At 40.8% G+C, this 87,493-nt stretch carries 62 protein-coding genes, 1 tRNA gene and 2 pseudogenes; 34 read left to right on the forward strand and 31 right to left on the reverse strand.

The genetic code is table 11. From position 1 onward, the window contains the following. Nucleotides 1-79 precede the first annotated feature (79 nt). The 8 genes from I6E84_RS08635 (at nt 80) to I6E84_RS08670 (ending at nt 9,894) form a co-directional block, all read left to right on the forward strand. Nucleotides 80-811 (forward strand): glycerophosphodiester phosphodiesterase, encoded by a 732-nt coding sequence (locus I6E84_RS08635; RefSeq protein WP_197217478.1) that lies wholly within the window; start codon nt 80-82, stop codon nt 809-811. A gap of 433 nt (nt 812-1,244) precedes the next feature. Beyond that, a complete protein-coding gene (locus I6E84_RS08640; protein ID WP_197217585.1) occupies nt 1,245-2,423 on the forward strand; it encodes an acyl-CoA desaturase in 1,179 nt (392 codons plus the stop codon). Between the two features lie 182 nt (nt 2,424-2,605). Continuing rightward, nucleotides 2,606-4,072 (forward strand): protein adenylyltransferase SelO, encoded by a 1,467-nt coding sequence (locus tag I6E84_RS08645; RefSeq protein ID WP_197217480.1) that lies wholly within the window; start codon nt 2,606-2,608, stop codon nt 4,070-4,072. A 521-nt stretch (nt 4,073-4,593) separates the two neighbouring features. After that, nucleotides 4,594-6,912 carry an NADP-dependent malic enzyme gene (locus I6E84_RS08650; protein ID WP_197217482.1) on the forward strand — a complete coding sequence of 773 codons (2,319 nt, stop codon included), beginning with the start codon at nt 4,594-4,596 and terminating at the stop codon, nt 6,910-6,912. A gap of 198 nt (nt 6,913-7,110) precedes the next feature. Further along, the gene (locus tag I6E84_RS08655) at nt 7,111-8,307 is read left to right on the forward strand and encodes a tRNA nucleotidyltransferase (RefSeq protein WP_197217484.1); all 1,197 of its coding nucleotides are present in this window, start codon (nt 7,111-7,113) and stop codon (nt 8,305-8,307) included. Nucleotides 8,308-8,328: 21 nt separating this feature from the next. Continuing rightward, nucleotides 8,329-9,141 (forward strand): pteridine reductase, encoded by an 813-nt coding sequence (locus I6E84_RS08660; protein ID WP_197217486.1) that lies wholly within the window; start codon nt 8,329-8,331, stop codon nt 9,139-9,141. 94 nt (nt 9,142-9,235) lie between these two features. Further along, nucleotides 9,236-9,312: transfer RNA gene (locus tag I6E84_RS08665), tRNA-Ile, on the forward strand. A gap of 171 nt (nt 9,313-9,483) precedes the next feature. Continuing rightward, a complete protein-coding gene (locus I6E84_RS08670; protein ID WP_227681399.1) occupies nt 9,484-9,894 on the forward strand; it encodes a hypothetical protein in 411 nt (136 codons plus the stop codon). A gap of 258 nt (nt 9,895-10,152) precedes the next feature. On the opposite strand, the gene I6E84_RS08675 is transcribed toward I6E84_RS08670, so the two are convergent. The 9 genes from I6E84_RS08675 to I6E84_RS08715 all read right to left on the reverse strand — a co-directional run bounded on the left by I6E84_RS08675 (nt 10,153) and on the right by I6E84_RS08715 (nt 26,200). Beyond that, nucleotides 10,153-11,067 (reverse strand): hypothetical protein, encoded by a 915-nt coding sequence (locus I6E84_RS08675; protein WP_197217488.1) that lies wholly within the window; start codon nt 11,065-11,067, stop codon nt 10,153-10,155. A 1-nt stretch (nt 11,068) separates the two neighbouring features. Next, nucleotides 11,069-12,379, reverse strand: coding sequence for a hypothetical protein (locus I6E84_RS08680; RefSeq protein ID WP_197217490.1), 1,311 nt, complete (start codon nt 12,377-12,379; stop codon nt 11,069-11,071). Beyond that, complete coding sequence (locus tag I6E84_RS08685; RefSeq protein ID WP_197217492.1) at nt 12,376-12,990, reverse strand: hypothetical protein; 615 nt, start codon at nt 12,988-12,990, stop codon at nt 12,376-12,378. Before I6E84_RS08685 ends, I6E84_RS08680 begins: the two co-directional genes overlap by 4 nt. Continuing rightward, the gene (locus I6E84_RS08690; RefSeq protein WP_197217494.1) at nt 12,987-16,928 is read right to left on the reverse strand and encodes an ATP-binding protein; all 3,942 of its coding nucleotides are present in this window, start codon (nt 16,926-16,928) and stop codon (nt 12,987-12,989) included. The genes I6E84_RS08685 and I6E84_RS08690 overlap by 4 nt, the downstream gene beginning before the upstream one ends. Before the next feature lie 807 nt (nt 16,929-17,735). Continuing rightward, a complete protein-coding gene (locus I6E84_RS08695; RefSeq protein ID WP_197217496.1) occupies nt 17,736-18,719 on the reverse strand; it encodes an AraC family transcriptional regulator in 984 nt (327 codons plus the stop codon). A 149-nt stretch (nt 18,720-18,868) separates the two neighbouring features. Beyond that, a complete protein-coding gene (locus I6E84_RS08700) occupies nt 18,869-20,947 on the reverse strand; it encodes a hydantoinase/oxoprolinase family protein (RefSeq protein ID WP_197217498.1) in 2,079 nt (692 codons plus the stop codon). Nucleotides 20,948-21,003: 56 nt separating this feature from the next. After that, a complete protein-coding gene (locus I6E84_RS08705; RefSeq protein ID WP_197217499.1) occupies nt 21,004-22,776 on the reverse strand; it encodes a hydantoinase B/oxoprolinase family protein in 1,773 nt (590 codons plus the stop codon). A gap of 118 nt (nt 22,777-22,894) precedes the next feature. Further along, the gene (locus I6E84_RS08710) at nt 22,895-24,280 is read right to left on the reverse strand and encodes a purine-cytosine permease family protein (RefSeq protein ID WP_227681400.1); all 1,386 of its coding nucleotides are present in this window, start codon (nt 24,278-24,280) and stop codon (nt 22,895-22,897) included. Nucleotides 24,281-25,282: 1,002 nt separating this feature from the next. After that, nucleotides 25,283-26,200 carry a LysR family transcriptional regulator gene (locus I6E84_RS08715; protein WP_197217500.1) on the reverse strand — a complete coding sequence of 306 codons (918 nt, stop codon included), beginning with the start codon at nt 26,198-26,200 and terminating at the stop codon, nt 25,283-25,285. A gap of 243 nt (nt 26,201-26,443) precedes the next feature. Between I6E84_RS08715 and I6E84_RS08720 the strand changes: the two genes are divergently transcribed. The 13 genes from I6E84_RS08720 (at nt 26,444) to I6E84_RS08780 (ending at nt 39,900) form a co-directional block, all read left to right on the forward strand. Continuing rightward, nucleotides 26,444-27,616, forward strand: coding sequence for a muconate/chloromuconate family cycloisomerase (locus I6E84_RS08720; protein WP_227681401.1), 1,173 nt, complete (start codon nt 26,444-26,446; stop codon nt 27,614-27,616). A gap of 89 nt (nt 27,617-27,705) precedes the next feature. Beyond that, complete coding sequence (gene catC, locus I6E84_RS08725; RefSeq protein ID WP_197217501.1) at nt 27,706-27,996, forward strand: muconolactone Delta-isomerase; 291 nt, start codon at nt 27,706-27,708, stop codon at nt 27,994-27,996. Nucleotides 27,997-28,209: 213 nt separating this feature from the next. Next, nucleotides 28,210-29,133 (forward strand): catechol 1,2-dioxygenase, encoded by a 924-nt coding sequence (gene catA / locus I6E84_RS08730; protein ID WP_197217502.1) that lies wholly within the window; start codon nt 28,210-28,212, stop codon nt 29,131-29,133. A 131-nt stretch (nt 29,134-29,264) separates the two neighbouring features. Next, entirely contained in the window at nt 29,265-30,644 is a 1,380-nt protein-coding gene (gene benA, locus I6E84_RS08735) for a benzoate 1,2-dioxygenase large subunit (RefSeq protein WP_197217503.1), read from the forward strand. A gap of 62 nt (nt 30,645-30,706) precedes the next feature. Continuing rightward, complete coding sequence (benB, locus tag I6E84_RS08740; protein ID WP_413775317.1) at nt 30,707-31,213, forward strand: benzoate 1,2-dioxygenase small subunit; 507 nt, start codon at nt 30,707-30,709, stop codon at nt 31,211-31,213. 138 nt (nt 31,214-31,351) lie between these two features. Beyond that, complete coding sequence (benC, locus tag I6E84_RS08745; RefSeq protein ID WP_265090858.1) at nt 31,352-32,377, forward strand: benzoate 1,2-dioxygenase electron transfer component BenC; 1,026 nt, start codon at nt 31,352-31,354, stop codon at nt 32,375-32,377. 49 nt (nt 32,378-32,426) lie between these two features. After that, the gene (locus tag I6E84_RS08750; protein WP_197217505.1) at nt 32,427-33,206 is read left to right on the forward strand and encodes a 1,6-dihydroxycyclohexa-2,4-diene-1-carboxylate dehydrogenase; all 780 of its coding nucleotides are present in this window, start codon (nt 32,427-32,429) and stop codon (nt 33,204-33,206) included. A gap of 78 nt (nt 33,207-33,284) precedes the next feature. Next, entirely contained in the window at nt 33,285-34,481 is a 1,197-nt protein-coding gene (gene benE, locus I6E84_RS08755; protein WP_197217507.1) for a benzoate/H(+) symporter BenE, read from the forward strand. A 115-nt stretch (nt 34,482-34,596) separates the two neighbouring features. After that, entirely contained in the window at nt 34,597-35,298 is a 702-nt protein-coding gene (locus tag I6E84_RS08760) for a 3-oxoacid CoA-transferase subunit A (protein ID WP_197217509.1), read from the forward strand. A 37-nt stretch (nt 35,299-35,335) separates the two neighbouring features. Beyond that, nucleotides 35,336-35,995, forward strand: a complete 660-nt coding sequence (locus I6E84_RS08765) for a 3-oxoacid CoA-transferase subunit B (protein WP_197217511.1) — start codon at nt 35,336-35,338, stop codon at nt 35,993-35,995. Nucleotides 35,996-36,045: 50 nt separating this feature from the next. Next, nucleotides 36,046-37,278, forward strand: coding sequence for a 3-oxoadipyl-CoA thiolase (gene pcaF / locus I6E84_RS08770; RefSeq protein WP_197217513.1), 1,233 nt, complete (start codon nt 36,046-36,048; stop codon nt 37,276-37,278). Nucleotides 37,279-37,366: 88 nt separating this feature from the next. After that, nucleotides 37,367-38,143, forward strand: coding sequence for a 3-oxoadipate enol-lactonase (pcaD, locus tag I6E84_RS08775; protein WP_197217515.1), 777 nt, complete (start codon nt 37,367-37,369; stop codon nt 38,141-38,143). A gap of 392 nt (nt 38,144-38,535) precedes the next feature. Next, nucleotides 38,536-39,900, forward strand: a complete 1,365-nt coding sequence (locus I6E84_RS08780; RefSeq protein ID WP_194196746.1) for an MFS transporter — start codon at nt 38,536-38,538, stop codon at nt 39,898-39,900. A gap of 506 nt (nt 39,901-40,406) precedes the next feature. Here the strand turns inward: I6E84_RS08780 and I6E84_RS08785 are convergent. The 4 genes from I6E84_RS08785 to I6E84_RS08800 form a co-directional block, all read right to left on the reverse strand. Then, nucleotides 40,407-41,804 carry an FAD-binding oxidoreductase gene (locus I6E84_RS08785; protein ID WP_320158636.1) on the reverse strand — a complete coding sequence of 466 codons (1,398 nt, stop codon included), beginning with the start codon at nt 41,802-41,804 and terminating at the stop codon, nt 40,407-40,409. 141 nt (nt 41,805-41,945) lie between these two features. Continuing rightward, nucleotides 41,946-43,373, reverse strand: coding sequence for a VOC family protein (locus I6E84_RS08790; protein ID WP_197217519.1), 1,428 nt, complete (start codon nt 43,371-43,373; stop codon nt 41,946-41,948). Nucleotides 43,374-43,442: 69 nt separating this feature from the next. After that, nucleotides 43,443-44,720, reverse strand: coding sequence for an aspartate aminotransferase family protein (locus I6E84_RS08795; protein ID WP_197217522.1), 1,278 nt, complete (start codon nt 44,718-44,720; stop codon nt 43,443-43,445). A 281-nt stretch (nt 44,721-45,001) separates the two neighbouring features. Further along, the gene (locus tag I6E84_RS08800) at nt 45,002-45,913 is read right to left on the reverse strand and encodes a LysR substrate-binding domain-containing protein (RefSeq protein ID WP_197217524.1); all 912 of its coding nucleotides are present in this window, start codon (nt 45,911-45,913) and stop codon (nt 45,002-45,004) included. 506 nt (nt 45,914-46,419) lie between these two features. On the opposite strand from I6E84_RS08800, the gene I6E84_RS08805 reads away from it, so the two are divergent. Then, nucleotides 46,420-47,712 (forward strand): dicarboxylate/amino acid:cation symporter, encoded by a 1,293-nt coding sequence (locus I6E84_RS08805; protein WP_197217526.1) that lies wholly within the window; start codon nt 46,420-46,422, stop codon nt 47,710-47,712. Nucleotides 47,713-47,761: 49 nt separating this feature from the next. Here I6E84_RS08805 and I6E84_RS08810 read toward each other — a convergent pair. Next, a pseudogene (locus tag I6E84_RS08810) lies at nt 47,762-48,141 on the reverse strand (transposase); the annotation flags it as partial. 489 nt (nt 48,142-48,630) lie between these two features. Here I6E84_RS08810 and benE (I6E84_RS08815) point away from each other — a divergent pair. Both benE (I6E84_RS08815) and I6E84_RS08820 read left to right on the forward strand, forming a co-directional pair. Continuing rightward, nucleotides 48,631-49,827: a benzoate/H(+) symporter BenE gene (gene benE, locus I6E84_RS08815; protein ID WP_197217528.1), complete on the forward strand. Its 1,197-nt coding sequence runs from the start codon at nt 48,631-48,633 to the stop codon at nt 49,825-49,827. A 145-nt stretch (nt 49,828-49,972) separates the two neighbouring features. Then, nucleotides 49,973-50,407 carry a hypothetical protein gene (locus tag I6E84_RS08820; RefSeq protein WP_197217530.1) on the forward strand — a complete coding sequence of 145 codons (435 nt, stop codon included), beginning with the start codon at nt 49,973-49,975 and terminating at the stop codon, nt 50,405-50,407. A 4-nt stretch (nt 50,408-50,411) separates the two neighbouring features. Here I6E84_RS08820 and I6E84_RS08825 read toward each other — a convergent pair whose 3' ends face one another. Then, a complete protein-coding gene (locus I6E84_RS08825; protein ID WP_197217532.1) occupies nt 50,412-50,636 on the reverse strand; it encodes a hypothetical protein in 225 nt (74 codons plus the stop codon). 233 nt (nt 50,637-50,869) lie between these two features. Further along, nucleotides 50,870-51,763 carry a LysR family transcriptional regulator gene (locus I6E84_RS08830; protein ID WP_197217534.1) on the reverse strand — a complete coding sequence of 298 codons (894 nt, stop codon included), beginning with the start codon at nt 51,761-51,763 and terminating at the stop codon, nt 50,870-50,872. 168 nt (nt 51,764-51,931) lie between these two features. On the opposite strand from I6E84_RS08830, the gene I6E84_RS08835 reads away from it, so the two are divergent. The 3 genes from I6E84_RS08835 (at nt 51,932) to I6E84_RS08845 (ending at nt 54,682) form a co-directional block, all read left to right on the forward strand. Next, on the forward strand, nt 51,932-52,909 hold the full coding sequence (locus I6E84_RS08835; protein ID WP_197217536.1) for a zinc-dependent alcohol dehydrogenase family protein: 978 nt from the start codon (nt 51,932-51,934) through the stop codon (nt 52,907-52,909). A 222-nt stretch (nt 52,910-53,131) separates the two neighbouring features. Next, complete coding sequence (locus I6E84_RS08840; RefSeq protein WP_197217538.1) at nt 53,132-54,115, forward strand: hypothetical protein; 984 nt, start codon at nt 53,132-53,134, stop codon at nt 54,113-54,115. Between the two features lie 30 nt (nt 54,116-54,145). Next, nucleotides 54,146-54,682 carry a hypothetical protein gene (locus tag I6E84_RS08845; RefSeq protein ID WP_197217540.1) on the forward strand — a complete coding sequence of 179 codons (537 nt, stop codon included), beginning with the start codon at nt 54,146-54,148 and terminating at the stop codon, nt 54,680-54,682. Nucleotides 54,683-55,334: 652 nt separating this feature from the next. On the opposite strand, the gene I6E84_RS08850 is transcribed toward I6E84_RS08845, so the two are convergent. From I6E84_RS08850 to I6E84_RS08860, 3 genes are all read right to left on the reverse strand, one after another. Next, nucleotides 55,335-56,288 (reverse strand): DMT family transporter, encoded by a 954-nt coding sequence (locus tag I6E84_RS08850; RefSeq protein ID WP_320158635.1) that lies wholly within the window; start codon nt 56,286-56,288, stop codon nt 55,335-55,337. A 223-nt stretch (nt 56,289-56,511) separates the two neighbouring features. Continuing rightward, nucleotides 56,512-57,975, reverse strand: a complete 1,464-nt coding sequence (locus I6E84_RS08855; protein WP_194196763.1) for a sodium:solute symporter family protein — start codon at nt 57,973-57,975, stop codon at nt 56,512-56,514. 280 nt (nt 57,976-58,255) lie between these two features. Then, the gene (locus I6E84_RS08860) at nt 58,256-59,512 is read right to left on the reverse strand and encodes a M24 family metallopeptidase (RefSeq protein WP_227681414.1); all 1,257 of its coding nucleotides are present in this window, start codon (nt 59,510-59,512) and stop codon (nt 58,256-58,258) included. Nucleotides 59,513-59,739: 227 nt separating this feature from the next. Here I6E84_RS08860 and I6E84_RS08865 point away from each other — a divergent pair, with 227 nt between their 5' ends. Continuing rightward, nucleotides 59,740-60,720 (forward strand): GlxA family transcriptional regulator, encoded by a 981-nt coding sequence (locus I6E84_RS08865; RefSeq protein ID WP_194196764.1) that lies wholly within the window; start codon nt 59,740-59,742, stop codon nt 60,718-60,720. A gap of 237 nt (nt 60,721-60,957) precedes the next feature. On the opposite strand, the gene I6E84_RS08870 is transcribed toward I6E84_RS08865, so the two are convergent. The 5 genes from I6E84_RS08870 to I6E84_RS08890 all read right to left on the reverse strand — a co-directional run bounded on the left by I6E84_RS08870 (nt 60,958) and on the right by I6E84_RS08890 (nt 66,657). Next, complete coding sequence (locus I6E84_RS08870; RefSeq protein ID WP_265090860.1) at nt 60,958-61,734, reverse strand: phosphonatase-like hydrolase; 777 nt, start codon at nt 61,732-61,734, stop codon at nt 60,958-60,960. Then, the gene (locus I6E84_RS08875) at nt 61,731-62,867 is read right to left on the reverse strand and encodes a TIGR03364 family FAD-dependent oxidoreductase (protein WP_227681402.1); all 1,137 of its coding nucleotides are present in this window, start codon (nt 62,865-62,867) and stop codon (nt 61,731-61,733) included. Before I6E84_RS08875 ends, I6E84_RS08870 begins: the two co-directional genes overlap by 4 nt. A gap of 108 nt (nt 62,868-62,975) precedes the next feature. Beyond that, complete coding sequence (locus I6E84_RS08880) at nt 62,976-63,962, reverse strand: ABC transporter substrate-binding protein (RefSeq protein ID WP_197217544.1); 987 nt, start codon at nt 63,960-63,962, stop codon at nt 62,976-62,978. Between the two features lie 77 nt (nt 63,963-64,039). Then, nucleotides 64,040-65,722: an iron ABC transporter permease gene (locus tag I6E84_RS08885; RefSeq protein ID WP_197217546.1), complete on the reverse strand. Its 1,683-nt coding sequence runs from the start codon at nt 65,720-65,722 to the stop codon at nt 64,040-64,042. A gap of 56 nt (nt 65,723-65,778) precedes the next feature. Beyond that, the gene (locus I6E84_RS08890) at nt 65,779-66,657 is read right to left on the reverse strand and encodes an ABC transporter ATP-binding protein (RefSeq protein WP_197217549.1); all 879 of its coding nucleotides are present in this window, start codon (nt 66,655-66,657) and stop codon (nt 65,779-65,781) included. A 251-nt stretch (nt 66,658-66,908) separates the two neighbouring features. Here I6E84_RS08890 and I6E84_RS08895 point away from each other — a divergent pair, with 251 nt between their 5' ends. Together I6E84_RS08895 and I6E84_RS14285 are read left to right on the forward strand one after the other, a co-directional pair. Further along, a complete protein-coding gene (locus I6E84_RS08895) occupies nt 66,909-67,784 on the forward strand; it encodes a LysR family transcriptional regulator (RefSeq protein WP_197217550.1) in 876 nt (291 codons plus the stop codon). Between the two features lie 121 nt (nt 67,785-67,905). Then, nucleotides 67,906-68,049: a YgjP-like metallopeptidase domain-containing protein gene (locus tag I6E84_RS14285; protein WP_413786948.1), complete on the forward strand. Its 144-nt coding sequence runs from the start codon at nt 67,906-67,908 to the stop codon at nt 68,047-68,049. A 1,060-nt stretch (nt 68,050-69,109) separates the two neighbouring features. On the opposite strand, the pseudogene I6E84_RS14115 reads toward I6E84_RS14285, so the two are convergent. Both I6E84_RS14115 and I6E84_RS08915 read right to left on the reverse strand, forming a co-directional pair. Continuing rightward, a pseudogene (locus I6E84_RS14115) lies at nt 69,110-69,280 on the reverse strand (IS1595 family transposase); the annotation flags it as partial. Between the two features lie 70 nt (nt 69,281-69,350). Then, on the reverse strand, nt 69,351-69,782 hold the full coding sequence (locus tag I6E84_RS08915; RefSeq protein WP_110923720.1) for an Lrp/AsnC family transcriptional regulator: 432 nt from the start codon (nt 69,780-69,782) through the stop codon (nt 69,351-69,353). A gap of 168 nt (nt 69,783-69,950) precedes the next feature. Between I6E84_RS08915 and I6E84_RS08920 the strand changes: the two genes are divergently transcribed. The 3 genes from I6E84_RS08920 (at nt 69,951) to I6E84_RS08930 (ending at nt 73,746) form a co-directional block, all read left to right on the forward strand. Further along, the gene (locus I6E84_RS08920) at nt 69,951-71,051 is read left to right on the forward strand and encodes an ornithine cyclodeaminase (protein WP_197217552.1); all 1,101 of its coding nucleotides are present in this window, start codon (nt 69,951-69,953) and stop codon (nt 71,049-71,051) included. A 232-nt stretch (nt 71,052-71,283) separates the two neighbouring features. Next, nucleotides 71,284-72,243: an arginase gene (locus I6E84_RS08925; protein ID WP_197217554.1), complete on the forward strand. Its 960-nt coding sequence runs from the start codon at nt 71,284-71,286 to the stop codon at nt 72,241-72,243. A 99-nt stretch (nt 72,244-72,342) separates the two neighbouring features. Continuing rightward, nucleotides 72,343-73,746 carry a YjiH family protein gene (locus I6E84_RS08930; protein WP_197217557.1) on the forward strand — a complete coding sequence of 468 codons (1,404 nt, stop codon included), beginning with the start codon at nt 72,343-72,345 and terminating at the stop codon, nt 73,744-73,746. Between the two features lie 253 nt (nt 73,747-73,999). Here the strand turns inward: I6E84_RS08930 and I6E84_RS08935 are convergent, their stop codons facing one another. The 3 genes from I6E84_RS08935 to I6E84_RS08945 form a co-directional block, all read right to left on the reverse strand. Further along, a complete protein-coding gene (locus I6E84_RS08935) occupies nt 74,000-75,682 on the reverse strand; it encodes an NAD-dependent malic enzyme (RefSeq protein ID WP_197101272.1) in 1,683 nt (560 codons plus the stop codon). 312 nt (nt 75,683-75,994) lie between these two features. Continuing rightward, nucleotides 75,995-77,746 (reverse strand): D-lactate dehydrogenase, encoded by a 1,752-nt coding sequence (dld, locus tag I6E84_RS08940; RefSeq protein WP_197101257.1) that lies wholly within the window; start codon nt 77,744-77,746, stop codon nt 75,995-75,997. A gap of 35 nt (nt 77,747-77,781) precedes the next feature. Continuing rightward, nucleotides 77,782-79,485, reverse strand: a complete 1,704-nt coding sequence (locus tag I6E84_RS08945) for an L-lactate permease (protein ID WP_227680886.1) — start codon at nt 79,483-79,485, stop codon at nt 77,782-77,784. 352 nt (nt 79,486-79,837) lie between these two features. Between I6E84_RS08945 and I6E84_RS08950 the strand changes: the two genes are divergently transcribed. Further along, on the forward strand, nt 79,838-80,743 hold the full coding sequence (locus I6E84_RS08950) for a LysR family transcriptional regulator (protein ID WP_197217559.1): 906 nt from the start codon (nt 79,838-79,840) through the stop codon (nt 80,741-80,743). Nucleotides 80,744-80,844: 101 nt separating this feature from the next. On the opposite strand, the gene I6E84_RS08955 is transcribed toward I6E84_RS08950, so the two are convergent. Together I6E84_RS08955 and I6E84_RS08960 are read right to left on the reverse strand one after the other, a co-directional pair. After that, nucleotides 80,845-84,168 carry a UDP-N-acetylmuramoyl-tripeptide--D-alanyl-D-alanine ligase gene (locus tag I6E84_RS08955; RefSeq protein ID WP_197217560.1) on the reverse strand — a complete coding sequence of 1,108 codons (3,324 nt, stop codon included), beginning with the start codon at nt 84,166-84,168 and terminating at the stop codon, nt 80,845-80,847. 181 nt (nt 84,169-84,349) lie between these two features. After that, nucleotides 84,350-87,493: beta strand repeat-containing protein (locus I6E84_RS08960; RefSeq protein ID WP_197217561.1), on the reverse strand; the 3,144-nt coding region annotated here is incomplete at its 5' end.

The raw sequence follows: 87,493 nt of genomic DNA on the forward strand, positions 1-87,493 counted from the left end.
GTCTGTTTTACAAATTTTATTAGACGCTGCTTATATGAGGCTATATGATTGCTCATAAAAACAGCAGATCATATAAATAATGATAAATATAAAGAACACTCGCTTACTCGGTCATCGAGGCGCTCGTGGCGAAGCATTAGAAAACACCTTTATGGGATTTCAGCATGCTCAACGTCTAAATGCTCATGGTTTAACAGGAGTGGAGTTTGATGTACAACTGAGCGCTGATGGTCATTTAGTAGTGTTTCATGATGATGACTTGGCACGGATGTGTCGTCAGCAGTCACGCATTGATCAGTTAAGTATGGTAGAAATTCAACGCCAACGACAGTTTGAACATCAAATCATCCCATTAGCCAGTATGGCGCCTTTGCTGAGTAGCTTTACGCACATTGAGCTTGAGATTAAGACACATAGCCGCACCGATTACCCCAAATTAATGAGAGCGTTGACACATAATTTAATTGATAGCCCATTTGCCAATCTTCCTATTGCACTAACCAGTTTTGATATGGAATTGCATGCTCGACTGCAACGCAGCAAGCTATTAATGCATATACCGCGCGGCCTGTTAATTGATACGCCTCAAGCGCTGACAACCGCAACCAATACTGCGCTACAACTTGGCTGTGGCCAGTTAGGTATTTACTATCCTCTAATTAACCAATCTGTCATTGAACGTAGCCACCGTTACGGCCTACCCGTAAGCGCTTGGACGGTCAATGACACGGATATGATTGAACAGCTGATAAAATGGCAAACCGATGTCATTATTACTGATTTTCCAAGCCATTTATTACTAAACTCATAAATCTATTTCTTATTTCGTTCATTCAAAAAACCTACATATTTTTAGTGTTGCTTACACTTCTCCTTAATGCCTGATAAGTCACAGGTTATTTCTACCAATACATTCTATAATCCATACAAGTTGTTGTTATTTAGCAATATTTTTATAGTGTATAAGTGTTCACTTTGTTAGATTTTTAAGGTACTATAGAGACTTAAATTAATACCGTTAGGGATATTATATGATTGCAAAAAAAGCACTTGGCTTACCGCTGAAAGGCTTACGTTTCGCTATCAGATCTGGTGATACTCTTGTGAAAGCTGCCAGCACTCAAGTCACACGTTTTAAAACGCGTTTTGATGAGAGTAACTTGCTTAATGAGCAGCCAGTTGCAAAGCGCAACTACGCTGACACTGCCGTTCAAATTGATGCTCCTGAAGATAGCAGCATTGATATGCGTGAGTTTGAGTTTACAAAAGCGCCAATCAATTGGATTCCAGCGTCTATATTAGTAGCCACGCCTATTGCTGCTGCTATCATTACGCCATGGTATCTGTTGACTCATGAAGTTAGCGCGCCAGTTTGGGGTGTATTTGGTGCCTTTATGGTATGGACAGGTATCAGTATTACTGCTGGTTATCATCGCCTGCTATCGCATCGTGCTTATAAAGCACACCCGATTGTCAAAAACTTTTTATTGCTAGGTTCCACCTTTGCCGTACAAGGTTCAGCGTTTGATTGGGTTTCTGGTCACCGTACGCATCATCGTCATGTCGATGATCGCTTAGAAGATCCGTACTCAGCAAAGCGTGGCTTTTTCTTCAGTCACATGGGCTGGATGCTACGCAATTATCCTAGTGGTAAATTTGACTATAAAAATATCCCTGACCTAACCAAAGATAGAACGCTGCAAATTCAGCATAAATATTACGGTTTATGGGTTGCGGCATTGAACATCGGTGCAGTCGCCGCGATCGGTTGGTTATTGGGTGATGTTTGGGGTACTTTGGTCATCGTAGGCTTACTACGTCTGGTGCTGACGCACCACTTTACCTTCTTCATCAACTCGTTATGTCATATGTTTGGTAGCCGTCCTTATACTGATACCAATACTGCTCGTGATAACTTCTTCTTAGCTATCTTTACGTGGGGTGAGGGTTATCATAACTACCATCACTTCTTCCAATACGATTATCGTAATGGCGTAAAATGGTGGCAGTATGATCCAACTAAATGGTTGATTGCTGGCCTATCAAAGCTAGGCTTAACCAGTGAGCTACGTACTGTTGATGACACCACTATCAAGCATGCCGAAGTACAAATGCAGTTCAAGGCCGCCCAACAGCAGATTGATACGGTAGCCAGTACTGGCCTTGATCTTCCTCATGCGATGAAGAGCTTCCAAGATCGTATTAAGTTTGAATACGATGCATTTATACAAACTGTCGAAGAATGGCAAGCACTGAAAGCTCAAACAATTGAGTTGAAAAAGACAGAATATGCTGATCGATTGCATGAAGTTGATGATAAGCTAAAGCATGACTATGCCAAGATTGAGCAAAAAATACTTGAGCATAATAGCAATCTAAAAACGGCGTTTCGCTCTATTGGTATGAGTAAAAAAGCAGCTTAATTACCTATAATATAGCGCTGATTTATTTTGATAATTGCAAAGCTTCTCCTTCCCTCTATCCGTCATGGATAGGGGGATTTTTTTCTTTAGTATTACAAGAGATGGACAGAGCGACACGATGTCATATGACGGCTATGTTATAGTAATCCCTTTACTCTGATATTCAAATGGGAACGGCTCATATGCGTTATCAAAATACCTATGTCAACCTAGACACACGCCTCTATCATGAGCAATCGCCAACGGCATTAGATAATCCACGTGCGGGTCATTTCAATACACAAGTTGCACAGCAATTGGGCTGGTCAGAAGATGATGGCTTGATGACTCGTTGGGTTGAGATACTCGGTGGTCAATACGTACCAGCTGAGTTTCAACCGTTGGCTATGGCTTATGCTGGTCACCAGTTTGGACAGTGGGCAGGACAATTGGGTGATGGTCGTGGCCTATTGATGGCGCAAGTAATCGATAGTAATAATCAACCGCAAGACTTACATCTAAAAGGCGCTGGTCTCACGCCTTACTCACGGATGGGCGATGGACGCGCTGTACTGCGCAGTACTATTCGTGAATATTTATGTGGTCATGCGCTTACGCAATTGGGTATTTCCTCCTCTAACGCTTTAGGATTTGTGGTCTCCGATACCAGAGTACGTCGTGAGCGCATAGAAGCTGGTGCGGCGTTGATGCGCGTGGCTGATAGTCATATTCGACTCGGTCATATCGAATGGATCACCAGTTTTGCCCCTGATTTACTCGCTGAATTCACCGACTATATGATCGACACTTATTATCCAGAGTGCCGCGATAGCGAAAAACCTATATTGGCATTTTTGACCGCCGTGGTTGAGCGTACCGCACGGATGATTGCTGACTGGCAATTGATTGGCTTTGCTCATGGTGTTATGAATACAGACAACTTATCTATTACAGGTAGCACCTTAGACTTTGGGCCTTTTGGCTTCATGGAACGATTCAACCCTGCTTGGATCAACAACCACTCTGACCACACAGGTCGATACGCTTATCAAAACCAGCCTGCTATCGGTCATTGGAATCTCAATGCTTGGTTACCACACTTTATGCGTCTAGAGGGTGTCACTCGGGAGGCATTAGCCGATTGTTTGGCGCCTTATGAGGCGACCTTTATGCAGCATTATCAGCAAGGATTGTGCTGTAAACTTGGGTTACCGCACGAGTCCGATAGTCTGAGATTGGCTTTTGAGTGGTTAACGTTATTAGAAGATAACTTGCTCGATTATACCAATAGCTTCCGCGCGCTACTGGGATTAGTCGCACCAAGCGCTCATCCATATGAGCAGCAGCTACTGGTGACCATGACTGCTGAGCTTAACGATGAGGCAACACAAGTATGGCAAGCGTGGTCGACACGTTATGTGGCTCAAATACAGCAACTGCCACTTGAGCAAGTCATCAACGAGATGACCGGTAATAATCCTGTTTATATATTGCGTAATAGTATGGCGCAGCGTGCCATCACAGCGGCAGAGCAAGGTCAGTTTGAAGAAGTCAATCGAGTGTTTAAGTTATTGGCGAACCCCTACCATGTACAAGATATCGCCACCGATTTGGATATTGCACCCCCTCTTCCTCATACGCCACAAGAGCCGATTAGTTGCTCATCTTAATCTAGGGCATGTCCTCAATTCAAACGATAGCCATCTAACTGGGCTAAAAACGGCTAAATTTTGCCAAACATTGTCAAATAGCTGGTTAATATCTCGATATTAACCAGCTATTTGACAATGTTTGGCGGCAATTCATCTCATTTTTATTTCCACTTTTAAAGTGAGGACATACCCGAGTCTATCATTCTGTAATATTTTGAAACATTATGGGGTTAAGGTTGGTATTTGGCTCTGTTTTTTGGCATCATCAATGAGATAAATAATGAATATCATTTTATTATATTGTTCCGACAATTCACGGCTGTTGACTAGGCGTGAATTGTCAATAGTGCTAGAATGATGGTTTTACTAAATTACATTTTTAAGCTTGTCTTTAATCGTTGGTTACTATGTCTGTAATCATTAGTTTTTAATGTCAATGTACCCTTAGATTATGATCATTCCATGATTTTTTGAGGGTAAAACGTTATTTTTTATCTCCATTTACTTTATTCCAATTTATTCCAACCATGGCAATTATTATGAATGACGATACCCATTTGAATACGGATCACCTTACGACAGAAAAAGAGCAGTTTGAACAAGCTGCCTTGCATTACCATGAGTTCCCGCGCCCGGGTAAAATCTCAGTCACGCCTATTAAGCAGCTGGCTAACCAGCGCGATTTAGCGCTTGCCTACTCACCTGGTGTAGCGGTTCCTTGTCTTGAAATTGAAAGAGACCCGACGCTAGCAGCTAAATATACGGCTCGTAGCAACTTGGTAGGCGTCATCACTAACGGTACTGCGGTACTGGGTCTAGGTAATATTGGTCCATTGGCATCAAAACCTGTCATGGAAGGTAAAGGCGTTTTATTCAAAAAATTCGCAGGTATCGATGTTTTTGATCTCGAAATTGCACAAAACGATCCAGATAAATTCATCGAAGCAGTCGCCTCTCTTGAGCCTACTTTTGGTGGTATTAACTTAGAAGACATCAAAGCACCAGAATGTTTCAAAATTGAGCGTGAATTGCGTAAGCGCATGAACATCCCTGTATTCCATGATGATCAACATGGTACGTCAATCATCGTTGCTGCAGCGATGCTCAACGCGTTGTTGATTACTGGCAAAAAAATCGAAGAAATTAAAGTGGTTTGTTCGGGTGCCGGTGCTGCTGCTATTTCTTGTTTAGACATCATTTGCGCACTTGGTGTGAATAAAAACAATATCTTTGTTTCAGATTCACGCGGTATCATCACCACCATTCGTGAAAATCTTGATGAAACCAAACAGCGCTATGCACGCGAGACGACTGCGACCACTATCGAAGAAGTCATGGACGATGTCGATATGTTCTTGGGCTTATCTATGCCTGGTACATTGTCTGAAGATATGGTTCGCCGTATGGCCAAAGACCCTATCGTCTTTGCACTTGCCAACCCAACGCCTGAAATCATGCCAGAATTGGCACATGCCGTACGTCCAGACGTCATCATGGCAACAGGTCGCTCAGACTATCCAAACCAAGTAAACAACGCACTATGCTTCCCTTACATCTTCCGTGGTGCACTAGATGTTGGTGCGACTACTGTCAACGAAGAAATGAAAGTTGCTTGTGTAAAAGCAATCGCTGCGATGGCACACGTTGAAGCAACGCCAACTGCAAGCGTTCGTAACATCGAAAAAATGCAAAGTTTCGGTCGTGATTACTTAATTCCAGGACCTCTAGAGCCAAATCTAATCATTGAGATTGCTTCTGCGGTCGCCCAAGCTGCCATGGATTCAGGCGTTGCCACATTGCCTATCGATGACATGCAAGCCTATCGTCAGCGTTTGTCTGAGTTTGTTTATAACTCTGCGTTTGTGATGAAGCCAATCTTTGCTCGTGCCAAATCTGATCCAAAACGTATTGTTTACTGTGAAGGCGAAGACAACAATATCTTGCTCGCTGTGCAAGTGGTCGTTGATGAGAAACTAGCGAAGCCTATCTTGGTTGGTCGTCCTTCAGTGATTGAAGCCAATATCGAAAAACTGGGCTTACGTCTAAAAGATGGCGAGAATATTACCATCGTCAACGTTGATGATGACCCTCGTTATAAAGACTACTGGCAGGGCTACTACGAGCAAAACAAACGTCGCGGTGTCAGCATCGAGCTTGCGCGCCGTGACGTTCGTCGCAAAACCACATTGATTGGCTCGTTATTGGTCGAAAATGGTGCGGCAGATGGCATGGTATGTGGTACGTTTGGCCATTACCAGTTGCATCTAAAATACGTTGAAAGCGTCATCGGCAAAAAAGAAGGCATGAACGACTTCTATGCGATGAATGCGGTACTCATGCAAGATCGTAACATTTTCATCGCGGATACCTATATTCACGAAGATCCAACGGCTGAACAGTTGGCTGAAATGACAGTGTTGGCAGTTGACCAATTACGTCGCTTCGGTATCACGCCACGTGTCGCGCTAGTGTCTCATTCTAACTTTGGTGCATCAAACCGTACCAGCGCTGTTAAAATGCGCAAGGTATACCAGATACTAACAGATATGAATGTAGACTTTGAGTTTGATGGTGAGATGCAAGGTGATGCGGCGCTGAATGAGCATATCCGTCTAAACGATATGCCATCAAGTCCGTTAAAAGGTGCAGCGAACTTGCTCATCTTACCAACACTTGATGCGTCGAATATTGCCTTCAACCTGCTCAAAACAGCAACTGGCAGTGCTTCTATTGGCCCTATTTTATTAGGTACCAATAAGCCAGTACACATCATGACACCATCAGCGACTGCACGTGGTATCGTCAACATGACTGCACTGACAGTGACTGAAGCTCAAGACTTAGAAAGCGAAAAATAGTCATCTATCATATGCAATATGATTAAGATGGGTTCTATCATCCACTGACAGAACCCCGTCTGCTATACTAAAACCAGTCAATGCGACTTATAAAGCATTGGCTGTTTTTTTTGATCAATGAAAACTGAGCTGATGATAATTTAATCAATACAGCGATAATAAGTACAATGACATTTTGCTAAATAAACAGAGGCTTTTATGCAAATATACCTTGTGGGCGGAGCTGTTCGCGATCGACTCCTAAAGCGTCCTATCAAAGATAAAGACTTTGTGGTTGTTGGTGCAACCGTTGCAGAAATGATCGATGCAGGATTCCAGCAAGTCGGTGCAGACTTCCCTGTATTTTTGCATCCTAACAGTCATGAAGAGTACGCACTGGCACGCACGGAACGAAAGCAAGGATTAGGCTATCAAGGCTTTAGCATACATGCCAGCCCTGATGTGAGTTTAGAAGAAGACTTACAACGCCGTGACTTGACCATCAATGCCATGGCAATAGAAGTCACTAGCCTAAATGATGACACCCCTATCAATGGTGACGTCATTGACTATTACGGTGGACTGGTTGATTTAGAAAACAAAACTTTGCGCCATGTATCCAGTGCATTTAGCGAAGACCCATTACGCGTGCTCCGAACAGCTCGTTTCTATAGTCGTTACTATGATTTAGGGTTCAGTATCGCAGAAGATACCTTGACGCTAATGCGTCAACTGGTCGATTCAGGTGAGCTGACACATCTAAGTAGTGAACGCATTTGGCAAGAGTCCAGCCGTGCAACTATGCAATTATCGCCCCAAGTCTACTGGCAGCAGCTGTTCGAAATCGATGCACTGACAGAATATTTTGCGCCATTGCATCAGGCTTGGGCTACTACTCAGATACGAGAGACGGTACAGACTGCGCTATATTTTGCAGGGCAAATGAAATTGAGTCTGTCACAGCGTTGGGCACTGCTAATGAGTAGCCTTAATCCATCTCTATTTACCTCAGAGCCTATAAACGAAAATGCGAACAAATCAGCCAATATAAAAGATATTAATGAGATTGGCAACATGACTAAGGTACCAAAAGCACACACCCAATTTGCCAATTTATTTGTACAACAATCCGAAAATCTCAGCAAGATAAATAGCCTGAGCGCTGCTGAAAAAATAGACCTTGTACAAACCTGCGGGGCTCATAAAGAGCCTGATAAATTGTCTCAATTACTCGTGTGTAGTCATGTCCTACAACTGGCAGTGCAACATCGTCAGATGATGATCGCGCTAAATAGCTTTCATGCTATCGGCATGACAGATATAGCAGCAGACCTCAAGGGCCCAGCCATTGGTGCGGCATTGCGGCAGGCTAGAATTGAGCATTTACAAGTACAGAACTCACATAAAAAACATTAGAGAGCAGATAGTATCTTAGCTATGAATCAAACCATCGACGCCCTCCAATCAGAAAGCATCAATGCCAAAGCGCCAGTGATGCTCGTCACAGGAAGTGCTAAGCGTATTGGCGCAGCGATTATTAGAGCCGCTCACAGCCAAGGCTATCGAGTCATTATTCATTGTCATCATAGTGAATCAGAAGCCCAAGTATTGGCCACACAGCTGAATAGTCTGCGTGCGGATAGTGCATCGCTTATCATCGCCGATTTAGCCATCGTCGATGATAGCAACGCTTTGAGCACACTCGTCAAAAATATTGTAGAAACCTTTGGCCAACTAGATGTATTGGTACACAATGCTTCTCGCTTTTACCCTAGCCCACTTGGCAGCATTAATCACGCACAGTGGGACGAGCTATTTTTGACCAATGCCAAAGCGCCTTTATTATTGAGCCAAGCACTATTTCCTTACCTTAAAAACCAGCAAGGTTGTATTATCAGCCTACTGGACATTCACGCGCATGATAAGCCGTTTAGCAATTATACTGTCTACAATATGGCAAAAGCGGCTCATCGTATGATGGTGCAGTCTTTAGCACTTGAGATGGCACCAGAGGTACGGGGCAATGGCGTCGCACCTGGCGTCAATATCTTACCTGACACTGATAGCGACCAAGCATTGGATCATGATCAGCAACGAAGTATCATCGGCTCAATCCCTATGCAGCGCATAGGTCGACCTGATGAAATTGCCCATAGCGTGCTGTATCTTGTGCAGGCCCATTACCTCACTGGTGAGATTATTACTGTTGATGGTGGTCGCAGTCTAACCCTAGCTGGTGGTCAAGTTTAATAGAAAATGGCACTTCATAAAAAATATCTTGATAATGGCCCATTTTTTGCTTGAAAAATTCAAAAAATCAGGTATCATTGTCCGTCTAGCGTTAGGGCCCATAGCTCAGTTGGTTAGAGCAGAGGACTCATAATCCTTTGGTCGTAGGTTCAAGTCCTACTGGGCCCACCAAATTCAAACCCTTACAGTCATTGACCTGTAAGGGTTTTTTATTGTCTAAAACTTATGTGAAAGCATTGATGTAATTAATTTTTTGATACTATCTTGATACTTTGACCCTTGTAGTAATTAAAGTATGATGACTACTAACACTATAGTTATGTACTGCTGCATGGGTGATATATGAAAGTTAAACTTACCAAAAAACTTATTGATTCAGTAGACTATACCGCTAAAGGTACTGAAATCTATATGGACGATGTACTAACTGGTTTTGCGCTACGTGTAGGTAAGCAGTCAAAGCGATATACATTGCATAAGCGCATCAATGGAAAGCTGTATAGAGACGAAGTAGAAGAAACGCATTTAATTACACTAACTGAAGCACGTGAAAAAGCCAGTATAATGATGGCTAACATCAAAAAAGGCATGCATGTTTATGATGGGCTTCATGAAAACCTAGAAGACCCGAAAAATAAGACCAATAATGTGCCAACACTGCAAGAAGCTTATGACTACTTTAAATCAACGAAGATTGGCTTAGCTGAAGGTACTATTACCACTTATGACCGTCAAATATCTTGCTTGCCATAATCAAATTATACGTATGAGTTAGGCTGGCATAAAAATGACTTGTTTATCATAAGCTATGAAGATACTTGAAATTACTTAAATGAGAAATCCCCCTAAATTATGGAGATGTAAATATCATAAATATTTCGCCATAGAGCTCTTAGAGCTATCAGCTTAGAGTTTAAGTAACTCCGTACCCTTAGTGACTCAAGGCTATGAGAGCTTTAGATGGATTAGTTAGGTAGACTGTTTAAACTTATGCTGTTCTTAAAGAGTCAATTATTCTCTACTCACAATCTCAAGCTTCACCTCGTGCGCCATCAAAGCCTCTTGAGTAACCGCCAAAAACCTAGTTTTCATATCATTCATATATGGCTGTAATACTGAATCTTTGATAGTAGTAGCAGACTGTTTTTCACGCTCTGCTATTTTATTTAGCTTTACTAAGCTCTGATTGTGCATAGCACCTTTGGGCAAGATATACCCTGCTGCTTCAATACGTTCAGCGATAACTTCCGCAAGTTGCAGGCCTGCTAAATCATAATCAGCAAAGATATACTTAGGGCAGGTCAAGCTTGCTATCTCTGTTGCGACACTATAGATGTTTTTATCATCGTGCCCTCTGTAGATAAGCAATACCATTCCATTGTCACTTATACCCTCTATTGAACTTAAATGACTTTCAGTAAACTCAGTAAAAGACGCAAAGTTTTCAATCACTAGGACTATATCTACGTCCCAATTTATAATATGATTTATATGCACACCCAAATAAGACTGTAATGGTGTTGATTGATTAGCGAAGTGGTCAGTTGTCTGACTTAACATCTCTGCCCTACCCAATAAGCGACATAAAATAAACCCTTGCGTTGGCGATCTACTCAATATTTTCTCATCAGCCATTATGGTACTATTTTCTAATCGTCCTTTTTGGGATAAAGCGTCAATATCATCTGAAATAAGGTTAACGCCCGTTCCAGCTTTTACTAAATTAATAATGCTTTGCCAACCCATATCAGACAAGTATATTTTTTTGCCTGCTGAATATCCAATCGTTTTATCATGCTGACACAACATATAAAAAACATTGTCTTCATTACGGTACGCGAATACCTTCGTGCGTTTGAGCAAACCCTCACGTAAGGTTTTCAATGTTCTTTTTTGAGCTAACTTATTAACAAGTCTTGGCTCCATATCACCTCCATACCTTGTCCAAACTAGGTTCGTTATCTACTACTTTATATCTTATATAGCGCGCATCAAAAATACGTATGGTGTTACAAAGCTCCGATGGTGTTGTGGTCTTAAGGTACAGTTTCCACTGATAACCATCTTTGGTGTGCACGATGGTATCGTCCCTAAAATTGCTTTTACAAATATGCATAACTAATGCTAAAAACGATTTGAATTTGATAATACGATTGACTTCAAACCGCTCCCAAAATTGTCTGGCAGAAAGGTTCTTATTTATGTCATCCGTATTGTTATACTTCATAAAGTCATATGCCCAGCGTTGTTCTTCACTTAGTAGTAGCTTACTCGTACTGTCATTATTGACGTGTAATAAGGGATCATAATAATGATTAGCCACACTATCTTTGAGTGCGCGTTTAGGTGGTAACATCTTATCAAGCAAGCCGAGCAGTAGAAACTTCTCTTCCTCCACGTCCACATTGGTTAGATGACTCTCAACTGCCATGCCACCGAAGGCTAAGTTATGAGCTACCAAGTCATCAAAACTTAATACCACATCTTTAGGATTATATTGGCCGTTACGGATATGCCGATGAAGTCGCCATAACATCTCGTTTTGACGTGTTTGTTCTTTCTTTAACTTATCAATGAGAATGACGGTTTTATCTAGACTAATCGTTAACTCTTTAATACATTGATCGATAGTACCAAAAAGAAGGTTGTCTAGTATCATAGAAACTTTGTAGTTACCGGCATGGCATTTATGCAACTCTTCTCGGCTAAGGCTTTGTACTTTTTCGATTTGTGACTTTATTTTTTGTGTGAGTGTGTCTAGTATGATGCGTTTTGATTTCAGGTTAAACGTGTTGTTTAATTCTGAATTAATCGTGAACTCGATGCTCGCCATCTCTTGGATAAGCGCATCAGCCAATTCATAACTATAATCTTCGATAGTATCTAAAAAACCTTGCTCATTACTCGCCTCATCAACCTCGTATGATGCATTTAGTGCAAGTTTACTATAATGCTCTATATTGCGTTTCCACTCTTCTATATCAGGCATTACGTGCAAACGATGGGATTTTTTTGCCATGATATCGAAGATGCGTCTCATCTCTTTACTAAGCGTTATGGTATCTAGCCCTTCTTGGATGACACCGCAATCACGTAGCGTTCGATAATGCTTGGTTGATTGACTGTCCTCAATAGATAACTCAGACAGATAAGCTTGTAATAACAAGTCGGCGCGGCTTTCGGTCGCTCGGCCTAAATCACGAATTTTTTCCTCGGTTAATTGTCCACCACGGCTCATAGATCAAGTCCCTGTTGAGTGTGTGTTTCACTCTCCTTTTCTAAGTAATTCTCATTGATAAACTCAATAATACGATTAATATACTCCATCTTTCCCGTTACTCGGTATACCTTTTTCTCAGGATTAACCAAGTAAAGAAGTTCGTCTTTTTGTAGTTTATTAAGTAACGCTCCCACTTGCTCATCGTTGGGTTTATTAACACTATTGGTAAACTCTGCCAATTTTTTTAAGCGTGTTGCAAACTCTTGATTGTCGTTAACAGTAATTACCAACTTATCCTGCTTTATTATTTTTCCCATATATAGGGTGTCGCCATCTTCATCAGCACTAGCCAGCGCTGTCAATATATTGATGATGGGATAAATATTGTAATGAATATCTTCAAATTCTTTGACAACTCTTTTTTTATCCGTCTCATCTACAGCAACGTTGATGCCAGCAAAGACGTCACCTTCGCTAAAGGTAGTTAACCTCATACCTAATGGTTCTAAAATAGCTGTCATACGCTCAAAGTTATCAGGCGTTTTTAACCAGTGATAACCCTCTTCATCCGTAATGAGACAAATAAACTTGTTTTGTAAGAATTTTCTAGCAATCGTCATCTCAATCATAAGTCAAAGACTCCGTGAGCTTCCATAATGGCTTCTTGAGTTAGTGAGGATAAGTCATCGGTTTGGGACAGTCTATAGGTATTACTTTTATCACGACTACAGGCAATATTATTGGTGAACAAAGGGATAACCGCATCGTCAACAACTTGAGGCGCGGCGCACATAGCAGAGACTTTCTGGCTCCTAAGCAGTTCTAATAGCTCTTGAGTATTTTGTGGATCAAGCACACCGATTTCATCAATAAATAACTTGAGCTCAGTATTAGTAGCCGTTGAAATCATAGATAGTAAAGACAAGTAAATAATAAGTTGAGCTATACGCATGGTACCGTTAGATGACAACGCTTTAAATGAATTGGTTTTCGTTGCAGTTCTTGGCGCTTGCCCATGTTGCTTGACCATCAGATCCATTGAGAACTGTTGGGCAAATTTGACATTCAATTTATTCTGCCCAATAAAGTGCTGCACCTTATCTAGGCTGGCAAGTAAATACTCACTTGGCATAGGTTGATGAATGCGCTCAGAGCCACGCCAATTATCATATGCTTCAGAAAAATCATCGAGCACTTTATACCACTCGTTATCTTTTATGCTTGAACTGATACTCATCTTAAACTCTTCGATTGCTAAGGCATTTAAGTTGTCACAAATATCGGAGCAGTTCTTATTAATATTTCGAGTAAACTTATTTAAGTTACTATCGGCGTTATCTAAGTCATATTTGAAATTATTTATTTTTTCAGCTTCTACAATATAATGCCCAACGATCATCTCTTTTTTACTTTCGTGTTCGTTGTTCATATAGTCCATAAAAAATCTGGACTGTAAAAACCAGTTGGTTTCTGTCGTTCTACTTATGATGTCAGATTGAGACAATAATGCTTGAAACATCGACTCATTGTCGTTAAATGGTTTTTTGATGGTATCAACCAGCTTGACCCCTTGCTTTGTGGTGGTGTCTGCCCGCTCTATATTACTTTGCATACTGCGTAAAATGCGCTCTGTTTGCAAATGGAAATCTTCTTCAAGTAAGCGACTTTCTGCTTCAGGTGAATTAGCATGTGATAAATTAGTATTCACATCGATTAAAGCAGAGTTTAACGTCAACTCTAGTTTTTTAAGGTGCGAAGTTAGATTGGTTTTATCCGTTGCTAACACATTCAGTCTTTCGGCAGTCTTAGTTATCTTTGCTTGTAACTCACTTAGTAATTGCCTGGTCTCCGCAGCATATTTCTCATGAAGGTGTTGCTGTGCAATTAGGCTTTTCTCCAGCTCATTTTTCTTGCTTTCAAGCCCTCCTAACTCTGTATATTCCTTTTCAAGAAATACCTTGTAATCATCAATGCGACGCTTTGCTCGTTCAGCAGTTAAAAGCTCCGAGTCTAAAAACTCAATATCAGTATTTATGCTATTTATAATACTAGGGTCATAGCCTTCGTTTTCGACTGCCTGATTTTTACGTTCTGTCACTTCAGCTAAGAGAGTTTTATGCTCGTCTTTAGCCTTATCTAATTGAGTTTTTAAATCATCTAAACGCGCTTGCTTTTCTTGGTTTAATTTATCACTATTAATCGTATGAGTCTCATCTAATGCACTCAACTGATTTTGCTCTTCTAAGTCTAGAGCGTCCAGTTTTATATTGAGATTAGTTAGCTGATCAGCTAACATTTTTATTTGATTTTGCATCTCTGATATACGCTTTTGCCTATCCTCTTCTGCTTGAATATGTAGATAGCGCCCATGATCCTCTAAAGCTTCAATCTCATTTTCTATTTTTTGCTCAGTAAGCTGTAATTGAGTGAATTCTTGGCTGTTTTGTCTTTTGCGTTTATCCAGTTTATTGAGTGTATTCTCAAGTTCAGCCAACTCAGCATTGCTTGATTCTACCTGTTGCTCATGATTTAGTATTTCTTGAGCAATGTCAGCGTGAGTACGGATATCTGGGGTTGGGATAGCATTAGTATGCAGGCTTAAACCGTACAAACCCTCATGACCAGTATCAACTACGCTATACCCTTCGCCACCTGCCAACCAATCAGGTGTTAAATCCGCTCGGTTTAACAATGCAGGGTTCATCGTTTTACGTATTTGATTAACGGCATGATACAGCTTGTCATTTGCTTCACTTTGGATCAAAAAGCTAAACAAGGTATCACCTTGTACTAAAGACTCTAAATGTGTCTTACTATCCTGATGCTTGTTAATTGTGTCATTAATGCGACGTTGTTGATTTAGCTGGCTATCTATCTCATCTCTTAGATTAACTTTTTCTTCTTGTCCCTTCTTCAACTTTGTCTGATTTTCTTTTAGCACAAGACGTAAGCTGGCTATTTCGCTAAGGTTGTTATCAATAGCGTTTTTTGAGGACTGACTAAATGATAGATTACTGGCCTCACTTTGCTTAGTCGCTATCTCTATTCCAATTCGGCTAATCTCAGTTTTGAAGTTTTCACTTTGTATCCGAAATTGCGACTGCAAACGTTGCTTCTCCTTAGACAATCTATTTTCTATGCTTCGTTGTTTTTCACTGAATTCAAAATCAGTCACGCCCTTGGCTTTATCGATTCTATTGACTGCCTCATCGTGTGTTTTTTCAAGGTTGCGGACTTCATCTTTAAATATGGCTTGAATTTTATCTAAGTTTGCTTCTGCTTCTTTTAATTGCTGTTGATAGATTTTCAGGGTCTGTTGTTTATTGCTCTTTTGCGATTGTAAACTATCTATTTTCGCAACCCGCTCTTTTAACTTAAACATAGGCTCATATTTATACTTATCTTGAGCTCCTTGTTCAAACGCCTCTTTTTTATTTTCAAGATTCACTACCTCATTTGCCGTTAGCTTAATATTCGCGTCTAGTTTACCTTTAGCCGAATACCACATAGTTTCTTTATCACTGGCTTCTCTTTCCACATTACTATATTGATTATCAAGCGCTTTATTTTCTTCACTTTTATCAATGATTTCATTACCAATCTTGGACAGTAAGATCGAAGCTTTATGTCTTATGTCAGCAAGCTGCTGTTGATGAGCAATATTGTCACTTAGAGATTGGGTTAATGTCTCAAATTTTGGTTTAAGCGCCTCTATTTGTTGCCACGTTTCGCGTTGCCGTACCCATTTGGCGGTATCAATATTAACCGCATCTAACTTCAGCTCATCACTACTTAGCATGTCCTGCGTTTTCATAGCTTCTACTAAAAAAGCACATATATCATCAAATTCCAGCTGAGTTTGAAAAACATTACTAACAATAGGAGAAAAACCAAAAAACGTGGCGTGTGGATCTGACGTAAGGGCATAATCAGGACGGTATTTCGAAATGGTTCTACGAGCTTGCGTAGATGTTATTTTTAAGCGTTTCATTGGGCAGTTGCTAATAATCGCTTCATACTCTAACTGACTGATATTACTTGATACCTGTAGTCCTTGCGACTTAATAGCACGCATGACCTCCACGCTTCCTTTAAAGTAAAGCTCATCATTTCTTTTACCGATAAACCAATCATCTTTATAACTACCATTGATAAAGTTAAATATCTGCTTTTTATCCTGACTGCTTAAGATGACACAACGTGATTGACCATCTCGTACATATTCATAAACGATATAGCTATTATCATAAGGTAGATAAAACTCAATAAAGCTTTTATTCACTTCAGACTTTCTGGCAATAGCACTCAAAGGTACGCCATAAAATGGAGCAATAGCTCCCATTAGAGTCGTTTTACCAGCGGAGTTATGCCCTGTTAAAATACAATTGTTATCAACATTTAATAGATGAGCTTGACCTTTTAGATAGCTATTAATCAATGCTACACGGAGTAATCGATTAGGTGATTGCCCTTGTGTGTTTGACTGGGTAATAGGCACATATTGATTAACTTGTGTATTATCTGAGAGAACGTTATGACTAGATGCTGATTGAGAAAAAGTATTCAAAGGGAAATCCTCTATGTCTTTCACTTATTAAAGTTTTGATGTTATTTAACTTGTCTTTTTTAGATATAAAATTGTATAAATACTATGTACTCAATAATAGACTTATGACGATTATTTTGCCATAGGTACAGTAATGTTCTTTATAAGCTAGAGGTTTATTTATTTGAAATCTATCAAACTCAAAGTTTTAATACATCATACAGTCAATATCTCAAAGTACTAAGCAGCCTAACTGGCTGGCTCGTTCCTAAACTATTAAGGTTATAAAGCTAATAGGACTAATTAGTCGAAAATTAAAGAAGTACAATTATAAGCACTGTGACTAAGAACTTAGTACATTTGATAAAGCAGTAACAGAGTGTGATGATATTAAAAAAGCATGTGCTGAAACTGCAAGCTACTAAAACCATATCCTGCTGTCTTGCACTCGAGCAAAGAAGTACTTTGCTAATTCCAGCTCATGGCCTACCATTTAACGATTCTTTAAAATTTCATAGGTTATCTAAATTTAGCTGACGACTACATATAGATGGAGTTGCGAAATTAAGATTAATGTCGGAGACATCAATCAACTAGAATAGAGTAAATATCAATTTAAAATATAACTTATTAAATGATAGACCCTTCAATATTATATTGTTAATAATATCTATATATCTAATAAATCAACTTTATTTCGATAGGTCAAAAAAGCCCTACATGCTAATATTTATACAGCATGTAGGGCTTAGGTATGAGGTTTCATTTTCTTAGATAATGCTGTTAATATCAGGGTTTGATGACACACCCTAGGTAAAAAGGTCAAATTTAAGGTTTGATAGGCGTATCTTTAGGCGGGAAGCCGAAGTGTTGTTTGTAGATACGTGAAAAGTAACTTTGATCGGTAAAACCGACTTGATAGGCAACTTCGGCCACAGATCTATAATTAGTTTTGGTTAATAGCTTATTAGCAGCTAGCAGTCTAGTCAGTTTGAGCCATTCTGAAAACGAGTAAGGCATTTCCTTAAACAAGAGATGTATATAGCGTTCAGATATATGACAAGACTGTGAGACTAGCTTAGGAGAAATCTGAAAGTTGGCCAAATTAAAATGTATAAAGTCTTCAATACGTTGTAAATGGGCTGCTTTTATCGTTGAAATCTGGCTGTCTGCTAAAGATATTGTGGGCCGATGCAGAGTATGTATGATTAAATCTAGTAGTTGTTGCTCTAGCAATTGTGATTCTATAGATGATAGTTCAAAATTAGTGGCTAAATGTAGCGCATGACTTATTTGATGATTAAGTAGTCTGCCAGAGCCTTTTTCAGTAGTAATAGACTGGGCAAAATACCTCTCTAATAAACGCTGATGGTTTTCTAGTTGGGCGACAGGCACCTTTAAAACTTGTAGCTTTACGGTTTCGGAGTGGTAAAACTGATAAGGTTGGTGAGACAGTTCGATAAAAAACTGACCCGGATGACAAGTCAGTTGCCGCTTCTGTTGTTGAAAGCACACTGAACCATTAAGTGGAAACGTGAGTAAAATACTATCATTAGCTTTAGACAAGTCTTGACCGCTACGCTGGTAATGGACGGAATCAGCAACATAGCTTGAGATACCCATTTGAGCTAAGTCGGCTTGTTGAAGGTGTCCAGTGAACTGGTTAGGCCTTTTCACTTGAACTTTTAGATCAAAGTAAGTATCGCTGATTGCGTTCTGCCAGCCATCTGCACTAAGTAGAAGTTTGTTTTGCTGTCGGAACCCATGATTATCATCAGTGTATTTCTTACTTATACTTTGACTATGTTCCATTCGCATTCATCCTTAAACGCTAGATAATAAATTTATAGCTCTTCGTACTTTCTCCACTTATTTTTCAAATTCATCCAAATAGAACAGACAAATACCCTTCTCCAAAAAGGAGAAAGGTTTATGAGGTTAATAGCATTATATCCATATTACTAAATTTTACTCAACTTATATGTTCCAAACTGGTGTAAATCAGCTTGCCAGTTGGGTTTAATCACAATAGTTGTGGTTGGCTCTTCAATCAGAGCTGGGCCAGTGATGACTGCCCCTGCACCCAATTTATTACCGTCATAAATAGGCGTTTGAATCCACTGATAAGTATGATCATGTATCATTTGGCGCTCATCAACTTTGGCGCTTTCTACAGACCCACTTTGTGCACCTAGCGTAGGTAGCTCAGGTTTGGTGACTTTACCAATGATTGAAACTTCTACATTAACAAGCTCTACAGCACTATCTTGCTCATCATAAGTATAAAGCTCCTTATGACGCTTGTGGAAAGCTTGTAGAATATCTGCGGCAGCATTACTATCTATATTGCCGTTTGGCACGATTACATTACATTCATGCACCTGTCCAACATAGCGCATCTCCATAGCACGTTCGATCTGTATGCCGTCATCGCTAAACCCATCTTCCTTGAGTTTTTGAATACCTTCTTTTTCAAGCCTTGTAAGCGTGGCATTCAAAGCTTCGAGATTGGCGTCTGCGGACATAATCATAATTTGAGTCGCTAAGTATGAATATTTGACATCAGAGATAATTTGGCCAAAAGCACACAGACAAGAAGCTATCTTAGGCACTAATATCGTATTGATTCCCATCTCTTCTGCTAACGAGATGACATGCATACCAGCGGCACCGCCCGCACAGACTAAAGCAAAATCACGAGGGTCATAGCCTTTTTCGATAGTGATACGGCGAATACCATTGGCCATGTTTTGATTGACAATAGTACTAATGCCATAAGCAGCATGAGGCAAATCAATACCTAACGGTTTAGCAATATGCTTTTCAATAGCAACTTTTGCTTTATCTCCATCTAGGGTGACAATACCACCTAATACCGCACCAGAGCGCAAGTATCCTAGCACTAAGTTTGCATCGGTGACCGTTGGTAGCGTACCACCTTTACCGTAGCAGGCAGGACCTGGGGTTGCACCTGCACTTTGCGGTCCTACTTCTAGCATGCCAAAGGTATTAATATGGCCTATAGAGCCGCCGCCTGCACCTAAGGTTTCGACGTGAATCATAGGTACGCCAATACGGTTCCGTAGAAAATCGATATCACGATTAAGGCTAGTTTTGCCATCTTTTGCTAAAGTAATATCAAACGAAGTACCACCCATATCGACAGTAATTACGTTATTGATACCGAATGGTTCAGCAATATACAACCCAGCTTGTGGAGCGGAGGCAGGTCCTGAGTTAATCGCATTAACCGCACGCTCTTTCATAATCTCACCTAATGCAAGACCACCATTAGATTGGAAGTAACGTACTGGTTGATCGGCGCCCAGTTGTTTGAAGTAATCATCAATCTTATAGACATAAGACGACATAACTGGACTTAAATAAGCGTTAACGAGGGTGGTTGAGGTGCGCGTATATTCCTTAATTTGTGGATATACCTCACTACCGCAGCATACAAACGCATCTGGCATGTGCTGTTGTACCAGCTCTTTTGCGCGTTGTTCATGCTTGGTGTCGCGTATTGACCACACAAAAGAGATGGCTACACTCTTGATATTTTGGCGTTTCAGCTCTTCTATAGCTGCTAAGATATCGTCCTCATTGAGCTCTTCACGCTCTGTCCCATCGGCAAGTATCCGCCCGCGAATAGGAAAACGTAGATCTCGCGGTGCTATCTGCGGTGCCGGAGGATAGCTCGCATCATAGCGGTGGCCTTCTTCTTTATGACCCAGACGAATCTCGATACTATCTTCATGTCCTTTAGTGCAAAGCAATCCTACTTTTACGCCTTTCATTTGAATCAGAGCATTCAGAGCAACAGTAGTACCGTTAATACATAAGTCGCAGGCTTGAATAATTTCTGTAATTGGGCGATTGAACTTTTCTGAAATCTGTTGCAGTCCATTAGCAATCGCTTTAGTACCATCTTCTGGGGTAGAAGGGGCTTTAAACAGATGTATGTCTCCGCCTTTTTCAGCCAGCACAAAATCTGTAAAGGTACCACCAGCATCTACGCCTAAACGAAATTCATAACTCATAAGTCATCCTTAAACTTCTTTATATTATATGTAGAGTCAATACATCCCTGTACTAACTATGCTGCTTCTGCACGCAAAGCTTTAGTAGCTTTTTCATCTAGTTGTAAAGTATCGCGATCGATAACAACACCATACTCTTTGGCAGCAGCATTTATAGAGACAATGCCTTCAATGACGTCACGTAGCACCGCTTTTGGTTCACGCTCAAAAGAGCTACCGAAACCACCGCCACCAGGATTAGTATTACGTGCGCGTTCTCCAGCCTTTATTTCAATCACGGTATTATGGAGATGTAAATCAGTCTTGCCACCTTCACGGAATACTTCTAGCTTACCTAACTTAAGCTCTGGTGAAATTTGCTCAGCACCGCCTGCGCCCATAGTCGGGATATGACGTCCTTCACCAAAGGCAACTACAGTCATGGTGTGATCTAGTGGCTCAACCTCCCAAACTGTGCCGCAACCGCCTCGCAGTCGCCCAGCACCCCCACTATCTTCTGCCAATCCGTACTTATGAATGACGATAGGATATTGATACTCTAACAATTCAATATCACCTGAGCTTAAAGCACCGAAGCAACATAAAGGACCGCAGGCATGCCAACCATCCATTTGCTGAGTGGCTCCTGCGCCTGAAATAATTGATGCCAATACCATAGTGACATATTGCTCGCCAGTTTTCGGATCGATACCAGCGATGTTGACCCCCGATGAATGTCCCCACGATGCCGTAACACGCTCGGGTGCAGCATCTTCGAGCGCTTTACGCACTGCATCTGTTAAGGTCTCCATCGGCGTGGTGGTACAGTTCACATGAGGTGCAGGCTCCTTAGCATTACATAGTGTTCCATGCTCACCTAAATCTACTGTTACGCAACGATACAAACCTTCATTATAGGGAGGGTCTACTTGAGCAAACATCATGAGGCCAAGTAGGACACCTGACATCGAGTTACCAGCATAAGAGTTAATAAAATAAGGTACTTGTGGTGGGCTTTCTATCTTGATGTGTACATCGCTTCCTTTGATAATGATATCAGCACTGATAGTCAAATCGCCAAGACCGTGACCTGAATCTTCTAAAACGGCCTCACCGTGATACTCACCATCATTAAGCGATTCGATGAGTGAGCGCATATGCTTATCAGCCATATTTTTTAGCTCTTTAATAGCTGCACGAACCGTTTCTACACCATACTTATCTAGCAATGCAATCATATTACGCTCACCAACAGCGCAAGCACCGTATTGGGCATTCAAATCACCTTCTTGATTACGACGTGATCGCATATTACTATGAATCAGGTTAATAACGTCGTTACGTCTAACGCCTTTTTCCCATATCTTGATAGGTGGAATACGTAATCCTTCAGCATAAATTTCCTTAGCATCTGGGTTGTATCCAGCAGGAACAGGGCCACCAATATCTGTAACATGTCCTTTACATACAGTCCAAAATACAAGCTCACCTTCATAAAATACTGGTTTATACATACAGCAATCTAAGATATGACTACCCATAACGACTGGATCATTATGATAAATAATATCTCCTTCATGGATATCGTCACCATAAAACTCTGCCACCGCTTTCATGGCTGGCATCAATGAGCCTAAATGAATAGGAATATCTTGACCTTGCAATATCATCTCAGGTAGATGATCAAAAAGCGCATTACTATAATCGTGAGCTAGATTAAACACACTAGAGCGCGCTGTTTTTTCTAAGGTAAGAGTCATCTCGCGTTGCGCTGTTTCCAACGCGCCACGAACAACAGATAAGGTAATAGGATCGAGGGCTTTGGTCGAGGTACTTTTAGCTTGATTCATGATTCATTCCTTATAATCTTGTTATCATACTGAATTTACTATATCAATGGTGATAGAAAATAAATGTACTCAGCATGCACAGTATTTGACTGTTAGCGTACTTATTTATCCCCAAAATTTAGACAGTTGATTTTTGTGGTTCAAATTGCGAAACCGATTGTTGATTTTTGGGCATCAATATAGCGTAGAGCACAGTAGCCGTAATAAAGGTTAAGGTCGCATACCAATTGACCCAGCTACCACCCATGTTCATTAGTACGATTCCAACTATTGATGCTACTATCCAAGCAACTAATCCTGATTTGTCAAATGCTGGCAAATATTGCGGGTCAATAATCGGAACTGCGCCAAACACTTCTTCTCGTTTAGGATACAGAATATGAGTCAGAGCAATAGCAACCCAAGCAACTACAAATACGCCTTGATAAGCCAAAGCCTGTAATAAATAATTGAATACATCTAGTAACATAAGTATAAAAATAAAAATTCCAATCAATAAGGCACCTACAAATTTTGGTACCTTTAAATTGATAGTATCTTTGATAAATGCTTGTAAATTGGTCGTTGCTAACAAGTAGTTAGCAGTATTGATACGAGTTTGGGTAATGACAACAAAAATTAACCCAAATACTCCCATCAATTTAACTAATCCTAAAGTGATAGACACCTCCGACAGCTCACCTTCCAATGGAATAGTGCTAACTAAGTAAATACCTGCTAACCCGCTCAAGAAGAATGCTACCAAGTAAAAAGTTATACCAAAACTGAACCATGATAAATATTTACTATCTTCTGTCTTACCATAACGTGCATAATCAAAGGTATACATCATTAAAACCCATACTCCCATATAATATACTGCGACATTCCACCAACCATAAGGTAGAGCCTTTTCAGGACCTAGAGTCAGCCATACATTACTATAACCATACTCACTAGTTGCCATCACTACCGCACCAATCAATCCAATTAAGTAAAATGGTAAAAGTATGCCATTTAACTTATCTAACCAACTCTGCACGCTTCCCATAATCATAGGCACACTATATGCCACCACTATTAGAGCTGCTAGCCAATAAGGCAAAGAAGGATAGGTCTGATGAAAAGTAACTGCGATGACAGATCCTTCAAATACCGCATAGTACATAGCAGTAGCGAAAAATATTAGCGTTGCCAATGCAGCGCCTTTATGACCAAACAATACCCGAGAAAACAATGCTACGGACATACCTGTTCGAATAGCGTAGCGAGAAATAATACCGTTAATGATACCAAAGGATACACAGCTAACTAAGAGTCCAATAATGGCGTTTTTTGTACCGTAGTTTTCAGCCATTGCAATACCTATCACCAGATAAAACATGGCACTACATACGCCCCACCATGCCATTGTTAGAGAACCTTTGGATGCTCGATTTTCTAAAGATATTAACTCTTGATTAGGGTCAGAGAGCTTATCGGAATTATTGTCCCCTCTATTTCTTGTTTGCATTACACCTGCCATATCACTCTCCTTACGATGGTTTTTTGGTTCTAATGTACCGTCATGAGTATCTATTAATGATATTTAATAAATTATATGAATGTTTTTACTTATTTATGCTGACAATCGCACTAGAACATTTATGCCCTATAAAAGATTTTAGTGTAGCCACGCTTGACTTGAGAAATTCGTGATATAAACCTTCTCAAAATTATGGTAGCTACTTAACTATAGAGAATACTTCGAAAAATAAAATGACTGGAGATGCAGTATTTTTGACTAGAGGTGCAGTATGTTGACTGAAGCTAATGCTCCGGTATAGATTGTAAGTTGAATAAATAATAAATTAGAAGATAGATGAATCGCTCTAGGATTATAAGAAGCTCAACATTGTGAGAAAATATGACAATGAAAGCAGAGAGCTATGCCCTTGATATTATATAACGCGATGTTCCCATACTGCTTGAAGCAGCAAAGCTCTTTATTAACGTGTTAAGGAGCCTTAACACGTTAATAAAGAGCTTAAGCAAGCCAAATAGACTATCAGGACAAGCTGTAGCTTTTTCCGCCCAGGCGGAGCTCGGCCGCCCACCCAAGTGATAGTTAACTCTACCAATAAACATCAATATGATACTTTAGCCATCTTTTGAATATTACCGATTGCCCCATTAACTTATCACCATAGAAAATATTTAGCTGATAATATTGAGAAGCGGCTTATTTAATAAGATACCTTTGGGTCAAGATAACTAGAGGCAGAGAGAGTATATTGCTTGGAATTAGAGCCACTTTAAGTGAACCTAACAATAAAGAAAGTTTATTTTGTAGACTGGCTTAAAATTTGTCAGATGCAAACTACTTCACTACTGCAGTCATAGAAATATAAAACTATATAAGGTATAACTGATTTTTATAGAAGTAAAAAAGGCTGCTAACACTATATTATGCATAGTGTTAGCAGCCTTTTTTTTAGATGATGTACTTAATATTGGGGTTTAACTATAATTGAAATTTGAGATATGTTCAAATCTTCTCACGCTTATAAATGAAGCCTTCTTCGTCATAAATTTGATAAGTAACATCTAATAGCGTTTCCAACAATTCAGACTTATCGAAATGCCTGACACTCATCACAATTGGCGAAGTTAGTATCCCCTCTTCAAATGGTATATAGGTTATCTCTTGATGACGTAAATGCTCAAGTGTCTTTGGTACGATAGTCAGCCCTTCACCTGCTGCTACCAACCCTAAGGCAATATGTAACTCACGCACTTCCATAAAGTAGTTCGCTTTCAAATTACGGGTTTCAAATAATTCTAATACATAATCGATAAAACTTGGCCTCGGTGCTGTTGGATAGAGTAAAAGATTTTCATTTGTTAAATCAATAAGGCTCAAACTTTTGCATTTTTCTTTTGATAAGGGATGTTCTATAGGAACAGCAACTACTAAATCTTCCTCTCTAAGCACCATTCGCCTAATAGAAGCATCTTCAAACAACAACCTACCAAAACCTACATCTATCTTACCTTCTGTCAATGCTTGCGTTTGTTGCCAGGAGTTTAGCTCATACAATTTAACCTCGATATTCGGATGGACTTCTCTAAAACGTGATATTACTCTCGGTAATATGCCATACAATATAGACGACACAAAGCCTATCGAAAGCGAATTATCGAAATTTCCTTTACGAATAGTCATGGTACGCAGGTCGTCTGATTTTTTTAAAATCTGGATAGCATGATCATAGAAAAACTCGCCAGCCTCAGTGAGTTTTAAGGGACGGTTCTCCCTATCGATAAGCGTAACGCCAATCTCTTCTTCTAATTGTTTTATCTGCCGGCTAAGTGGTGGCTGTGAAATATACAAACGAGCAGCTGCCTTGTTAAAGCTTTTTTCTTCTGCCACGGCTATGAAATAGCGTAAATGCCTGAGTTCCATTATTCTTCCTTGATTAACTTTCTATTACTTTCATCCTAAATCGTTCTGGTTTCTTCCCTTTTTCTATCACCTACTTCATATACAGAATATCCATACCTAAAGAACATAACATGCTACCTACCATTCAACAAAATACCTAAAAAGTATTAAAACAAGACTAAATAGGTCTTAGACATGTCGATATTTAACACCTATAGTTCTTATTAAGCATAAGGAAGCCAAAATTTTATACTAAGGACAGATATGATTCGTTCAATTAATACTTTACTAGTACCAATACCTACTATTCGAGCGCATAAACTGGCTTGTACCGTGATGAATGAACAAGTATTGGTTCTGGTACATATCCAAACCGAGGATGGCTACGAAGGTTGGGGCGAAGCAACGACGATTGGTGGCTTAAGTTATGCTGAAGAAAGCCCTCATAGTATAAAAACTAATATCGATACTTACTTCACCCCTCTCTTGATGAAAGAGAAGCCTACAAGCACAGCAAAAGCAATGCAGCTATTGAACACCCACATCAGTAGCAATCGTTTTGCAAAATGCGCGATTGAAACTGCTCTACTAGACATCGAAGGCAAAAGACTCAGCCTACCTATCAGCGAGCTCATCGGTGGTCGCATCCGTGATCGTATTGAAGTGGCATGGACACTCGCTAGCGGAAATACTGATACCGACATCACTGAAGCTCATCGAATGATTGAACAAAGAAAACATCGGATTTTTAAACTAAAAATAGGCAGCAACCCTATTCTTGATGATATTGCACATGTGTTAGCTATTAAACAAGCTTTACCCGATTGCCGCATCACCGTTGATGTTAATCAAGCATGGACAGAGCTTGAAGCTATGAAAGGTATTAGTCTGTTGCAGGACGGCGGCGTTGATTTAATCGAGCAACCAGTATCGATGCGTAATAAATCAGCGCTAAAGCGTTTAGCTGAACACTTCGACGTGGCTATTATGGCTGATGAAGTCGTGCAAGATCCATCTAATGCGTTTCAATTGGCAGCGGATCACTGTGCCGATGTTTTTGCTGTAAAAATCAATCAAGCCGGCGGATTGAAGGCTGCCTGTCTCATTGGACAAATGGCACATCTAGCGGGTATCGAGCTTTATGGCGGGACGATGCTAGAAGGACCTATTGGTACTGCTGCATCAGCGCATGTGTTCTCTACTTATCCTAGTCTGAACTTTGACACGGAGCTATTTGGCCCGTTGCTATTAACAGAGGATATCCTAGCTCAGCCACTTGATTATCAAAATTTTGGTTTAACTATTCCAACTGGTGCTGGTCTAGGTATAGAAGTAGATAATGACAAAGTCTATCACTATGCCAGACAAGCAAATTCATCTTCCTCAAATCCTATATCGTTAGGAACTTACGTAAGCGCCTCTCACGTTGGGGTCTGATAGCGCTCTGCTAAAATCTCTATGAGATAAATGCTGATATAGACCAAATATTAGCTATATGACTAACCATAAAATATAAGGACATAATTATGTTATATCACGTCAGAATGGATGTATTGTTACCGACAGATATGAATGCTGATAAGGTCAGTGAACTTAAACAAGCTGAAAAAGTGCTATCACACAAATTTCAGGAACAAGGTAAGTGGCGTCATATTTGGCGCTTAGCGGGAGAGTATTCTAACTTTAGTATTTTCGATGTCGAAAGTAATGAAGAACTACATGACATTATGATGTCGCTACCACTTTACCCTTATATGAAAGTCGAGGTCACCCCTCTACTTCGTCATCCTTCTTCTATTCGCGATGATGATAGTTAGTGCCTTATAACGCTATTACTAGATTTCATTATTACCTTTGATGTTAATCAAATAATAGCACCCCAAAATCGCCTTAATCTATTTTTTAACAATTATTGGTCTATACCAGATCAACGGAAACCTGTTGCCAAAAATAAGCAATGAGTGAATAAAGTTTGAGTAAGAGTACTCGATATAATTACCTTTTAAATAGTCCTCAACAAGGAGAGAGACATGGAACGCAGCCAAATTGAAGCATTAGCCACTCAGTTCATCAAAGGTAAAATTGACTTTCCTGAACAAGTTAACCCACGTATACAAGCCATTGTCTTACGTATCGTAACCGACCTCATGCAAACCATCAATGATTTGAAAATCACGGCCGATGAATACTGGTCTGGGGTTGAGTTCATTGGAGATTTAGGCAAAGAGGCAGGATTACTCTCCCCTGGTCTTGGTTTTGATCACTTTATGGATTTAATGATCGAAGAAGACTTAAAAGCGGCGGGTCTTGACGGTGGCACTGTACGTACCATCGAGGGCCCACTATATGTCGCTGGTGCGCCAGAAGAAAAAGGCTTTGCGCGTTTAGATGATGGCACTGATATTGAGAATGGCACCGTTTTATTGATGCAAGGATGCGTTTATGGCGAAGATGACCAGCCACTGCCAAACGCCAAGGTTGAAGTCTGGCATGCCAACAGCTTAGGAAACTACTCTTTCTTCGATGAGTCTCAGTCTCACTTCAACCTGCGTCGTAGCATTATCACTGATGAAAACGGACTTTATGCTTTCCGCAGTATCGTACCATTAGGTTATTCAGTACCGCCAGAAGGTATGACGCAAAAGGTATTGGGCGCGCTAGGACGTCATGGTCATCGTCCGGCACACATTCATTTCTTCGCGAGTGCTGACAGCCATCGAAAATTGACGACCCAAATTAACATCGATGGTGATGAGTACCTATGGGATGACTTTGCCTTTGCTAGTCGTGAAGGATTAGTCCCCAAAGTAGATATGGTAGAAGATGCTGACAAGTTAAAAGAGCACGGTCTGGACAAGTCTTATGCCAGTATCGACTTTGACTTTCACTTAGTGAAAGACATCGATAAGCCAGTACAAGGCAGTGAAGTTGAACGCCGTCGTGCGCAAGCTTAGTTGTTGAATATCCCTAGCTACTGTTAGCAACTACTAAATATTATAGATTTTCGCTTGATATGCATACAGTTGGCGTATCAATCGTCATACCCCAACATCGTTTAACACCGTTATTTACAAGGAAGACAGCCATGAACGAGCGTATTAATCTAATACCTGAAGGATCAGATATCGCTATCGATGATTTTTTAGAAGAAAATGCAGAAAAAGGGATTTATCGCCTACATCGCAGTGCCTTTACCAATGAAGAGCTGTTTGAGCTTGAAATGAAACATATCTTTGAAAGCAATTGGGTTTATCTGGCTCATGAGACTCAAATCCCTGATAACAACGACTACTATACAACATACATCGGCCGTCAGCCGGTCATCGTTGCGCGTAATAAAGAAGGTGAACTGCATTGTATGATCAATGCCTGCTCTCATCGAGGCGCTCAATTATGCCGTCATAAGAAAGGTAACAAAGCTACTTATACTTGCCCCTTCCATGGTTGGACTTATAACAACTCTGGCAAGCTACTTAAAGTTAAAGATCCACGTGGCGCAGGTTACCCTGACGCTTTTAATAAAGACGGCTCTCATGACCTAAAGCAAGTCAAACTTGCCAATTACAAAGGCTTCTTGTTTGCTAGTCTTAAAGATGACGTCGAACCGATTGAAGACTGGCTTGGCGGCTCAACCAAAATTCTTGACATGATTGTCAATCAATCACCAGAAGGCCTAGAAGTACTACGCGGCACCTCAACCTATACCTTTGATGGTAACTGGAAGCTACAAGCTGAAAATGGTGCGGACGGTTACCATGTTTCAGCTGTCCATTGGAACTATGCTGCGACAACAGCACGTCGCAAAGAGCAAGAAGCAAAAAAAGAAGACAACATCAAAGCCATGAATGCTGGCAAATGGGGTCGTCAAGGTGGCGGATTCTATTCTTTTGAGAACGGTCATTTACTACTCTGGACTCAATGGGAGAACCCGCAAGATCGTCCTAATTTTGCGTATCGCAATGACTATGTTGCCCAGTATGGTGAAGCAATGGCCGACTGGATGATTGGACGCTCTCGTAACTTATGCTTATATCCAAACGTCTATATCATGGATCAGTTTAGCTCGCAAATCCGTATGCTGCGTCCAATAGCCGTTGATAAAACTGAAGTCACTATCTGGTGTATCGCACCGAAAGGCGAAAGCGATGAAGCACGTACTCGTCGTATCCGTCAGTACGAAGACTTCTTTAACGTAACTGGTATGGCAACACCAGATGACTTAGAAGAATTCCGCTCATGCCAGCAAGGCTATAACGGCATTAAGCTCGAATGGAACGACATGTGTCGTGGTTCCGAGCACTGGATAGAAGGCGCTGACGAAGGTGCAAAAGCCATCGACCTGAAGCCTTTGTTAAGCGGAGCTAAGACTGAAGATGAAGGATTGTATACCGTGCAACATCGATATTGGCATGAAGAGATGAAAAAAGCCCTAGAGCAAGAACAGCAGCTACATGGCGCAGGCTAATATTAGCTACCTACTTAGACCAGTAACTTGCTAGTTATTGCAGGACGAACAAATATAAAAGGATATCGCTAATGAAAAATGCAACGGTTAATATCGAAGATGTGCGTCAGTTTCTGTACCGTGAAGCACGATTACTTGATGAAAAAAAATGGGAAGAATGGCTGGCTTGTTATGACGAAGAATGTCCATTTTGGATGCCTAGTTGGGATGACGATGGCGAGCTAATAAGCAACCCGCAACGCGAAATATCTCTGATTTATTACCCTGATCGTCGCGGGCTTGAAGATCGAATTTTCCGTATCGAGACTGAGCGTTCTTCTGCAACCATTCCGGATACTCGCACCACACATAACCTATCTAATATCGAATTACTTGAAGATAATGACGGTATTGTTAGCGTCCGATTTAACTGGATCAATAAGTCTTATCGTTATCATGAGACCAACACTTATTGGGGGTTCTCTAAATACAAGATAGACATGAATCAAGCTAGCCCAAAGATCTTGGACAAATACATCGTATTAAAAGATGATTACGTACATCAAATTATGGATGTATATCACGTCTAGAGTTCGCATGATTTTATTTATGCTTGCCAGCTAGTACAAATAATCAAATTTAAAAATAGCTTGTTGGTAATTTATGAAGTATCAACGAGTCAACCAAAAATATAGTGATGTTCGTCAGTAGCCATATATTGAAAAAGGATGTTTCTCATGGAATACAACATAGCTTTACAGTTTGAAGATGGTGTCACGGGATTTATCAAATGCGAAGATGATGAAACCGTCGCCGAAGCCGCTTATCGCCAAAAATATAATATCCCTGTGGACTGTCTTGATGGCGCATGCGGTACCTGCCGTTGTCATTGTGAGTCGGGCAGCTATGACATGCATCCTGATATGTATATTGAAGAGGCGCTGACCGAAACCGAAGCTAATGATGGCTACGTCTTGACCTGTCAAATGATTCCTGAAAGCGACTGTGTCATTAAAGTGCCAACCTCATCAGAAGCCTGCAAAGTTAGTAAGTCTGTGTTCAAAGGTAAGCTACAGCAGCTAAATGTATTGTCAGAATCCACCATTCACTTCGGCGTCGAAGTGAGCAATCCAGATGCCTTAGTATTTTTACCTGGGCAGTATGTCAACATTACTATCCCTGACTCTGATGAGACACGTTCCTACTCTTTTAGCTCAATGCCTAGTACCAACCAGGCTGAATTTGTCGTCCGTAACATTCCAAATGGCAAGATGAGTACCTTTTTATCTGATGTTGCCAAGCTAGGTCAAGATATTGATTTTGAAGGACCGTTCGGTAGTTTCTATTTACGTCCTATCGTACGCCCTACTGTATTTTTAGCTGGTGGTACAGGTATCGCACCCTTTTTATCGATGCTAAAAAGCTTAGAAATATCGGGTGCTCATCATCCTGTCAAGATGGTCTACGGTGTTACTAATGATGCTGATTTGATAGAGATTGAAAAACTGGAAGAAGTGAAGAAAAACCACGATTGGTTTGACTATTATACCTGTGTAGCAAGCGAGGAAAGCGTCCATGAGCGCAAAGGCTATGTAACCAGCCATGTTGAAGCTGATTGGCTAAATGATGGCGATGTTGATGTCTATCTGTGTGGTCCTCTGGCGATGGTCGATGCCGTTAGTAATTGGTTAGATACAAGTAGCCTCAAACCTAGCAATTTTTATTATGAAAAGTTCACACCTAGTGAGCAGTAATATAGCTCAAACAATACAGCGATAGAATACTTTTCTCTAGGAGACAGCAATGAGTAAGCGCTTTGATAATAAAGTATGTGTCGTAACGGGTGCCGCACAAGGTATCGGTCGTGGGGTCGCATTACGCTTAGCAAATGAGGGTGGCAAGATAGTCATGGCAGACGTCTCACCTTTGGTAGAAGACGTGTTAGCAGAAATCACTGCAAATGGCGGGCATGCGACGACCATTCAAGCTGATCTTGAGACTTATCAAGGGGCACAGGATGTTATCGATAAAGCACTTGATACCTACGGTCGTATTGACATATTGGTCAATAATGTAGGCGGTGCAATATGGATGAAACCATTCATCAGTTTCTCTGAGATAGAGATTGAAAAAGAAATTAGTCGCTCACTATTTCCAACATTATGGTGTTGCCATGCAGTATTGCCATCGATGATCAAACAACAATCTGGCACTATCGTTAATGTTTCCTCCATCGCAACGCGTGGTATCAACCGTATACCCTACTCAACTGCAAAAGGCGGTGTAAACGCCATGACTGCATCACTTGCTTTTGAACATGCAAGTGATGGAATTCGCGTTAATGCAGTGGCAACGGGTGGTACTGAAGCCCCGCCTAGAAAGATTCCACGTAATACAAAGCCTTTAACTGATGAAGAGAAAGGCTGGATGAACGCAGTCGTTGATCAAACCATCGACAGCACATTTGTGAAACGTTACGGCACAATAGATGAACAAGTCAATGCCATCGCATTTTTGGCTTCTGACGAATCTTCCTATATCACTGGAAGCACTATCCCTGTAGGCGGTGGTGACGCAGGCTAATCTCTCTCGTCAGGTTATTAAGTAGCATAGCGTTGAACAGATAATTATCTAATCGCTGCTGATTTGCAAGGAAGCAATATGGCAAACGTAATACACACATTGAAAGATGACTGGTCAATCTCTGCCACCGTGGCAGGATTTTTGGCCGTACTAATCTCTTATGCTGGCCCATTAATTATCTTCTTTCAGGCAGCACAAGCAGCGCAGGTATCAGAAACGATGATGGCATCGTGGATCTGGGGTGTGTCTATAGGTGCCGCCGTATCAGGTATCTATTTATCCATTAAGTATAAAACCCCTATTATTACCGCTTGGTCAGCGCCTGGTACCGCACTATTGGTAACCGTCTTTCCGAATATGAGTATTAATGAAGCGATAGCCGCTTATATCGTATCAGCGATTGTGATTTTTTTAGTAGGTGCAACTGGATCTTTTGACAAAATTTTAAGATGGATTCCTAGTGGTATCGCTGCCGGTATGATGGCAGGCATCCTGTTTCAATTTGGTTTAGAGTTATTTGTAGCAACCAATACGATGCCATTTATCGTGTTTAGCATGCTTGGCTGTTACTTAGTAGCCAAACGTTTTTCACCACGTTATACCATGATTTGGGTACTGCTATGCGGTGTCATTTTAAGTGTTCTATTAGGAAAAATGAACCCTGTCGATATAGATTTGGCCATTACCATACCTACTGTGATATGGCCTGAGTGGACGTGGAATGCCGTATTCAATCTCGCGATTCCACTCATTCTTGTCAGCTTAACTGGACAGTTTTTACCTGGTATGGCGATTCTTAATCTTAGTGGTTATGACACACCAGCCAAGCCTATCGTCAGTATTACAAGCCTCGCTTCGTTAGCAGTCGCCTGTGTAGGGGGTATTACAATTGTCCTAGCAGCAATCACCGCAGCACTTTGTACTGGTAAGGATGCTCATGAATTAAAAGAGAAACGCTACATAGCAGGTGTAGCAAACGGTATTTTTTATCTATTAGGGGGACTACTTGCCGGTAGCATCGTGATGGTATTTAGCTTGCTGCCCAAAGAGCTAGTTGCAGCATTAGCCGGTCTTGCACTTATCGGTGCTATTTCTACCAACATTACTATAGCAATGAAAGATGACTCTCAAAGAGATGCAGCGCTAATCACTTTTTTAGCAACAGCATCTGGTATGAGTTTTCTAGGACTAAGCTCTGTTTTTTGGGGCATTCTTATCGGCATGGTTGCTTACTATATTTTAAGCAAAAAATGCTTATTACCTTTGTTTTTATAAGCAAAAATATACGTCACTTTTATTAATAAAACAGCTAAAACAACAAAACAGTCTCGAAGATGCATAAAATTTAAGTCTCGCAATACCTAATATTACTTTTGTATAGGACATAAACATGATTAATAAAGCTGAAAAAAATATCACGGATGTACTTAGCCAAATTAAAGATGGCGCCACTATTATGATTGGTGGTTTTGGAACTGCAGGGCAACCAGCTGAACTCATTGATGGCCTTATCAATTTAGGTGTTAAAGACCTTGTCATTATTAATAATAATGCTGGAAACGGTGATCATGGTCTTGCCAGATTATTAAAAACGGGCGCGGTACGTAAAATCATTTGTTCTTTTCCTCGTCAATCAGACTCATGGGTATTCGATGAGCTTTATCATGCAGGAAAAATTGATCTGGAATTAGTACCACAAGGTAATTTGGCTTGCCGTATTCAAGCGGCAGGCATGGGGCTTGGAGCCGTATATACACCAACAGGGTTCGGCACTCTACTCGCAGAAGGCAAAGAAACTCGTCATATCGATGGCAAAGACTATGTCTTGGAATATCCAATTAAAGCTGATTTCGCCTTAATAAAAGCAAACAAGGGTGACCGTTGGGGTAACTTAGTTTACCGAAAATCTGCACGTAACTTTGGTCCAATTATGGCAATGGCAGCTGACGTGACTATCGCTCAAGTCTCTCAAACAGTTGATCTAGGTGAGCTTGATCCTGAGCACGTTATTACACCAGGCATTTTTGTGCAGCACGTGGTGCAAGTCCAACCTGCTAGCACTAGTACTGAACTTTCTGATACTGCAGCGTAGCCACCGCTAAATACTGCCAATTATAAGGAGCGTCATCATGAGCCATACCTCTTACACCGTTTTGACCCGTGACCAAATAGCCGAACGAGCTGCACAAGACATTCCAGATGGAGCCTATGTCAATTTAGGCATCGGACTACCGACTAAAATCGCACAATACTTATCTAATGATAAAGACGTATTTTTGCATTCAGAAAATGGGCTATTAGCTTTTGGTCCATCACCTGCCAAAGGTGAAGAAGATCCCGAACTGATTAATGCTGGAAAGGAGTACGTTACTATGCTCAATGGCGGTAGTTACTTTCATCATGGTGACTCTTTTGCCATGATGCGTGGTGGCCATATCGACATTTGCGTATTGGGTGCGTTTCAAGTAGCCACTAATGGTGATCTAGCTAATTGGAGTACTGGTGCAGAGGATGCGATACCCGCTGTTGGAGGTGCAATGGACTTAGCCGTCGGTGCTAAAAAAGTCTTTGTGATGACCAATCATACAACTAAGACTGGCAATCCTAAAATCGTCAGCGAGCTTACCTACCCTGTAACTGGAAAAAACTGCGTTGACCGCATTTATACTGACTTATGTGTTATTGATGTCACTGATAAAGGACTGATAGTCACTGAAATGGTCGATGGTATGAGTTTTGTGGACTTGCAAGAATTAACTGGTGCAATGCTAATTGACGCTACTAAATAAAAAACCCTCTTAATAAAAGCCTAGAACAATTAAAACTCAGGATAATCGCCATGACTGATTCAATCACTCGTTTAAATAATGCTTATATTATCGATGCCATTCGTACCCCTTTTGGTCGTTACGGCGGCGGTCTAGCGCCTGTACGTGCAGACGACTTAGGTGCTATCCCCATCAAGACGCTAATCGAACGTAATACTAATGTTGATTGGGTAAAAGTAGATGATGTCATCTACGGCTGTGCCAATCAAAGCGGCGAAGACAACCGTAACGTCGGACGTATGTCGTCATTGCTAGCCGGCCTACCTTATCAAGTTCCTGCAACTACTGTTAATCGCTTGTGCGGCTCGTCGATGGATGCGTTAGCGATAGCTGCGCGTGCGATTAAAGCCGGTGAAGCTCATCTAATTATCGCAGGTGGTGTTGAGAGCATGAGCCGTGCGCCATTTGTGATGGGTAAATCAGACAAACCCTTTGGTCGTAGCCAAAATCTTGAAGACACCACCATGGGTTGGCGCTTTATCAATCCAAAACTTGATGAGCTATATGGCACAGAAACCATGCCTCAAACGGCTGAAAATGTTGCAGAGCAATTTAATGTCAATCGAGCTGACCAAGATGCATTTGCGCTACGTAGCCAACAACGTACTAAAGCGGCGCAAGAGTCAGGATTCTTCAAAGATGAGATCACCCCTGTCGTCATCTCACAACGTAAAGGCGAGCCTGTCACCATCGATACTGATGAGCATCCTCGTGCTGATACTACACTTGAAAAGTTGACCAAATTACGCCCTATCGTCACCGTAGACGGCACCGTAACCGCTGGAAATGCTTCTGGAATCAATGATGGCGCAGCAGCCTTCTTAATAGCGTCAGAGCAAGCGGTTAAAGAATTCAATTTGAAGCCGCGTGCACGTATCGTGGCCTCAACTACGGTAGGCGTTGAGCCACGTATTATGGGCTTTGCCCCAGCACCAGCGATGAAAAAGCTACTAGCGCAAACTGGTCTGTCACTTGATGATATGGATGTCGTTGAATTAAACGAGGCCTTTGCCGCCCAAGCTCTAGCCTGCACACGTGATTTGGGTTTATCTGACGATAGCGCACGTGTCAATCCGAATGGCGGTGCGATTGCCCTTGGTCATCCACTCGGCGCATCAGGTGCACGTTTGGTCTTAACTGCTCTCAACCAGCTTGAAAAAACGAGTAAGCGTTATGCAATTTGCTCAATGTGTATCGGTGTTGGACAAGGCATCGCAATGATTATTGAACGTGTTGAGAGCTGATTAATCGTTCAAAATAAAATAGACACCCAGCTTAATAAATCAAAAAGAGAACCTTAATCACCCGATAGTTAAAACAAGGACGTTCATCATGCCTGTATTTGAAAATAAAGGTGTCACGCTAAACTATGCCACCTTTGGCGATAGCAGCAACCCTGCCCTAATATTCTCCAACTCTTTAGGTACTAGCTATCATATGTGGCAACCACAAATCGATACCTTGCAAGCCGATTACTTTATCATCTGCTATGACACTCGTGGCCATGGTAAATCATCAGCACCCAAAGGTCCTTATAATTTAAACCAGCTTGGGCAAGATGTGATTGATTTGTTAGATCACCTGCATCTTGATAAGGCATTTTTTTGTGGCATTTCTATGGGCGGCATAACAGGTCAATGGCTAGCTATCAATCATCCCGATCGCTTCCATCACTTGATGTTATGTAATACCGCCGCGAAAATTGGTAACGAAATAGCATGGACGGAGCGTGCAAGATTGGTACGTGAGCAAGGTCTAGCTACTATCGCGGCTACAGCTGCTCCGCGTTGGTTCACAGCAGATTTTATCGATCATTACCCAGATGTAGTCGCGGCATTGTCTAACGCTCTTGCGGCTGGCAGTGCAGAGGGCTACGCAAGCTGCTGCGAGGTGTTATCTATCGCTGATACTCGCAAACAGTTAAAAGATATTCGTGTACCAATTACAGTGTTAGCAGGCGTTGAAGACCCAGTGACGACCGTTGCCGATGGCCAATATATGGTCGATCATATACCTAATGCTACGCTTGCGACTATCAATGCTTCGCATATCTCAAATATTGAACAACCTGAAGCATTTAATGAGTATGTTAGATATTACCTACAATAACGCCAGTAAATGCTTTTAAAAAACACATTTATTAGCCTTGATTAATTAGGCTAATTTAATCTATTTATCTTACATTTTTAATCATCTATATTTTTTTTTAGTATATGGATAATTTTCTGCGCATCCGGTATTTTTATATTAGAAATCAATGAAAATTTTTGGTGTTAGTTGTCTTACATACACTCACTGCAAGCATCATTCTTCGTATCTAATACTTTATAAAAGTACTCACTCCTCTAATTAAGATGAAGGCCAACATTATTTCAATAAAGTGTTATATGGAAATATATACCTTTTAGGTATCGATTAATACCTAGATAGTTTTTGACTTAGCATCTGTAAAACCCTAACTTGTAAAGCACGTATAAGGATATCATCAACGGAGAATATGAATGGAATCTCAAACCTTAAACATCAATAAAGTTATTGATGAAGCCAAATTTTCACCTTTTCATTGGAAAGTCCTGTTTTGGTGCTTATTGATTATTATCTTTGACGGCTACGACCTCATTATTTACGGCGTGGCTCTCCCACTACTTATGGAAGAGTGGTCGTTAACTTCGGTACAAGCAGGTTTTCTTGCTAGCGCAGCACTATTCGGCATGATGTTTGGCGCCATGATTTTTGGCACTTTATCTGACAAGATCGGTCGTAAAAAAACAATTATGATCTGTGTCGCTCTATTCAGTAGCTTTACTTTCTTTGGTGCTTTCGCTAGTGGGCCTATGCAGTTTGCGGCTTTACGCTTCATTGCAGGTCTAGGTATTGGCGGCGTGATGCCAATCTGCGTGGCACTAACATCTGAATACGCACCGAAACGTATGCGTAGTACTTTAGTCGCTATTATGTTCAGTGGTTATGCAATTGGTGGTATGACGTCAGCATTATTAGGATCTTTTTTGGTTCTAGATTTTGGCTGGGAAATTATGTTTTATATTGCGGGCATTCCTACTTTACTATTGCCAATTATATGGAAGATGCTACCTGAATCCTTGATGTATTTGGTCAAAGAAAATCGAGAAGATGAAGCTAAAAATATCGTTCAAAAATTGGCTCCTCAAGAAAAAGTTACACCCTCTACCACTTTAGTACTGGACGAACCCACCAAAGGTGATGATGCCCCAATTAAAGCGTTATTTCTGAATAGACGTGGATTCACTACTATTATGTTTTGGATCGCATTTTTTATGTGTTTGCTGATGGTTTACGCTTTAGCAAGCTGGTTACCAAAGCTAATGATTCAAGCCGGTTACTCGCTAGGTGCTAGTATGCTATTTCTATTTGCACTTAATATTGGTGGGATGATTGGGGCTATTGGCGGTGGCGTACTGGCCGATAAGTTTCATTTAAAACCTGTATTGACTATTATGTTTGTCGCTGGTGCCGTGGCACTAATACTACTTGGCTACAATAGTCCTCAAGTTGTACTGTATACCCTTATTGCGATTGCTGGCGCTACCACTATCGGCTCACAAATTCTGCTCTATACTTTTGTGGCTCAATATTATCCTACCGCTGTACGTACGACGGCTATGGGTTGGGCATCAGGTATTGGGCGTATTGGTGCTATCGTAGGTCCAATCCTAACTGGTGCGCTACTCACCTTAGAGCTGACCCATCAGATGAACTTCTTATTTATTGCTATACCAGGTATTATCGCAGCCATCGCTATCTTCTTAGTGAATCTTACTGCAGCAGTGGACAGTAAACATGGTAGCGTGACACCAGCTACTTTAGATAGACCTATAGCAACCTAGGTCTGAGTCAGACTTTACTTTCGTTCAGATATTCTTTTCTTATAATTATCAGTGTTGAGCGTACTCACAATGTGGGTACGCTTTTTTGATACTTTGAATGAAAGATTAGTCCTCTGCTGTTCATCACTTAAAAGTTTCATTTGTAGATCCTTACTTTTCAAAGAACTGCTAATACTATTGATTTTGATACTCTGAATTTATTGATATAGTCTAATCCAAATAAAACTGGAACAACCCATATCATGAAAGAGTTTAGGTGATACTGTTAGTATTAGGATTTGTGAAAAACCTGTATTTAAGCTACCTCATTAAGAACTTCCAATAAATTGAAGGTACTTTTTTATTGATCATTATGTTTTACCAATATATAAAAAATAATGAAAATTTTATGATTACATTATTATGCACTGGTATGTAGACAACCCCTTAGAATTAAAGATATTAAAAAAGACGCTAGCCTTTCGGGTTAGCGTCTTTTTATTTGGGCTAAGCGTTTAGCATGCTTCTCACATATCAAAAATCTTACCACGGTTCATGATATTGTTTGGGTCGAATACTTTTTTGACTTCTCTTAAGTAATTAATCTCTGTCTCGCTGCGGCTATACTGTAGATAGGGCTTTTTGGTCATGCCCACGCCATGCTCAGCAGACACTGAACCGCCATATTTTTGTACCGTCTCAAACACGTGTTTGTTAACGATTTGACACTCGGCAAAGAAATCATCTTTACTCATGTTCTCAGGCTTTAAGATATTGAGATGCAAGTTACCATCGCCGATATGACCGAACCAACACACCTCAAAGTCAGGATAGTTACTACTAACGATGTGGTCAATCTGTTCAATAAACTCTGGCACATGGCTGATAAGCACAGACACATCGTTTTTGTAAGGCGTGAATACTGAGATAGTCTCTGAGATATACTCGCGCAGCTTCCACAGCTCTGCTGCTTGCGTGAGGTTTTGGCTCATGACACCATCGACGACCCAACCTTGCTCCATACAATCCTCAAATATCGCCATGGCTTTATCCATGATGGGCTCATAAGGCGCTTCAAACTCTAATAGCGTGTAAAACTTGGTGCGAGATTCAAACGGCTCTTGTACTTGACCATGTGCCATCAGCTTATCAATCGCCACATCGTCAAAGAATTCAAAGGCGGTCAAATCAATCTTCGCTTGAAAGGCGGATAAGACACTCATCACATCGTTAAAGCTGTCCATACCGAGCACCATGACACTTAAGTCTTGTGGCTGACGTTCAAGCTTGATTTGTGCATGCGTGACTAAACCTAGTGTGCCTTCGCTACCAACAAATAATTGACGTAAATCATAACCCGTGGCGTTTTTGACCATACCGCGGTTGAGATGCAAGATGTCACCTTTACCGGTGACTACTGTCAGTCCCATAATCCATTGACGGGTCATACCATAGCGAATGACTTTAATACCGCCGGCGTTGGTACCGATATTGCCACCGATTTGACTAGAACCTGCTGAGGCAAAGTCGACAGGGTAGTATAGGTCTTTGGATTCGGCAAACTGTTGCAACTGCTGTGTTATGACACCGGCTTCGACTTCAACCATACGATCGGCAGGGTAAAACTTGCCAATATGATTCATTTTATCCATGCTAACCACAATCTCACCATTAGCCGCCACAGCACCAGCAGACAAACCGGTACGACCACCACTGGGTGTCAGGACGACGTTGTGTTCATTAGCAAGTAATACGATACTCTGTACTTGCTCAGTAGTCTTTGGAAAGACAATGGCAGCAGCAGCTGCAGCAAAGTGCTTGGTCCAGTCTTTGCCCCAATGCTCTAAGCTTTCAGCATCAGTTTTGATTTGGCTGGCGTCGAAATCATGATCTTGTTGCAACTTTTGTATGATAATATCAACCACCCCTTGTGAGAGGTCTGAAAAATTATTCACCGGATATATTCCCTAAGATAGTAAATAAAAACGCATTAATAGCTGCCACTATTTTTATCAATAGTGAGACAGAGGTTTTGCTATTTTGAACCGACTATACGTGTTTAACACTTATGCCATCTTTTGCAAAGCAACAAAACAATCTTGCAGACTCTGAGCTTGGGTCGTCTCATACAAAGCCAATTCATCTTGAACGTGAGTACCCAGTGCTTTTTCAAACTCCTGTTGATTCGAATTTCCCTCATAACTACTTTGTTCAGTGTCACGTAGATTCGACTGAAAAATTCCTGCCGCACTCACAGGTAAAAAATCTTCGTAAACAATAGGCTCAATACGTATCACGTTTTTTTCGATCAGCTCGATAATCGCGGATTTGGACTCAGCCGTCTCCAAGCTCGTGAGTTGCAAGTCAGTATTGCTGTTATCCACTGGTTGATAATAAAAATACGCTAAACCTTCTCTATGTAGCGTTTGATAATCATCAGGGAATTCAGCAAATGTCGCCTCTAAAATCTGATAATACTGTGAGGCATTGGCTTCATTTGGGGTCACACCTAGCTTTTCACGAGCGTCACTCAGCAGTTTGTCATATAGTGCTCGACCCTTTGGCGTCAATGCCACACCGCGCTGCTCAATCTCACCAAAGCGTGCCGTATGTTGGCCTTGCTCATAGCTACTTTGTCCTGCATCGGCCAACGTATTCTTAAAGCGAACCGCTTCTTCTAGTGCCTTAAAGCTCGTTTGTCTTAATAAAATCGGGCAATTTCGTTTTGGTGGCCCTTCGATGATTGCTTTTGGCGGTATCCCTCTTGCTTTCATGCTGTGCTGTACAGTATCAATATCCAACGTTCGAGGTGTTAGGTGGTTGATATGCGGGCCTTTGAACCCGACCACATCAGCGATGAGACCATGTTGCTGCAACAGTTTTTCATACAGCGCCTTTGACACAGACGTACTGTCATGCCAGCGAAACGTTTCTAGTGCCTCAACGACGAACTGCTGGCCTGCTTGCTCACTCAATCCACCTTGCGCTTCAAAAGACTCGATAAGCTCGATAACAGTATCAGTAAAGATATTACGGCGTGCCAATGCTGCTACAGCCTCTTCTTTGAGCGCCTCATCACCAATGAGATCTAAACGTAATAACGAAGTAAATACTCGAAAGGGGCTTTTACTCAATGACTCTGCATCAGTCGCTCGAAATGCGGTGGAGTGTACGGGCACGCCAGCAGGGGCTAAATCATAGTAGCCCACAGGATACATACCCATCACCGCGAACAATCGACGCATCAGACTAAGCTCAACAGCAGTACCCACTCTAATGGCACCGTGGCGCTCCATACTGAGCCTATTCATTTCGCCAGTATTCTCAAGCTGCGCTTTAAGATCAGGTTGAGCAGCTAAAACCTCGCTGTTCACGTCAGTGACCAAATCAACAAGATCACCATATAACGGCACTTCTGCTTGGTACATCGCTGACATGGCCACAGAAAATTGATGGCGAATATCATCGCTACTCATAAAGCTGTTATTACTCATAGATATTTATCCTTTTTATAGCTACCGAGAGAGCCTATTTCTGGTAACTCATTTATTAATAATTTGTGTTTAAAACCAGTCGACTGGATTTTGATTAGGAATCGTACGTAATACGTCTCTTAAAATATCAAGACCAGCTTGAAGCGTTTCAGGCTCGATGGTCAGCGGTGGTAACAATCGAATGATATGACGGTGCTTGCCACTTGGCATGAGCAGTAAGCCTCGCTTTCGTGCTTGGGTTAGTACGTGAGCCATCACACTAGGATGAGATCCATACTCCGCATGACGCAGCTCAATACCACGCATCGCCCCAATACCCGTGAGACCATATAGCCAAGGGCAAACGCCTTCCGCCTGCCATTGCGCGATACTTGTTTCAATCACTTGCGCATAGTGCTTGGCAGATGCCCATACATCATCCTCTTGCATGATGTCTATCGTGGCATTTGCCGCTGCACACGCCACTGGATTACCAGAGTACGTACCGCCCAAACTGCCTTTAGGCAAACTATTTACGACACTGGCCTTGCCTACGACCGCACCTAATGGCAAGCCGCCTGCGATGCTTTTACCCAGCAGTATCATATCTGGCTCAATGCCCAAATGTGAAAAAGCAAAAGGTGAGCCAGTACGCCCATAGCCTGATTGAATCTCATCCATAATCAGCAAGATACCGTGATCATCACAAAAGGCGCGCAGGTACTGAGCAAAAGAGGGCGACATTAATTGAAACCCTCCCTCCCCTTGTATAGGCTCTGCGATAATCGCACCAATATTACTGATGTCAGTTTCTACTTCAAACAAACGATTTAGCGCATCGATTGCCTGTTGGTCACTCACCTCGTTGTCTGGACTTGGGAAAGGAATGTGATAGACACTGCCGGCTAACGGTCCCAACCCTCGCTTGTAAGGAGCAACCTTGCCATTTAGATTAACAGCAGCCAATGTACGGCCATGGAACCCACCATCAAACGCGATGACACCGACACGCTGGGTTTTAAGACGGGCAATTTTTATGGCGTTTTCTGTGGCTTCCGCACCAGAGTTGGTGAGCATGCCCGATAGCTCACCACTGATAGGAATGAGCTCGCATAATCGTGGCATGAAGGTTTGATAGGGAGTGTGAGCAGCTGCATTGTAAGCATAATGAATGAGCGATTGGGTTTGATTGATAATGGCCGTCACGATGTGAGGATGGCAATGCCCAAAGTTCAAGACCCCAATGCCACCCACAAAATCAATATAGCATTGGTCATTATCGTCCCAGACTTTTGCATTTTTACCTTTGGTTAAGGTGATGGGATGCACCATCGTAAAAGCATCAGTGACGTTGTATAGCTTATCCATTAAGAGTCTCTTATCTTCCTTAAATGTGACCCTCATTTCAGCAAAACCTGATGCACTCAGCAAACGAATAATAGTTGTGCTTTCATTCCTTTTCGTCATTGTGGTAAAAAATCAAAGCTAAAACAGGAAAGACCTAAGCATAAATATATGTTCAATCAAAGTCTTATGAAGCCTTTCAACAAATTCCAATTAAATGCACTTGCACTGTGATTACTATCGATTAGCGGTAAATATTTATCTGACCAACAAGCACGACTCGTTTTTTAACGGTTCAACCTGCCCTAGGTTTCAAGATAAGCAGATATCCAATTTATAATGATTTTTATTCTGTGTGATTCGCCAAGCGATAATGGGTAAGTCATATAATAAGACCCTCTGCCTTTTGCAGCATAGTCCCATGCGGTGACCAGCGCCCCTGACTGCAACTCACGCTCTACCAAGCGTAGTGGTACCAGCGCGAGACCATACCCCAACAATGCCGCTGATATACATGCCTGAAACGTATCAAAACGTGGACCAATGAATGTACTATCAACACTGACCTCTTGCTGTTCGAAGTATTCGTACCACGCATTTAAGCGTGAGTTGAGATGCAATAAAGTATAGCTAGCAACACCACTAATAAAGGGCTTCTTGTCTTTTAAGTAGTCAGGATGACAGACAGCAACACTGTATTCATCAAACAGCTTAATTGCCTCCATTCCACCCCAGATACCAGTGCCATACAAAAATGCGATATCGACATTTTGGTCTTCAGAAAAAAACGGACCAACCTGTTCTTTGATTTCTACATTGATTAAAGGATACGCCTCATTGAACCCACTCAACGCAGGAATGAGCCAGCGTGAACAAAACGTCGGGTGCGAGACAATTCTCAATACCTCGGTATTATCACTGTGCGACACTAAATTAGTCGTTGCCATCTCGATATGCTTTAGTATATCTAGCACATCCAAATAATACGTCTTGCCAGCAGGTGTCAACGAGATTTTCTGCGGTGTTCGATAAAACAGAGCAATATTTAACACTTCCTCTAGCTGCGCGACTTGCTTACTGATGGCGCTTTGAGTCATAAGCATCTCTTGCGCCGCATTGGTAAAACTTAAGTGTCTAGCTGCTGTCTCAAAACATTGTAAAGCTTTGGTTGAAGGATATTTTCTAAAATCTAGCGAACTGTTGGTATCCGTTTTCATAACTTATTTTTAAATCCAAAATAGTAATTGTGGTTATATGTATCCAATTCGAAACACAGTCAATTCAAAATGACGGTGACATAAATGGTAATCCTGTTTTCTGCTGGTATAATCCTGCCTCGCTTGCTGTGTATCAAACATTCCAAAGGCTGTAAAACCCATCCCAACCGTTCTGTATCTGCTTTAAATTGATCGATTATATATCGAGTAAAGCGCCCAAGCGTTCATCAACAATAGGCGAAAATTCCTCCATCAGTAAGAAAAAAAGGAATGCTCGCCATAAATTAATTCGCTTGTTTCAGTGATTGTTGGTGTTTAGTATCTTTACCTTAAGGAAAAATTCTAATATCACATGTCTGAAAACTGACTGCATCCGTATCAAGCCAAAGCGTTTGAATCATACAGGACTGGACAATGGAATGTCTAAAATCAAAATATTCTCTTGCCCATCTCGATATATCCTTTTAAGGGTCAGTAACAGATATTGTAAATAACAGGAGATAGTAATGGGAATAATTTGGCGTTGGTATACCAGTATGTCATTCATGGTAAAAATGACGGGCGGCTTTTTAATAGGTATCTTTTTGGCACTGGCATTGGGCGAGCACAGTAGCTTTCTGTCACCGCTTGGAACCCTGTTTTTAAACTTATTAAAAATGGTCGTGATACCTCTTGTTCTTTTCTCTTTGATGGTCGCAGTCAACCATTCCAACCCTAAAGAACTCGGTCGGATAGGACTAAAAATATTCCCCTTTTATATCGTCTCGACTGGTATTGCGGTGGTCGTCGGTATTGTTTTGGCAAAAATGACCAATCCTGGTGCAGGATTTTCGTTACCGACCGCCGTAACTATGGATGCCCCTGCTCGCCCATCTTTCATTGATACCTTACTGAATATGGTACCCAGTAATATTTTCCATGCTTTTGCTCAAGGTGATATTCTCGCGGTCGTATTTGTCGCTGTTATCTCTGGATTGGCTATTTTATTCATGCGCCATTCGGCAGATGAGAAGCAACAAGAGATGGGTGATTTTTTATTTAAAATGCTCGAAGCCTGTAACGAAGTCGTCTCTAAAATATTGAATGGTATTCTGTTATATGCACCGATTGGCGTATTGGGCATCACTGCTAATACCTTCGGCACACAAGGATTGGATGTCGTTATTGCGCTGGGTAAATTCATTGGTACGTCATACCTTGGCGTCATCATATTGGTGGGTGTTGTGTTCCCAATCATGTTGAAACTCTTTGGCGTGAAAGTCATTCAATTCTATAAAAACATCAAAGAAGCAGCCTTTACCTCATTTGTGACCAGCAGTAGCCTGAGCACACTACCGATTACCATTAAATGCGCAGAAAAAGCAGGTATTGGTGAGCGTGTTGCCAAACTGACATTGCCTATTGGTGCAACCGTAAACATGAATGGTACGGCATTACGTTTTGGTGTCGCTGTTATTTTTGCAGCAGAAATCATGGGGATGTCACTGTCGGTACCTGAATTGGCCACCATTGTCATCATTGGCACTATGGCTGCGATTGGTACGGCTGGTGTGCCAGGTGCTGGATTAATCGGTATGTCTATCGTCTTTACCCAAGCGGGATTGTCTATTGAAATCGTTGCGCTCACCGCAGGTATCAATATTTTGGTCGATATGATCTTCACCTTTGGTAATGTCGTTGGTGATTTAGTAGGTGCCAAAATAGTAGACCAGACTGAGAAAAGAAGTAAATCTGGAAACTTAACCGATGCTAATTTAGGACATCAAAATGAGATGCAAAAAGTGATCGCTATTGAATAGATTTTAACTAGAAAAATTAATAATCTCTGGGTGTATTCTAGGCGTGTACTCAATTCATTTTGCAATGAATTGAGTACACACTAGGTAAAGTATAAACTTAAAATTGCGAGCCAACTTCTCATAACGAGTAGAAATGCTACGAAAATGCTTGAGTCTCGCAAACACATTCTTCACTACATGGCGTAACTTGTACAAATAGCTATCAAATTCTGGTCTAGACTGCTTGGCGTTCGCTCTTTTAAGGATGACAGGCATCATGCCATGCATGCGAACATTATCTCTAGTAACCTCTGAATCATAGCCTTTATCAGCGATAAAGTAATCAGCTCGTCAAATCGTTTCAATTAATTCAATCAATTTACCTGCAACTTGGTTGTCATGGACTTCACTCTCAGTGATTTTAAAATCGAGCGGATATCCATCGGCATCAAAGGAACGGTTCCCAGATATTATCGGTTAATACTTCTCTAGCCATTTTGGTTATCTGACTTATACTTTATAAAATGCATGCTTTATCTTAAAAGATATATCCGCTTGTGCATTTACATCTTGTTATCACAAATCAACTATATTTATACTAATAACGATATTTTTTATATCGTTATACATACTTTTCACGTAGTATAAAAATACATTTGTGCATAATGAATCATCCTTAGAGACACTTTCAATAAGAACACCAAAACAACCATTATGGCTGACAGATAGGCAGAAGTTGTCGGTACGGTAGACGGTGACATTTTGGCCAATGCTCTAGAAGATATAAAGGACGTTTATTTTTTTGTCGATATGATATGTTGTCGTGGCTAAGGCTTTATTGTTCGGCAACTATTCATATAAGAGGTCATATATCGCATGCGAACTCAAACTTATTATAAAAACAAGAAATCAATAATTTAAAACTTGTAGGAACGTAGGATGACAGCTTCAATACGAGACTTGAAAGAAGATTGGTCAATGTCAGCATCTGTTGCTGGATTTTTAGCGGTGCTTATTGCTTACGCTGGGCCACTGGTTATTTTCTTTCAAGCGGCACAAGTCGCGCAAGTGTCAGAGTCCATGATGGCGTCTTGGATTTGGGGTATATCGATAGGCACAGCGATACCTGGCATCTATCTTTCCATCAAGTATAAAGCACCTATCGTTACTGCTTGGTCTGCTCCAGGGACGGTGCTCCTCGTGACACTATTTCCGCAGATGAGTATCAATGAAGCTGTTGCCGCTTATATTATCTCAGCCATTGTCATTTTCACTGTCGGTGCGACAGGCTATTTTGATAAGGTCCTACGGTGGATTCCTAATAGTATTGCCGCTGGCATGATGGCAGGTATCTTATTTCAGTTTGGCTTAGGGTTATTTGTCGCCACTGATACCATGCCATTCATCATTTTTAGTATGTTGGGCTGTTATTTATTGGCCAAACGCTTGGCACCGCGCTATACCATGATTTGGGTATTATTATGTGGCGTCATCTTGAGTTTGTTATTTGGCAAGATGAATCCTGTTGATATCGATTTCACCATGACCATACCCACCCTCATATGGCCAGAATGGTCATGGTACTCAACATTTAACCTTGCAATCCCTCTTATTCTTGTGAGCTTAAGTGGTCAGTTTTTACCCGGGATGGCTATCTTGAATTTAAGTGGCTATGACACTCCCGCGAAACCTATTGTCATGGCCTCTAGCATTGCTTCATTAATTGTTGCTTGCGTAGGAGGTATTACTATTACATTAGCAGCCATTACCGCCGCCTTATGTACAGGAAAAGATGCGCATGAGCTCAAAGAAAAGCGTTATATCGCTGGTGTCGCCAATGGTCTCTTTTACTTATTAGGAGGGTTATTTGCGAGTAGTATTGTGCTAGTCTTTAGCTTATTGCCTACAGAGCTGATCGCGGCTTTAGCTGGTCTGGCATTGCTGGGTGCTATCTCAGCCAATATAACTGTTGCTATGAAAGATGATAGTCAAAGAGAATCAGCACTGATTACTTTTTTAGCCACGGCATCCGGTATGCAATTTCTGGGGTTAAGTTCGGTGTTTTGGGGCATTTGTATCGGTATGATTGCTCACTACGTATTGACTAAAAAAAGCAGTGAGCCGATGGGGGTATAGATTAAAAAACCGTAGAAGCTATTAATATAAACCAAAGACTGGTCATAGCAGCATGTGTCGATGTCAATAACAAGGTATCAATTTTTGCAGTGCTGCTCGATAAGTCAATAAAGTTTGGAATGACAGCCAAGGTAGCAAACCATATGTGAGAGGTGTATTAGCAAATAATAAAAATTATTCAGCGTCGCTGGACTATACCAATATCACCGCGTTAAACAGCCCAGAAGATAAAAAAAATTTTAAATTCATCGCTCCTTATACACTAACCAATAGTACCCCTGTATCAGATGAAGCACTGTCTAATTTAGATAATCCAAACCTTCCTAGCAGCTCACTTTATTTGGGATTTTTTGAGCTAGATTACAACACCAATAATATCACTCAACATAATCAACAGCTCTTAGGAAAGTACAGTACGCTGACTGACATACACTATAATGGACAAGAAACTGTCAATGTCAGCATACCTCAGCCCCCAACCGAAACCGACCAAAATAAAAACGTCAGGTCTAGTGTTTATGCTCTGACGTTTAAAGCGGGCGAAAAGATGACACGGATTGATAATGTGGTTGTGGAATAAGTGTTTAGTTCATTTGAGTCCCTGTCACGCTTGTTTTTACCTGCATGATTAGTGATAAGCAATAAAGGATTACTGCTAAGGCTAAAAAAATAAAAGTCAGAGGTAAAAACAAGCTGTCTTGAAGCACGCCATCAGAAGCAATGCCACCATAAAACAAGCTTTCCATCAGCCCAGACATTCCAGCGACGGCCAGCATAATTGAGCCACTGATAAATAATTTAGATGTCATGAAAGCTCCATAGGCTGATATTTAAGAATAATAAGTCATTTTAAATTTAGAAGTATTCATCAAGTCATGAGTGCCTAGGCATGTATCCTATATGAAATAATACGCATATTGGGCGCTCTCCTATTTTTTCATAAACTATTCATACTCGGTCTTTAAAAATATCAATATTCGTTAAAATGCATTTAGCAGGCGTTGACTATAAAAATTTGTGCGATCAAGCTGTAGACCCAAACTCAAATCGCTATCATGTGCTCTACCAGAAAATCTAAAAAAACGCGTGTTTTTGGTGAGACCATATCTCGCTTTAAATAAATAGCGTAAGTAGCACTAAGTTCTTCATAGGGACTAAAAACATGATCTGGCATGACTTGAACCAATGACCCGTTCGCCAATTCACTTTTAACAGCCCACAATGGGATTAGCGTCAGACCTGTATGATTCAATACCAGCTGCTTCTGACCATTCACGGAGTTGACTGAAACCTGACTATTAATCATCAGTTTTTTACTATCTTCTGCTATCAAAAACCACTCTTTCCAACCGTTATAACCATATCGAATACATTGATGATTAGCTAGATCGTCAACCCCACAAGGCATACCATTATTTTTTAAATATTGGGGGCTTGCACACAGTAAAAAATCATTAAATACCAAGCGTCGGGCAACCATGGTCGAATCAGATAAGCGTCCACTTCGAATAGCCACGTCAATATTTTCTTCTATAAGATCTACAACCCGCTCTGTTAACTCAATTTTTATATCAATATCTGGATATAACGACATAAATTTCGGTATCAATGGTAATACCATACTTTCACCAAAACCGACTGTCATGCTGATTTTAAGCTTACCCTGTGGCGTTATTTGTAAATCATTAACGGCTCTTTTGGCATTATCAAACTCTGACACAATTCGCTGAGAGTATTCGTAATATTTGTGCCCCGCTTCAGTCAAACTGGTGTTTCTGGTCGTTTTATTGAGCAGACGTACTCCCAACTCTTTTTCAAGCACTGCTAACTGCCGTGAAATGGAAGACGGCTGTACATCAAAGATGCGGCTGGCTTCTGAAATGCTACCGGTTTCGACAACACTATTGAAATATGCCAATCGATTTATTGAGCTCATCGCCACTCCTTTATTAAGTTGATAGGTATTCCATTTAACTGTAACCATGGCTTGCTCAAAAAGCAAAAGTAATTTGTTTACTGGGTAATGGTATGCTGGATTAGCAACGTCTAAACTGATTGTCCTGAAACAAACAATAAGACATTCACACCAGTAAAGGGCAATAACATGAAAGCGATGATCATTAAAGAAATCGGTACAACTGCAGTTTTTCAATTGGCAGAAAAACCAAAACCAACTGCAACACTAGGTCATATGGTTGTGGAAGTGAAAGCCACTAGTGTGAATCCTATTGATACCATGCTGCGCTCAGTCGAGCTGCCTTGGTCGGAGAATTTGCCAGAGATACTACACGGTGATGTAGCTGGTATTGTGAGCGAGATAGGTGCCGACGTCACTGAATTTAGTGTTGGTGACGAAGTTTATGGTATGGCTGGTGGCCTCAACGGTATTGATGGTGCACTTGCTGAATTCATGTTAGTTGATGTGCGTTTAATGGCTAAAAAGCCTAAAACACTCAGCATGAAGCAAGCCGCAGCCCTGCCGTTGGTCGCACTCACTTCTTATGAGGCACTCGTACAAAAAATGAATGTCAAAGAAGGCGATAATGTCTTGATTCATGGTGCAACAGGGGGCGTTGGTCATATTGCCGTTCAGCTAGCAAAAGTACTTGGCGCGACAGTCACCGCTACCTACTCTCCTGCTAATAGTGCACTAGCACAAACACTAGGCGCGGATCATCTAGTGGATTATACAACAGCGGAGGTTGATGATTATGTGGCGATGTATACTAACGGCGTGGGTTTTGACAAAATTTTCGATACGGTGGCTGGTGATAATATTCAAAAATCTTTTCAAGCCGTTAGATTCAATGGCCATGTTGCCACTATCTTACCCATTGCAGATCCATTGCAAGTTGCTCTCAAAGCCTTATCCTTTCACGGTGTTTTGGTGCTCATTCCATTATTTCATGGCGTCAACCATGAATCGCACGGTCGTATCCTGACAATGATTGCAGAGCTGGTTGATAGTGGCAAAATCACGCCTATCATAGATGATAGTAACTACTCTATTTGGGAGGTAGCGCGCGCGCATGACCATCTTGAATCAGGTAAAGCAGTGGGTAAGATCACGCTTACTGTATAGTGGTAGTGGTAGTGGTAAGGTTACTGAATACACACGGTCACAGGCTTTGAACTCCACTATCCTCTAGTGCCCTGACTTAGACCCCATTGAGAAAAATGAGTACAAACCAATATTCCACGCCAAGAATGGATAATGGTTTTTTAAATTGCTAAATGATGTGGGCTGTAATGAATTTATTATGAATTGCCTATATAACAATCTTCTGAAGGACTAAAAATTATTATGAGAAAAACGTTACTGCTCAGCATACTGATATTAAGTCTGACTGCGTGCCAGAACACCAATAAGCAGAGCCTAGAGACAACAACGGTTTTACAAAAAAACCTACCTACAACAACCGTAACTGATAAACATACTAACAATATAACGGGCGATTACGTCACAGACGGCTATACAAAACGTAACGAGGGTTATGACTGGTTTTCGATCAGCGTACGTGATGCTGGTCCAAACACTATTAGTTTGTCTATTCGTTCTCGCATAGACAAAAAGAAACCTACTTGTACATTAGACACCGTACTTCATAAAGCTAATGATGGACGATATCAGTTTTGGGTAGATAATAACCCCGTTTATTTGCGCTTTGATGACAATAGCTTATCCATTGAAGGCGAAAAATCTTATCTACAAAAAACAGCTTTTTATTGTAGCGGCGGTGCAACGCTTGGTGGCGTATATCAAAAATTAAGTGATACGCTGGATACTCGACAATTGGATAACTCGCAATACGCTACCTCACTCAACTATGGTGATTTTTCTACTCAAGTGACCAGTACCTCTGACGGCAATGGTGGTTATATCTTGCAGATTCAGCCCATGGGTGAAGACATTATCGAACGACCAATTAGCGATCCTGTTGTTAGTGCCGATGTGGGTGATATGAATGGCGATGGATATCCTGAAATTCTAGTATTCACTCAAAGTGTGGGTAGTGGTTCATATGGTGACGTGATTGCTTATTCGAGCAATAAAGGGCTGTCATGGAGTGAAGTCTCTTATCCAGAGCTGACTGATAAACTCAAACAAGGTTATATGGGTCATGATGCGTTTGCATTGGTTGAGAATGTATTGGTTAGACGTTTCCCACTCTATTTAGAAAACGATAGCAATGCCAATCCACAAGGTAAAACACGCCAAATTCAGTATCATATGATAGATAGTGAGGCTTCTCGTCAGTTTGTGGTTGACACGGTTAATGAGTTTTAAACACCTCTTAAAGGTTTACTGGGTCATAGAATGGAACAAGTGCTATATAAAAACTTTGAAATACAGTTAATTTTAGCATTAACTGTATTCACGACTGCCTGTACAAATACGGATCTTATGCATACTACCGCTATTGATACTGTACTTGAAGAGACGGATCTGGTAAAAGCTAAACCAATAGCTATCGAAAAATCGAATATAAATTTCGACAGTCATCCAATTGCAAAACGTTATAGAACTGTGATTAGTGGGGAATATGCGAAACAGGACGTGAATTTTGCAAACCATTACGTAGTAATAACATGGGGCTGTGGTTCAGGCTGTGTCAGTGGTGCGATGGTCGATAGCCGAAATGGAACGGTTTACGCTTTACCAGAAGATAAAGAATGGGGTGGTAATGGCACATATGTTACATTTAAACAGGAAAGCAATATTCTAACGTCAGTATGGGTAATTCCGACCCCAACAGGCGATACTGAAGAAACGCAAAAATACTGGAGATGGGATGAGCAATCTAAAGTATTTGCACATACTTCTGCATTTCCAACATGTCTTGAGAGTAAATAAGAGAGAAAACCTGTGAAAAAAATTACCAAAGTGCAAATGGCAACGATAATCGCCATAGTCCTTTGTATTGTATGGGAAATTTATATAGGTATATGGTCTAGAACACAAGTTGGAGCGATAATAAGAGTAGATATATTCATTATCTATCCAATTTTGATAGCTCTAATTATTATTTCAATTAGACAATACACAAGAAATAAGCGAAGCAATCATAGATAAAAAGGCTTAAGAGTAGTACGCGATGACATATTAGGCTTTTCTTTTCGACACTCGTTTTCGCAAACAGGACATATGTCATGCTTACTCTTCATATTGCTAACGACGCATCAGCTTCTAGCACTTTAAAACATTATTCCAAACAAAATAAGCTTGATGGTACAAACGAAGTGTTAGTGGTGTTTTGATGACTATCTCAATAGCTTAATCAGACCACCCTAAACCGACTTTTTCCGCTAAAAAAGTTTATCATAACGTGTGTTTATGGGAATACGTTCTGTGCGTTATACAGGCATCGAACTCTAAGCTGTATACTCAACATTTAGAGTGCTTTTAATAACTGTCTATTAACTCGTAGCGCAACTCACTATTTTTGAGAGCTCAGCAACTGATTTGAGAGAGTCACATTATAAATAATAATGTTTATAAAACTAAATTACGATAATTTTTGTCTTTTAAAACATCTTGGCAGTTGTACATTGGTCGAATTTGTTAGCCCATTTAATAAAGCAACGAGTAAAATCAAAACAATACCCATATATTGAATACCTGCTAACACTTGATGCAGGAGCAACACTGCCAAAAATATTGCGGTCAAAGGTTCAAAGATAGTAAATACTGACGCGCGTGTGGCCGGTAATTTTTCTAATGCTTTCATATATAATGCAAAAGGTGCAATCGTACCCACCAAAGATAAGCCCAGTACATATATCCAGCTAACAATGGGAAGCTGTATCAGCTTATAATAAGTTGTATACGTGGTAGGAATGAACAATAATACAATGCCACTGAACAAAATTGACGTAAAAAAGACAAGCGGTGCAGAGTGTTTATGATGCATGGCGCGTTTACCAAGCACACCATATAAAGAGTAACAAACGCCAGAGATCAGCCCAACGGCAATACCCCACTTCCCTTCAGTAGTGCCACCCATCGTAGTCATACCAACGCCCATCACTGCTACAACTGCCAGCAATGCAGCTTTATAAGTAATTCGCTCATCTAATAATAGGTGCGAGAAGGCCAAGCTAAAGACCGGCGCCGTATAGAGCAATGCGACTGCCGTGCCTGCACCCACATGAAGCACTGCAAATAAGTAGCAAACCGTCATACCCAGTACGCCAATTAGGGATTGTAGACCAAGCCCAAACCATTGACCGAGTGTTAGCCTGCTTAATGGTTTCCAGATCTTAGGCAACATCGCTATAGCAATAATAGCTGCCGTTACGATACGCAATATCGTAATCTGCCAACTACTAAAACCTAATTGACTAAGATAAGTCGAAAATATACCAAGTGTGCCCCAACATATGGCCGCCATAACAATTTGTATGGTGCCAATCCATGGCTGGACGTCAACTGCTATAGGTCTGGTGCTCAATGCTTCCACGACTAGTCACCTCTATTATTGAACATAAAATGTTCGTAATATGATTAAGTAAATATAAAACTGGTACAAAATAACTGAGTGTGAATCAGCATTAGCTTATCTATACAACTCGTACTTGCCAGCCTTACTGAATACGTTAACCGCTGAATTTATGACTATCAGTCAATAAACTCAGCGGTTAACTTAGGCTCAGTTAAGTATTCATAAATATAAGTATCTATATCTAAGCGCTGACAGCTTCTTCTGATATGGCTTTGACTCTATTAGGAACCAATACACTAACGACCACGTAAGTGATGGCTGATGCAGCTGATCCGATAAGAGGTCCTTCTACCCAGCCGACAATACCTGATGTTAAGAGATAACTACTACAAACAGCACCGACGATAATAGAGGCAATAGCAGCCATCGTTGAGCCTTTATAAAAGATGGTAACTAAAAGCACGCCAGATAAAGCTGCCATTAAAGTACCGCTAGAGAATATGCCTAGATAGCTAAGCATCGCTTCAGGTAAGAAGAAAGTAGAAATGAAGGCGATAGCAGCCACAATAGCGACCCACAATCTATTCAGTTTCAATAGTTCAGCCTCAGTGCGAGGTTTATTGTCAAATATAGCCAAACGCAAATCATGTGAGGCAGCAGTTGACAAGGTATGCAAGATAGAGTTTGCCGTAGACTTCATAGCGAAGAGAATAAACAAAGTGATCACACTACCTACCACACTTGGAATGGCATTGGCTAAATACCAAGGCATTGCTTCATCGGGATTGATCAGGCCTGGGTTTTTGATACGAACATATAAGCCAACGATAGGCACCAAACTCAAAATACACCCTAGAATGGCCGTATAGAAGCCTGTTTTGGCAATACTGATATTAGATTTCATCGCCAAAAAACGTACTGACATATAGGGCAATGCAGTACTAAAGATAAGCGCATAGACAAATACTAGAAAAACAGAAGCTTTGGCATTACCATATGGGTTAGAATTCTCTGGATTGACAAGGTTTGGATCTATCGCATTCAGCTGCGTCATCATATCTGCTAACGGAATATCAGTGAACACCTGAACCACTATATAAATGGCAGCAGTGGCCATCCCAATCACCATAAAAGTATCGGTCCAAGCAACGGCGAGCAATCCACCTGCCATGGTATAAATAGTAATAATCACCAATAAAAGCGCAGAAGCCAGAAGAGGTGAAATACCGAGCCAGCTACTACCCAACATACCAAGCGCTCTAATCTGAGCCGTCAAAAATACAGTCAAAAATATAATCATGCCCAAAGACGTGACAATACGCAAAGTGCGAGCAGATATTGAATTTCGATCATTACAGTGCAAATTGACGATAAATTCAGGAATGGTACTACTACCCATCTTCATGGCTCTATTACGCAAATAGACCGCAAAAAATAATACGGCGACAACCATGGCTGGTGCAAAAAAGAAATTACCTAAAAGCTCAATCGTCCCGTATTGGTATGCGGCACCAGGTGAACCCATAAAGCCCCAACCACTAAACCCAGTCGCCACGACAGTACCTGCCATAACAAAAGGCCCTAATGAGCGGCCGGCTACTAAAAAACCACTTTCCTCATCTGCTGACATGACTTTTGACGCTTTACTAGCCAATACAATGAGAAGCGCAATTGCTGCTAACAATATCATCCAATTAATAAACATGTCGATTCCTCGTATCGTTTACTACATTACTTGTTATGACGCTCTACGAAGAAATAACTCACTGCCAGTAATAGCGTCAGTACATTAATGGTCAAAAACCAAAACAACGTCCAGCTGTTAAGAAACAGGTCCATAATGTTATTTCCTTAATAAGTAAAATGTGAAAATAATTGCATCGTGCGAGGTGCATCATCGTCTATGTTGGCGGGCTTAAAATAAGAAAATTATTCATGGTAGCCCACTCAATATAGACAGTATTTATTGATGACACTCCCCTACATTAACGACCGATAATATTATGCTCAGGGCCGTACTTAAAGCCTGTGATATTATCAGCGCCCGTCTCATTGATGACTAAAATGTCATGCTCTCGATAACCGCCAGCACCCGGCATGCCCTCTGGAATCATAATCATCGGCTCCATAGAGATGACCATACCTGGCTCAAGCACTGTTTCAATATCTTCACGTAGCTCAAGTCCTGCCTCGCGTCCATAATAATGGCTGAGCACACCAAAAGAATGGCCATAACCAAAGCTGCGTTTTTCTAATAAGTCGTATTTTGCATAAATTTTATTCAGCTCATGTGCGATATCGCAGCAGCGCACGCCAGGTTTGATAAGCTCAAGCCCTGCTTCATGTACTTCACAATTTATCTGCCAGTAGCGTAGTGAATCTGCATCACATTTATCCAAGAACAATGTGCGTTCAAGCGCGGTATAGTAGCCTGCTATCATAGAAAAACAGTTAAGACTCAGTATATCACCCGATTGGACACGACGATTGGTCACTGGATTGTGGGCACCATCCGTATTAATACCTGACTGAAACCATGTCCATGTATCCATGAGTTCCACTTGACCAAACTGCTCACCAATAGCCTTCACCATCGCTTGTGTAGATGCCAAGGCAACTTCGTATTCGGGCACGCCATCATAAACAGCCTGTACCAATGCAGCTCCACCAATATCACAGACCTGAGCGCCCTTTGTTATTAGCGCTATCTCTTCAGAGGACTTAACCATTCTCATGGTCATACATGCTAGGCTAATATCAACAAACTCTACATTGGGTAAGATAGCTTTGAGCTTAGCAAAGCGATCCATTGGTAAATGATCAAACTCAATACCTACACGTCCGTGATGAGGAATTTGTTGAGCAATGGCTTTGAAATAGTTATCACGCTGCCAATCAGTGTAAACAATATTATTGTCACCCACAGTACGGCGCCAAGGCTGTCCACCATCGATATTGGCGGAGATTGACACGACTTCTTTTGAAGTAACGACTAGTCCATAAGGTCGCCCAAAAGAGCAATATATGAAGTCAGAGTAGTAATTGATGTTATGTATCGAGGTGAAAAGTACCGCTGCAATATTATGGTTGTCTAAATACTCACGAAGTTTCTCATGACGATTTGCATATTCTTGATGACTAAAAGTCGGTTGCACTTTCTGGCCGTTTTTAATTTCGATTAGACTTGGGAGATGCAGATTATCTAATGAGCCATCTAAAGAGGCTAGGTTTAATGAGTTCATCGATTTTCGAGAAAAATCTGTAGAAGATAACGTGCTAGTGAGGTCTTTTAGTGCTGACATGGAACGTCTCCAAAGTAGGTAATAATTAACTGAGAACACGTTCGATAATAGAGGTAAAATTAATAAGGTATTTTTTCATAAGCGACATTTTATGTTTATAATCGGACATATGGACAAACAACTTAACATTAACCAGAATTTGAGGTGTGTTCTGAAGGCGACAAAAGATGACTCAGATAACGAAAAAGATGACAGACAAGCCTAGGCGTATTGGGTTTCTACTGATTAATGGCTTTACCATGCTCGCGTTCAGCAATATCATTGAGCCACTTCGAATGGCAAATTATGTGAGCGAGCAACTCTTATACTCGTGGGTGGTGGCAGGATTCGATGACAATAAAACCAGTAGTAGTAACGGTATTAAGTTAAGTCATACTGCACCACTCGACTACTTATTAACCTGCGACTTGGTATTTGTATGCGGAGGACACCAAACAGATTACTTGGAGTCTAGTAAGCTCATTACCTTAATTCAGCGATTGGCAGTACGGGATATTGCACTTGGCGGTTTGTGTACAGGGGCGCTAGCATTGGCTGCTGCGGGCTTACTTGAGCAGCAAGCAGCCTCATTGCACTGGGAAAACATCAGCGTAGCCCAAGAAAGCTATCCAGGTGTTATTTTTAATGACCAAATATTTACAATAGCACCGCAGCTATACTCTTGTTCAGGTGGAGCTTGCGCATTGGATATGACTTTACATATCATCAATAAGCATCATGGTCATCACATCGTTTCCAAGATACAAGATATGTTTATTATCACCTCTATACGTGAGCCTACTTACGTACAACATATGCCCAAGCCAAAAATACTGAGCAGTAGCTATACCAATGTTATAGATGCTATTGCATTGATGAAAACCAATCTTGAAGAGCCTTTAAGCGTTAAGGATATTGCCCGTCATCTTGGATTATCAAGTAGACAATTACAGCGCATATTTAACAAAAATTTTAGTTGTTCACCGCAACAGTATTACGTGCGATTGCGCCTTGAACACGCCAAATATATTCTTAAACATACTACGCTACCTATTAGCCAAATCGTACTAGCAAGCGGCTTTATCGATAACAGTGCATTCTCTAGCACCTTCAAAAAAAACTATGGCATGACACCAAGCCATTACAGGCAAGAGAATCAGCTGATATAGCTTATTTTGTCTTGACGCATTAACTAGGATGGCTTAACGGTATTCTTTGACTACCCTAAAGACATCAGAAAATCACTTTATGATTATGCTTGATGGCCGTATTAGTAAGCCTTTAATCTAAACAGCAATTACACAGAAACTGCGATGTTTTCTCCAAATTAAAAAAGCCATAAAAGTAATGACTTTTATGGCTCTACTATTCTGTTGTATATTTTGAAGCTTAGACCTAGCTTTAAGCTAAATAAGCTCTTTTAACTCAGTCAGCTTGTCTAAAACCGCATCGGGTGAATATTTCGCTAGCTGCTGCTCATTTTGTGCACCCGATAGCACACCTAAAACCAGCCCACACCCTGCATTCCTACCTTCTTCAATATCGATACCACTATCCCCTGCTTTTAACACCTGCTGTGAGTTATCAACATTGAACTGCTTCATCGCAAGAGTAATCATATCAGGGCCTGGGCGTCCATTATCTACATCATCAGCTGTTACTAGTGCATCTACTTGATCCCCCACAGACCAACCTAAGATAGTCAAAATTTTATTAGCAGTCTTAGCATCATACCCTGTATTTAATACCACTTTGCGACCGCTCGCCTTCAACTGCTCGAACAACTCTGACATGCCTTCAAACTCAGACAAGGTGTCTTTGCTATAAGCAGTTGCAAGATTGACTTTAAATGCTGCAAACGCCGTATCCGTTAACGATTCAATATCAGCATTAGATAAATCTATCATATTCAGAATATCACGGATGGCATTGCGTTTCTCTTTACCTGCACCATATTCTAAACATAACTCAAGACTCACTTGCTTATCTGATTTGCCAGTGCTCTTCAATGCTTCATTGATAGCATTACATACGGTCTTATAAACCAGGTTACTTTCATCTACTGTTGTGCCAGCCATATCAAATACACAGAGCTTAATATCAAAAAATTTGTTTTTAATACTGGTTAAACTATCACCATGTGAGCTGCTGCTTGTTATATTATTATTTACTGTATTCATCATTTTGATTCCAATACCAATTCAATTAACTCTTCGCCAAATGCGAAACCTGTTGATGCCCCTGTACCACTGGTGACTGCACCGACCACCACGCCTTTTTCAGGTGATGTCTGAAATACCACGTCATCTGCACTTGGATATACACCCAACCAGTGCTGAGTAATATCTATCTCACCAATATCCATCACCTGCTTAAATTCATTAATGATTAGATCATCAATTCGAGTGTCCCTAAACGGCAGTTCTCTATCACTATAGTCATGACTATCGCCAATGACGAGTGAGCCATCTTCAGACTGAACCACAATTAGGTGAACACCTGCTTGACGTTCTACACTTTGAATATCGTCAAGTAAGGTTTTTAGTACCGTAGCTTCAGGTAACTGAGCAAATCCATCATAACGGGCAAAGCTTAAATCTGACATGACAGCGGCATTTAATCTAAATGCTTGTTTGGGCATAACTCGCATCATATTTAGTGTGCACATTTTGGCTTTGGTCTTAGCGAGTACTTCTGGATATAAGCCAGTAAAGTCTGCTCCGGGGCAGACCACACAATGCTCAGCGTTAAGGACACCACGGCTGGTATGCACTTTTGGTAATTCCACTGAAGTCACCGTAGTATGGTTGTAAAAATCCACACTCTGCGTCTCTTGTAGCCAATGAGCCAGCTTAGCGATTGCAGTATTAGATTCTACTCTGAGCTCATGCGGGCTATATAACACTCCTTCTCCCTTTTTCAGATAAGGCGCGGCTTCATTAATTTCAGACTGTGTCAGTAGTCGGCACCCCTCACCCATTTCCGTCTTTAAAAAAGCTTGTGCCGCTTCTACCGCTTCAGGTCGCTGCATTAACATATGCAGACCGATATGCTCTATCTGAATACCTGCTTTTGGTGCAATCTCGGCCCAAACATTACGCGAGTGCATGGCGCGTTGCCAATGCTCACCTCGACGCTGACCACTAACGGTCACAAATCCAAAATTACGAATAGAAGCATCTTTGTTCTGAGACTGGCGTTCTATAACTGCAACACTCAGCCCCTTTTTAACGGCGGCGTAGGCGCTTGCCAGCCCAACGATGCCCCCACCTACGACGACGACATCGTATGTTTTATCAGAAAGTATTTTGCTCATTGTCATATCTGCTCTTCCCATACATCTTTATTGATTAGCTCTCTACTTGCTTAACCTATGAACTAATATAGCTAAGCATGAATGAGCATTATTTTGATTGAACTAAAATTACTCACCATGGAAAAAAGCACGGTGCTTATCTAACAGTTCGGCAGTTAATAGCTCTGGATAGGTCTTAGAATTATCAATCTGATTCTCAGCAGCTACTGTCTCGCCGTCATACACAATATTTGGATAAATCTCTAATAAACCTGGGCGAGCTTTAGTAACAATTAATTCAGCCATTTTCATTGCTTTAGGATTTGTTTTCTCTCCTTTATCAATAACAGCAACCGATTCAGTCAATGTGTAATTACCTTCACTGGGATCCACAAAATCAATTGGTAAACCTTTTGCTTTATTAGCGACTGCCTGATGACGTAGTCCGAAACCGATAGGCACCTCACCTGCCATTACCTTTTTAAGAGGACCAGAGCCAGATAGCTCTAAATTAGGTCCTGCATTTTCACGAATAGCATTCATGATTTGTTGACCTTCAGCATCGGTGCCATATTCAGCAGCAATATCCTGTACAAACAACCAACCGGTTGATGAGCCATTTGGATCAACCATAGAAATTTGATTTTTATAAATAGGATTCGCTAAGTCTTTGGCACTGGTAGGTATGGGGAGATTATTGGCTTCCATCTCTTTGGTATTGAGTAAGATGGCACCCGTAAAGCTGAGGATAGGTGCATAGTAATTAGGCGTCGCAATCTGTGGATTTGCCGTAAATGCTAACGCTTTAAACATTGGGTTCTTTGCTTGAGCACTTTGGATATAAAACGAGCTCATTGTCACCATATCAGCTTCAATATTTTTTCCTTCTGCTAATAGTCGTCCACCAAGCTCACCTGTTCCGAATGATTGAAATATGTATTGACCTTCAAAGCCTGCCTCATCAAGCACCTCTTGAATAACCTCGACTGCCTCTTCATCAGCATTACTATAAATAATCACCTCCTCGCCAGCTGTATCGTCCGAGCTTTGCGACCCACAACCTGCTACTAAAACTCCACAAGTCAATCCCGTTACTATCGTTTTGAATAAATTCATTGTTTTCCCTGATTATTTGAGTGATTAAAGGTTAAATTAGTTTTCGTCACATTAAGGCCTAAACTGTTTTGAAATATCTAAGCGACCGTCGTCACTGTGGTTTTTTTCACTTTTATTTTTGTTGTGCCATACATGCTTCTGGTATAAAGATATCGCGCCACTGCGAAGAATATTAATGCCGTGATATTTGTGAGTAGCACCATCAGCGACAAGATAAAGATCTCATCAAAGCGGGCAAAGTGCTGTAGTTCAACAATTTTTGTAGTAAGCACCATCGTCTTTGCACCTGAAATGAATATCACAGCACTGATGCTGACCATCGCACTGATAAAGAAGTACGATGCCACTTCGATAAGTGTAAATATTGAGTTGGGTACAACAATTCGGCGTAAAGACTGTAGCCATGAGTCTCCAAGTAAAGAAGCTGTGGTCTCCCAACCTAAGTTCATTTTTGATAGTGCGTTTTTACTCATGAGATAAGGTGTTGAGAAGTAATGAATGATATTACTAATCACAATAATAAAGATGGTGTTAGATATAGATGAGCCTGAGAAAACCATCAGATAAGCAATACCAATAACCATACCTGGCACTGTATTGGTCACTAAAGCTGAGCTTTCGATCGTCAACTTACCTATCTTGAATAGCCCTGAACGCTCGTATATCAACGCGGCAACATAGGTAATAATGGTGCCAAAAACAGCCGTTAGGGTCGCAACAATAAGTGAATTTTTATACACTCGCATTAGGTTCGAGGACTCAATCACCTTAGTAAATGTGTCTGTACTAAACGCCATCTCGTAAGGCCATGTCTTAATCCATGGAATGATGAATATCACAGCAAATACGAATAACAGCGAAATCAAAATGCCGCTGGACAACACACCCAGAATTCTGTCTTTGACTTTAGAGGTAGGCAAGTCAAAATGCTCTACTGAGTCATACCTGACATTAAATCGAGACACATACCAAAGCAGTAGAATGCTCAAAATAGAGGGGATTAACATAAATAAGGCAACCACAGATCCCTTTTCAAACGAGGGAGATGCACCCAGTATTTGGGTATAAAGCTCAGTGGCGATAACCTTGTACTGACCACCAATAGAGGCTGGAATACCAAAGTCAGTAAAGGCTAAAAAGAAGCATTGAATGATAGCGGCTGCAAACGTACCAATTAAAGGACGAATGACCGTCATATCTATCTGGCGTAAGCGTGAATCGCCCATCAGTTCTGATACGATTACGAACTTCTTATCCAAATACTGAAAGGTATTGTTAAGCAGTAAAAAGGCTATTGGCAAGGTATAGATGGTGTAGCCAAGCCACATACCATAGAAACCATATATGTCTTCAAACAACTGAAAGCCAATTATCTTAGTGAGTAGACCTTGCTTACCAAAGGTGTAAATAATGGCAAATCCATAAGTCACTGTTGGCAATAGCATAGGGAACAGTGATGCAAGCTTAATGGTTTGTTTAAAACCCTTTGGCAAGTTAGTCCAGTGCACCGTATAGGCAAGGATAAATGCCAAAAAGGTGGCACTCATCGCACTAACAATGGCGACAAAAAAACTATTTAACATCACTTGTCTGAAGTCATTACTGCTGATGATATCGACATAGTGGCTTAGACCTAATCCATCAGCCACATTAAATGACAGCATCAACATTTTGCCCAAAGGCACAAACATAAAGACGATGAATAGCGCACCAATGAAAAGCCATGAAGCTTTCATTAGCGGTGAGTTATTAAGTTTCATAATGACCTACGCGCAAAATAAGTAAGTTTTGAGAGACCAGCGTTGGCCTAGTGCGATTAACTTGTGGAAGTGTCTTTAATGGATTTAGCAGCTGTGCGCTGGATTATGGCGTTGATATCTTCAGTAACTGAGCTACCAGTTGGTGTAGGTCTCATTTGAGTGTATTTTTCTAATGGATCAGCTGGCGCATCGTCCGTTTCAAATAGGCTCAAGATATTACGACGTTTGATATTTAGCTGATTTAGGATAAAGCTCTTAACAAAATCATTGGCAGGGTTTTTGATGATTTCTGATGGTTTGGCATATTGAGCTACTTTGCCGTCTGATAACAACAAAATACGATCAGAGAGTGTCATCGCTTCTTCAGGATCATGTGTCACAATCAAAGTGGTTAACTCATAACGCTCTGCAATCTCACGAATACGTGCCTTAATGGTCTCTTTAATAACCCCGTCTAAGGCAGATAAAGGCTCATCTAATAATAAAATTTTAGGCTTCATCACTAAAGTACGTGCTAATGCAACACGCTGCTTTTGCCCACCAGAGAGCTGACTGATTCGCTTGTTCAAATGCGGCTTAATCTCCAAAAGGTCAACCAGCTCATCAACCTCCGCTTGTGTGCTGACGTTAGGTCTATTACGCAGCCCATATTCGATATTCTGCTTTACATTCAAGTTAGGAAACAAAGCGTAGTCTTGGAATACAATATTGAACCCTCTGTGCTTCATAGGTACACGTGTGATGTCTTCATTATCATAGGCAAGTCGACCAGAATTGATATCGGTTAGACCTAAGATGATATGCAGCAACGTGGTTTTCCCGCAGCCAGATGGGCCCAATATCGAAACAATCTCACCCTTATTCACTTTTAAGGAGATATCCTCAAAAATAACTTTTCCATCATACTTCTTAGTCACATTTCTTAGTTCTAACATAATTTAAGCCCAAACTTATATTTTGGTATTAGCAGTGAGTAATAGCTCAAGCAAATACACTTAGGTAAATTGCTCAACGCTTTAATCGTTTACATGTGACTAATATAAGAGATGAGTATGACAGTTTGGTGTCATACATAAGGTTAGCTTATATATTTAATCATTCAGTCTTATTCATCGTGTATAACTTCTCGTACTTCCCAGAGATAGGCCTGACAATCTCTGAAATCGATACGAAAAACGGTAGTCATATGACGAAAAAGCCTTATACTTATAATCAGCTAAACATATTAAATTCTGTGCTTGAGGAAGGTAATTATACGCAGGCAGCTAAACGGTTAGGCGTGTCTCAATCTGCCATTAGCCAAGCACTATCTGCGCTTGAAAACAATCTTGGGTTTAAGCTGTTTATGCAACGTGGCAGGCACCTTGTGCCAACAGATTACTGCTTAGAGCTTGGATCGTTAACGAGTAAAATACGAGCAGTTGAAGATGATCTAGAGCAGCTGATTCAAAGAAGTAAAATCTTTGAAGCGGCTATATTAAAGGTAGCTCTATGCAGCCCCCTACCGGGAACTGAAATTATCAGGCAGTTTAGTAAGCGCTATCCCAAGCTACAGACTGAAATCTATTTTGGTAATTTCTATGAAACGTTCAGTAGAGTCGTTAACGGTCAAGTAGATGTTGGCATTCTTGCAAATGTGCCAAAGGATGACAGGTTACAGTTTAAGAAATGCGCTACCCAAAGGCTTGTTGCCTTATGCTCACCGAACCATCCTTTTGCATCAAGAGAGTCTATAAGCTTAACTGAGCTGGCGTCGGAAACCGTCATATTCCGCACGCACGGCTCTACCACTCAAAAACTTATAAATGAGGCACTAGCAAAAATTAATTTAGAGATAACCCCTACCTATATCGTCAACACTCAAGAAAGTGTTTACGATGCGGTACAGCAAAACTTAGGTGTCGGATTTGCATGGAGCGAAAGCGCAGTAAGAAAGGATGGTTTTGTGAAGATACCCATTGCCGAGTTGCCTTCAGATTATGACGAGGTGGTTTTTTCACTCAAAAATGTAAACAACTTAGTAGTGACTGCTTTGATGAACTCTTTAGATGCTTCTGGTTAGACCGTGTCAAAAGATTATCCTAGTGCTTTCATTGTATACGCATCATATGTTATTGATAACTCTAATTATCAGTTAGTGACCCTTGCTGTCAAATCCGTAGACATTAAATTGAGAGATTTTAATCAATAAATGGTCTGGTCAGATCGATGGGACTGTCTGTGGCTGGCAAGTACAAAAGATGAAAACTAAATGGGGTATCTGCGATATCGAGGAATGGCGAATATTACTTAATCTTGAATTGGCTAAAAATCCCTTCCTTGTTTAGAGTATATTATCGTGCATGAGTTATTACACTTTAAAGAACGATAGCACAACGATAGGTTTAAAGCTTTATTAGATACACATATCTGACTGGAGATCAAGATGTGACTTACTTGATCGGTTGCCTGTAGGTCAAAATGGCTGGCAACAGCGAGAGTAGTATCTTATTGTCTGATCCGATATATAGATTCGCTACTTTTAAGCTAGATAAGTGATGTCCTTATATGAATGAAAATGTTTATGGCTCTTTAGTAATATTCAAAATTCGTACTTTCTTTCACTAAGTTTAACGCTATAGAAAAATCACTTCATAGGCTGGCTTGAGATTTGTCAGATGCCAACCACCTCATTAGTGCGGTTATAAGAATATCAATATCATAAATTCATATACGATATGACTGATTTTTATAGAAGTAAAAAAGGTTGCCAAAACTATATTGTGCATAGTGTTAGCAACTTTTCTTTAATTGGTATTTTGCTTAGATGATGTGCTTAATATTGGGGTTTGAAAATAGAGCTACTGCTATTCGTGAATTGAATATTCAAACCTTTCCTGCGGAAGTTGATAAGTCGATCTGACCCCTGCCAAAATCCGTAAAAATACTTGAGGGACTTTAATTCGCAAGTCTAACTACATGTGGACTTTTTTCATACATTGAACGGAAGATATATCCTTTATTGCTAATCACTTAAAAGTTTTATTTGTAGACCCTTACTTTTCAAAAAGTTCTGATACTATTCATTTTGATACTATTTTGATACTCTGAATTTATTGATAGATATATCTACTTGTTGACAGATATGTTTATATTACAACCTAAACCCTTATATCAACTGACTTACAACCGAAAATTACAACTATTTATCGCTATATATTGTGTATTGTTGTTGTAAAAACAAGGACTCATAATCCTTTGGTCGTAGGTTCAAGTCCTACTGGGCCCACCAAATTCAAACCCTTACAGTCATTGACTTGTGAGGGTTTTTTATTGTCTAAAATTTAGAAAAATACAATATACAGTTAGTTAAATATAAAATAGATACAGTCCACGTCAAATAAAAATTTATCTAGGGGCTATCCTAGATAAATTATTCAGTTCCTTTTTAACCCATCGTTTTGGCTGATGTAATTGACGTTTTGGATTACTGTCGTTAAAACGCCATTCACATTCCTTTAAAAATAGATAGAAATGCTCTTTTAGCATGCCATTATATTTACGCATATGTCTCTGGCTTGGCCTCTTCGACAGTGCTGAACGTATTTTTCTAAATAGTGCTGAATATATTTTTCTGAATATAATTACCTTACAAACTCGAAAGCAAAACACTTGTTTCGCTATTAAGAATGCCATCAATTTCTCTTACTTGACGCAGTACTTCATCAAATTCTCTTAAGCTCGTCGTGTGTATCTCTCCAACCAAATCCCATGCTCCATTGGTCGTATGTAGCTTAATCAGTTGCGGTATACCTCGTAACTTCCTAATCACTTGTGACGTAGATTTTCCGGTCACTTCAATCATCATCATCGCTTTGACGGTTTCTTTATCTAGTGCTTCATGCACTCGAATCGTAAATCCTAAAATAGCGCCGTTATGCATCAGTCTGTCCAATCTGTTTTGGACAGTGGCACGAGAAACTTTGAGTTTTTTAGCAAGGTTTGAGATGGTTGCTCGACCATCTTGTCGCAGTTCAGATATCAGTTCGCTATCTAAAGAGTCATAAGTGTAATACGCCATAAAAATGCTTCCTTCATTGAATTTTGACATTATGCTAAGTAGCACTTAACAATATGTCAAAAATACGTCCATATTTAGTAAGTTATTGACATTTTAACTGACAATTATAATTGGTAGCATATTAATTGTCGGTTCAACAAACAATATTCATGAAAAGGAACAGCATTAATGTCTAAATTTATCGTATCACCCAAGGAAGGCGTGCCATTCGTTAGTGTACAAGCGATGGCTAAAATGATTCATGACTATGGCGTTGAGCAATGCATTACAGATCTAGTGGATGCTTTAGAGCAAGATTATCTGCGTTGGGATCAATTTGAAAAATCTTCTCGCTTTGCTTCGCATTCAAAAGACGGTGTCATCGAGTTGATGCCAGTCAGCGATGGAGAGATGTTTGCTTGCAAATATGTCAATGGTCATCCGATTAATACCACACGAAATCTACAGACCGTAGCGGCGATGGGTATCTTGTCTGATGTCGAAAATGGCTATCCTATTTTACTGACAGAGATGTGTATCCTGACGGCATTACGTACGGCTGCCACATCAGCTATGTTGGCCAAACATTGTGCGCCAAAAGACGTTACAAAACTGGCGCTAATAGGAAACGGTGCTCAGTCTGAGTTTCAAGCCTTGGGTATGAAAGCCATCATGGGTATCTCAGAAGTTCGTTTGTATGATATTGATCCAGCGGCATCACAGAAAACGGCTGATAATCTTGCAGACTCAGGTTTGAAAATCATTGTTTGTCGCACGTTAGAAGAAGCTGTTTTAGGTGCAGAGATCATTACCACCTGTACGGCTGACAAAACCAATGCCACTATTTTACGGGACGATATAATCACAAAAGGTGTTTATATCAATGCGATAGGCGGTGATTGTCCTGGTAAAACAGAACTGGATAGCAATATATTGATGCGAGCAGATCATGTGATTGTAGAGTTTGAGCCTCAGACACGCGTTGAGGGAGAGATTCAAAATCTATCAAGCGACTTCCCTGTTACTGAGTTTCATCGCATCCTGAAAGGTGAAGTGCAGGCTCGAACCTCAGCGGATGATCTCATCGTATTTGATGGCGTTGGTTTTGCCTCAGAAGACTTTACGGCATTGGTCTTTTTACGCGACTTGATCAAAAAGCAGGGCGGGTATGAGATTTTAGATCTGATACCTCAGCAAGCTGACCCTAAAAACTTATATTCGGTAGTGAAAGACCATAGCAAAGATCATAGCCTAGTGACTAATGAAGCTGAATCTGTGGCTATGTCGTAAGTGATTAATGCAACAGTAATTAATACTACAAAACGATAAGTATCTCTTATTTTGTGTAGTGTTTAAAACTAACATTATTTTTTAAGTTTTTTCTATATTTAGTATGGCTCTTGAACAGTTATAGATATGTTTGTTTTTTAAATGTACCTGCTAATTTTCAAGAGCTTTCATATATAAAAATGAATTTAATTTAAATGATGTAAAAATTATTTTATTTAATAGAGACAAAATAATGACTGATGTAATGAAAAATATAAGAATAGTAGAAGTTTATTCAGATATTGCAGGCTATAAAAAAGGCGCTTCTCTAGGCATTGATGCATTAAAAGCGTCATCAAAAGAACTCAATGCAGATTATTTTGAAAAATTGCAATTCGACAGTATTGAGGATGATAGTAATAATGAAGGGGAATCACAATTTGCGCATGCAAAGTATGCTGATGTGATTGAACCGATTATCTCTAAGTTAGCACATAAAATAAAAGATATAAGAAATGAGAATAAATTCCCCATTGTCTTAGCTGGAGATCATTCTAGCTGCGCAGGAACGATGCACGGCCTAAAAATGGCGCATCCTGATGCTGAAATTGGTGTGGTCTATATAGACGCACACGCTGACTTTCATTCGCCCTATACCAGTGGATCAGGAAACATGCATGGCATGCCTTTGGCTATGGCGTGTGCCATTGACAATCTAGAATGCCAGCGCAATGAGCTTTCTGAAAAAGAAAAAGAGTATTGGGAAAAATTAAAATTCATGGCATCTGATGAACCCTCAATCAAGCCAGAAAACGTGGTCTTTTGTGCCGTTAGAGACTATCAAGAAGAAGAAATGGATTTAATTAGAAGACATAAAATCCCTTTATATAGTGTTGCTGAGATAACTCAAAAAGGCATCAGTTCTACAGTAGAGGAAATCTTTAAGAAGCTAGAATATTGTGATCACATTTATGTCTCATTTGATGTTGATAGCGTTGACCCTTTATATGTGCCAGGAACCGGTACGCCTGCAATGAATGGTCTGTCATACGAACAAGCAATGCAACTTAACATAGAGCTAATCAAAAATAAGAAAGTATGCTGTTGGGAAATGGCAGAAATCAATCCTTTGTATAACAATTCAAAAGATGACTCAAACAGAATATTTAAAATTTTAGAAAAAGTGACGCAGTCCCTTTTAAAGAATTACTAATATTAAATATTTAAAATGAGTTAAAACATCTAGCCTAAATGTATTTATTGCAAATATTTATTTAGGTTAGTTAAAAAATGGACTGCGAGTAACAATAATATGGACATTATTAAATCTAGTTCTTCAAGTCAAGATGTTAGCAGTATCAGTACCAGACAGTTTTTAAAATTCTTTATACCCTCTATAATAGGTCTGTTACTTTTCGTATTTCCAATCCCCTATGTAGATGGTAAGTTTGTATCATATGCAGAAGGATTTACCATTCCTATCTCTGTGTTAAAGGATTATATACAGGGTTATATGGGTGATGTTTTACCATTGCTTGTTGTAATCTCCATTATGATTACACTGTGTTGCACGCTATATACTAAAATCATGAAGCCTTCATTGATTCTAAATAATGCATTTTTAAACAACTTACTGAACGTGACAACACCTTGGCTTATCATTAGAATGCTTGGTGCGTTTTTTGTTGTCGTTACCTATTTTAAATTTGGGTTTGAGGCAATATATTCAGATAGTATCGGTGGATTGATATTATATGAGTTAATGCCAATACTTTTTATCGTGTTTTTCTTAGCTGGATTATTGCTACCACTACTACTTGATTTTGGCTTATTAGAGTTCTTTGGTGTTTTATTAAGTAAAGTAATGAGACCTTTATTTGGTTTGCCCGGTAGGTCCTCTGTAGATTGTCTGACATCATGGTTGGGTGATGGCACTATTGGCGTGTTATTAACTGATAAACAATTGGAAGGCGGATTTTATACCAAAAAAGAAGCAGCCGTTATTGCTACCAGCTTTTCAGCAGTTTCGATTACATTCTGTTTGGTTGTCATCTCTCAAGTTAAACTAGAAAGCTATTTTCTTAATATGATTGGGGTGGTTGCTTTATGCGGGATTGTTTGTGCGTTAATCGTACCAAGACTATTACCTTTATCTAGAATTGAAGATACGTATGTAGTAGAAAATAGTGATAGAGATCATGAAACCATCCCTGAAGGAAAAACGTTATTTACCCACAGCTTACATAAAGCGGTTCACAAAGCAGAAAAGAGTCCAAGCTTTTCTACTTTCTTAAATGATGGATTAAAGAATATTTTAGATATGTGGATCGGAATATTACCCGTCGTTATGGCAATCGGGACGATGGGCTTAATCGTTGCAGAAGAAACCCCTGTATTTGATTATTTAGGTATGCCGTTTATTCCATTCTTAGAATTATTGAATATACCTTTTGCAGCAGAGATGTCAAAAACCATTATGGTGGGTTTTGCCGATATGTTTTTACCTGCTATTATCGGTTCTTCAATAGAATCAGAGTTAACACGGTTTGTCATCGCTTGCTTGTCAGTCTCTCAATTGATCTATATGTCGGAAGTGGGTGGATTGATTCTAGGCACAAAAATTCCAGTGAGCTTTTTTCAGTTATTGATAATCTTTCTATTAAGAACCATTATCTCATTACCGATTATTGCGTTATGTGCTCATATGATTTTCTAATAATATTAAATTGCAATTTTTGCTTTGCAAGAGGGTTTTCTGAAAGCCAGACTCACCAATCCTGAAAAAACCAGCAAAAAAAACCACCTGTTAAGGTGGTTTTTTGCTATTAACATCAGGCTACTGACAAGAATTGTTTTGCAAAGCCAGCTACCTTCTCCAGCATAATAGGCTCATCAACTCCCTTTTTTATTCAGTATTGTACTTAGATAATTTGCCCAATATTAAGGTTTTTTATATCTAATTTATAAAACTAGAAAGAAGTACGACGATAGTTACGGTATTCAGGTAACCAAAAATTCGCTTTTAACCGGCGTTGTAAGTTCTCCGATGTGATAGGTAGTGCCAACTTATCTTGAGCCGCTTGCAATGCCACTGCATAAGCTATTTTTTCACTGATCTCTCTGATAACTCTAATGGGTGGTAATATGGCACCAGGTGCTTTTTCATATTCCATTGATATATCTGCAAGGGCTTGGCTTGCCGCCGTTAGCATATTATCGCTGATACCCGTCGCACGTGCTGCTAAAACACCCAGACCAATACCGGGGAAAATATAGCTGTTATTACACTGAGAAACCTCAAAAGACTGACCGTTATAAGTAGTATGAGGAAAAGGACTACCTGTCGCAACAATTGCCTTACCTTTACTCCAATTCATGACTTCTTGCGGCGTCGCTTCAACGCGAGAAGTTGGATTTGAAAGTGGTAGTACAATTGGGTGTTCAGTATTAGCACATAGCGATTCGATCACCTCTTGGGTGAACAGACCTTTTTGTCCGCTAACACCAAATAATACGGTAATTTTTGCTTGTTTAACCACTTGTGCTAAGCCGAGTTTCTTACTTTTATCCCAGCTTGCAACAGCTGATTCTTTTTGTACTAACGGTTCTTGGAATTTTTGTAGCTCTGTCATACCATCTGTCAATAAACCATAGCGATCAACCATGAATACTTGACTACGAGCTTGCTCTTCAGTCAACCCTTCGCGCTGCATTTGGCGAATAATATGCTCAGCAATACCACAACCAGCAGATCCTGCGCCTAAAAATGCGATATTCTGTTGGCTAAGTTTTTGACCTTTATTTAGACACGCTGCAATCAAAGTACCAACCGATACCGCAGCAGTCCCTTGAATATCATCATTAAAGCAGCATAGCTGATCACGATATTTATTCAATAACGGGGTCGCGTTTTCCTGAGCAAAATCTTCAAATTGCAATAACACTTCTGGCCAACGGCGCTTAACGGCTTGAATAAATAAGTCCACAAATTCATTATATTCATCGCCAGAGATGCGCGGATTTCTCCAGCCCATATACATAGGATCGTCAAGCAACTGTTGGTTATTGGTACCGACATCCAGCAAAATAGGTAGACAGTAAGCTGGGCTAATACCACCACAAGCCGTGTATAAAGACAACTTACCGATTGGAATTCCCATGCCCCCAATACCTTGATCCCCTAGGCCCAATATACGTTCACCGTCAGTAACAACGATCACTTTGACATTTTGTTTGGTGGCATTTTGTAGCATATCGTCGATTTTGTGACGCTCAGGATATGAGATAAACAAACCCCGTTTACGACGATAAATTTGCGAGAATTTTTCACACGCCTGACCAACGGTTGGGGTATAAATGAGCGGCATGACTTCCTCGATATGCTGCTCAATGAGATGATGAAATAAGGTTTCATTGGTATCTTGTATATTACGCAAGTAAATATGCTTATCCATAGCGTCAGTGAATGAGCTCAGTTGATGATAAGCACGTAATGATTGCTCCTCAATCGTTTCAATATTATGAGGTAATAATCCCGTTAAATTAAAGCTACTACGTTCTTCTGATGAAAAAGCACTACCTTTATTCAGTAAAGGAGTTTCTAAAAGAGCGGGGCCAGCAACGGGAATATATAAAGGACGCTTGTTTGACATAATGTAATCTTCTTATTAAAGGCATATGAGTGAAAGCCATACTGAGTGAAAGCTATGCTAGTGCTGCATTATACATAGCATCGACTGGTATTTAACAATAGATAACAAAATCATTTTGAATAAGTGTGGCTCTAAGCTTGATAACACTGATACATTTACCGAGAAATAATAAAAAAGCACTACCCATCGGCAGTGCTTCCTAGTGCGTATTGAACATTTATAATAGACAAACACTGAACTATTTAGCCACTTAGTGGCTTAACTACTTAACCACTCATAAATAATCAGGCCAATACCAGTTCTAGGTGTCGCTTATAAACAACACGAGCAGTTACGTTTGGTTTTCGACATTTTGCCAATACCCGGATTAAAGGTATTGGTTGGGTCTAGACTTTTATAGAAGTTTTGCAAATCAGGTTCTGCTTCGTATAGATGCCCTACATTATGCTCAGCAGGATATTTTGCCCCGCGGGCGCTCAATAGCGCTAACATCATCTTTTTAACAAGGTGTGCATCACTGCCCTTCTTCAAAATATAGTCTTGATGAAACACATAACAAAAGAAGTGCCCGTAATACAGCTTCATCTCTAAGTGCTTTTCAATTTCTTCAGGTAGGGTTTCAAGCCATTCTAATTCGTTACGTGGTATGGCAATATCCAATGCCAATATATCGCCGACTTCTTTTTCATGCATGACTTCATAGCGTAATGCGGCACCAGCTGCGGCAAAACGATTTAAAAGCGCGCTTTCTGACTCTTCCTGACTACATTCAAAATAGTTACCTGTGTCTGACGCAGCAAAGAACGTCTTCAGAAAGTCTTGAGCCTCTGCTATACCCTCATCACTCATTTTTATGATGAGATGATGTTCATATTGATCGCGATACTCAATCATGCGCTTCGGTAGATGCTTTGGAAATATATTGGCGATGAACTGCATGACTTTGTCAGTAAAATGCTTTGGCATCCATGACCATTTATGGAACTTTGCATCCATAGCGCCTTTGATAGAAAACAATCTAGGTAAGGCATTTGTACCGAGATGCTTAATACTCAGGAATGTGTCCTTGCCATACTTAGCAGATACATCAAATATATCACGGTGCATATACTCACCAACTTCAGGAATATTTTTGAAGTTTGATAGTATCTGCCGTCGCAACTGTGCAAGCTCACCCACACTGTTGGTGCCTATATAAAAGGTTTTCTCTTTTGCCGCTATTGGATAAGTGTCAAGACGTACTGCAAACACGGCAAGCTTGCCAGCGCAGCCACTGGCTTCATACAGTCTTCGCTTATCCGCATTAAAGCGGCTTGGTGTGCTTGCATCAACATCTTTTACTCTAGCGATGTACTCTTTGTCTGATGCTAGCTTGCCAGTGTCAGGCAGTTCTCTTTTATCAAAATTACCTGTTTGTAAATTAGTGAGTATTTCTTCCGGAGTGTCGCCCAATTCTACGTCTAGATGATTGACTAGCACCAGTTGACCGTGTTGGTTTATTTGGGCAAACAGTGCAAGCTCGGTATAGGCAGGGCCTCTTTTAACCAGCGCGCCGCCGGAGTTGTTAGAAATACCACCAATAATAGACGCACCTAATGTCGAGGACCCGATGACGGAGTGAGGCGCCCTATTTACGGTATTAAGCTCACTTTGCAACTGATGTAATGTCGCCCCAGGCAAGCTAATCACTTGCTCATTGTCATTCACCAAATACAACTGGTTCATTGCAAGCGTGTTAATCACAACAACTGGTCTATCGTAGTCATTACCGCTCGGGGTTGAACCTTCAGTCAGTCCTGTTTTTGCCGCTTGCATGATAATGATGCAGTCGCCTTCTACACACACTTCTAAGCTGCGCCAAATCTCCAGCAGTGTTTGCGGAAACAAAACAGCCAAAGCATTGCCGCCACCAGAGCGCCACCCCATTCTATAGTGCTCGTTTTTCTCTGGATCAGCCTGTACATTACTGGCTCCCAGTAAATGCGTTAGCTTCTCTAACACTAGATCAGGACGGAGTGTGTCCGGATACGTTATGTTTGATGAGAAAAGGTTTGATGAAGCCATATAATGCTCCTTAACTTGTGATTGTGTGTCACTCATTATGCTAAAGGCCCTTGAAAACCAAAGAGGTAAATGGCAGCCATGACGATGATGCCACAGAACAGCACATAATAGAGGGTAGGTAAAATAGTACGCCTAAGTGTGGCACCCTCCATACCGAGTAGACCCACCGTTGCTGATGCAGCCACCACGTTATGTATGGCAATCATATTACCAGCTGCAGCACCAACTGCTTGAGCTGCGATGACTAAAGAAGGTGAAATATGTAAACTCATGGCGGCTTCAAATTGAAACTGACTGAACATCATGTTAGATACGGTGTTAGAGCCGGCGATAAAGGCACCTAATGCCCCAATGGTTGCACTAATCAATGGAAAAGCACTGCCAAAAGTACCCGCAAATAACTCTGCACTGGCGACTGGCATACTTGACACATCTGATAAGTTTATGCCTGAATTGATAAAAATCCTAACCATTGGAATCGTAAAAATAAGGACGAATCCAGCCCCTAATACAGTCTTTCCCGACTCTTTGAATGCACTGTTTAGTGCACTGCCTGATTTTTTGGTTTGAAAAGCGGCGGCAACCAAGGCACTGATTAATAATAGTCCACCTGGTAAGTATAAAGGACTAAAGCTGGCACTGATATCTGCCTCGCCTAATAAGGAGGCAAAGTCTAACGTCGCACCATTGAGAAAAGATTTAAACCCCTCAAACACTCTTGAACAAACCAGTAAAAGGGCAACCAGCAAATAAGGGAACCATGCCATGACAGTAGACATGTTTTTGCCATCTAAATTCGGCGTCAAATCATCCTTGCTGACTACTAACTTGCCCATCCATTCGCTTGGCCAGTTCTTTTGCGGCTCAAAATCCCATGTGGTTTTTGGCACTAAAAATCCACGTTTTGCCGCGTTAACCACAATGGCGACACTGACCAAACCACCGACCAATGACGGAAACTCTGGCCCTAAAAAGACACCTGTTAGGGTATAAGGAATCGTAAATGCCAAGCCTGCGAATATAGCAAATGGCCAAATCGCAAAGCCTTCTTTCCAGCTTTTGTTTTTACCAAAGAAGCGAGTAAGCATCATCACCATGATAAGTGGCATGAACGTACCAATGACACCATGAATAATAGCCACTTGACTGGTAATCAGTTGTAAAAAGTCAGCCCACTCTAGTCCTTCTTGTGCCAGTTGAGCGCTAATGGCCGCTGTATCTAATCCTTTATTTACCCCAATAACAATAGGTGTACCGACCGCACCAAATGATACAGGCGTACTTTGTATCATCATTCCCATTAAAACTGCGCCCAGTGCTGGAAATCCTATCGCTACCAGTAAAGGTGCGGCAATAGCTGCAGGAGTACCGAAACCAGCGGCACCCTCAAGAAATGTCCCAAAGCACCAGGCAATAATAATGGCTTGAACACGTCTATCTGGCGATACATTGGTAAACCCAGCACGGATAACGGCGATGGCACCAGTGTGTTTTAACGTATTCAGTAAGAAAATAGCACCAAAGACGATCCACAATACTGAGACGGTAATGACCATTCCTTGAATGATCGATGAGGACACGCGATTAAGCGTCATATCCCAGATGAAAAGCGCTAGCCCAGCAGTAACGGCTAAAATAATTGGCATGGTTTTTTTGGCTGACCACTGTAAGCCAATAAGCAAAATACCACAGAGAACAATTGGCAATAGTGCCAGGAGTCCATATATTGTCTGATTCAAAATCATATCCTTTTGATTGTGTGACCTTCCTTGAGTAAAGCCATGTCAGTATTTATTTTTATGGCTTAATTTTTCATAAATTAATTTTTATGACTCGTTTTTCATAACTTAGTGCCGACTGAGGTATTGAACATTCATAAATAGGCACTGCTAATCACAGTTAATTTGTCAAAGCTATTTTTGAAAAAAGCCGAAGACAACTTTAGTCAGTGCATGATTAAATGGTCAAATGCTCAAAACGCCCTAAAATATTCTACGCCTTGTCAATACATTGATATATTGCATCAAAGGACAATATTATTTTCTTTTTTTGCTATAATCTAAGACGCATTAAAGCAATTGGAGAACAAGTATGGCCAAAGCTGACGATATGGTTTTATTCGTTCAAGTGGTTGATGAAGGTTCATTTTCTAGGGTCGCTGAAAAACTGTCATTGACGAATTCAGTCGTAAGCAAACGCATTGCAAGATTAGAAGAAAACTTAAACGCACAGCTACTTTATAGAACCACCCGAAAGTTGAGCTTAACTGATGCAGGAAAGACCCTTTATAACAAAGCGAAAATTGCTAAATTTGCCTTTCAAGAAGCCGAAAATGCGGTAACGGGTTACGGTGAAGATATGAAGGGCAACATACGTATCACCATGCCAGTGGTCTCTGCCAATCTAGTATTGAGCGAATCGATTGCTGAATTTTGCAAACAACACCCTGAAATATCGGTAGATTTACAAATTACCAATCGATTGGTTGATTTGATAGAAGAAGGGTTTGATCTGGCCATAAGAACCGCAGAACTTGAAGACTCATCTCTCATTGCGAGGCGCCTTATAGATAGCCAGTGGGTAATATGTGCGACACCGGACTATTTGGAGCAACATGGTACGCCTCAGACACCTGAACAATTACAGGATCATAAATGCTTGGTCTATAAGTTTGATAATGCGGCTAACGATATATGGCCACTATATATAGATGGCACAGAGCAATTGCTTCCTATAGAAGGCCGGTTTTATAGCAACCATCTTGATGCGATTAAACAAGCGACGCTTAGCGATTTAGGTATCGCTTTTTTACCACAAGCACTTGTTTATAAGGAACTGCAGCAAAATACGCTCACACAGATTTTGCAACGCTTTACACGAAAAAGAATGGGAATGTATGCGGTTTATCCTAAGGCAAAACAACCGGATCAAAAATTGAAACTGCTTGTTGAACATCTGCGAGAGTCACTCCATCAAAAACAGGCTTATTACTGCTAAGTAATAAGCTTGTTTTTCATGTGTATAAGCAACGATATACAGTATGGCGGCGTCTGTATTAAAATCCTCCATAATAGTAGTATCTTTTGTCTCAACTACTTCTAACTCTTGCTGATAAACAATAGGTTTTTTACTTCTATGAAGAGCTTGTTGAGTCCGATGCCATTAGAGGCTTTAATAAAAACATGGTCATAATCTTCAATAAACTCATGTAGTTTCAAGTTTAAGGCTTGTATGTCTTCAAAGTGATAAAGTGTTATATCTAGACTTTTGAGCTTATCAAGCAATACTTTGCTTTGACTCCCGACTAAAATCACAGCTCTGAAATTCATATTCTCAATGATAGGGGCCAACTGTAAATGGTACCTACTACTGTCACCACCTAGCTCTAACATATCACCCAAAATCAATACTTTTTGATGGATAGGTGCCTGTAGTTGCTCAAAGGTTTCGAGTGCTGCCTGCATGGATAATGGGTTGGCATTGTAAGCTTCATCGTAAAGTGTGATTGGTCGGTTTTGATAAGTCGTTTCAAGTACTTGCCCTCGCCCAGCCATGGCTTTAAAACTCTCTAATCGAGTAATGGCTTCACGGATAGGTAAATTATTATGGTTGACCACGGCCAATATAGCCATCGCATTTAGCACCATGTGCTGACCACGGGCCTGTAACTTCAGCAGATAAGTCTGACCATCAACTGCTATCTGTGCTTGTGCCTCTTTTTGATGGTAAATGAGTAGCTTAATTGTTGCATCATCATGTTCACCATAGCTTACAACGTGGATGCCCCATATGTTTGCTAAACGCTCTATCAAACTATACTGCTCGATATCTCGGCAAACAATGGCGAGAGAACCTGGCGCCATTCCTTCAAAAATATGTGATTTTTTGAGAGCAATAGTCTCAACATTATGATGATACTCAAGATGTGCTGGAGCAATATTGGTAATGAGCGCTATATTGGGGCGGACTAAATTGGTATTGGCAGACATAGAGCCAATCGCCATCTCTAGTACCCAATGACTTATAGAATGAGGCATAGAAGCCAAATTCCATGCAATACCCACTGGTAGATTTGCACTAGATTGAGTATAGCTCGCACCGCCGAAACCATTCAGTACATGTGCCAGCATATGCACCGTTGTGGTCTTCCCAGCGCTACCGGTAATACCGATAACCTGACCATCAAAGACTTGGCGAGCATATCGTCCAATCGCAATAGTCGCTTGACGTATATCGCGCACGTACAGCACAGGAATACTTGAGTTTTTGTATGCTATGGCATCATCAGTGATAATGGCAGAAGCGCCTTTTTTCACTAAAGACTCAATCGATTTTTCAGACAAATAGCCCACCGCCATATTTTTTCCTCGAGCCACGATTAACTGACCTGACTCAAAACTGGGTGGCCAAATGCATAATCCTGTTGCAGACCAATCTACTGGCGGTGTGACTAGCCACCTACCCTTAGTTGCAAGGACAAGCGAATTGGCTGTTAACACAGATTGTTTCAAATCCTGACTATCTGATGCTACTGGCTGATTTTTGTCTTCGTTATCTGCATGGATTACATCATAATTTGACTGATATTTTTTCGTAGCAAGCTTTGGATAATTGGCCGTTTTTAAAAAATCAAAGTAACCAATAAGCCCTGATAGATAGTGCTCTACATCATCAATCCGTACTCTGAACGAGTGATGGCGAATAAAAAATCCATGCAAAATAGCTTGCGGGGATTTGTAAAACATGGCCATTTCTGGAAAGAAAAAACCATTTATAAGATGATTAGCACGCGCATGCAATGCCTGATAAAACCCTTGAACATCAAAACCTGCTAACACATCATGAAACTCAGGATGTTCATCTAGTTTTAATAGCATTTTGTGAAACGCCATGGATAGCTCAAGCAATGTCGGAAAAGTAGTGACACGGTTTTTGATAAAATCGGTATAACCTTTAATATTATCTACTGCAAACTGAAAATACTTTTTTTCAGGCTTATAAATGATTAGCTCGTTTGAGCAATAAGATAACCAATGGTCATGTGCTTGATGATGCTTGGCTTCGATAAAATAGTCAAACGCACGAGTGACACAATCAAGCCAGCGCGCATCTTTGGTCAAACCATACAAACGCATCATTGCAAATGCCGCCTCACCATCATAATAAATGATACGGTTTTTCGCTTTTAGCGTTAAGTCTTTGCTATGTAGGACATGTACAAAGCTACCACCGTCTTGTTGCATCGCGATGATGCCTAGCGCTAATTGCTCTGCCAACGCATGATAATCATCTGCTTTTGGTGTACCTCTAAACACTTGCAGATATTTAACGATTGCTAATATCGCAACGGCATTCGCACCTAACTTAATCTCTCCACCAGTATCAATCACATATGCTTTGTCATCATAGATCTGAACAAGCTCATCGATCAGGTAGCTCATGGCATTATCAATGCTAACTTTCATATTAGCTAAAGCAAGCTCAGCCTCATCGTTACGATAGGCGTCAAAACCATGACAAGCTTCATAGCCTTCTATCAGTGCATAGGTGCTACTGGCATGGCGCAGACTATTATAAGTATCTATCGTGCGACCAAAACAAGGAAAGTATCCATACACATATTGGCCAGAAGGCTGCACCTGTCTGGCTAAGTAATTTGTAGACATCTCAATAATAGGCTGAGTCGTATCTGCCGATAGTGGCAACAACTTGCGGTGACCCTTAAAGCGTGGCTGTGTATGAAGGTCATGGCACTCACCTGTATTCTGATCGATAAATACACCTGCCGTATTAAAACTAATAATGGGTAAATCATCGCTAAACTCTGGAATTTGGCTACTGCCATGGCGTGCTTTTAGATACACATTCAGGTTATTAGTATTAACCCCTGCATGAGAAACCGTATTACCCATATAAAGGCATGCATTGGCATTCAGCTCCATTTCGGTGAGCAATAACCATGGCTCACGCACTCCTTCAAATGCAACGCCTGAGCGATAATAATTGCGCTTAAATCCTTTTAGACTTTGCTGAAAATTTGACCAAGTAGTGAGTGAAGCTTGATTAAGCCACTCAAGCCTTAACCAAACAATAGGAGCATCAAACTTTTCTGATAACTTATCAATTTTTACTATTATCTCTGGCAATATCTTTTCAAAATCAGAAAAATCACTGGTACTACCTATTTTATCTATATTTGCTAAATTCCTAGTAATAAAAGTAATCGTTTTGGCTTTTTTGCAACCATCAGATACCGACAATACAAAAGTATTGGCCAAATTATCTAACACTATGCCATCTGAGCTGCTTTCTGTTTCTTTATTTAGCTTCGTGAGATGTGACTGCGTCCAGTTATCATAAATAGATGGTAAAAATACTTCTAAATATTTTACTAGAAGATTCGAGTTTATATGTTCATCCATGTCTTTATTGCCCTGCCCTGTAGCACCTTATGCTTTGTTGTATTTGCATATAAATATACAGCCATTATATTAAGGCTATTTTTTATACTTATTCACTATAGCTCAAAAAAATTAGACAAATATTGTAAAAAACGCCTCCATTTTGGAAGCGTTTTCAAGATAAAAGTTCAACTATTGAATGTTAGATAATGTTGGTAATATCAACATCAATATTGACCTGTGTAGCCGAGTCAGTGCTCAGCGCCCACACATTATATTGTTGCCCATCAGCATCTGACGTCGTGGTTTGGGTATTTACCCACGTTGCCGCATTACCAGATCCATCTGTATCACTGAGATCAGTACCAATATTACCTAAATCTACGGTATCATCGCTATCACCTCTAACATAGATCGCATCTGAGGTTGTAATATCTGCTGCTTGTACGGTCAACGTATTCGCACCAATGCCACTTATATCTATCACATCAACTTCAAAGATATCAGATAAGCTGATGGTTTGATCTTCGCTTTCAAAGCTTAGAACATCAAGCCCTTCGCTTGAGACAGTCAATGACGTATCAGGAATATCAATAGAAGCTGCATCATCAGCAAGTGTGAAGCTACTGGCACTTACACGACCTGCAGCTGCCCCACTCTCAGAATCATAGTCGATCGTAATTTCTAGATTTGCAGAAGATGACTCACCATTTGGTGCAGTAATCGTATACTCAAAAACATCTACATCACCATAAGTACCTGTAAACGTAGAATTAGCCGCATAGTTGTAACTACCATCCGAATTAATGGTCAACATGCCATAGTTACCTACTATTTCTGTGCCGTCAATCACTGCTAAGCCATCGACTGCTGATACTACGGTACCAGTAGCTGCCGTATCAGTACCATCAGCGCCTAAGTCAGTGATAACGTTACCCGCTACCGTTCCATCGACACCTTCATCTGGGCTGTAATTGGTAACCACATCGGACACTGTACTGATGGATAAGCTACCTAATAAGCTAACATTTAACAGCCCGCTAGCATTTCCTAGTGTCACGTAATAAGTACCGCCACCTTCAAACTCTGGTAATACCAGCTCATTCGCACTCCACGAAGCTCCCAAAATACCTCCTGAGCTAACCAACCAGTTTACTTCTTCGTATACTAATACAGCATCGGTGCTACCTTCTTCAACTCTATACACTACAAGGTCAAAATTGGTATCGCCTAACAATGACAAGTCTAGGAAAGCTGAACCAGTGCCATCTACGGTCACTTGCTCAGTAGAGTTATTGGGTACCACAAAAGTGAGCCCACTGTTGCTACCTAGCACACTCACATCTATCGTATCCGAAAGCACGCCAAGATTTAACAGCCCTCCTACAGGTTGTGTTTGTGTTTCTTGCGTGGTGATGGTGGGCGTGACATTCACATTTAGCGTGGATTCATTATCCACAGCCGCCGGTGAGGTTGTATCTACTGTAACTGTCACAGCAGGTGCGTTACCGCTCACATTGTCCACAGCATCTTTGATGTTGTAGCTTAGCTCATACTCAGCATCATCTAAAGGCGTTTGCGGCGTTAAAGTATAGCTGCCATCAGCGTTTTCAGTGAGTACTGCATCAACTACGTTACCATTTACCACTAACTGCAGTGTTTCACCGTCACTAAGTACACCAGCAGCAACCTCAAGGCTTGGTGTATTGTCATTTGTGGTGCCATCATCTGCAATGACTTCTGAAGGTGTTAGTACACCACCGCTGCCATCATTAGCTACATTGTCTGTGATAGTTGCCGCTGCGATTGGCGCAGCAGGTGCCGTAGAGCTGATATTGATCACAAGTTTTGCGGTATCGCTGTTACCTGCTGCACCGTTAGAGATAGTGTACTCAAACACATCTGTTTCACCTGACGAAGCATAATCACCATTGGCCGTGTAAGTATAGTCACCATTTTCGTCAATCACTAGTACACCGTATTGCCCCTGTATGGTAAATACATTGACACCGTCGACAAGCTGAGATGTTGGCTCTGAAACTGTATTATCACTGCTTATGTCCGTCAGCTTAGTGTTAACAGTAACCGTATCCTCACCTGACTCACCTGTTACTAACCCATCAGGGTCAATCACGTTACCTGTGATGGCTATACTTGAATCAAAATCATATTCCGTTAGTGTGGCAGTGACATCAGTGGTTTCAAGCAGCGTTAAAGTATTGCTAAGCAATGCTACTGCAACCGCATCCAATACCGGGTCAACCACACCACCAAGTAAAGTGTTCAATACGGTATTTTCTTGAAGCAACGTCACCAACGCATCGACACCCAGCTCATTCGTTACTAGCAATGCAGCTGACAGAATACCTTTGACAGTAGTTCCCAAGCCAGGAGAGTCAGTATTAAGTGAGGTTTCCACTGTATTTAAGACAGCCTCTTGGTTATCTGGACCTAAAATGATGCCTGAGTCACCCAACTCTGCCAACTCCACATCTTGTACTAAAGTGGTTAATGCACTCTCACTTTTACGCACCACCACAGTGTAATCTCCTGGCTCTAAACCAGATACGACTGCTGTTAATGTGTCATTGCCCGTCAATCCTAATAATTCTAGACCTATTACATCACCCACCAATGGGTTACCACCAGTCGTACCGACATAAACACGGTCGCCATTACTATTGTAGACCTCGATATTGACTGCATCCGCTACTGCGACTAGCGCTGTCTGACTAACTTCAATACTAACAGTACCACTAGCGCCTTCACTTACCGTAAAGTCAAGCGTACCATCTGTACCGCTATCGCTTTCGGCGACACCAAGTACGGTGACGCTATCGTTATTTACTGAAGGATAAGTGGTTACTTGTAATTTACCTAAATCGATATCATTGGAGTCATCTTGAGCGATGATGACGGTGGTATCAACCGTCACGCTAACAGCAGGCGCATCATCACTCACGTTACCGGCATCGTCTGTGAGATTGTAACTTAGGTCATGCTCACCATCAGTCAGTGGCGTGGTTGGCGTTAAGGTCACGCTGCCATCGCCATTGGTCACAGAGGTTGAGGGTACAACCACTCCATCAATGACCAATTGCGGGGTGCCGTTAGTTACTTGATCAGCAGGGACGGTCACACTTGGAGTATTGTCGTTAGTGACGCCGCCATCAGTAATGGTTTCTGCAGGGTCGAGCACATCACCACTGCCATCATTGGCGACGTTATCAGTGATAACAGGGGCGATAATCGGCGCCGTTGGTGCCGTGCTGTCAGGGGCACTCGCAGGATTCGATTCTACTGAGGTGTTATCAGCGGCATCGGTGGCGGTGGCATTGATGACTTC

Source organism: Psychrobacter sp. SCQQ22 (assembly GCF_015864605.1).
Taxonomy (GTDB): Bacteria; Pseudomonadota; Gammaproteobacteria; order Pseudomonadales; family Moraxellaceae; genus Psychrobacter; species Psychrobacter fozii.

What these genes read in the sequence shown, in the direction of transcription:
- I6E84_RS08915 (WP_110923720.1), bottom strand. Translation starts at nt 69,782, where the DNA reads ATGGCGTATTACACTTATGACTCTTTAGATAGCGAACTGATATCTGAA.
- I6E84_RS08685 (WP_197217492.1), bottom strand. Translation starts at nt 12,990, where the DNA reads ATGATTGAGATGACGATTGCTAGAAAATTCTTACAAAACAAGTTTATT.
- I6E84_RS08870 (WP_265090860.1), bottom strand. Translation starts at nt 61,734, where the DNA reads ATGATGAATACAGTAAATAATAATATAACAAGCAGCAGCTCACATGGT.
- I6E84_RS08790 (WP_197217519.1), bottom strand. Translation starts at nt 43,373, where the DNA reads ATGAGTAATAACAGCTTTATGAGTAGCGATGATATTCGCCATCAATTT.
- I6E84_RS08645 (WP_197217480.1), top strand. Translation starts at nt 2,606, where the DNA reads ATGCGTTATCAAAATACCTATGTCAACCTAGACACACGCCTCTATCAT.
- I6E84_RS08695 (WP_197217496.1), bottom strand. Translation starts at nt 18,719, where the DNA reads ATGGAACATAGTCAAAGTATAAGTAAGAAATACACTGATGATAATCAT.
- I6E84_RS08670 (WP_227681399.1), top strand. Translation starts at nt 9,484, where the DNA reads ATGAAAGTTAAACTTACCAAAAAACTTATTGATTCAGTAGACTATACC.
- I6E84_RS08950 (WP_197217559.1), top strand. Translation starts at nt 79,838, where the DNA reads ATGGCCAAAGCTGACGATATGGTTTTATTCGTTCAAGTGGTTGATGAA.
- benA (WP_197217503.1), top strand. Translation starts at nt 29,265, where the DNA reads ATGAACGAGCGTATTAATCTAATACCTGAAGGATCAGATATCGCTATC.
- I6E84_RS08955 (WP_197217560.1), bottom strand. Translation starts at nt 84,168, where the DNA reads ATGGATGAACATATAAACTCGAATCTTCTAGTAAAATATTTAGAAGTA.
- I6E84_RS08930 (WP_197217557.1), top strand. Translation starts at nt 72,343, where the DNA reads ATGGACATTATTAAATCTAGTTCTTCAAGTCAAGATGTTAGCAGTATC.
- I6E84_RS08825 (WP_197217532.1), bottom strand. Translation starts at nt 50,636, where the DNA reads ATGACATCTAAATTATTTATCAGTGGCTCAATTATGCTGGCCGTCGCT.
- I6E84_RS08715 (WP_197217500.1), bottom strand. Translation starts at nt 26,200, where the DNA reads ATGGAACTCAGGCATTTACGCTATTTCATAGCCGTGGCAGAAGAAAAA.
- benC (WP_265090858.1), top strand. Translation starts at nt 31,352, where the DNA reads ATGTTTCTCATGGAATACAACATAGCTTTACAGTTTGAAGATGGTGTC.
- I6E84_RS08750 (WP_197217505.1), top strand. Translation starts at nt 32,427, where the DNA reads ATGAGTAAGCGCTTTGATAATAAAGTATGTGTCGTAACGGGTGCCGCA.
- I6E84_RS08840 (WP_197217538.1), top strand. Translation starts at nt 53,132, where the DNA reads ATGAGAAAAACGTTACTGCTCAGCATACTGATATTAAGTCTGACTGCG.
- I6E84_RS08705 (WP_197217499.1), bottom strand. Translation starts at nt 22,776, where the DNA reads ATGAATCAAGCTAAAAGTACCTCGACCAAAGCCCTCGATCCTATTACC.
- I6E84_RS08855 (WP_194196763.1), bottom strand. Translation starts at nt 57,975, where the DNA reads ATGTTTATTAATTGGATGATATTGTTAGCAGCAATTGCGCTTCTCATT.
- I6E84_RS08845 (WP_197217540.1), top strand. Translation starts at nt 54,146, where the DNA reads ATGGAACAAGTGCTATATAAAAACTTTGAAATACAGTTAATTTTAGCA.
- benE (WP_197217528.1), top strand. Translation starts at nt 48,631, where the DNA reads ATGACAGCTTCAATACGAGACTTGAAAGAAGATTGGTCAATGTCAGCA.
- I6E84_RS08885 (WP_197217546.1), bottom strand. Translation starts at nt 65,722, where the DNA reads ATGAAACTTAATAACTCACCGCTAATGAAAGCTTCATGGCTTTTCATT.
- catA (WP_197217502.1), top strand. Translation starts at nt 28,210, where the DNA reads ATGGAACGCAGCCAAATTGAAGCATTAGCCACTCAGTTCATCAAAGGT.
- I6E84_RS08780 (WP_194196746.1), top strand. Translation starts at nt 38,536, where the DNA reads ATGGAATCTCAAACCTTAAACATCAATAAAGTTATTGATGAAGCCAAA.
- I6E84_RS08675 (WP_197217488.1), bottom strand. Translation starts at nt 11,067, where the DNA reads ATGGAGCCAAGACTTGTTAATAAGTTAGCTCAAAAAAGAACATTGAAA.
- I6E84_RS08650 (WP_197217482.1), top strand. Translation starts at nt 4,594, where the DNA reads ATGAATGACGATACCCATTTGAATACGGATCACCTTACGACAGAAAAA.
- I6E84_RS08660 (WP_197217486.1), top strand. Translation starts at nt 8,329, where the DNA reads ATGAATCAAACCATCGACGCCCTCCAATCAGAAAGCATCAATGCCAAA.
- I6E84_RS08865 (WP_194196764.1), top strand. Translation starts at nt 59,740, where the DNA reads ATGACTCAGATAACGAAAAAGATGACAGACAAGCCTAGGCGTATTGGG.
- I6E84_RS08720 (WP_227681401.1), top strand. Translation starts at nt 26,444, where the DNA reads ATGATTCGTTCAATTAATACTTTACTAGTACCAATACCTACTATTCGA.
- I6E84_RS08710 (WP_227681400.1), bottom strand. Translation starts at nt 24,280, where the DNA reads ATGGCAGGTGTAATGCAAACAAGAAATAGAGGGGACAATAATTCCGAT.
- I6E84_RS08875 (WP_227681402.1), bottom strand. Translation starts at nt 62,867, where the DNA reads ATGAGCAAAATACTTTCTGATAAAACATACGATGTCGTCGTCGTAGGT.
- catC (WP_197217501.1), top strand. Translation starts at nt 27,706, where the DNA reads ATGTTATATCACGTCAGAATGGATGTATTGTTACCGACAGATATGAAT.
- I6E84_RS08935 (WP_197101272.1), bottom strand. Translation starts at nt 75,682, where the DNA reads ATGTCAAACAAGCGTCCTTTATATATTCCCGTTGCTGGCCCCGCTCTT.
- I6E84_RS08880 (WP_197217544.1), bottom strand. Translation starts at nt 63,962, where the DNA reads ATGAATTTATTCAAAACGATAGTAACGGGATTGACTTGTGGAGTTTTA.
- pcaD (WP_197217515.1), top strand. Translation starts at nt 37,367, where the DNA reads ATGCCTGTATTTGAAAATAAAGGTGTCACGCTAAACTATGCCACCTTT.
- I6E84_RS08805 (WP_197217526.1), top strand. Translation starts at nt 46,420, where the DNA reads ATGGGAATAATTTGGCGTTGGTATACCAGTATGTCATTCATGGTAAAA.
- I6E84_RS08890 (WP_197217549.1), bottom strand. Translation starts at nt 66,657, where the DNA reads ATGTTAGAACTAAGAAATGTGACTAAGAAGTATGATGGAAAAGTTATT.
- I6E84_RS08765 (WP_197217511.1), top strand. Translation starts at nt 35,336, where the DNA reads ATGAGCCATACCTCTTACACCGTTTTGACCCGTGACCAAATAGCCGAA.
- I6E84_RS08925 (WP_197217554.1), top strand. Translation starts at nt 71,284, where the DNA reads ATGACTGATGTAATGAAAAATATAAGAATAGTAGAAGTTTATTCAGAT.
- benE (WP_197217507.1), top strand. Translation starts at nt 33,285, where the DNA reads ATGGCAAACGTAATACACACATTGAAAGATGACTGGTCAATCTCTGCC.
- I6E84_RS08760 (WP_197217509.1), top strand. Translation starts at nt 34,597, where the DNA reads ATGATTAATAAAGCTGAAAAAAATATCACGGATGTACTTAGCCAAATT.
- dld (WP_197101257.1), bottom strand. Translation starts at nt 77,746, where the DNA reads ATGGCTTCATCAAACCTTTTCTCATCAAACATAACGTATCCGGACACA.
- I6E84_RS08830 (WP_197217534.1), bottom strand. Translation starts at nt 51,763, where the DNA reads ATGAGCTCAATAAATCGATTGGCATATTTCAATAGTGTTGTCGAAACC.
- I6E84_RS08795 (WP_197217522.1), bottom strand. Translation starts at nt 44,720, where the DNA reads ATGGATAAGCTATACAACGTCACTGATGCTTTTACGATGGTGCATCCC.
- I6E84_RS08835 (WP_197217536.1), top strand. Translation starts at nt 51,932, where the DNA reads ATGAAAGCGATGATCATTAAAGAAATCGGTACAACTGCAGTTTTTCAA.
- I6E84_RS08700 (WP_197217498.1), bottom strand. Translation starts at nt 20,947, where the DNA reads ATGAGTTATGAATTTCGTTTAGGCGTAGATGCTGGTGGTACCTTTACA.
- I6E84_RS08800 (WP_197217524.1), bottom strand. Translation starts at nt 45,913, where the DNA reads ATGAAAACGGATACCAACAGTTCGCTAGATTTTAGAAAATATCCTTCA.
- pcaF (WP_197217513.1), top strand. Translation starts at nt 36,046, where the DNA reads ATGACTGATTCAATCACTCGTTTAAATAATGCTTATATTATCGATGCC.
- I6E84_RS08920 (WP_197217552.1), top strand. Translation starts at nt 69,951, where the DNA reads ATGTCTAAATTTATCGTATCACCCAAGGAAGGCGTGCCATTCGTTAGT.
- I6E84_RS08680 (WP_197217490.1), bottom strand. Translation starts at nt 12,379, where the DNA reads ATGAGCCGTGGTGGACAATTAACCGAGGAAAAAATTCGTGATTTAGGC.
- I6E84_RS08640 (WP_197217585.1), top strand. Translation starts at nt 1,245, where the DNA reads ATGCGTGAGTTTGAGTTTACAAAAGCGCCAATCAATTGGATTCCAGCG.
- I6E84_RS08860 (WP_227681414.1), bottom strand. Translation starts at nt 59,512, where the DNA reads ATGAACTCATTAAACCTAGCCTCTTTAGATGGCTCATTAGATAATCTG.
- I6E84_RS08635 (WP_197217478.1), top strand. Translation starts at nt 80, where the DNA reads ATGATAAATATAAAGAACACTCGCTTACTCGGTCATCGAGGCGCTCGT.
- I6E84_RS08895 (WP_197217550.1), top strand. Translation starts at nt 66,909, where the DNA reads ATGACGAAAAAGCCTTATACTTATAATCAGCTAAACATATTAAATTCT.
- I6E84_RS08655 (WP_197217484.1), top strand. Translation starts at nt 7,111, where the DNA reads ATGCAAATATACCTTGTGGGCGGAGCTGTTCGCGATCGACTCCTAAAG.